General features: G+C 63.8%; 110 protein-coding genes, 3 tRNA genes and 1 riboswitch (1 of these 114 cut by a window edge). Of the genes, 41 read left to right on the top strand and 72 right to left on the bottom strand.

Features of this window, described 5'->3' with window-relative positions:
- Nucleotides 1-1132 carry the 3' portion of a heparan-alpha-glucosaminide N-acetyltransferase domain-containing protein gene (locus J2Y68_RS07085; RefSeq protein ID WP_309991465.1) on the top strand. The gene continues 104 nt to the left of window position 1, outside the view, so only the last 1132 of its 1236 coding nucleotides appear in the window; its start codon lies beyond the left edge, outside the window; the stop codon is at nucleotides 1130-1132.
- Here J2Y68_RS07085 and J2Y68_RS07080 read toward each other — a convergent pair.
- The 9 genes from J2Y68_RS07080 to J2Y68_RS07040 are packed head-to-tail and all read right to left on the bottom strand — an operon-like array spanning nucleotide 1108 to nucleotide 8725.
- Complete coding sequence (locus J2Y68_RS07080; protein WP_284987781.1) at nucleotides 1108-1596, bottom strand: hypothetical protein; 489 nt, start codon at nucleotides 1594-1596, stop codon at nucleotides 1108-1110. The two genes, J2Y68_RS07085 and J2Y68_RS07080, sit on opposite strands and share 25 nt — an antisense overlap.
- Before the next feature lie 3 nt (nucleotides 1597-1599).
- Entirely contained in the window at nucleotides 1600-2358 is a 759-nt protein-coding gene (dapB, locus tag J2Y68_RS07075; protein WP_309991462.1) for a 4-hydroxy-tetrahydrodipicolinate reductase, read from the bottom strand.
- Between the two features lie 51 nt (nucleotides 2359-2409).
- A complete protein-coding gene (locus tag J2Y68_RS07070; protein WP_309991459.1) occupies nucleotides 2410-2865 on the bottom strand; it encodes a molybdenum cofactor biosynthesis protein MoaE in 456 nt (151 codons plus the stop codon).
- Nucleotides 2855-3358: a MogA/MoaB family molybdenum cofactor biosynthesis protein gene (locus J2Y68_RS07065; RefSeq protein ID WP_309991456.1), complete on the bottom strand. Its 504-nt coding sequence runs from the start codon at nucleotides 3356-3358 to the stop codon at nucleotides 2855-2857. The genes J2Y68_RS07070 and J2Y68_RS07065 overlap by 11 nt, the downstream gene beginning before the upstream one ends.
- Entirely contained in the window at nucleotides 3355-3885 is a 531-nt protein-coding gene (moaC, locus tag J2Y68_RS07060) for a cyclic pyranopterin monophosphate synthase MoaC (RefSeq protein WP_309991453.1), read from the bottom strand. The genes J2Y68_RS07065 and moaC overlap by 4 nt, the downstream gene beginning before the upstream one ends.
- Complete coding sequence (locus J2Y68_RS07055) at nucleotides 3873-5099, bottom strand: molybdopterin molybdotransferase MoeA (RefSeq protein ID WP_309991450.1); 1227 nt, start codon at nucleotides 5097-5099, stop codon at nucleotides 3873-3875. The genes moaC and J2Y68_RS07055 overlap by 13 nt, the downstream gene beginning before the upstream one ends.
- Before the next feature lie 56 nt (nucleotides 5100-5155).
- On the bottom strand, nucleotides 5156-6724 hold the full coding sequence (locus J2Y68_RS07050) for a molybdopterin-dependent oxidoreductase (RefSeq protein WP_309991668.1): 1569 nt from the start codon (nucleotides 6722-6724) through the stop codon (nucleotides 5156-5158).
- 59 nt (nucleotides 6725-6783) lie between these two features.
- On the bottom strand, nucleotides 6784-8004 hold the full coding sequence (locus J2Y68_RS07045) for a sensor histidine kinase (RefSeq protein WP_309991448.1): 1221 nt from the start codon (nucleotides 8002-8004) through the stop codon (nucleotides 6784-6786).
- Nucleotides 7991-8725, bottom strand: a complete 735-nt coding sequence (locus J2Y68_RS07040; RefSeq protein ID WP_309991446.1) for a response regulator transcription factor — start codon at nucleotides 8723-8725, stop codon at nucleotides 7991-7993. Before J2Y68_RS07040 ends, J2Y68_RS07045 begins: the two co-directional genes overlap by 14 nt.
- Nucleotides 8726-8859: 134 nt before the next feature.
- Between J2Y68_RS07040 and moaA the strand changes: the two genes are divergently transcribed.
- Complete coding sequence (moaA, locus tag J2Y68_RS07035) at nucleotides 8860-9999, top strand: GTP 3',8-cyclase MoaA (RefSeq protein WP_309991443.1); 1140 nt, start codon at nucleotides 8860-8862, stop codon at nucleotides 9997-9999.
- Nucleotides 10000-10003: 4 nt separating this feature from the next.
- Nucleotides 10004-10270 (top strand): MoaD/ThiS family protein, encoded by a 267-nt coding sequence (locus tag J2Y68_RS07030; RefSeq protein ID WP_309991441.1) that lies wholly within the window; start codon nucleotides 10004-10006, stop codon nucleotides 10268-10270.
- Here J2Y68_RS07030 and J2Y68_RS07025 read toward each other — a convergent pair.
- From J2Y68_RS07025 to truB, 8 genes are all read right to left on the bottom strand, one after another.
- Nucleotides 10267-10743: a DUF1579 family protein gene (locus J2Y68_RS07025; protein WP_309991438.1), complete on the bottom strand. Its 477-nt coding sequence runs from the start codon at nucleotides 10741-10743 to the stop codon at nucleotides 10267-10269. The two genes, J2Y68_RS07030 and J2Y68_RS07025, sit on opposite strands and share 4 nt — an antisense overlap.
- A gap of 76 nt (nucleotides 10744-10819) precedes the next feature.
- Nucleotides 10820-12163 carry a M16 family metallopeptidase gene (locus J2Y68_RS07020; RefSeq protein ID WP_309991436.1) on the bottom strand — a complete coding sequence of 448 codons (1344 nt, stop codon included), beginning with the start codon at nucleotides 12161-12163 and terminating at the stop codon, nucleotides 10820-10822.
- A gap of 82 nt (nucleotides 12164-12245) precedes the next feature.
- On the bottom strand, nucleotides 12246-14498 hold the full coding sequence (locus J2Y68_RS07015) for a polyribonucleotide nucleotidyltransferase (protein WP_211711835.1): 2253 nt from the start codon (nucleotides 14496-14498) through the stop codon (nucleotides 12246-12248).
- 241 nt (nucleotides 14499-14739) lie between these two features.
- On the bottom strand, nucleotides 14740-15009 hold the full coding sequence (gene rpsO / locus J2Y68_RS07010) for a 30S ribosomal protein S15 (RefSeq protein WP_144652206.1): 270 nt from the start codon (nucleotides 15007-15009) through the stop codon (nucleotides 14740-14742).
- A 159-nt stretch (nucleotides 15010-15168) separates the two neighbouring features.
- Complete coding sequence (locus tag J2Y68_RS07005) at nucleotides 15169-16152, bottom strand: bifunctional riboflavin kinase/FAD synthetase (RefSeq protein ID WP_309991432.1); 984 nt, start codon at nucleotides 16150-16152, stop codon at nucleotides 15169-15171.
- Nucleotides 16153-16240: 88 nt separating this feature from the next.
- The gene (locus tag J2Y68_RS07000) at nucleotides 16241-16672 is read right to left on the bottom strand and encodes a hypothetical protein (RefSeq protein WP_309991429.1); all 432 of its coding nucleotides are present in this window, start codon (nucleotides 16670-16672) and stop codon (nucleotides 16241-16243) included.
- 20 nt (nucleotides 16673-16692) lie between these two features.
- Nucleotides 16693-17046, bottom strand: coding sequence for a hypothetical protein (locus J2Y68_RS06995; protein ID WP_309991426.1), 354 nt, complete (start codon nucleotides 17044-17046; stop codon nucleotides 16693-16695).
- Nucleotides 17047-17048: 2 nt separating this feature from the next.
- Nucleotides 17049-17972 carry a tRNA pseudouridine(55) synthase TruB gene (gene truB, locus J2Y68_RS06990; protein WP_309991424.1) on the bottom strand — a complete coding sequence of 308 codons (924 nt, stop codon included), beginning with the start codon at nucleotides 17970-17972 and terminating at the stop codon, nucleotides 17049-17051.
- A gap of 34 nt (nucleotides 17973-18006) precedes the next feature.
- Between truB and J2Y68_RS06985 the strand changes: the two genes are divergently transcribed.
- Nucleotides 18007-19161 carry a pyridoxal phosphate-dependent aminotransferase gene (locus tag J2Y68_RS06985; protein WP_309991421.1) on the top strand — a complete coding sequence of 385 codons (1155 nt, stop codon included), beginning with the start codon at nucleotides 18007-18009 and terminating at the stop codon, nucleotides 19159-19161.
- A 12-nt stretch (nucleotides 19162-19173) separates the two neighbouring features.
- Here J2Y68_RS06985 and J2Y68_RS06980 read toward each other — a convergent pair whose 3' ends face one another.
- From J2Y68_RS06980 to J2Y68_RS06955, 6 genes are all read right to left on the bottom strand, one after another.
- On the bottom strand, nucleotides 19174-19656 hold the full coding sequence (locus J2Y68_RS06980; protein WP_257371133.1) for a nucleoside deaminase: 483 nt from the start codon (nucleotides 19654-19656) through the stop codon (nucleotides 19174-19176).
- A gap of 84 nt (nucleotides 19657-19740) precedes the next feature.
- Nucleotides 19741-20244, bottom strand: a complete 504-nt coding sequence (gene rbfA / locus J2Y68_RS06975; protein WP_309991418.1) for a 30S ribosome-binding factor RbfA — start codon at nucleotides 20242-20244, stop codon at nucleotides 19741-19743.
- Nucleotides 20245-20321: 77 nt separating this feature from the next.
- Nucleotides 20322-23210, bottom strand: coding sequence for a translation initiation factor IF-2 (infB, locus tag J2Y68_RS06970; RefSeq protein ID WP_257371137.1), 2889 nt, complete (start codon nucleotides 23208-23210; stop codon nucleotides 20322-20324).
- A gap of 152 nt (nucleotides 23211-23362) precedes the next feature.
- The gene (locus J2Y68_RS06965) at nucleotides 23363-23704 is read right to left on the bottom strand and encodes a YlxR family protein (RefSeq protein WP_309991415.1); all 342 of its coding nucleotides are present in this window, start codon (nucleotides 23702-23704) and stop codon (nucleotides 23363-23365) included.
- Nucleotides 23705-23890: 186 nt separating this feature from the next.
- Entirely contained in the window at nucleotides 23891-24871 is a 981-nt protein-coding gene (gene nusA / locus J2Y68_RS06960; RefSeq protein ID WP_211711825.1) for a transcription termination factor NusA, read from the bottom strand.
- The gene (locus tag J2Y68_RS06955; protein ID WP_235521797.1) at nucleotides 24871-25482 is read right to left on the bottom strand and encodes a ribosome maturation factor RimP; all 612 of its coding nucleotides are present in this window, start codon (nucleotides 25480-25482) and stop codon (nucleotides 24871-24873) included. Before J2Y68_RS06955 ends, nusA begins: the two co-directional genes overlap by 1 nt.
- Nucleotides 25483-25639: 157 nt before the next feature.
- Between J2Y68_RS06955 and J2Y68_RS06950 the strand changes: the two genes are divergently transcribed.
- Genes J2Y68_RS06950 through J2Y68_RS06940 form a run of 3 tightly spaced genes read left to right on the top strand, consistent with a single transcriptional unit; the run spans nucleotide 25640 to nucleotide 28508 of the window.
- A complete protein-coding gene (locus J2Y68_RS06950; RefSeq protein ID WP_309991410.1) occupies nucleotides 25640-26674 on the top strand; it encodes a DUF4439 domain-containing protein in 1035 nt (344 codons plus the stop codon).
- Between the two features lie 51 nt (nucleotides 26675-26725).
- Nucleotides 26726-27454 carry a VIT1/CCC1 transporter family protein gene (locus tag J2Y68_RS06945; protein WP_309991407.1) on the top strand — a complete coding sequence of 243 codons (729 nt, stop codon included), beginning with the start codon at nucleotides 26726-26728 and terminating at the stop codon, nucleotides 27452-27454.
- A 34-nt stretch (nucleotides 27455-27488) separates the two neighbouring features.
- Nucleotides 27489-28508: an aminoglycoside phosphotransferase family protein gene (locus J2Y68_RS06940; protein WP_309991404.1), complete on the top strand. Its 1020-nt coding sequence runs from the start codon at nucleotides 27489-27491 to the stop codon at nucleotides 28506-28508.
- An 8-nt stretch (nucleotides 28509-28516) separates the two neighbouring features.
- Here J2Y68_RS06940 and J2Y68_RS06935 read toward each other — a convergent pair whose 3' ends face one another.
- Both J2Y68_RS06935 and J2Y68_RS06930 read right to left on the bottom strand, forming a co-directional pair.
- Complete coding sequence (locus tag J2Y68_RS06935; protein WP_309991402.1) at nucleotides 28517-29314, bottom strand: sulfite exporter TauE/SafE family protein; 798 nt, start codon at nucleotides 29312-29314, stop codon at nucleotides 28517-28519.
- Nucleotides 29311-31122, bottom strand: coding sequence for a proline--tRNA ligase (locus tag J2Y68_RS06930; RefSeq protein WP_309991400.1), 1812 nt, complete (start codon nucleotides 31120-31122; stop codon nucleotides 29311-29313). The genes J2Y68_RS06935 and J2Y68_RS06930 overlap by 4 nt, the downstream gene beginning before the upstream one ends.
- Before the next feature lie 506 nt (nucleotides 31123-31628).
- Here J2Y68_RS06930 and J2Y68_RS06925 point away from each other — a divergent pair.
- From J2Y68_RS06925 to J2Y68_RS06915, 3 genes are read left to right on the top strand one after another with little or no spacing between them, the layout of a single operon-like run.
- Nucleotides 31629-32378 carry an ABC transporter ATP-binding protein gene (locus J2Y68_RS06925; protein ID WP_309991397.1) on the top strand — a complete coding sequence of 250 codons (750 nt, stop codon included), beginning with the start codon at nucleotides 31629-31631 and terminating at the stop codon, nucleotides 32376-32378.
- Between the two features lie 8 nt (nucleotides 32379-32386).
- On the top strand, nucleotides 32387-33130 hold the full coding sequence (locus J2Y68_RS06920; RefSeq protein ID WP_309991665.1) for an ABC transporter permease: 744 nt from the start codon (nucleotides 32387-32389) through the stop codon (nucleotides 33128-33130).
- Nucleotides 33127-33738, top strand: coding sequence for a TetR/AcrR family transcriptional regulator (locus J2Y68_RS06915; protein ID WP_309991394.1), 612 nt, complete (start codon nucleotides 33127-33129; stop codon nucleotides 33736-33738). The genes J2Y68_RS06920 and J2Y68_RS06915 overlap by 4 nt, the downstream gene beginning before the upstream one ends.
- A gap of 13 nt (nucleotides 33739-33751) precedes the next feature.
- Here the strand turns inward: J2Y68_RS06915 and J2Y68_RS06910 are convergent, their stop codons facing one another.
- Genes J2Y68_RS06910 through dxr form a run of 5 tightly spaced genes read right to left on the bottom strand, consistent with a single transcriptional unit; the run spans nucleotide 33752 to nucleotide 38696 of the window.
- On the bottom strand, nucleotides 33752-34630 hold the full coding sequence (locus J2Y68_RS06910) for a GNAT family N-acetyltransferase (RefSeq protein ID WP_309991662.1): 879 nt from the start codon (nucleotides 34628-34630) through the stop codon (nucleotides 33752-33754).
- Entirely contained in the window at nucleotides 34593-35759 is a 1167-nt protein-coding gene (gene ispG, locus J2Y68_RS06905; RefSeq protein ID WP_011774258.1) for a flavodoxin-dependent (E)-4-hydroxy-3-methylbut-2-enyl-diphosphate synthase, read from the bottom strand. Before ispG ends, J2Y68_RS06910 begins: the two co-directional genes overlap by 38 nt.
- Before the next feature lie 48 nt (nucleotides 35760-35807).
- A complete protein-coding gene (locus tag J2Y68_RS06900; RefSeq protein ID WP_309991390.1) occupies nucleotides 35808-36101 on the bottom strand; it encodes a YciI family protein in 294 nt (97 codons plus the stop codon).
- A 43-nt stretch (nucleotides 36102-36144) separates the two neighbouring features.
- The gene (locus tag J2Y68_RS06895) at nucleotides 36145-37476 is read right to left on the bottom strand and encodes a M50 family metallopeptidase (protein ID WP_309991387.1); all 1332 of its coding nucleotides are present in this window, start codon (nucleotides 37474-37476) and stop codon (nucleotides 36145-36147) included.
- Between the two features lie 32 nt (nucleotides 37477-37508).
- A complete protein-coding gene (gene dxr / locus J2Y68_RS06890) occupies nucleotides 37509-38696 on the bottom strand; it encodes a 1-deoxy-D-xylulose-5-phosphate reductoisomerase (RefSeq protein WP_309991384.1) in 1188 nt (395 codons plus the stop codon).
- Between the two features lie 85 nt (nucleotides 38697-38781).
- On the opposite strand from dxr, the gene J2Y68_RS06885 reads away from it, so the two are divergent.
- The gene (locus J2Y68_RS06885) at nucleotides 38782-40242 is read left to right on the top strand and encodes a lipase maturation factor family protein (protein WP_309991381.1); all 1461 of its coding nucleotides are present in this window, start codon (nucleotides 38782-38784) and stop codon (nucleotides 40240-40242) included.
- On the opposite strand, the gene J2Y68_RS06880 is transcribed toward J2Y68_RS06885, so the two are convergent.
- Entirely contained in the window at nucleotides 40234-41280 is a 1047-nt protein-coding gene (locus J2Y68_RS06880; protein WP_309991378.1) for a LacI family DNA-binding transcriptional regulator, read from the bottom strand. The genes J2Y68_RS06885 and J2Y68_RS06880 overlap by 9 nt on opposite strands.
- Nucleotides 41281-41562: 282 nt before the next feature.
- Between J2Y68_RS06880 and J2Y68_RS06875 the strand changes: the two genes are divergently transcribed.
- From J2Y68_RS06875 to J2Y68_RS06845, 7 genes are read left to right on the top strand one after another with little or no spacing between them, the layout of a single operon-like run.
- Complete coding sequence (locus J2Y68_RS06875; RefSeq protein ID WP_309991376.1) at nucleotides 41563-42882, top strand: extracellular solute-binding protein; 1320 nt, start codon at nucleotides 41563-41565, stop codon at nucleotides 42880-42882.
- Nucleotides 42883-42885: 3 nt separating this feature from the next.
- On the top strand, nucleotides 42886-43821 hold the full coding sequence (locus J2Y68_RS06870) for a carbohydrate ABC transporter permease (RefSeq protein WP_397334670.1): 936 nt from the start codon (nucleotides 42886-42888) through the stop codon (nucleotides 43819-43821).
- Nucleotides 43821-44720 carry a carbohydrate ABC transporter permease gene (locus J2Y68_RS06865; RefSeq protein WP_309991374.1) on the top strand — a complete coding sequence of 300 codons (900 nt, stop codon included), beginning with the start codon at nucleotides 43821-43823 and terminating at the stop codon, nucleotides 44718-44720. The genes J2Y68_RS06870 and J2Y68_RS06865 overlap by 1 nt, the downstream gene beginning before the upstream one ends.
- 30 nt (nucleotides 44721-44750) lie before the next feature.
- The gene (locus tag J2Y68_RS06860) at nucleotides 44751-45947 is read left to right on the top strand and encodes a Gfo/Idh/MocA family protein (protein ID WP_309991372.1); all 1197 of its coding nucleotides are present in this window, start codon (nucleotides 44751-44753) and stop codon (nucleotides 45945-45947) included.
- A gap of 10 nt (nucleotides 45948-45957) precedes the next feature.
- Nucleotides 45958-46962, top strand: coding sequence for a sugar phosphate isomerase/epimerase family protein (locus J2Y68_RS06855; protein ID WP_309991370.1), 1005 nt, complete (start codon nucleotides 45958-45960; stop codon nucleotides 46960-46962).
- A 50-nt stretch (nucleotides 46963-47012) separates the two neighbouring features.
- Complete coding sequence (locus J2Y68_RS06850) at nucleotides 47013-47714, top strand: ThuA domain-containing protein (RefSeq protein ID WP_309991369.1); 702 nt, start codon at nucleotides 47013-47015, stop codon at nucleotides 47712-47714.
- Nucleotides 47699-48802: a Gfo/Idh/MocA family protein gene (locus J2Y68_RS06845; protein ID WP_309991365.1), complete on the top strand. Its 1104-nt coding sequence runs from the start codon at nucleotides 47699-47701 to the stop codon at nucleotides 48800-48802. Before J2Y68_RS06850 ends, J2Y68_RS06845 begins: the two co-directional genes overlap by 16 nt.
- 111 nt (nucleotides 48803-48913) lie before the next feature.
- On the opposite strand, the gene J2Y68_RS06840 is transcribed toward J2Y68_RS06845, so the two are convergent.
- The 7 genes from J2Y68_RS06840 to J2Y68_RS06810 are packed head-to-tail and all read right to left on the bottom strand — an operon-like array spanning nucleotide 48914 to nucleotide 56835.
- Nucleotides 48914-49771, bottom strand: a complete 858-nt coding sequence (locus J2Y68_RS06840; protein ID WP_309991361.1) for an HpcH/HpaI aldolase/citrate lyase family protein — start codon at nucleotides 49769-49771, stop codon at nucleotides 48914-48916.
- Nucleotides 49772-49814: 43 nt separating this feature from the next.
- On the bottom strand, nucleotides 49815-50300 hold the full coding sequence (locus J2Y68_RS06835) for a MaoC family dehydratase (protein ID WP_309991358.1): 486 nt from the start codon (nucleotides 50298-50300) through the stop codon (nucleotides 49815-49817).
- Entirely contained in the window at nucleotides 50297-51049 is a 753-nt protein-coding gene (locus J2Y68_RS06830) for a CoA transferase subunit B (RefSeq protein WP_309991355.1), read from the bottom strand. The genes J2Y68_RS06835 and J2Y68_RS06830 overlap by 4 nt, the downstream gene beginning before the upstream one ends.
- Before the next feature lie 2 nt (nucleotides 51050-51051).
- Entirely contained in the window at nucleotides 51052-51843 is a 792-nt protein-coding gene (locus J2Y68_RS06825; protein WP_211711803.1) for a CoA transferase subunit A, read from the bottom strand.
- Between the two features lie 20 nt (nucleotides 51844-51863).
- Nucleotides 51864-53027, bottom strand: coding sequence for an acyl-CoA dehydrogenase family protein (locus J2Y68_RS06820; protein ID WP_211711802.1), 1164 nt, complete (start codon nucleotides 53025-53027; stop codon nucleotides 51864-51866).
- Complete coding sequence (locus J2Y68_RS06815) at nucleotides 53024-55222, bottom strand: acetyl/propionyl/methylcrotonyl-CoA carboxylase subunit alpha (protein WP_309991350.1); 2199 nt, start codon at nucleotides 55220-55222, stop codon at nucleotides 53024-53026. The genes J2Y68_RS06820 and J2Y68_RS06815 overlap by 4 nt, the downstream gene beginning before the upstream one ends.
- A 2-nt stretch (nucleotides 55223-55224) precedes the next feature.
- The gene (locus J2Y68_RS06810; RefSeq protein WP_309991346.1) at nucleotides 55225-56835 is read right to left on the bottom strand and encodes a carboxyl transferase domain-containing protein; all 1611 of its coding nucleotides are present in this window, start codon (nucleotides 56833-56835) and stop codon (nucleotides 55225-55227) included.
- Nucleotides 56836-57015: 180 nt separating this feature from the next.
- Between J2Y68_RS06810 and J2Y68_RS06805 the strand changes: the two genes are divergently transcribed.
- The 3 genes from J2Y68_RS06805 (at nucleotide 57016) to J2Y68_RS06795 (ending at nucleotide 60964) form a co-directional block, all read left to right on the top strand.
- Nucleotides 57016-57600 carry an SACE_7040 family transcriptional regulator gene (locus tag J2Y68_RS06805; protein WP_309991656.1) on the top strand — a complete coding sequence of 195 codons (585 nt, stop codon included), beginning with the start codon at nucleotides 57016-57018 and terminating at the stop codon, nucleotides 57598-57600.
- Nucleotides 57601-57901: 301 nt separating this feature from the next.
- Nucleotides 57902-59533 carry an HNH endonuclease signature motif containing protein gene (locus J2Y68_RS06800; protein ID WP_309991343.1) on the top strand — a complete coding sequence of 544 codons (1632 nt, stop codon included), beginning with the start codon at nucleotides 57902-57904 and terminating at the stop codon, nucleotides 59531-59533.
- 558 nt (nucleotides 59534-60091) lie between these two features.
- Nucleotides 60092-60964 carry an NAD-dependent epimerase/dehydratase family protein gene (locus tag J2Y68_RS06795; RefSeq protein WP_309991340.1) on the top strand — a complete coding sequence of 291 codons (873 nt, stop codon included), beginning with the start codon at nucleotides 60092-60094 and terminating at the stop codon, nucleotides 60962-60964.
- A gap of 97 nt (nucleotides 60965-61061) precedes the next feature.
- Here J2Y68_RS06795 and J2Y68_RS06790 read toward each other — a convergent pair whose 3' ends face one another.
- The 3 genes from J2Y68_RS06790 to pdhA are packed head-to-tail and all read right to left on the bottom strand — an operon-like array spanning nucleotide 61062 to nucleotide 64659.
- Nucleotides 61062-62483 carry a dihydrolipoamide acetyltransferase family protein gene (locus tag J2Y68_RS06790; RefSeq protein WP_309991337.1) on the bottom strand — a complete coding sequence of 474 codons (1422 nt, stop codon included), beginning with the start codon at nucleotides 62481-62483 and terminating at the stop codon, nucleotides 61062-61064.
- Nucleotides 62480-63490, bottom strand: coding sequence for an alpha-ketoacid dehydrogenase subunit beta (locus tag J2Y68_RS06785; protein ID WP_211711744.1), 1011 nt, complete (start codon nucleotides 63488-63490; stop codon nucleotides 62480-62482). Before J2Y68_RS06785 ends, J2Y68_RS06790 begins: the two co-directional genes overlap by 4 nt.
- Nucleotides 63490-64659 carry a pyruvate dehydrogenase (acetyl-transferring) E1 component subunit alpha gene (gene pdhA / locus J2Y68_RS06780; RefSeq protein ID WP_309991333.1) on the bottom strand — a complete coding sequence of 390 codons (1170 nt, stop codon included), beginning with the start codon at nucleotides 64657-64659 and terminating at the stop codon, nucleotides 63490-63492. Before pdhA ends, J2Y68_RS06785 begins: the two co-directional genes overlap by 1 nt.
- Before the next feature lie 195 nt (nucleotides 64660-64854).
- Here pdhA and J2Y68_RS06775 point away from each other — a divergent pair, with 195 nt between their 5' ends.
- From J2Y68_RS06775 to J2Y68_RS06755, 5 genes are all read left to right on the top strand, one after another.
- Nucleotides 64855-65325 (top strand): Lrp/AsnC family transcriptional regulator, encoded by a 471-nt coding sequence (locus tag J2Y68_RS06775; protein ID WP_211711742.1) that lies wholly within the window; start codon nucleotides 64855-64857, stop codon nucleotides 65323-65325.
- 119 nt (nucleotides 65326-65444) lie between these two features.
- Nucleotides 65445-66119, top strand: a complete 675-nt coding sequence (locus J2Y68_RS06770) for a hypothetical protein (protein WP_309991330.1) — start codon at nucleotides 65445-65447, stop codon at nucleotides 66117-66119.
- A 130-nt stretch (nucleotides 66120-66249) separates the two neighbouring features.
- On the top strand, nucleotides 66250-66657 hold the full coding sequence (locus J2Y68_RS06765) for a DUF4383 domain-containing protein (protein ID WP_211711740.1): 408 nt from the start codon (nucleotides 66250-66252) through the stop codon (nucleotides 66655-66657).
- A gap of 20 nt (nucleotides 66658-66677) precedes the next feature.
- A complete protein-coding gene (locus J2Y68_RS06760; RefSeq protein ID WP_309991326.1) occupies nucleotides 66678-67307 on the top strand; it encodes a hypothetical protein in 630 nt (209 codons plus the stop codon).
- Nucleotides 67308-67380: 73 nt separating this feature from the next.
- Nucleotides 67381-68400, top strand: a complete 1020-nt coding sequence (locus J2Y68_RS06755; RefSeq protein WP_309991323.1) for a PHP domain-containing protein — start codon at nucleotides 67381-67383, stop codon at nucleotides 68398-68400.
- A 67-nt stretch (nucleotides 68401-68467) separates the two neighbouring features.
- On the opposite strand, the gene J2Y68_RS06750 is transcribed toward J2Y68_RS06755, so the two are convergent.
- Entirely contained in the window at nucleotides 68468-70087 is a 1620-nt protein-coding gene (locus J2Y68_RS06750; protein WP_309991320.1) for a solute symporter family protein, read from the bottom strand.
- Complete coding sequence (locus J2Y68_RS06745; protein WP_211711737.1) at nucleotides 70084-70464, bottom strand: DUF485 domain-containing protein; 381 nt, start codon at nucleotides 70462-70464, stop codon at nucleotides 70084-70086. Before J2Y68_RS06745 ends, J2Y68_RS06750 begins: the two co-directional genes overlap by 4 nt.
- Before the next feature lie 180 nt (nucleotides 70465-70644).
- Between J2Y68_RS06745 and J2Y68_RS06740 the strand changes: the two genes are divergently transcribed.
- From J2Y68_RS06740 to J2Y68_RS06720, 5 genes are read left to right on the top strand one after another with little or no spacing between them, the layout of a single operon-like run.
- The gene (locus J2Y68_RS06740) at nucleotides 70645-71838 is read left to right on the top strand and encodes a sensor histidine kinase (protein ID WP_309991317.1); all 1194 of its coding nucleotides are present in this window, start codon (nucleotides 70645-70647) and stop codon (nucleotides 71836-71838) included.
- A 21-nt stretch (nucleotides 71839-71859) separates the two neighbouring features.
- Nucleotides 71860-72579 (top strand): LytR/AlgR family response regulator transcription factor, encoded by a 720-nt coding sequence (locus tag J2Y68_RS06735; RefSeq protein WP_211711735.1) that lies wholly within the window; start codon nucleotides 71860-71862, stop codon nucleotides 72577-72579.
- On the top strand, nucleotides 72576-72938 hold the full coding sequence (locus J2Y68_RS06730; protein ID WP_309991314.1) for a DUF485 domain-containing protein: 363 nt from the start codon (nucleotides 72576-72578) through the stop codon (nucleotides 72936-72938). Before J2Y68_RS06735 ends, J2Y68_RS06730 begins: the two co-directional genes overlap by 4 nt.
- Nucleotides 72935-74401 carry a sodium/solute symporter gene (locus J2Y68_RS06725; protein WP_309991312.1) on the top strand — a complete coding sequence of 489 codons (1467 nt, stop codon included), beginning with the start codon at nucleotides 72935-72937 and terminating at the stop codon, nucleotides 74399-74401. Before J2Y68_RS06730 ends, J2Y68_RS06725 begins: the two co-directional genes overlap by 4 nt.
- 50 nt (nucleotides 74402-74451) lie before the next feature.
- Nucleotides 74452-75168, top strand: a complete 717-nt coding sequence (locus J2Y68_RS06720; protein WP_309991309.1) for a hypothetical protein — start codon at nucleotides 74452-74454, stop codon at nucleotides 75166-75168.
- Here J2Y68_RS06720 and J2Y68_RS06715 read toward each other — a convergent pair.
- The 6 genes from J2Y68_RS06715 to rpsB form a co-directional block, all read right to left on the bottom strand.
- Nucleotides 75149-75733 carry a DivIVA domain-containing protein gene (locus J2Y68_RS06715; RefSeq protein ID WP_309991306.1) on the bottom strand — a complete coding sequence of 195 codons (585 nt, stop codon included), beginning with the start codon at nucleotides 75731-75733 and terminating at the stop codon, nucleotides 75149-75151. The two genes, J2Y68_RS06720 and J2Y68_RS06715, sit on opposite strands and share 20 nt — an antisense overlap.
- A 21-nt stretch (nucleotides 75734-75754) precedes the next feature.
- Nucleotides 75755-76690, bottom strand: coding sequence for a phosphatidate cytidylyltransferase (locus J2Y68_RS06710; protein ID WP_211711730.1), 936 nt, complete (start codon nucleotides 76688-76690; stop codon nucleotides 75755-75757).
- The gene (frr, locus tag J2Y68_RS06705) at nucleotides 76690-77247 is read right to left on the bottom strand and encodes a ribosome recycling factor (protein WP_090819256.1); all 558 of its coding nucleotides are present in this window, start codon (nucleotides 77245-77247) and stop codon (nucleotides 76690-76692) included. The genes J2Y68_RS06710 and frr overlap by 1 nt, the downstream gene beginning before the upstream one ends.
- Nucleotides 77248-77364: 117 nt before the next feature.
- Nucleotides 77365-78102: a UMP kinase gene (gene pyrH, locus J2Y68_RS06700; RefSeq protein ID WP_211711729.1), complete on the bottom strand. Its 738-nt coding sequence runs from the start codon at nucleotides 78100-78102 to the stop codon at nucleotides 77365-77367.
- A 121-nt stretch (nucleotides 78103-78223) separates the two neighbouring features.
- Nucleotides 78224-79060 carry a translation elongation factor Ts gene (gene tsf, locus J2Y68_RS06695; protein WP_309991302.1) on the bottom strand — a complete coding sequence of 279 codons (837 nt, stop codon included), beginning with the start codon at nucleotides 79058-79060 and terminating at the stop codon, nucleotides 78224-78226.
- Nucleotides 79061-79181: 121 nt separating this feature from the next.
- Nucleotides 79182-80054 (bottom strand): 30S ribosomal protein S2, encoded by an 873-nt coding sequence (gene rpsB / locus J2Y68_RS06690; RefSeq protein ID WP_211711727.1) that lies wholly within the window; start codon nucleotides 80052-80054, stop codon nucleotides 79182-79184.
- Nucleotides 80055-80462: 408 nt separating this feature from the next.
- Here rpsB and J2Y68_RS06685 point away from each other — a divergent pair, with 408 nt between their 5' ends.
- Complete coding sequence (locus J2Y68_RS06685) at nucleotides 80463-80957, top strand: M23 family metallopeptidase (RefSeq protein ID WP_309991299.1); 495 nt, start codon at nucleotides 80463-80465, stop codon at nucleotides 80955-80957.
- Between the two features lie 24 nt (nucleotides 80958-80981).
- Here J2Y68_RS06685 and J2Y68_RS06680 read toward each other — a convergent pair whose 3' ends face one another.
- From J2Y68_RS06680 to J2Y68_RS06655, 6 genes are all read right to left on the bottom strand, one after another.
- Complete coding sequence (locus J2Y68_RS06680; RefSeq protein ID WP_309991297.1) at nucleotides 80982-82172, bottom strand: acyl-CoA dehydrogenase family protein; 1191 nt, start codon at nucleotides 82170-82172, stop codon at nucleotides 80982-80984.
- A 311-nt stretch (nucleotides 82173-82483) separates the two neighbouring features.
- A tRNA-Ile gene (locus J2Y68_RS06675) sits at nucleotides 82484-82557 on the bottom strand.
- Between the two features lie 84 nt (nucleotides 82558-82641).
- On the bottom strand, nucleotides 82642-83838 hold the full coding sequence (locus J2Y68_RS06670) for a glycosyltransferase (protein ID WP_309991291.1): 1197 nt from the start codon (nucleotides 83836-83838) through the stop codon (nucleotides 82642-82644).
- 108 nt (nucleotides 83839-83946) lie between these two features.
- Entirely contained in the window at nucleotides 83947-84852 is a 906-nt protein-coding gene (locus tag J2Y68_RS06665; protein WP_309991289.1) for a DMT family transporter, read from the bottom strand.
- Nucleotides 84852-85475, bottom strand: a complete 624-nt coding sequence (locus J2Y68_RS06660) for a CDP-alcohol phosphatidyltransferase family protein (RefSeq protein ID WP_309991287.1) — start codon at nucleotides 85473-85475, stop codon at nucleotides 84852-84854. Before J2Y68_RS06660 ends, J2Y68_RS06665 begins: the two co-directional genes overlap by 1 nt.
- A 48-nt stretch (nucleotides 85476-85523) precedes the next feature.
- A complete protein-coding gene (locus J2Y68_RS06655; RefSeq protein WP_309991284.1) occupies nucleotides 85524-86372 on the bottom strand; it encodes a phage holin family protein in 849 nt (282 codons plus the stop codon).
- Between the two features lie 171 nt (nucleotides 86373-86543).
- On the opposite strand from J2Y68_RS06655, the gene J2Y68_RS06650 reads away from it, so the two are divergent.
- The 5 genes from J2Y68_RS06650 to J2Y68_RS06630 all read left to right on the top strand — a co-directional run bounded on the left by J2Y68_RS06650 (nucleotide 86544) and on the right by J2Y68_RS06630 (nucleotide 92344).
- Nucleotides 86544-87773, top strand: a complete 1230-nt coding sequence (locus J2Y68_RS06650) for a multidrug effflux MFS transporter (protein ID WP_309991281.1) — start codon at nucleotides 86544-86546, stop codon at nucleotides 87771-87773.
- Nucleotides 87774-87796: 23 nt separating this feature from the next.
- Entirely contained in the window at nucleotides 87797-87976 is a 180-nt protein-coding gene (locus J2Y68_RS06645; RefSeq protein ID WP_309991278.1) for a hypothetical protein, read from the top strand.
- A gap of 111 nt (nucleotides 87977-88087) precedes the next feature.
- Nucleotides 88088-90586 (top strand): bifunctional lysylphosphatidylglycerol flippase/synthetase MprF, encoded by a 2499-nt coding sequence (locus tag J2Y68_RS06640; protein WP_309991275.1) that lies wholly within the window; start codon nucleotides 88088-88090, stop codon nucleotides 90584-90586.
- A 22-nt stretch (nucleotides 90587-90608) separates the two neighbouring features.
- Nucleotides 90609-91892 carry an alpha/beta hydrolase gene (locus J2Y68_RS06635; RefSeq protein WP_309991272.1) on the top strand — a complete coding sequence of 428 codons (1284 nt, stop codon included), beginning with the start codon at nucleotides 90609-90611 and terminating at the stop codon, nucleotides 91890-91892.
- A gap of 44 nt (nucleotides 91893-91936) precedes the next feature.
- The gene (locus J2Y68_RS06630; protein ID WP_309991269.1) at nucleotides 91937-92344 is read left to right on the top strand and encodes a hypothetical protein; all 408 of its coding nucleotides are present in this window, start codon (nucleotides 91937-91939) and stop codon (nucleotides 92342-92344) included.
- A gap of 47 nt (nucleotides 92345-92391) precedes the next feature.
- Here the strand turns inward: J2Y68_RS06630 and J2Y68_RS06625 are convergent.
- From J2Y68_RS06625 to J2Y68_RS06560, 14 genes are all read right to left on the bottom strand, one after another.
- Nucleotides 92392-92464 (bottom strand) — tRNA-Asn (locus tag J2Y68_RS06625).
- 117 nt (nucleotides 92465-92581) lie between these two features.
- Nucleotides 92582-92654: transfer RNA gene (locus J2Y68_RS06620), tRNA-Asn, on the bottom strand.
- A 52-nt stretch (nucleotides 92655-92706) separates the two neighbouring features.
- Nucleotides 92707-94590, bottom strand: a complete 1884-nt coding sequence (dnaG, locus tag J2Y68_RS06615) for a DNA primase (RefSeq protein ID WP_309991267.1) — start codon at nucleotides 94588-94590, stop codon at nucleotides 92707-92709.
- A gap of 37 nt (nucleotides 94591-94627) precedes the next feature.
- Nucleotides 94628-95944: a deoxyguanosinetriphosphate triphosphohydrolase gene (locus tag J2Y68_RS06610; protein WP_211711650.1), complete on the bottom strand. Its 1317-nt coding sequence runs from the start codon at nucleotides 95942-95944 to the stop codon at nucleotides 94628-94630.
- A gap of 63 nt (nucleotides 95945-96007) precedes the next feature.
- Nucleotides 96008-97189: a tRNA dihydrouridine synthase DusB gene (dusB, locus tag J2Y68_RS06605; protein WP_211711649.1), complete on the bottom strand. Its 1182-nt coding sequence runs from the start codon at nucleotides 97187-97189 to the stop codon at nucleotides 96008-96010.
- Nucleotides 97190-97232: 43 nt separating this feature from the next.
- On the bottom strand, nucleotides 97233-97844 hold the full coding sequence (locus J2Y68_RS06600) for a response regulator transcription factor (RefSeq protein ID WP_309991264.1): 612 nt from the start codon (nucleotides 97842-97844) through the stop codon (nucleotides 97233-97235).
- Complete coding sequence (locus J2Y68_RS06595) at nucleotides 97841-98950, bottom strand: sensor histidine kinase (RefSeq protein ID WP_309991262.1); 1110 nt, start codon at nucleotides 98948-98950, stop codon at nucleotides 97841-97843. Before J2Y68_RS06595 ends, J2Y68_RS06600 begins: the two co-directional genes overlap by 4 nt.
- 29 nt (nucleotides 98951-98979) lie before the next feature.
- Nucleotides 98980-99738, bottom strand: a complete 759-nt coding sequence (locus J2Y68_RS06590) for an ABC transporter permease (RefSeq protein WP_309991260.1) — start codon at nucleotides 99736-99738, stop codon at nucleotides 98980-98982.
- A gap of 14 nt (nucleotides 99739-99752) precedes the next feature.
- The gene (locus J2Y68_RS06585; protein ID WP_309991257.1) at nucleotides 99753-100691 is read right to left on the bottom strand and encodes an ABC transporter ATP-binding protein; all 939 of its coding nucleotides are present in this window, start codon (nucleotides 100689-100691) and stop codon (nucleotides 99753-99755) included.
- Nucleotides 100692-100791: 100 nt separating this feature from the next.
- The gene (locus tag J2Y68_RS06580) at nucleotides 100792-102282 is read right to left on the bottom strand and encodes a YibE/F family protein (RefSeq protein ID WP_309991253.1); all 1491 of its coding nucleotides are present in this window, start codon (nucleotides 102280-102282) and stop codon (nucleotides 100792-100794) included.
- A 52-nt stretch (nucleotides 102283-102334) separates the two neighbouring features.
- Entirely contained in the window at nucleotides 102335-102523 is a 189-nt protein-coding gene (locus J2Y68_RS06575) for a hypothetical protein (RefSeq protein WP_309991250.1), read from the bottom strand.
- 220 nt (nucleotides 102524-102743) lie between these two features.
- Nucleotides 102744-103706, bottom strand: coding sequence for a GNAT family N-acetyltransferase (locus J2Y68_RS06570; protein ID WP_309991247.1), 963 nt, complete (start codon nucleotides 103704-103706; stop codon nucleotides 102744-102746).
- A 2-nt stretch (nucleotides 103707-103708) separates the two neighbouring features.
- Nucleotides 103709-105094 (bottom strand): glycine--tRNA ligase, encoded by a 1386-nt coding sequence (locus J2Y68_RS06565; RefSeq protein WP_309991245.1) that lies wholly within the window; start codon nucleotides 105092-105094, stop codon nucleotides 103709-103711.
- 145 nt (nucleotides 105095-105239) lie between these two features.
- Nucleotides 105240-106244 carry a DMT family transporter gene (locus J2Y68_RS06560; protein ID WP_309991242.1) on the bottom strand — a complete coding sequence of 335 codons (1005 nt, stop codon included), beginning with the start codon at nucleotides 106242-106244 and terminating at the stop codon, nucleotides 105240-105242.
- Between the two features lie 23 nt (nucleotides 106245-106267).
- Here J2Y68_RS06560 and J2Y68_RS06555 point away from each other — a divergent pair, with 23 nt between their 5' ends.
- Nucleotides 106268-106495 (top strand): RNA-binding S4 domain-containing protein, encoded by a 228-nt coding sequence (locus tag J2Y68_RS06555; protein WP_257368496.1) that lies wholly within the window; start codon nucleotides 106268-106270, stop codon nucleotides 106493-106495.
- A 9-nt stretch (nucleotides 106496-106504) separates the two neighbouring features.
- Here the strand turns inward: J2Y68_RS06555 and J2Y68_RS06550 are convergent, their stop codons facing one another.
- Nucleotides 106505-107155 carry an alpha/beta hydrolase gene (locus J2Y68_RS06550; RefSeq protein WP_257368497.1) on the bottom strand — a complete coding sequence of 217 codons (651 nt, stop codon included), beginning with the start codon at nucleotides 107153-107155 and terminating at the stop codon, nucleotides 106505-106507.
- 70 nt (nucleotides 107156-107225) lie between these two features.
- Between J2Y68_RS06550 and J2Y68_RS06545 the strand changes: the two genes are divergently transcribed.
- The 3 genes from J2Y68_RS06545 to J2Y68_RS06535 all read left to right on the top strand — a co-directional run bounded on the left by J2Y68_RS06545 (nucleotide 107226) and on the right by J2Y68_RS06535 (nucleotide 109753).
- The gene (locus J2Y68_RS06545; protein WP_309991234.1) at nucleotides 107226-108068 is read left to right on the top strand and encodes an SGNH/GDSL hydrolase family protein; all 843 of its coding nucleotides are present in this window, start codon (nucleotides 107226-107228) and stop codon (nucleotides 108066-108068) included.
- A gap of 29 nt (nucleotides 108069-108097) precedes the next feature.
- A complete protein-coding gene (locus J2Y68_RS06540; RefSeq protein WP_309991232.1) occupies nucleotides 108098-109252 on the top strand; it encodes a winged helix DNA-binding domain-containing protein in 1155 nt (384 codons plus the stop codon).
- Between the two features lie 66 nt (nucleotides 109253-109318).
- Complete coding sequence (locus J2Y68_RS06535) at nucleotides 109319-109753, top strand: hypothetical protein (protein WP_309991230.1); 435 nt, start codon at nucleotides 109319-109321, stop codon at nucleotides 109751-109753.
- Between the two features lie 21 nt (nucleotides 109754-109774).
- Here the strand turns inward: J2Y68_RS06535 and metX are convergent, their stop codons facing one another.
- Nucleotides 109775-110896, bottom strand: a complete 1122-nt coding sequence (metX, locus tag J2Y68_RS06530; RefSeq protein WP_309991227.1) for a homoserine O-acetyltransferase MetX — start codon at nucleotides 110894-110896, stop codon at nucleotides 109775-109777.
- Nucleotides 110897-110910: 14 nt separating this feature from the next.
- Nucleotides 110911-111027, bottom strand: a riboswitch (SAM riboswitch).
- A 172-nt stretch (nucleotides 111028-111199) separates the two neighbouring features.
- The gene (locus J2Y68_RS06525; RefSeq protein ID WP_309991225.1) at nucleotides 111200-112540 is read right to left on the bottom strand and encodes a bifunctional o-acetylhomoserine/o-acetylserine sulfhydrylase; all 1341 of its coding nucleotides are present in this window, start codon (nucleotides 112538-112540) and stop codon (nucleotides 111200-111202) included.
- Nucleotides 112541-112666: the final 126 nt, after the last annotated feature.

Below are 112666 nucleotides of genomic sequence, written 5' to 3'. Positions count from 1 at the left end.
CATGATGTCAACCCACCTGATGCCGACGTTCGGGCCTTCTCCGCAATGGGAGCCGACATTCGTGGGATTGGTTTTTTCCGGTCGGTCCTCAGCCCTTTTCGCCGTCCTGGCCGGCGTCGGATTGGCTCTCAGCACAGGCAAGCAGGAGCCCCGGAGCGGCGCCGGGCTGTGGGCCGCAAGGGGCGGAGTGGCCCTGCGCGCCCTGGTGATCGCCGTCGTCGGATTTGTCCTGGGCGGGCTTGATGTCAACGTCGCCGTGATTCTGGTCCACTACGCTCTCTTGTTCCTCTGCGTCCTGCCGTTCCTTGGCCTTCGCCTGAAAGCCCTCTGCTTCCTGGCATTCGGCTGGATTCTGGCCTCGCCGGTCCTGGCGTACCTGGTGCGGCCGTTGCTGCTGGACGCGACCCCTCCCCTGCAGTTGGGCCATAACCCGAAGGCCGAAGACCTGGAGACACCTGGAAGGCTCTTGGCCGACCTCTTCTTCACCGGCTACTACCCCGTGTTCCAGTGGATTTCCTACCTTCTGGTGGGGCTCGCCATAGGCCGTCTGGCACTCACGACGGCGAAGGTACAGCTCCTGCTGTTGGCTGGCGGAACCGTTGTGGCCGTCGTCGCAAAAGCCGCCGGCTTCCTGGCCATGGAATCGTGGGGCGGGAGGGCGGCCTTGGAAGCGCTCCCCGGTACCCGCGGATACCCGCTGGAAAGCATGCTGCAGGTCAACCTCACCGGCCTTCAACAAGTCGATTCATGGTGGTGGCTGGCCACCGCAGCGCCGCACGCCGGCACCACCTTGGACTTGTTGCACACCGGGGGCACGGCTGCCGCCGTCGTGGGGTTGTTCCTGCTGCTTGGCACCGTGGCTGAACGGGCGAAGGTCAACTTCCTGATCCTGCTCAGCGGTCCGGGCGCCATGACACTGAGCCTCTACTCGGCACACGTGTGGGTGGTATCCGGTTTCACCAATAAGCCCCTGCCGGCCGGCTGGACCCCGGAAGGGATGTACTGGGCCCAGGCCATCGCCGCGATCATCATCGGGGCCTTTTTCTCCCTGCTCCGGCGCCGGGGACCACTTGAGTGGGTGGCCCACCAGGCGTCCAGGCTCGGCAGTTACCGTCCAGCGGCGGTTGGCTGAGAACGGAAGAGCTTCACCGCGTCCCGCATGGAAGCACGGGCCCGCTTGCGGTCACCGGAGGCGTCGTAGGCGCAGCTCAGCCGGAACCAGGAGCGCCAATCTTCCGGGGCGGCCTCGGCTTCCGCCCGGTACTTTTCGAACTCTGCGTCCGCAGCGGACCGGATAATCCTGCCGCCGGGTGTGCGGGGAAGCGTGTCCTCCGGCAGCCCGCCTTCGGCTTCCAGGACCTTGGCCATCTGTTCGGTGCGGGCACCAAAAAGGAGTTCGCGGATGAGTGCCCACGCGCCCACCACCGGCAGGACCAGGTAGGCGGCACCGATGCCCTTGGCCACCAGGTTGGGATCGCCGAGCAGGAGGAAGGAACGTTGAACGGACACCACCAAGTACAGCACCAACAACAAAGTGATGGCACCGACCCAGATTTTGGTGCGGTTCTTCTTCAGTGCTGTCCAGAAATTTCCCATGTCCTAGAGCCCCAGATCCAGGTATCCGTCCAAGCCGACCGTCAGGCCGGGGTTGGCTGCTACCTTGCGCAGTCCAAGGAGGACGCCGGGCATGAAGGAGGCGCGGTCGAAGGAGTCGTGGCGCAAAGTCAGCTGTTCACCGGGGCCGCCAAAGAGGACTTCCTGGTGGGCCACAAGGCCGCGGAGGCGGACACTGTGCACCCGGACCCCGTCCACGTCACAGCCGCGCGCGCCCTCCAATGACGTCTCGGTGGCGTCCGGGCTGGCCGGGACCCCTGCTTCCTGGCGGGCTTCGGCGATCAATTGAGCCGTGCGCACGGCCGTGCCGGAGGGCGCATCCACTTTGTTGGGGTGGTGCAGCTCGATGATTTCAACCGATTCGAAGTACTGCGAGGCCTTGGCAGCGAAGGCGGACGCCAGCACCGAGCCCAACGCGAAATTGGGTGCAATGAGCACGCCTGTTTCCGCCTTCGTCTCCAGCAGTCCGCGCAGGGATTCCAGCCTGTCGGCGTTCCAGCCTGTGGTACCCACGACGGCGTGGATACCGTGCTCGACGGCGAACCGGACGTTGGTCTCGGTGATGTCCGGGACGGTGAGGTCAACAACGTACTGCGCACCGGCGTCGAGCAGTTTCTCCAGGGAATCACCGCGGCCCAAGGCGGCCACCAGCTTCATGTCTTCGGCTGCTTCAACAGCCTTGACGGCTTCAATTCCCATACGCCCGTTGGCGCCCAGCACTGCAACAGCAAGTTGTTCGGTCATGCCTTTAACCCTACCGCCGGGCCGGGCGCGGGCAGGAACCGTTACCTGCGCCTACTCCCCCGCGCCGACCCATTCCACAGTGCCGTCACTGAAGAACTGCTCTTTCCAAATGGGGACCTGCTCCTTGACACGGTCCACCAGTTCGGAGCAAACGGCGAAAGCTTGGCCCCGGTGCGCGGCTGCAACGGCGCAGACCAGCGCGGGATCGCCGATTTCCAGCATTCCGATCCGGTGCGCGGCCCAGATGCGCACGGGTTGGTTGGCTTCACCGGAGTGCTCCGCGACCAACTGTGCCACGACGTCGGACATGACCTGGTGGGCGGTGGGATGTGCACTGTAGCTCAACCGATCAACAGCTTTGCCGCCGTCGTGGTTACGCACGACCCCGCTGAAGCTGACCACCGCACCGGCTGTGTCCGATTCCACTGCCCTGATGGCCTGGTCCACCGAAATCGGCTCGGCGCTGAGGACAGCGCTGACAACTTCGAAGTCTGTTTCAATGCCCATGGTTGCCTTCCAATTGCTCACAGAGATGCCCGATCACAGGGTCCAGGACTGCCAGCCCATCCATGACCCCTTTGGGGGAACCGGGAAGATTGATAATGAATGACTTGCCCGCCGCACCTGCATGGCCGCGGCTCAACATGGCCATAGGGGTCTTCGTAGCTCCCGCGCGCCGGATACCCTCCATGAGTCCCGGTATCTCGCGGTCAAGGAGCGGCAGCGTCATCTCCGGCGTGCGGTCATCCGGGCTGAGGCCGGTTCCGCCGCTGGTGATGACAACTGCGGGTTCCTGCGTCAGGAGGGCCCGCAGCGCGGCGCCTACAGGTTCACCGTCCGGCACCACCATGGTGGGAAAAGTGTCGAATCCGTGCTCGTTCAGCCAGTCAAGGATGATGGGGCCGGTCTCGTCGGCGTAGATACCGGCCGCAGCCCGGGTGGAAGCAATCACGACGCCGGCCTTCCGCGGTCCGTGCGCGCTGGGCTCGCAGGCGCTCATGCTCCAGCCTCCCCATGCCGTGGTTCGGCGGAAACGTCCCAGTCGCCGCTTTTTCCGCCGCTCTTGGCGAGCACGCGGATATTGTCCAGGACGGCATGCTTGTCCACGGCCTTGATCATGTCGTAGACGCTGAGCGCCGCAACCGACGCGGCAGTCAGGGCTTCCATTTCGACGCCGGTGACGCCCCGGGTCTTGACCGTTGCCAGGACTCCCACCGAGTCCGCGCCCAGTTCAAAGTCCACAGTGACCTTGGAGATGGGCAAGGGATGGCACAGCGGAATCAGTTCGGGGGTCTTCTTTGCCGCCATGATCCCCGCTACCCTCGCCACGGCGAGCGCGTCGCCCTTGGGAAGTTCGCCGGCACCCAACAGGGCCAGGACTTCGGCGGTGCTGCGGACAGTAGCCGTGGCGGTGGCCTCACGCGTGGTTACGGCTTTCTCGGAGACGTCCACCATCTGTGCGGTGCCGTCTTGCCTGAGATGCGTCAGGCCTGCTGGGTTTTCGGGAGTGTGGTTCACAGCATCCATACTTCCACTTCGTCCCCTTTGGCGAGTTCCGTGACGTCGCTGGGGATCTGGACCAGGGCATTGGCGCGGGCCAGGGCGTGCACCAGGTGGGAGCCGGCCCCGCCTTCCATGCGCAGTATGCCGTCCGTACCCACGCTTCCGCGGCGGACCTGGTGTTTGCCGTCCGGTGAGGTCAGTGGCTCAGCGAGGCGGGCTCTCTGCACGGGCCGGGGCGCAGGTGTTCCCTGGACCTGGGAAAGTGCGGGCCTGAGGAACATCTCGAAGGACACGAGGCAGCTGACGGGGTTTCCCGGGAAGCCCAGGAAGGGTGTCCCGTCGAAGGTTCCCAGGCCTTGTGGACCGCCCGGCTGCATGGCGACCGGCAGGAAGTCCACTGCCTGGCCGGACATCGCTTGGCGGACTACCTCGTAGGCGCCTTTGCTCACGCCACCGGTGGTGACGATGATGTCCACCGGGTTCCGGGGATCCTGGGTGTAGCGGTGGAGGACTGATAGGAGGGTGTCGGGGTTGTCGTCGGAGATGCCCGTCCGCGTCACCTCCATGCCGGCTTGGCGCATGGAGGCTTCAAGGAGCGTTCCGTTGGAATCGTAGATCTTGCCGGGCGCCAGTTCCTGCCCTGGCTCCACCACTTCGTCGCCCGTAGTGACCAGTAGGACGCGGAATGGTTCGCGGACCTCTACTAAGTCAAGGCCCAATGCGGCCAGCAAGCCAAGTTGGGCAGGCCCCAGGAGCGTACCGGCGGCCAGCGCCAAGTCGCCTGTTTCGATGTCGCTGCCGCTGTGTCGAACATACGTTCCGGGAGCGACCGGCGGCAGCCGGACCAGGGCGTCTGCGGCTGCGGGCTCGGGAAAGGTGTTTGGCGTCGCCTTTTCAATAGGTACGACGGCGTCGGCCCCGTCCGGGATCATGGCGCCGGTCATGATGGGGGCGGCGAAGCCGGCCTTCAGTGACGCTGGCGAGGCACCTGCCGGGACGGGCGCCGCGACCCTGAGCTCCGCACCGCCGTCGGGAATCCCTGCGGAACGAACGGCGAACCCGTCCATTTGGGAATTGGGGAACGGTGGCAAGGAGAGGGGCGCATAGACGTCGCCGGCGAGCGCTTTTCCCAGCGCTTCGAGCAACGGCAGGCGGAGGTTGCCCTTGGCAGCCCTCGCAGTGGTCAGCAGTTCCACCACGGCCTGGCGATGGGCTGCAACAGATCGGGGCACGGACATCCTCCTGTGGATACGTTGGCGTGCGGGAATTACCCGGACGTACCCAGACTAGGTCCTCAGGCGACCTTGACGCTGATGGTGTGGTAGCCGGTGGCTCCATCGGGAGCTACTGGGGCCTTGTCTTCTGTCTGGGGTTCGCCGGTGGAATCGGTGGCCCGCACCTGGACTTCGTAGTCGCCCGATGTGAGGTCGATGCCGAGCTGCCACTGGTACCAGGTGTCGGTGGAGATGCCGTTTGCGAGGGTGGCCTGTTGCCAGGGGCCCCGGTTGACGCGAAGCTCTACCCGTTTGATGCCCCGGTGCTGGGCCCAGGCCACGCCGCCGAATTGGACCTTGCCTGCCTTAACTGTCCGGCCATTGCGGGGCACGTCGATGCGGGACTGGGTTTTGATGGGTCCGTGGTCGCTCCAGCCGCGGGGTGTCCAATACCCGGTGTCGTCGGCGAAGCGGGTGACTTTCAGTTCCGTCAGCCATTTGGTCGCGGACACAAATCCGTAGAGTCCGGGCACGATCATCCGCACGGGGAACCCGTGTTCCAGGGGCAACGGTTCTCCGTTCATGCCGATGGCCAGCAGTGCATCCCTGTCGTCCGTCAGTGCTTCCAGGGGCGTACCGGCAGTCCAGCCGTCGTTGCTGGTGGACAGCACCATGTCCGCGCCCGCTTTGGGGCCCGCCATGGCGAGGAGTTCGCGGACCGGCCAGCCCAGCCAGAGTGCGTTGCCAATGAGGTCGCCGCCGACGTTGTTGGACACGCAGGCGATGGTGATGTGCCGCTCCGTCATGGGTTTGGCGAGGAGTGTCGCAAAATCCAGTTCGACTTCCCGCTCCACCATTCCGGTGACCTTCAGCTTCCAACCAGGCGGGTCGATGGCAGGAACCGTCAAGGCGGTGTCGATCCTGTAGAAGTCGGCATTGGGGGTTACCAAGGGGCTGATCCCGTCCACAGCAAGCGTTGCGCCCGAAGGGATGGGTTGGCTGGGCGTCGTGGGCTTCGGGAGCGCCAATGAACTCCGGAAACCCGACGCTGCCGCTGTGGCACGCGTTAGGACAGCAGTGACCGTTCCGGCCACGACGGCGGCGATGGAGGTCCCCGCAAGGGCGTTGAGGAAGCTGCGACGGGCCAAGGGTGCGGGTTCGCCTTCGTCCTGCCCTGGTGTTCCCCGGGAAGGAGCCCAGGTAGCCAGCCTCCGGATCAGGGTGCGCAGCAGCAGCATGGTGACCACAGCCGCGCCGATGGGGGCCAGGGCGGCTTGCGGTCCCGCCTGCGCGCGGGTAACGACGGCGGTCAGCCCGGCCACGCCCGCCAGTCCGGCCAGCACCAGGCCCCATCCGGTCCGGCGGTGCTCCAGGACTCCAGCCAAACCCGCAAGGATCCCCGCGACGAGCCCGATGGAGGCGATCAGCACGATCTTGTCGGCGGTGCCGAACAATTCCACGGCCAGGTCCTTGACGCCCGGTGGCACGGCATCGATGACGGCTCCGCCCAAGGCAGTCACCGGCGAGACCAAGGGGCTTGCGAGACCGGCGGTGAGTTCCCCCGCAGCGATCCCGGCTGCCCCAGCTGCAACCCCGGCCGCCGCGGCCCAGAGGCGCGCGTGGATGCTGCTGCGGCGTGGAAGGGACATTCCGGGGTCCGGCGGGTCCACGTGCGGGCTGGGTTTGTTCATGCTGCTGGGCATGCTCATCATGCGCCTCCTGGGCGATTGTCAGCTGAAGCAAGGGTGGAGGCCGACGGGCTACCATCGCGGGCGGGTCCGGCGGGGAGTGACAGCGCGAAGCGGCAGCCGCCGTCGAGGTTGGTGACGCCGACTGTTCCCCCGTGGGCCTTGACGATGCCGGCCACCATGCTCAGGCCGATACCGGCACCGCTGTAGCTGCCCTGCAACTCGGCGGGTGTTCCGCGCGAAGGGTTCTTCTGCCAGCCCGTTTCAAACAGGTGGGGAAGGTCGTCGTCGGGGATGCCACCGCACTGGTCCTGCACAGCGATCACGGCATTCCCGTTGTCCCGGCCGACGCTCACGTGCACTTCGCTGTCCGGCCGGCTGTAGATGATGGCGTTGAGCAGGATGTTCCGTACGGCCCGTGCGAGGCTGGGCCCATCGGCAACGGCCATGCATTCGCGGTCCCCACCGCCGTCGAGCCTGATGCCCCGCTTCGCGGCCAACGGGGCCAGGTCCGAGAGGGCATCGCTGACCAGATCGTAAAGGTCCAATGGTTCGGCGCGGAGGCGGAGGCTGCCCGCTTGGATCTTGGACAGTTCCAGGAGGTCGTTGACCATCGCAGTCATCTGCTCGGTCTGCCCAATGATTTTCCGGTAGTAGCCCGGGACATCGGACGCCATGCCGTCCTCGAGCGCTTCAGTCATGGCGCGCATGCTGGCCAGGGGTGTGCGCAGGTCATGCGAAATCCAGGACACGAGTTCACGCCTGGCTGTCTCGATGGCGGCTTCGCGTTCCCTGGACTCGGCAAGGCTACGGCTGCTCGCTTCAAGTTCCTGGGCAAGTTCGGCGAGCTCGGAGGTCATGGCGGGAGCGCTCCCCCGGCGGGACTCCATGGTGTTGTCCAGGGTCTCGCCCCGCCCCAACCGGCGGGCCGCGTCCACTAACCGGGCCGCGTTACGGGAGACACCCGCACCGAGCATCAGTGAAAGTGCAACGGCAACAGCGGAGGCGGTGGCCAGGATGTACCACATCACCTCGAGGTCCCTGGCGGAGATGAACATGGCGTTGAAGGCACTGACCATCCCAGCCACAAGGACAGCCACCGTAGCCACCACCACCAGGCAAATCTGCGCGAGCACAGAGGCGCGGCGGAGCAACCGCAGGAGCACCAGCGTGGTGGCACCGATGAGGACGGCCCAAAACAGGACCCAGGCAAGGATGGTCCACAGTTCATTGCCTTCCATGTCCACCTCCCGTGTCATCGAAACGGTAACCAACGCCCCAGACCGTCTTGATCAGTTCCGGCTTGGTGGGATTTCCTTCGATCTTTTCCCGCAAGCGCCGGACGTGCACCGTGACCGTGGACAGGTCACCGAAGTCCCAGCCCCACACGGCCTTGATCAGTTCCTCCCGGCTGAACACCTGGTTTGGCCGGCGCATCAGGAACGCCAGGAGGTCGAATTCGCGGGCCGTCAGCGCCAAGGGAGTGCCGTTATGGGTGACCGTCCTGGACGCGGGATCGAGTTCGAGTCCGGCGGCCTCCACCGATGGTTCCGGCGCAAACTCCTTGACGCTGCGGCGGAGGACCGACTTGACCCGAAGAACCAGTTCCCGGGGCGAGAAGGGCTTGGTGACGTAGTCGTCCGCGCCCATCTCCAAGCCGAGGATCCGGTCGTCTTCGGTTCCCAGGGCCGTGACCATGATGACCGGCACGCTCATGGTCTGGCGCAGCCGCCTGCAGACCTCAACACCGTCCAGTCCGGGCAGCATGCGGTCCAGGATCACCAGGTCCGGTTGCCGGGACGCTGCAACCTTGAGCGCGGTGAATCCATCCGCAGCCATGTCCACCTGGAAGCCTGCCTTCAGCAGGTAGTCGCGGACGACATCGGCGATGGTCTGTTCGTCCTCGACCAGGAGGACGCGGCGGTGCCCTGGTTCCGCTGCTGATGCCGTATTTATGGTCACGCTTTCAGCATAGGTTTGCCGGCGGCACCCGGCACCCGATCGTGGCGTCGGCGGGGGAAGCGTATTGAATCCGTAAGAACTCTATGACTGTAACTGGTGTCACTGATCCGGCTGGGGTGGCGTAGCCTGAATTTATGACTGTTCAGCTGGGCATGCCGGTGCCCCCGTCGGGTGCCGCCACAGGCAGCACGGAAAGTGGCGTGGGGGTTCCGCCGCCGCGTCCCGCGGGCACGCCCGCAGGGTTGTGGGACCGTTACGGGCGGCGCGCCACGGACATGCGCCTGTCACTGACGGACAAATGCAACCTGCGCTGCACCTACTGCATGCCCGCCGAGGGCCTGGAGTGGTTGTCCAAGCAGGCCGTAATGACCAAGGATGAAATCATCCGCATTGTGCGCGTCGGGGTCACGGCCCTGGGTGTGCGGGAACTCCGCCTTACCGGCGGTGAGCCCTTGGTGCGCGCCGACCTGGTGGACATTATCTCCGGCATTCGAAGCAATCATCCCGACCTCCCCATCTCCATGACCACCAACGGCGTCGGGCTGGACAAGAAAGCCGCAGCGTTGAAGGCCGCAGGGCTCACCCGGATCAACGTCTCGCTGGATTCCCTTCACGAAGAAACGTTCACCAAGCTCACCCGCCGTCCATTCCTGGATCGCGTCCTGGCCGGCGTCGATGCTGCCTGGGCGGCCGGCCTGGGCCCCGTGAAACTGAACGCCGTGCTGATGCGCGGCATCAACGACGCCGAATCGCCGGACCTCCTGGCCTGGGCGTTGGGTCGCGGTTACGAACTTCGCTTCATCGAGCAGATGCCCTTGGATGCCGATCACGGCTGGACCCGGCGCAACATGATCACGGCTGCCGAGATCCGCACGCTGCTGTCACGCGACTACGTCCTGGACCACGACCCCCGTGAACGGGACGGCGCCCCCGCGGAACGCTTTGAAGTACGACGCCGGGACACGGCTTCCGGTCTTGCCACCGGTCCGGTCCTCGGTACCGTCGGCATCATCGCCTCAGTCACCGAGCCGTTCTGCTCCGACTGCCGCCGCACGCGCATCACAGCCGAAGGCAAAATCATGAGCTGCCTCTTCTCCCGCGAGGAATTCGACCTCCTGGGCCTCCTTCGCGAGGGAGCCACGGACGAGGAACTTGCGCAGCGATGGCAGGACGCCATGTGGGTCAAGCCCAAGGCGCACGGAATGGACCACACTGGTCTCGGCGCAGCGGACTTCGTCCAGCCGGACCGCAGCATGAGTGCAATCGGAGGCTGAAACCTTGCTTGTCCGCTACTTCGCTGCCGCACGCTCGGCCGCAGGAGTCGAAGAAGAATTCCATCACCTGCCGGAAGGGACCAGCCTGGAGGCGCTGCTGGAAGCCGCCCTCGCCGTCGAACGTCCAGTGCCCCCGGAAGGCACGCCGACCCTGGCGCGTATCGTCGCACGCAGTAGCTTCCTCCGCAACGAAGTGGCTGTGCGCGACCGTTCGGCCCCGCTGAGCCCGCACGACGTCATCGACGTCCTGCCGCCTTTTGCCGGGGGCTAGGCGCCGGGCGTTGACACCCTGCGGAAAACGCTTTTCAGCAACGGACTGAAGCCGGATGTTCCTTCGAGCCGCAGATCGGCCGTGTGCACCAGTACCCCGTCCTCGACGCGGAACGTGTGCCTGGCCACGCCTTCGGCCGTGCGCCGGTCCAGCGTCAGAATGCCTGCGTTCCACGAACCCCTGACGGGGCTGGCCGGCGGCCGGCCCATGCTGTCCACGTAGTACCAGAGCGTGTCACCGTGTTCGCGGTCCACAGTGAACATGCCATGCCCTTCGAAGTGTGTCCCATCCGCTTCACGGTGCCGGTAACTCTGCACGACGGCGTAGCCGCTGGCGGCCCTGCTGAACACCACCTCTGCCTCGGCAGTCCGGGCACTCCCCCACGGCGATGAGGCGATCTCCGTGATGCCACGCCAATGGCCAATGAAGTCCTGCAGCATCTCCGCGGCGTGGCCGCGTGGGGGCAGTTCCATCACATCTCCAACGTCAACAGGGCAGCATCATCACTGTGTGATCATGCTGCCCTGCAGGGAGTGCGCTAGTCCAGAGTCAGAGACCGAACGTTTCGGTTTCCTCAAACGGACCCACAACCGTGATGGTGCGGGGAGCTGCTGCGAGTTCGCGGGCGAGCTCCTGGACGTCGTCCACGGTGACGGCCTGGATCCGCGCCAGGGTCTCGTCGATGTCCTGGAACTCTCCGGAGACCAATTCAGCCCGGCCCAGCCGGGACATCCGCGAACCTGTGTCCTCGAGGGCCAACACGATGCCACCGCTGAGCTGGCCCACGGCCTTCCTGAGCTCTTCTTCGGTAATGCCTTCCTTGGCGAGCTTGTCCAGCTCCACGCCCAGGAGTTCCAGCACCTGGCGGACCTTGGACGGGGTGCACCCGGCATACATGCCAAAGTACCCGGCGTCCGCGTAAGCGGCGGTGAAGGAGTACGTGGAGTACACCAGGCCCCGCTTCTCGCGGATCTCCTGGAAGAGCCTGGAGGACATGCCACCACCCAGGACTGCGTTAAGCACGCTCATGACGAAGCGGCGATCATCGGTGGCGACGATCGTGGGGCAACCCATGATGATGTTCGCCTGCTCCACGGGACGCTTCACGACGTGGAGGCCGGAGGTGCCGGTGATGACAGCCCTCTCCGTCCCACGGCGCTCCACGGGCGCTGCACCGGCATCCAGCTGCCAACCGGCAGCTTTCAACGCATCAAGGACAAGTTCACAGACGACGTCGTGGTCCAGCCCGCCCGCTGCGGTGATGACCAGTTCCTCGGGGCGGTAGTAGCGCTGGTAGTGCTCCCACACCGAGTCCCTTGCCACAGCCTTGATCGCATCCGGTGTTCCGCCGATCGGCCGGGCCAGCGGGTGGCTGCCGAGCACTGCTGCCACGAATTTCTCGTGCGCCACATCGGTGGGGTCGTCGCTGTCCATGGCGATTTCCTCGAGGATGACGTCGCGTTCCTGCTCCAGTTCGGCAGGGTCAAGGACAGCGCCGGTGATCATGTCGGCGATGACATCAATGGCCATGGGAAGGTCCGTATCGAGGACCCGTGCGAAGTAGCAGGTGCTTTCCTTGGCGGTGGCTGCGTTGGATTCGCCGCCTACCTCGTCGAACGCAGACGCTATCTCCAGGGCTGTGCGCCTCTTGGTGCCCTTGAACAGCAGGTGTTCAAGGAAGTGTGTGGAACCATGCTGGCCGTCCGCTTCGTCGCGCGAACCCACTGCCACCCAGAAACCTATGGTGGCCGAACGCTGTCCGGGCATCGCCTCGGTCAGGACGCGCACGCCGCCGGGAAGCACGGAGCGCCGCACGACGGAACCGCCCTCGGCACCATGGATCAGTTCGCCGCCGGGAAGGGTTTGCTCCAGCGGCAAGGGTACGACAGTCATTAAGGCCTTTCAGGGTTAAGGCCGGAAGGGCCGGTGGAGCTTTTTCAAGCCCACCGGCCCCGCCGGGTGTACTGCTTACAGACTACTCTGCGGACTCTTCAACGACCTCGGCCGGAGCGTCCTCGGAAGCTGCGCCTTCTTCGTCGGCAACAACCGGCGAGAGGGAGAGCTTTCCACGGTCGTCGATCTTGGTGATCTCGACCTGGACCTTCTGGCCCACGGAGACAACGTCATCAACGTTGTCCACGCGCTTGCCGTTGGCCAGCTTGCGGAGCTCGGAGATGTGCAGCAGGCCGTCCTTGCCCGGCGTCAGGGAAACGAAGGCGCCGAAGGTGGTGGTCTTGACGACCGTACCCAGGTAGCGCTCACCGATTTCCGGAACCTGCGGGTTGGCGATGGCGTTGATGGCGGAACGTGCTGCGTCGGCAGACGGGCCGTTGGTGGCGCCAATGTAGACCGTGCCGTCATCTTCGATGGAGATGTCCGCGCCCGTGTCTTCCTGGATCTGGTTGATCATCTTGCCCTTGGGGCCAATGACCTCGCCGATCTTGTCAACGGGGATCTTGACGGCGATGACGCGCGGCGCGAACTCGGAGAGCTCATCCGGGGTGTCGATCGCTGCGTTGATGACCTCGAGGATGTGGAGGCGGGCTTCGCGGGCCTGCTTCAGTGCTGCTGCCAGCACGGAAGCGGGGATGCCGTCGAGCTTGGTGTCCAGCTGGATGGCCGTGACGAACTCGGACGTACCGGCAACCTTGAAGTCCATGTCGCCGAAAGCGTCTTCGGCGCCGAGGATGTCGGTCAGCGCTGCATAGCGGGTCTGGCCGTCAACCTGGTCGGAAACCAGGCCCATGGCGATACCGGCAACAGCTGCCTTCAGCGGCACGCCAGCGTTGAGCATGGAGAGCGTCGAGGCACAGACCGAACCCATGGACGTCGAACCGTTGGAACCGAGTGCCTCGGATACCTGGCGGATGGCGTACGGGAATTCTTCACGGCTGGGCAGAACCGGAACCAGGGCGCGCTCTGCGAGGGCACCGTGGCCGATTTCGCGGCGCTTCGGGGAACCGACGCGGCCGGTCTCACCGGTGGAGTACGGCGGGAAGTTGTAGTTGTGCATGTAGCGCTTGCGCGTTACCGGCGACAACGAGTCGATCTGCTGCTCCATCTTGAGCATGTTCAGCGTGGTGACACCCATGATCTGGGTCTCGCCGCGCTCGAAGATGGCCGAACCGTGAACGCGGGGCAGAACCTCTACCTCTGCGGTCAGCTGGCGGATGTCCGTCAGGCCACGGCCGTCGATGCGGACCTGGTCCTTGAGGATGCGCTGGCGCACGACGTGCTTGGTGACCGAGCGGAACGCTGCGGAGAGTTCCTTCTCGCGGCCTTCGAAGTCGCCTGCAAGTGAGCCAAGGACTTCGTCCTTGAGTGCGTCGGAGGCGTTGTCGCGCTCCTGCTTGTCGGCGATCTGGAAGACAGCGGCAAGCTTGTCAGCGGCAGCGGCTTCAACAGCAGCGTAGACGTCGTCCTGGTAGTCAAGGAAGACCGGGAACTCGACGGTCGGCTTGGCGGCGCGTGCCGCCAGGTCTGCCTGTGCTTCGCAGAGTGCCTTGATGAACGGCTTGGCAGCCTCGAGGCCCTCGGAAACAACCTCTTCGGTAGGAGCTGTTGCGCCCTGTTCCTTGATGAGGTTCCAGGAGTTGTCGGTGGCTTCGGCTTCCACCATCATAATGGCGACGTCGTCACCGGCAATGCGGCCGGCGACAACCATGTTGAAGACGGCGTTCTCAAGCTGGGAGTGCTTGGGGAAAGCGACCCACTGCGAACCGTGTTCGTCGGCGATGAGGGCGACGCGGACGCCACCGATCGGGCCGGAGAACGGGAGGCCGGAAAGCTGCGTGGACATCGAGGACGCGTTGATGGCGACGACGTCGTAGAGCTCGTCCGGGTTGATCGCCAGGACAGTGACGACGATCTGGACTTCGTTGCGCAGGCCCTTGACGAACGCGGGGCGCAGCGGACGGTCCATGAGGCGGCAGGCCAGGATGGCTTCCGTGGAGGGGCGGCCTTCGCGGCGGAAGAACGAACCCGGGATACGGCCGGCTGCGTACATGCGCTCTTCAACGTCAACCGTCAGGGGGAAGAAGTCGAAACCTTCGCGCGGCTGCTTGCCGGCGGTGGTTGCGGAGAGCAGTGCGGTGTCTTCGTCGATGTAGACCATCGAGGCGCCGGCTGCCTGCTTGGCAAGGCGGCCGGTTTCGAAGCGAATGACGCGCTTGCCAAAACGGCCGTTGTCGATAATGGCTTCGGAGAACTGGATTTCGGGACCCTCCATAGAGAGTCACCTCCGTTTCTGTTAGCGGAAGTCCGCCGCATCAACCCAGGCCTCTTCTTTTTTCCTGGCCTGTACGACACCCGGTCATCGATCGAGATCCACGGGCCTCATCACCACAGATGAGCTTCCCGGGAATCACTACCGAGGACCGCGAATGCGCGATGCGGTTGATTCCTGTTTTTAGTTGTTGGTGAAGAAGGCGGCCCGTTCCGGAAAGGAGCGGGCCGCCCCTAAAAGCAGACTAGCGGCGCAGGCCGAGGCGCTCGATGAGCGAACGGTAGCGGGCGATGTCAGTGTTCTTCAGGTAGGAAAGCATGCGCTTGCGACGACCAACCATGGCCAGCAAACCGCGCTGGGTGTGGAAGTCGTGCTTGTGCTCCTTCATGTGCTCAGTCAGATCCTTGATCCGCTGGGTCAGAACTGCAACCTGGACCTCGGGCGAACCGGTGTCGCCTTCAGAGGTTGCGTATTCCTTGATGATGGACTGCTTTACAGCGGCGTCAAGTGCCACGTGAACTCCTAGAGTTGTGCCGTGCGTCCCGGTGCAGCGCCTCGCTGACGGGTTGCCCTTGGTGCGTTGCCGCACACAAAAACAGGTCCAGCTGCCACGGACTGCGGCCGGATCCATTCACCAGTTTACCGGCAGGTCAGCAGTGTTGTCGAAATCCGCCTAGCGCCGGGTCAGCAGCTCGTGCGCCTGGGCTACGTCCAGGCACATTTGCTCCACCAGGGCCTCAGGTCCACGGTAGGCAACCATGCCGCGCAGGCGCTGCGTGAATTCGACAGCCACGGTCTGCCCGTAGAGGTCGAAGTCCTCCACTTTTTCCTCGGGACGATCGATCACGTGGGCCTCCACCTGGCGGCTCACGCCGTCGAAGGTGGGGTTGGAACCAACGGAAATAGCGGCGGGCCACCGTGTCCCGGACTGGTCGATCAACCAACCCGCGTAGATGCCGTCAGCGGGAACGTACCCTGTGGAATCGTGGGCAAGGTTGGCTGTGGGGAAACCGAGATCCCGTCCGCGGGCAGCTCCGTGCACTACCTCGCCGCGCATGCGGTGCGGGCGGCCAAGAACAGCGGCGGCGGTCACGACGTCGCCCTCGGACAGGGCTTCCCGCACCCAAGTGGAGGAACAGCGGCGGTCAGCGTCGCCGTCGTCGTGGACTGGAAAGCCTCCCGCCCCGTACTCGTTGACAACCTGCACGCCGAACCCGAGCTCCTCACCCAGTTCCTGCATGGTGACGACGTCCCCGACGTTCCCGGCACCAAAGCGGAGGTCGTGGCCCACAACGACGTGTGCTGCGTGAAGTCCGTCAAGGATGACTTCGCGGACGAACTCGATGGGAGTCATCGCCGCCAGGTCCAAGGTGTACTTCATGACCAGCACGGCATCGACGCCGGTGTCCCCGAGGGCATCGAGCTTGTCCTGGAGCCCCATGATCAGTTCGGGTGCGGAATCCGGCCTGTGGACCTGGGCCGGGTGGGGATCGAAAGTCACGGCAACCGAGGGAATATTATGCCGCTTGGCGGTGCCGGTCAGTTGGGAAAGGACATGCTGGTGGCCGCGATGGACGCCGTCAAAGTTCCCGATGGTAACGACAGTAGGTCCGAAGTCCTTGGGGACTTCAGTGGGATCGTTCCAGATGTGGACCATCAACCTCGCCTTTTACTGCAGATGTTCGGTGCGCCCGGCAACCTCCCGGCGCCGGAACATTCTAAGGTTACCCGCAAGGGCGGTTGGCTCAGGACGGGCGGCGCTTGTTCAGCCACAGGAGGCCAAGGATGGGCAGGACAAGCGGGACGAAACCGTAACCGCGGCCGAACAGCGACCACACGGTATCGTGCGGGAACGCCACAGGGTCGAAAAGGCTGATGGCGCCCACCACCAGCACGCCGATGAGCTCCGTGAGCACGGCGGCCACTGAGACCTTGAACCACGTGCGGCCCGGCTTGGCCAGGGAGATGGTCGCCACGATATAGACGACGGCGGCAAAGGCCGAGAGGATATGCGCCAGCGGTGCTTCGGCGAACTTCGTAGCGATCTGATAGCCCGCGCGCGCGGTCGCCGAGAGGGCGAAAACGGCGTACACCGCGATCAGGAGGCGGCCAGGCCCGGTGTTCCGGGTATCCTTCTGCGGCTGCGGGGTTGCCGGATTGGTCTCAGTTCCAGTCACGATGGCTTCTTCTTTCAAGGTCAGTACCAAATCTGGTTCATGCGCGCGCCCATGACGAGGACCGTTACACCTACCGCAGCGAGGACGAAGTTGCTCCAGCGGGTGCGTTCAAGGATGGCCCAGTACACAGCACCCAGCGGGATCATCAGGGCCGTAATCAAGTAGCCCCAGAACTCCCACGCTTCCCCGGCAATCTGCTCGCCCATGGCAACCCGGATGATGGAACCCACCAGGTACACCACCAGCACCGCTTCAACGGCAAGCACCGAGTAGATGGTGGGGTCGTTGGGGGCCTTTTTCATCAGCCCGGCCACCACGCACATGATGGTGGACACCAGTCCAATAACCAGGAGTGCGTAAAAGTATCCGTCCATGACTACTTCGCCTCCCCTGAACCGGTTCCCGGGGCGAACACCAACACGGGCTTGGCAAAGCTCCCGGTGTCAGCCAGCAATGCCACGAGTTCCCCGGAGGGCGCGAAGGCTGCTGCGGGGCTTTCGGCCGTGGCAGCCTCGGCGGTGCCGGCACCCGGACCGGCCGCAATCCGGCGGCCGAAGGAGATCTCCGTTGTTTCGTCCTCGGTGAGCTCACGGTTGGGCATGAGGGACCGGGCAGCGAGGGACATGTCCAGGACGTTGAGCTCTTCCGCCAGTTCCTCCAGGGTCCTGGCCTGCTCGAGGGTATAGGGACCCACCTGGGTCCGGCGCAGGGCCGTGAGGTGGCCACCGACGCCCAGATCGTTTCCGAGGTCCCTGGCCAGGGCCCGGATGTAGGTCCCGGAAGAACATTCCACGGTGACGTCCACGTCAACTACCCTGCCGCCGTCGAGCCTGTTGATGGCGTGCACGTCGAAGCGGTGGATCGTCACGGGGCGCGCTGCGAGCTTCACTTCTTCACCGGAGCGGACCCGCGCGTAGGAGCGTTCGCCGTTGACCTTGATGGCACTCACGCTGCTGGGCACCTGCTGGATAGGGCCCGTGAGCGCAGCAACCCCGGCCGCTATGGCTTCGTCAGAGACGTCCGCGGCGCTGCGGGCCTCCGTGACGTCGCCCTCAGCGTCGTCTGTGATGGTGGTTTCACCGAGCCTGATGGTGGCCGTATAGGTCTTGGAGGTGCCCACGATGTAAGTCAGCAGGCGGGTCGCCTTATTGATGCCAAGCACCAGGACGCCGGTGGCCATGGGATCGAGCGTCCCCGCATGCCCCACTTTCCGGGTACCAGCCAGCCGCCGCATCCGGCCAACCACATCGTGGCTGGTCCATCCCTGCGGTTTGTCAACGATTACCAGTCCAGAAAGCACGCTTACCAGTATATGGGTGGCTAGGATGGCTCCCATGCCTGAGCTTGCCTTGCACGTACGTGACGTCCCCGTGAACCAGATCCGCGAAATCACCGAGGCCGCGTGGGCCACCCCCGGTGCGATCGTCCTGAGCATCGGCGAACCGGGGTTCGCGCTGCCACGGCACGTCCTCGACGCCGGCATTGCCTGCCTGGACCGGGATGAGACCAACTACACACCCAACGCGGGGATACCCGCTCTCCGGGAAGCGTTCGCCGCCCGCTTCCGCGAACAGCAGGGCGTAGGGATCGGTGCTGAACGGGTTTATGTGGTGGACGGCGCCCAGCAAGGCCTGCATTTCGCCATGAGCCTTCTCCTCTCCCCCGGCGACGAGATCCTCATCCCGAACCCCGGCTACCCCACGTTTGCCATGACCAGCCGGCTGCTTCACGCCGTGCCCGTGCAGTATCCGCTGTATCCCAAGAACGACTTCCAGCCGCACATCGAGGACATCGAAGCACTCATCACGCCGCGGACCCGTGTCCTCGTGCTGAATTCGCCGTCCAACCCGTTGGGGGCGGTCATCAGTGAAGAAGCCACCCGGGAATTGGTGGAACTGGCCGTCCGGCACGACCTCTGGATCATCTCGGACGAATGCTACGAAGCCTTCACCTTCGATGTCCCGCACGTCAGCCCGGCGCGCTTCGACAGCAACGTCCCAGGGGAAGCCCGCGTGTTCACCTCGCTGACGCTGTCCAAGACGTACGGACTGACAGGCCTGCGCATCGGGGCGTTGATCTGCCCTCCGGGGATTGAGCAGAAGATGAACAACGTCATGGAATCGATCGTCTCCTGCGTCGCGTCTCCGTCGCAGTACGCTGCCTTGGCCGCATTGACCGGGCCGCAGGACTACGTTTACCAGGCCCGCGATCATTACCGGAACAACCGCGACGCAGCCTCGGCCGTGCTGGAAGCCAAGGGTATTCCGTTCCTCGGGGCACAGGGCGCGTTCTATCTCTGGGCCGACGTATCGCACGTAAGCGGCGGGGACGTCCGCACGTGGGTGCGCAAGTTCCTGGCGGAATCGGGAGTCTCGTTCGCGCCGGGCACAGCGTTCGGGTCGATCGGCGAGGGCTGGATCAGGATCGCCCTTTGTGGCGGTCACCAGGACCTGCTCGACGGCGTCAATCGCCTTCCAGCGAAGGTTTAGCTGCCGCCGGACCTAGTACGACGTCCGGCGCGTATGGTGCTTCCAGGCCTCGAACGGGTCCTCCGCCGCTGCCAACTGGGCGTGCTCCACGGGGAGAAGTTCCGGCCTGCTGCCGGCGAAGTACTCATAGAACACTGCGTCGTCGAAGCCGGCCCGCGCCGCGCCGTGCCTGTCCGCGGCAAAGTAGACGCGTCCGATCCTGGCCCAAAGCGTCGCCGACAGGCACAACGGACAAGGCTCACAGCTTGCGTAGAGAACGGAACCGGTGAGGTCGAACTTCCTCAGCTCGGCAGCCGCACGACGAATGGCCACCACTTCCGCGTGCGCCGTGGGATCGTGGTCGCGTGTAACCCGGTTGACACCCTCATGGACGGTTCCGTCCGCGGTGACCACGACGGCGCCGAAAGGGCCGCCGCCGTCGGAAACGTTTTGCACCGCCAAGCGAATGGCCCGGTTCAAATATTCATCCCGCTGCTGAGCATCGTGCGCCGACATGCTCCGATCCTAACCAGTTTGTAAACAGATAATGCCCCTAAGAGCGTCGCTTAGGGGCATTATCTGAACAAAAACTTTGAGTTCTTAGCGGTTGGCGTCTTCGTCGAGTTCGTCTTCGCCGGAGAGGTCGATGTCCTCTTCGTCGAAGTCGTCTTCGTCTATTTCGGCCGGGGAGTCGCTCTTGTACGGGTCGGCCTCGCCAGCCGGCTTGGCACCGGCAGCCAAAGCAGCTACCTCCGCGTCGCGACGCTTGGCCTCGCGCAACAGTTCCTCAAGGTTGGAGGCGTTAACCGGAATCTGGTCGGCGACGAACTCCAGCGTCGGGGTCAGCCGGACGGTGATGTTGCGGCCAACTTCCTGGCGCAGCACACCCTTGGCCTTCTCCAGCGCCTTAGCGGCGTCGGTGTGGGCCACTTCATCGCCAAAGACGGTGTAGTAGATGGTTGCGTGCTGAAGGTCGTTGGTGACGCGGGCGTCGGTGACCGTAATGGACTCGACGCGCGGATCCTTGACCCGACGTCCGAGGGCCTCAGCAACGACGACCTTTATCCGCTGTGCCAATTTGGCGGCGCGTGCGGGATCAGCCATGACTTCCTCCTGGAAAGTAGAAACGGGTACGGAACGGGTCCGCCGGGGCTACCCGACGGACCCGCTCCACAGGGAACCTAGACGCGCGGCTTTTCGCGCATCTCGAAGGTCTCGATGATGTCGCCTTCGCTGATGTCGTTGAAGGAACCAAGACCGATACCACACTCGAAGTCGGTGCGGACTTCGGTGGCGTCATCCTTGAAGCGCTTGAGCGTCTCAACGGTGAGGTTGTCACCGATGACCTTGCCGTCGCGGCTGACACGTGCCTTGGAGTTACGGCGGATGATGCCCGTGCGGACGATCGAGCCTGCGATGTTGCCGAACTTGGAGGAACGGAAGACTTCGCGGACCTCGGCGGTGCCGAGCTGGACTTCTTCGTACTCCGGCTTGAGCATGCCCTTGAGGGCCATCTCGATGTCGTCGATCGCAGCGTAGATGACCGAGTAGAAGCGCATATCCACGCCTTCACGGTCAGCCAGTTCCGCAACGCGCTCAGCAGGCTTGACGTTGAAGCCGATGATGATGGCGTTGTCCACCGTGGCCAGGTTGACGTCGTTCTGCGTGATGGCACCCACACCGCGGTGGATGACACGGAGCTGAACGTCGTCGTCTCCGACGTCGATCTTGAGCAAGGCGTCTTCGAGGGCTTCCACGGCACCGGACACGTCACCCTTGAGGATGAGGTTGAGGGTGTCGATCTTGCCTTCGGCGACGGCCTGGTCGAAGTCTTCCAGGCTGATGCGCTTACGACGCTTGGCCAGCGCGGCGTTGCGGTCTGCTGCTTCACGCTTTTCGGCGATCTGGCGGGCCGTACGCTCGTCAGGAGTCACCAGGAAGGTGTCACCTGCACGCGGGACGTTGGAGAGGCCCAGGACCTGGACCGGACGGGACGGCAGTGCTACATCGAGTGCCTCGCCGTTCTCGTCGAACATGGCGCGGACGCGGCCGTGAGCCGTACCGGCCACGATCGTGTCGCCAACAGCCAAGGTACCGGACTGGACCAGGACGGTAGCAACAGCACCGCGGCCCTTGTCCAGGTTCGCTTCGATGGCAATGCCTCGAGCGTCCTTGTCCGGGTTGGCGCGCAGGTCCAGAGCAGCATCGGCCGTCAGCAGGACGGCGTCGATCAGTTCGTCGATGTTGAGGTTCTGGCGGGCAGAGACCTCAACGAACATGGTGTCGCCACCGTATTCTTCGGGAACCAGGCCGTACTCGGTGAGCTGGCCCTTGACCTTGTCAGGGTTGGCGCCTTCCTTGTCGATCTTGTTCACTGCGACAACGATCGGCACGTTGGCTGCCTGGGCGTGGTTGAGCGCTTCCACTGTCTGCGGCATGACGCCGTCATCAGCTGCGACAACCAGGATCGCGATGTCAGTGACCTTGGCACCACGTGCACGCATGGCCGTGAAGGCCTCGTGACCGGGGGTGTCAATGAAGGTGATGTCGCGGGCGTTGCCCTCGTGGACGTGGCTGATCTGGTAAGCACCGATGTGCTGGGTGATTCCACCATGCTCGCCGGCCACAACGTTGGAGTTGCGGATCGCGTCAAGCAAGCGGGTCTTACCGTGGTCAACGTGGCCCATGACGGTGACAACCGGTGCGCGGGGCTCCAGGACGTCGTCGCCTTCGGCGTCGAGCTCGTCCTGGATGTTGATGTCGAACTGGTCGAGGAGCTCGCGCTCTTCGTCTTCCGGCGAAACAACCTGGAGCTTGTAGCCAAGTTCGGCGCCAAGCAGGCCAAAGGTGTCTTCGTCGAGGGACTGCGTAGCCGTGGCCATTTCACCGAGGTGGAACAGAACGGTTACCAGCGACGCGGGGTTCGCATCGATCTTCTCGGCAAAGTCCGTGATGGACGAGCCACGACGCAAGCGGATGATGGTCTCGCCATCGCCGCGGGGTACCGATACGCCACCCAGCGACGGAGCACTCATCTGCTCCAGTTCCTGGCGCTTTGCCCGCTTCGACTTGCGCTGCTTGCCACGACCGGCGCCGCCCTTGCCGAAGGCACCCTGGGTACCACCGCGACCGCGGCCACCCTTGCCAAAGCCACCGCCGGCGGGAGCTCCGCCACCGGTACCTGCACCTGGTGCGCCACCGGGACGACCCGGTCCGCCACCGGGACGGCCTGCGCCACCGGGACGGCCTGCGCCACCCGGAGCCGGACGCTCAGTGCGGTTGGGCATCATGCCCGGAGTAGGACGGTTTCCGCCACCGGGACCACCGGCGGGACGCGGAGCGCCCGGACGGGGTGCACCCGGACGCGGGGCGCCCGGACGGGGACCGCCAGTGCCTGCTGCGGGACGGGGTCCACCGGCACCAGCTGCGGGACGGGGACCACCGGGACGTTCGCCGTCGTTGCGACGCTCGCCACGGGGCATGCCCTGCGACGGAGCAAACGGGTTGTTACCCGGACGCGGCGGACGGTCTCCATCGCCACCACGGCCACGGGGCATGCCCTGGGACGTAGCAAACGGGTTGTTGCCCGGGCGGGGACCGCCGGGACGAGGAGCCTGGCCGCCTTGGCGTGCCGGAGCCGGGGTCTCTGCCTTGGGGGCAGGACGGGCACCGGGCTTGGCCGAAACGGGGTTGGAAGCAGCAGGCGCTGCCGGGGCTGCCGGAGCAGGTGCCGCGGGAGCCGGAGCGGCCGGTGCCGGGGTTGCCGACGACGGGGTTGCCGACGACGGAGCAGCAGGCGCCGGGGCCGGAGCCTTCGGTGCCGCCGGGCCCGGTGCCGGGGCGGCCGGGCGGGATGCTGCGGGACGGGTTGCCGCGGGAGCGGCTGCGGGGGCGGCGGACTTTGCAGCGCCGGCACCCGGGTAGGCGTCGCGAAGCTTCTTCACGACGGGGGCCTCAATGGTGGAAGAGGCGGAGCGAACGAATTCGCCCAATTCCTGCAGTTTTGTCACTGCATCTTTGGAAGTAATACCGAGCTCTTTGGCGAGCTCATGTACGCGGACCTTGGCCACATTTCTCCTGTCTCGGTCCGCACCGAGCCAGGCACGAACCGTCTACTTCTTTATGCGGGCCTCAGCCGTTTGCACGGCGGAAAGGCCCATTGCAGAGCGCAACAAAGTTGTCATCGTTACGCACTCATCGCTGGGAACTCATCGGGTTTCCATCAGTTTTCTGACCCGCTTTCAGGTTTGGACGGTTTGCCAGTGGAAGCGTGGGCCTCCACGAGTGGCGCGCCCGGCATCAGGTAGCGTTCGACGGCGGTTGTCTCGGTAGCGCCCGCAAGGGCCCTTCCGAAAGCGCGCCGCTTGATCGCCAATGCCAAGCACTTTTCGCTGGGGTGCAGCCACGCACCCCTGCCGGCCATCCGGCGTCGTTCATCCACCACGACGGTGGACGAACTGGCGCCTTGGGCGACCAGCCGGACAAGCTCGGACCGGGAGCCTTGCTTCCGGCATCCGATACACGTGCGAACAGGCCCATGGCCGTGCTCAAGCAGTTCAGCCACGATGTGTCCAACCTGCCTTACGCTACTGGCACCCGACGGGCCCCGGTCCTGCGAATGCAGCTGAGGCACGCCAAGGCGCGCGGATACCGGACGTAAGCCCGGTTCCATCTAGTCTAGCCCCCGGCTCCGGACTCCCGAAACCGGGCACACCGCCAGCGCGGCGTTAAGCCGACCCCGACCGGGACGCTATTCGGCCTTGGCCGGTGCTGCGTCGGAGACGATGTCGATCCGCCAACCAGTCAGCTTGGCTGCAAGGCGTGCGTTCTGGCCTTCCTTGCCGATCGCCAGGGAAAGCTGGTAATCCGGTACCACTACGCGCGCCGAGCGGGTCGACTCGTCGGTGATAGTGACGGAATTCACTCGCGACGGCGACAGCGAGTTGGCAATGAACGTCGCGGGGTCGTCGCTGAAGTCGACGATGTCAATCTTTTCGTCGTTCAGTTCGGTCATGACAGCACGGACACGCGAACCCATTTCACCGATGCAAGCACCCTTGGCGTTGACGCCGGGAGTGTTTGCCTTGACGGCGATCTTGGTACGGTGGCCGGCTTCGCGGGCAAGCGCAACGATCTCCACGGAGTGGTCCGCGATCTCGGGGACTTCCATTTCGAAGAGTTTACGGACCAGGCCCGGGTGCGAACGGGACAGCGTGATGGACGGTCCCTTAGCCCCACGGTGGACGTCCACCACGAAGGCACGCAGGCGGCTTCCGTGCAGGTACTTCTCACCGGGAACCTGCTCGGGCGGCGGCAGCAGGGCCTCAACAGCTCCGAGGTTGACCTGGATCATGTGGGGGTTGTTTCCCTGCTGGATCATGCCGGCGACGAGTTCGCCTTCACGGCCCTTGAATTCGCCCAGCACGTTGTCATCCTCGACGTCGCGAAGGCGCTGCAGGATGATCTGCCGTGCCGTGCTCGCGGCGATACGGCCGAAACCGGCAGGGGTGTCCTCGAACTCGCCGATCGGCTCGCCGTCGTCGTCGATTTCCGTGGCCCAGATGGTCACGTGGCCGCTCTTGCGATCCAGCTCAGCACGGGCCTTTTCAAAGGCGCCGGGCGTCTTGTGGTACGCCACCAGCAAAGCCTGCTCGATGGTGGGAATCAGGAGATCCAGCGGGATTTCACGCTCACGCTCCAGGAGTCTCAGTGCGCTCATGTCAATATCCATTAGGCCTCCTCGGAAGGTCCATTGTGTTCGTCTTCCAGCGCAGCCTCGTGGAGGTGGCTGAATTCAATCTCGACTTTTCCTTGGCGGATCCTGTCGAAAGGAATAGTGATGGGGTCGCCCTGCTTGGGCTTCATGCCCTTCTTGACCTCGTGCTCCGGGATCAGCGTCACGGCGTCATCGCCCACTGAGGCGATCCGGCCCAGGAGGTTGTCGCCCTGAATGACGTTGACCCTGACCATGCGGCCCCGGGCGCGGTGCCAATGCCGCGGTTCCGTCAGGGGACGTCCAACGCCGGGCGATGAGACCTCGAGGTCGTACGGACGGCCGTCGTCCTGGGGATCGTTGTCCAGAATATCGGACAGTCCGCGCGAGACGTCGGCTATGGCGTCAAGACTGACGCCTCCGGTCTCCTCCTGCGGCAGGTCCACTACGACGTGGACCGTCCGGTGTGAGCCGGCAACGTGGATGGAAACATCCTCGAGGTAGAGCCTGCTGGCAAGGACGGCCGGTTCGAGCAGCGCTTTAAGCCTGCTCTCTTCCGGGTTGTGGATGGTGGCCGTTGAGTTCGATTCAGAACGGTCCGGTGAAGTCGTGGCTTCCGAGTCACTCACGTTGCCCGCCGCCTCCCGATAGATGTTGTTGTGACTACTAGCCTAACGATTTTCGCGGGAACTTGCGTGCACGGACTTCGCCGCCCACATGACACCATGGTGTGTTGTGGACGAGCAGAGAACCAAAAAGCAACGAGCACCAGCGTGGGGCAGGCTCGTGCTCGTTTCAGTGGTAGCCCTGCTGGTAGTCGGCACCGGCATGGTCCTTATTCCGCGTGATTCCGGGACTCCCCCAGCCCGGTCGTTCTCCGAAAACGCACGCCTTGCGGCTTTGGAAGACACCCTGCTGCTCCGTGATACGGCCGCTGCGCTGGCTGACGCCTCGGGACTGGATGCTGCGAAGCCTGCCGCCGCCGATGCTGTGACTTTGCTGACAACCCACGCCCGGGCCCTGCTGGACCCGGCCGGCCTGCTGCCCACGTCCCCCGCCGCGGCGTCACCAACGGACCCCGTTTCGTCCGCTTCGTCCGCGAAGGCGTCCTTGTTCGTCACGGAGTTGTCACGGAGCGGGCAGCAACGCCTGGACGACGCCCGCGGGTCCGACGGCGGCATGGCACGCTTGCTGGCCGCCGTCGGATCCGCCCAGCTGCTGTCCGCCGAAAAGCTGGCCGCCGCGTGGAAGCTGCCGGAACCTTCCCGACCCACAACCAGCAGGGTTCCCGTTTCTCCGCCGGCCGCCGGGTCCTGCCCCTCCGCCGGCCCCACGCCGGACCCGGATTCAGCCACCACCGACACGGCCTTGGCGTCGCTGGTCCGTGCCCAGCACGAAGCGGTCTATGTTTACCAGGTCGCGGTCAAACGGCTCGGCGCTTCCAGTGTTTCTGCGGCTGCCCGTGACCTCGAGGTGCATGAGGTGGTGCTCCGGCAGGCCGAGGACCTGACCCGCGTGAACTGCGGAGATGTCCCGGCCGGTGAGGCGGGATACCGGCTCCCGGCGAAGTTCGCCAAAGACCCGGCCGCGGCATTGGCAGACCTCGAGTCATCCTCGTTACCGCGTTTCGGTGATCTTGTGGCCTTGTCCGCCGATGGGACCCGCGACTGGGCCATCGACGGCCTGCTGGCCGCTTCCAGGCGGAGCGCCGCGTGGGGCGCCGGTTTGCCGGCGCTCCCGGGCTTGGAGCTCGACGCCGGCGACCTGCCTTCGCTGCCGACGCCCAGTGCCGCCTCCTCCCCCACTTCCAGCAGCAGATAGGGCAGCCTAGCCATGCTGGTCAAGGCCGTCCCGCGGTGCTTGGCTTGGTCTATGGCTTCCACAGAAACTGCGACCATGCATGAGAACGAACCCCATCGGGACGATCTGGCGCACCGCCTGAACTGGTTGCGTGCCGGGGTCCTGGGCGCGAACGACGGAATTGTCTCCGTCGCGGCGATCGTGGTGGGCGTTGCCGGAGCCACCACCAGCTCCGGGAGTATCCTCGCCGCGGGCACGGCCGGCCTGGTGGGCGGTGCCATCTCCATGGCGTTGGGTGAGTACGTGTCCGTGAGCAGCCAAAGCGACACGCAGAGGGCCCTGATTGAAAAGGAACGCCGCGAGCTTGCCGAGGAACCCGAGGAAGAACTCAACGAGTTGGCGGCCATTTATGAGTCAAAGGGGCTCAGCCCCAAGACTGCCCGGACGGTGGCCGAAGAACTGACGGAGCACGACGCACTGGCCGCCCATCTTTCCGCCGAGCTGAACATCCACGAGGACGACATCGTCAGCCCGTGGAATGCCGCACTCGCCTCGGCGGTGGCGTTCACACTGGGTGCAGTCCTTCCCATGCTGGCCATCCTGCTTCCGCCGCCGGAATTGCGTGTGCCGCTCACCTTCGCAGCGGTCTTGCTGGCCCTGGCGATCACCGGCGCAGTGGGCGCCTGGATCGGTGGAGCTCCCCGGTTCCGCGCCGCAGCACGCGTGGTTGTTGGCGGCGCACTTGCCTTGGCGGCAACGTTCTCCATCGGAACCCTCTTGGGTGCCAGCGGCGTTTTCTAGGAGGCTGGCGTTGCAGCGGCGTTAGGCTGATCGCGTGACCCTTCACGCGATGATTCCGATGCCAGGCGACCTCCACGCCCGGTACAACCGTGACTCTGCGGGCCGGGACTGGCTGGCTAGCCTCCCCGGGCTTATTTCCGATGCCCTGGACCGCTGGCAGCTGACGGTGGACCTGGCTCCGGGCGCCGAGCCCTGGAACGGCCACGGCGCCTTGGTGGTGCCTGTGTTGTGGCACGGGGAGCCCGCAGCCCTGAAGATAGCGTTTCCGCACGACGAAGCACGGGTGGAACGCCATGCGCTCACGCTGTGGGGAGGACGTGGAGCGGTCCGGCTCCTTGCAGCCGATGCCCTGACTTGCTCCATGCTGCTGGAACGGCTGGACGCTACCCGCTGGCTCCAGGACGCTCCACTGGTGGAGGCGCGGGATGCGTGGGGGGCCATCATGCGTGAACTGTCCATCACGCCTGACGACAAGCCTGAATGGCGGGACCTGGACCATATTGCCGCCACCGCCGAACGGTGGAGCGACGAGCTGCCTGCCGAATGGGAGCGGCTGGACCGGCCCTTCCCCAGGTGGCTGCTGGAGGCTGCACTGGAGGTGTGCCAAACACGGGGTGCCGTGGGGCGTCGCGCCGGAAAAGACGTCCTGGTCCACACAGACCTGCATTTCATGAACATCCTGGCCACCCTGGATGCAGGCGAGGCCGGACGCGACCCCTACCTGGCCATCGACCCGCAGCCCCAGATCGGTGAGGCCGAATTCGCCGTCGCACCCATCCTGTGGAACCGCATTGGCGACCTTTCACGGACTGACCCGGAGGCTGCGTTGCGCGACCGCTGCCACGAATTCAGCCTCGCCGCCGGGCTCGATCCCGAGGCCGCCCGGCAATGGAGTATCGCCCGTGATGTGGAGAATGCTTTGTGGTACGCCGGAAAACCCGCGCACGGCGGGGATCTGGCCCGTTCCCTCTGGGTTGCAAGCACCTTGGCCGGCCGGACATTGGATGGCCTTCCCGCCGCGCACGATCTCCCCGGTCCAGGGGAATCGGCTTAGGGACGGGGCTACCCTGCGAAGTTATCGTTCCAGACGTCCATGCCGAGCTTGATGATGAGGGCGGCCACCACGATAAGGAAGACAACGCGCACGAAGCTGCTCCCCTTGGCTACTGCCGTGCGGGCGCCCAAGTAGCCACCGGCCATGTTCGCCAGGCCGAGGACCAGGCCCACGCCCCAGAGCAGGGAGCCATGCGGGAGGAAGAAGATCAAGGCTCCGGCGTTCGTGGCCATGTTGACGATCTTCGCTTTGGCGCTGGCCTCGAGGAAGGCGTATCCCATGGCCGAGACCAGGGCGATGATCAGGAACGAGCCAGTGCCCGGGCCGATCAAGCCATCGTAGAAGCCGATCACGGCGCCGATCAGGCACGCAACGACGTAGTGCTTACGGCCATCGTGGCGGAGTGCTGTCAGCTCGCCGGCGGTGGGACGCAAGGCGGTGAAAATAGCGACGGCGATGAGGGCCGCCACGATGATGGGCTTGAAAACACTGGCCGGAAGCGACGCTGCCAGGATCGCCCCGCCGAAACTCCCGGCCAAAGCGATGACGGCCATGGGCACGGCCGTTTTCAAGTCGGGACGGACCCGGCGATAGTACGTGACGGCACTGGTGGTAGTTCCGAAAATGGAACCCATTTTGTTGGTCGCCAAGGCCTGGACTGGCGTGATGCCGGGCACCAGCAGCAAGGCGGGGAGCTGGATCAGTCCCCCGCCCCCAACCACTGCATCCACCCAGCCGGCTGCGAATCCAGCCACCACAATCAGGATGAGAGTGGTGAGCTGGATCGACTCGAAGCCGGAGATCACCGGTTTCGTACAGCGTTGACCACGTAATCCACGGCTTTGTCCACCGGAACGTTCTCGGCTTCGCCGCTACGGCGGTCCTTGATTTCCACGACGCCGTCCACCAGTCCGCGGCCAACGGCCAGGATGGTGGGTACGCCTACGAGCTCGGCGTCGCCGAACTTGACGCCCGGGGAGACCTTGGGGCGGTCATCCAGGATGACGTCCAGGCCGGCAGCTTCCAGCTCAGCGGAGAGCTTCTCGGCGGCCTCGAAAATCTCGTCGCCACGGCCAACAGCCACTACGTGGACGTCAGCGGGAGCAACGGAGCGCGGCCACACAATGCCGCGGTCATCATGGTTCGCTTCAGCCAGGGCTGCCACGGCGCGCGTGACACCCACGCCATAGGAGCCCATGGTGACCACTACCTGCTTGCCATTCTGGTCCAGGACCTTCAGGTCCAACGCGGCAGCGTACTTGCGGCCGAGCTGGAAAATGTGTCCCATTTCGATGCCGCGCGCTGTTTCCAGCGGGCCGGAACCGTCCGGAGCGGGATCGCCCGCACGCACTTCGGTGCTTTCGATGACGCCGTCCCAGGTGAAGTCGCGACCGGCAACCAGCCCGAAGACGTGTTTGCCCTCGGCGTTGGCGCCGGTGACCCAGCTGGTACCTGAAACGACCCGGGGGTCCACCAGGAAGAGGACCTTGGACGATCCCTCGAGCCCCAGGACCGGCTCGTCGAGTGACAGGCCGGGGCCAATGTAGCCCTTGACCAGCCACGGCAGCTTCTTGAGGTCTTCCTCGTTGGCGGCCTCGAGCCCGATTTCGCCGGCGATCGGCAGGAACGCGCCGATGTTCGCCTCCACGCGCTTAAGGTCCACGGCACGGTCGCCAGGTACGCCGATCACCACGATCTGGCGTTCACCGGTGGGCAACGTTACGGCGAGGACCACATTCTTGAGCGTGTCAGCGGCGGCCCATGCGCCGCCGTCGGACTCGCTACGGGGTGCCAGCTGGTTGGCTGCGTCCACCAAAGTATCGATGGTGGGGGTGTTCGGCGTGTCCAAGACCCGGGCAGCGGGCGCGTTGGTGAAGTCGATGTCGTCCGGGACCACGGTGGTGACGGCCTCGACGTTGGCGTAGTAGCCACCTGCCGAGCGCACGAAGGTGTCCTCGCCGATCTCGGTGGGGAACAGGAACTCTTCGCTCTTGGAGCCGCCCATGGCGCCGGCGGTCGCCGCAACGGGAATGACTTCCAGGCCAAGACGGGCAAAGATCTTCAGGTACGCGGCGCGGTGGGCAGCGTAGCTGGCATCCAAGCCGGCGTCGTCGACGTCGAAGGAGTAGGAATCCTTCATGATGAACTCGCGGCCGCGGAGCAGGCCTGCCCGGGGACGGGCTTCATCGCGGTACTTGTTCTGGATCTGGTACAGGCTCAACGGCAGGTCCTTGTACGAGGAGTACAGGTCCTTGACCAGCAGCGTGAACATTTCCTCGTGCGTCGGCGCGAGAAGGTAGTCCGCACCCTTGCGGTCCTGGAGTCGGAACAGGCCCTCGCCGTACTCGGTCCAGCGGTTGGTGGCCTCGTACGGTTCACGCGGCAGCAACGCCGGGAAGTGGACTTCCTGGGCTCCGATCGCGGACATTTCCTGGCGGATGATCTCTTCGACCTTGCGCAGGACGCTCAGGCCAAGCGGAAGCCACGTGTAGATACCGGGTGCCGCGCGGCGGATATAGCCGGCACGCACCAACAGCTTGTGGCTGGCGACCTCGGCGTCGACGGGATCTTCACGCAGGGTGCGCAGGAACAACTGGGAAAGGCGAAGGACCACGGGTACGTATCCGTTTCTATGGCAGATGTGGCAAAAACAACTGCCTACTAATCTACCGGCTCACCGGACTGCGCCTTGAACATGCGCGGCCGCCACCCCGGCGGAAACAGAAGAGCCACGCCGTCGCGTTGTGGAAGCCCCTGGCCGCTGTGGGCTGGTCATCCTGCGATGGCGTGGCTCAGCGGCCGGCTGGCCGCAGACTCTGTCCGGGGACTACTTCCCCGTTCCCTCCAGCGGAACGGGATCGCCTGCGGCGGGGAGGTAATGGTCATTGCCGAACACACGGATGATGCGGGCGCACACGGCACCCTTCAAGGTCATTGTCACGATTCCCCCTCAACCACCCGCACCCCAACGACACGGCTTGGGAAGAACTTATGTGATAGCCGACACGTTTTCAAGGATTTTCAGTCCTTGACCTTTCGCTTTGCCCCTTGACCGGCCAACTGAGGCGTTCTACTTTTATTTCATCACCTGATGAATTATTGGCATCATCGGAGGCCATCATGTCCCCTGCTCCAGCGACCATCGAGGCCACGGAACTACACATCTCCCGCGGGCACACAAAAATACTCCGTGGCCTGGACTTCACGGTTGACTCCGGCCGGATCACCGGACTCCTGGGCCCCTCCGGCAGCGGCAAGACCACGCTCATGCGTGCCATCGTGGGCGTCCAGCGGATCACCCGGGGGGCCGTCACCGTTATGGGCAGCCCGGCGGGAAGCGCCTCGCTAAGGCACGACGTCGGATATGTCACCCAGGGTGCCAGCGTCTACGGAGACCTCAGCGTCGAAGCGAACGTCAGGTACTTCGGAGCCATGCACGGCGCGACGGCGGCCGACGTCACGGAGGCGATTGACGCCGTCGGACTTGCCCCGCTGGCACGGCAGAAAGCCGCGGACCTTTCGGGGGGACAATTCAGCCGGGTTTCGCTGGCGTGTGCCTTGGTGGCCCACCCGAAACTGCTCATCCTGGACGAGCCCACCGTGGGCTTGGACCCGGTGCTGCGCGCCGAATTGTGGGAGCGCTTCGCGGCAATGGCAGCGTCGGGCACAACGTTGCTGGTGTCCAGCCACGTCATGGAAGAAGCGTCCCACTGCTCCTCGCTCCTGCTGCTGCGGGAAGGGCTCCTGCTGGCCCAACTCACACCGGCCGAGCTGGCGGCACGCGGAGGCAGCGACGACCTGGAGCGGGCGTTCCTGACCATCATCAAGGCCGCTGACCGCGGCGAGGCAGAAAGCGAGGTGGCATCATGAACGTACGCATGACCATCGCAACCACGCGGCGGGTCCTTGAACAACTACGGCACGACCACCGAAGCGTCGCGCTGATCCTGGTGGTCCCCGCCTTGCTGTTGGCAGCAGTGTATTTCCTGTTCGAAAACGAAACGCTTCCACCTGGTTTCCCACGGACCTTCGACCGCGTAGGCCTCATGATGCTGGCCATCTTTCCCTTCGTGGTGATGTTCCTGGTCACCTCCATCACTATGCTGCGGGAACGGACATCCGGGACCCTGGAGCGACTCCTCACAACGCCGATCCATAAAGCCGACCTGCTGTTCGGTTACGCGCTGGCCTTCTCCATCATGGCCTCCCTGCAATCCCTGGTGGCCACCGCCGTGGCGTACTGGATCTTCAACCTCGACATTAAGGGAAGCCCCGGCTTCGTGGTGATGATCGCCGTCATCAACGCCGTCCTGGGAGTGGCCTTGGGGTTGCTGTGCTCCGCGTTTGCCCGCACCGAGTTCCAGGCCGTGCAGTTCATGCCCGTCGTGGTGGTGCCGCAGATCCTGCTGTGTGGCCTTTTCGTGGCACGGGACGACATGAACCAGGTCCTCGAAGCCATCTCAGGCGTCCTGCCGTTGACGTTCTCCGTGGATGCACTTAAGGAGATTGCCGGGAACGCCGAAGCCACCGCAGCACTCTGGCAGGACACGCTGATCATGGGCGGGATCGTGGTGGGCGTCCTTGTCCTGGCATCGTTGACCCTCCGGAGGCAGACCCGGTGAGCCTCCCCCAGGTGCGGCGGGGCCGTCGAAACGCCGGCGACCATTCACGCGAAGCCATCCTCGCTGCAGCCCGCCAGCTCTTCGCTGAACGGGGTTTCGAGGGGACAAGCCTCCGCCAGGTCGCCCGTAACGCGGGAGTGGACCCGGCCATGGTCCACCACTTCTTCCGTGGCAAGGACCAGCTGTTTGCCGCCAGCGTTGAGTTGCCCGCCGATCCTGCCGAGGTGCTGGCCGGCGTCGAGGTCGTGGACCCGGCGGCGCGGGCGGAGGCGATCGTCCGTGCGGTACTTCGCCTCTGGGAAGGGCCGGCACAGCACGGCCTGGTGGCCTTTGTCCGCGGAACCATCGGGTCCACAGCCAAGACGGCGCTGATGCGGGAAATGGTGAACCGCACCATTCTTTCCAGGATCATGGCCGGCGTTCCGGGAACCGCCGAGGAGGTCCGGATGCGCGGCAACCTGGTGGCAACACAGGTGGTGGGACTGATGCTGGTCCGCTACGTGATCCGGCTTGAGCCCCTGGCCTCGGCGAGCCGGGAGGACGTCGTCCGGATGGTCTCGCCGAATATCCAGCGCTACCTCACCGGCGACCTGCACTCCCCCGGCTAAGCAGCCGGTTGGCCTAGAAAAGAACAGTCGCGAACGTGCCCACTTGCTCGAAGCCCACCCGTTCGTAAGTGGCGCGGGCTTTGGCGTTGTAGTCGTTCACATACAGGCTGGTCACCGGTGCGAAGGTGCGGGAAAGATTCACGACGGCGGCCATGTACCCGGCGCTCTGGCCGCGTCCACGCAGTTCCGGATTCATCCACACGCCCTGGACCTGGGTAACGTCCGGGGTCACGGCGCCCAGTTCGGCTTTGAAGACCACCGTGCCTGTGGCATCGATGTGGACCAGCGAATGGCCCTGGCGGATGAGCCCGGCCACCCGCCTGCTGTAAAACTCCTGGCCGCCCAGGAAGGGTGAATAGCCAACCTCTTCCTCGAACATCGCCGCGCAGGCGGGCAGGATGCGGTCGAAGTCCTGCATGCTGCCGAAAGTCAGCGAAGGATTGGGGCTTGTGGCCGGTTTGCCGGAGATCGTAAGGAGCGGCTGCTGGGAGCGGACTTCATGGGCGGCGTGCCCCAATTGCTCGAAACGGGAGTACAGCGCGAGCACTGTGTCGGCCGGGCCGAAGATGGACGCGTAACGTCGACCCGTTTGGTGGGCAGCGTTGGCTACGTACCCAGCCAGTCCGGGATCGAGTTGCACGGGCACCAGGTTGGCTCCCGCCCAACAGGCCCCCAGGAGGGTCCCGTCGTCGAACACTCCAAAGACACTGGCGCCGCCGCTGGTGGGCGCCGCCGTGCCGGTACTGTCCAAGTGCGCAAGAATGAAGACGTTGGCTACGACGTCCTCGCTTGCAAGCTCGCGAAGAGCCAGGGTGTCGGCACTGCCGAGCACCCTGACTCCCAAACCGGTCCCGTTACGAGACGCTAACCACGGGGCTACCCTTGACAGCATCTTCGCCATCGGCCTCCCCCATCTCTTCGGCGATGCGCATGGCCTCTTCGATCAGTGTCTCAACAATTTCGCTCTCAGGCACAGTCTTGATGACTTCGCCCTTCACGAAAATTTGGCCCTTGCCGTTGCCGGAAGCCACGCCGAGGTCCGCTTCACGTGCTTCGCCGGGTCCGTTGACGACGCAGCCCATGACGGCGACGCGCAGCGGGATCTCCATGCCCTCAAGGCCGGCCGTGACCTGTTCGGCCAGCGTGTAGACGTCAACTTGGGCGCGGCCACACGATGGGCAGGACACGATCTCGAGCTTGCGGGGGCGCAGGTTCAAAGATTGCAGGATCTGGTTGCCAACCTTGATCTCTTCCACCGGCGGGGCAGACAGGGAGACCCGGATGGTGTCGCCGATACCGCGCGACAGGAGCGCACCGAAGGCCGTGGCCGACTTGATGGTGCCTTGGAAGGCAGGTCCGGCCTCGGTCACACCAAGGTGCAGGGGCCAGTCGCCCTTCTCGGCGAGCATCTCGTAGGCGGCCACCATAATGACGGGGTCGTTGTGCTTGACCGAGATCTTGAAGTCGTGGAATCCGTGCTCTTCGAAGAGGGAGGCTTCCCAGACAGCGGACTCAACAAGGGCTTCCGGTGTGGCCTTGCCGTACTTCTTCATGATGCCGGGCTCGAGGGACCCAGCATTGACGCCGATGCGTATTGACGTGCCGTGGTCCCGGGCCGCCGCGGCGATTTCCTTGACCTGGTCATCGAACTTACGGATATTTCCGGGGTTCACGCGGACTGCTGCGCAGCCAGCCTCAATGGCGGCGAAGACGTACTTCGGCTGGAAGTGGATGTCGGCGATCACAGGGATCTGGGACTTGCGGGCAATGATGGGCAGCGCTTCGGCATCATCGGCGGACGGGCAGGCGACGCGGACAATGTCACAGCCCGATGCTGTGAGCTCCGCGATCTGCTGCAGCGTGGCATTGATGTCCGTGGTGGGCGTGGTGGTCATTGACTGAACGCTGATGGGCGAATCAGAACCAACGCCCACTGAACCCACTTTGATCTGCCGCGTCTTACGTCGCGGGGCAAGAACGGGTGGTGGGGCTGCTGGCATTCCCAGGCTGACCGAGGTCACGTGGACTCCTTGGGTTGGGGTGGGGCGATGTAGTGGAGGACGGCCGCGTCAGGACGTGTGGGCGGCCAGGACACCGATGATCGGGGACCATTCCGTGGTTCGGATGCCGGCGATAACACCGGCGGCAGCGAACGGATCCTCCTTGAGGAGGTCGTTGAGCTGGGTTTCATCCGCAGACTTGAAGATCAACAGGGCACCGGCGCCGTCACCGTACGGGCCGCTGGCAAGCAACGTGTTTTCCTCAGCCAGTTCGCCGAGCCAGGCACGGTGCGCAGGCCGGGCTTCATCGCGCAGGGCATCGGAATCGGCGACGTAAACGTACTCCACAGCAAAAACAGTCATGAAGCTAGCCTATCCCGCCTGCCCCGCCGAGAATATTCACAGCTCAGCCAAAGATGTTCACGGGCTTGACGATGTCTGCGTAGATCAAGAGCGCACCCATGGCCATGAGCAACGCGGCCACAACGTAGGTAGCAGGCAACAGCTTGGCGATGTCGAACGCTCCGGGGTCCGGTTTTCCCCTCAACCTGGCCACCTGGCGGCGTGCGCCCTCGTACAGGGCACCGGCAACGTGGCCGCCGTCCAAGGGCAGGAGCGGGATGAGGTTGAAGATCGCCAGCGCGAAGTTGAGCCCGGCCAACAACCCCACCAGGGTTCCAATCCGCGCCTGCATGGGCACCTGTTCCATGGCGGCGACTTCGCCGGCCACCCGGCCGACACCCACCACGCTGATGGGACCATTGGGGTCCCGGGGCTCCTCGCTGAAGGCCGCCTTGGCGACGCCCACCACCCTGGCGGGCAGGTTGAAGATCACACCGGCGATCTGCTTGATGTTCTCGCCTGCCATGGGAAGTACCGCCGACGCCGGTTGGGGAACCAAGGCGCTTTGTGCGCCGATCCCCAGGAATCCGACTTCCTGGTATTTGAGGACACCGTTGGCGTCCTGCTCGGCACGTCCATCAGCTCCAACCACTGGCCGGGAGGAGAGCACGGGGGTCACCGTGGTCTCCACTGATGCGCCGTTGCGTTGCACCGTGATGGGAACGTCCTTGCCAGCAGATGCCCGGATCCAGCTGGTCAACTCGTCCCAACTGGTCACGGCCTTGCCGTCGAAAGAGGTGATGGTGTCGTTCGGTTGGAGTCCCGCGGCCGCGGCCGGGGTGAGCTTGCAATCCGCGGAATCTGGGTCAACGGTTTGGCCTGCAGCTACCTGGCACTTGGAAACGTCGGCAATGGTGGTGGTTGATTGGGCCACGCCGAAACCCATCAGGAGCACTGCCAGCAGGATGAGGCCGATGATCATGTTCATGGCTGGACCGCCGAGCATGATGATGATCTTTTTCCAGACGGGCAGCTTGTAGAACACGCGCTTTTCGTCGCCCGGACCCACTTCTTCATGCGCCATCGAACGCGCCTCGGTGGCGAGTGTCTGGAACATCCCCGTACTGGAGGGCCGGACGGCGCCGTCGTCCTTGTTGGGCGGGTACATGCCGATCATGGCCACATAGCCACCCAGGGGAAGGGCCTTGAAGCCGTACTCCGTTTCGCCCTTTTTCCGGGACCAGAGGGTAGGCCCGAAGCCGATCATGTACTTGGTGACGCGCACTTTGAAGAGCTTCGCGGGCACCAGGTGGCCTACCTCGTGCAACGCGATGGAGACAGCAACGCCGATCGCGACGAAGACGACTCCGAGAATGAAGAGAAGGACGGGACTCATACCGGTGGGACTGCTTCCGTAGGGGTTTGTGGCTACAGGGCGCTGCTGCTGGCTAAACGATCGTGGGTTCGGGCGCGTGCCCACTTCTCAGCATCCAGCACCGACTCCACCGTTAGCTCCGAAGAGCCTGAATGTTCGCTGAGGACGGACTCCACCGTGTCCACAATGTCGGTGAACCTGATGCGCCCGGCGTGGAAGGCCTCAACGGCCTCTTCATTGGCGGCGTTGAACACGGCAGGGAAAGTACTGCCTTGCTTCGCGGCATCCTTGGCGAGGTCCACGGCGGGGAAAGCCGCGGTATCAAGGGGCTCAAACGTCCAACTGGTGGCTTGGCTCCAGTCGCAGGCTTTCGCGGCATGCGGGACTCGATCGGGCCATCCCAGGCCCAGCGCAATGGGCAACCTCATGTCCGGAGGCGATGCCTGGGCAATGATGGAGCCGTCCACGAACTGGACCATCGAGTGCACCACCGATTGGGGGTGGACCACCACCTCAATCCTGTCCAAGGGAACATCGAAGAGCAGATGGGCTTCGATCACTTCCAAGCCTTTGTTGACGAGGCTGGCTGAATTGGTGGTGACCATCAGGCCCATGTCCCAGGTGGGGTGGGCAAGGGCTTCCTGCGGCGTGACGCCATGGAGCTGCTCACGCGTGCGGCCACGGAACGGGCCTCCCGAAGCGGTCAGGATCAGTTTTTCGACTTCCTGCTCAGTTCCTGAGCGCAGGCATTGGGCGATGGCCGAATGTTCGGAGTCAACAGGGACAATCTGTCCTGGGCCGGCCGCGGCCTTGACCAGAGCACCGCCGACGATCAGTGATTCCTTGTTCGCCAGGGCCAGCGTGGCCCCGGTGCCGAGCGCGGCCAGCGTTGGTGCCAACCCTATGGAACCCGTGATGCCGTTCAGGACCACGTCGCAAGCGATGGCTGCGATCCGGGTGGACGCGTCCGGGCCAACGAAAATCTCCGGTGCGAATCCCCTGACGCCTTCGGAGGCGGCCGCGGCATCGATCAGCTGCCGGAGCATCGCCGGATCCCCGTGGGCGATGCCCACCGCCTGGGCCCGGGTGTGGACGGCCTGCTGCGCGATGAGTCCAAGGTTTCCGCCGCCGGCACTCAGCGCCACCACCTCAAAACGATGAGGGGCGGCATCGACGACGTCAAGCGCCTGTGTGCCGATGGAACCGGTGGACCCGAGGATGACGATCTTGCGCGGCTGCATTCCTTAAGTATCCCAGCCGCCGAGGAGGGCAGCGACCGGACCCAAACGTATGTGGAGAACCTCAGGCCGGGCGTACCGTGGAACCGTGGAGTGGCTGTCCTGGTTTGATGCTCGGGACTACGAGTTCGCGCGGCAGGTCCTGCAGCGCGGCACGGCCGCGCTGTACCTGGTTGCTTTCCTGTCCACGCTGAACCAATTTCCCGCGCTTCTCGGCGAGCGCGGGTTGCTTCCCGTGCCGGCGTTTCTGGACATGGCGCGCCGGCTGGCCCGGCCCACCCTTTTTCGCTGGCGCTACTCGGACAGGCTGCTCAATACCGTGTGCTGGACGGGTATCAGCGTGGCCGCCTTGCTGGTGGTCGGACTCCCCCAAACGGGCCCTCCCTGGCTGCCGATGCTGGCGTTTCTGGCCCTGTGGTTCCTGTACATGTCGATCGTCAACGTCGGCCAGACGTTCTACGGCTTCGGCTGGGAGATCCTGCTCCTTGAAGCTGGGTTTACCGTGGCTTTCCTGGGGTCGGACCAGACTCCCCCGCCCACCACCATCCTGATCATGATCGCGTGGCTGGTTTTCAGGCTCGAGTTCGGCGCTGGCATGATCAAGATCCGTGGCGGCCGTGAGTGGCGGGACATGACAGCAATGTTCTACCACCACCAAACCCAGCCGATGCCGGGCCCGCTCAGCAGGCAGGCGCACCTGCTGCCGCGTCCGCTGCACAAGGTGGAGGTGTTGGGCAACCATTTTGCGCAGCTCGTGGTCCCGTTCTTCCTGTTCGCTCCGCAGCCCCTGGCCAGCGTTGCTGCGGGCATCATCATCGTGACTCAGCTCTGGCTGGTGGCGAGCGGGAATTTCGCGTGGCTGAACTGGGTGGCGATCGTTTTGGCCTTCGCCGCCGTGAACGATCCCGTGGCACACGCCGTCTTTCCGTCCATCCCGCTGGAGTGGCACCCAGGTGCCGAAACCCCGTTGTGGTGGCTCGCCGTCGTCGTGCTTGTTACGGCGCTGCTGCTGGTGCTGAGCTACCGCCCACTGCTCAACTTGTTCTCCCGCCGCCAACTGATGAATGCCAGCTTCAACCGCTGGCGTCTGGTCAACGCCTATGGCGCGTTCGGGACGGTCACGAAGCAGCGGATCGAGATCGTGGTGGAAGGCACACTCGATGCGGAGCCTGACGCGCCGGACGAACGGTGGCTGGAGTACGGCTTCAGGGGCAAGCCCGGGGATGTCCGGCGGCTTCCGCGGCAATGGGCCCCATACCACCTTCGATTGGACTGGCTGATGTGGTTCCTGCCGCTGCGGACCGTCCACGAGGACTGGTTCTACGCCTTCCTGGATAAACTGCTGGAGGCCGACAAGCCGACCCTTGGGCTGCTTCGGCAGGACCCGTTCGACGGCGGCCGCCCGCGATGGGTCCGGGCGCGAAGCTACCTGTACCGCTTCGCGAGTCGCGCCGAGTTCCGCGAAACCGGGGACCGTTGGGTGCGGGTGCTGCTGTATGAGGCCATCCCGCCACTGCAGCTGAACCCACGACGGCGGGACCTACCGTAGCGCTGTGGCCCGCGGCGGAGCAGTGGACTCGCGGACAACGAGGTGGGTTGCCAGTTCCACCCTTCGGGAGTCGATTTCTTCCCCTTGCATTTGGCGGAGGATGAAGTTCAACGCGGAGCGGCCTATTTCCTGCAGCGGCTGACTCACCGACGTCAGGGGTGGGATGGACTCTTCTGCTTGGTAGGTCCCGTCGAAGCCCACCAGGCTCATCTCTTCGGGAATCCGCACGTCCTGTCGTCGCGCCTCAGCCAGGACACCCAAGGCGATGCTGTCGCTGCCGGCAAAGATCGCCGTAGGCGGGTCCTCCAAGGCCAACAACGCTTTGAAGGCCGCGGCGCCGTTCTCCGGCCGGAACTTGCCGGCCGAGACGTACTCGTGTTCCACAGTGATGCCTTCGGCCATGAGCGCCGCCATGTAGCCATGCAGGCGGGCCTGGCTGCACTCTGCCGTATCCGGGCCGCCGATGAACGCGATCCGGCGGTGTCCAAGTTCGAGGAGATGCATGGCAGCTGCCTTGCCGCCGGCCCAGTTGCTCGCGCCGACGCTGAACAGGTTCGAAGGTGGCGGATTGAGGGGGTCGATCACCACGATGGGAATCTGACGTCGCTGGAAGGCTTCGAGCTGCGTCGCCCCAAAGGCCGAGGTGACCACGATCATTCCGCTGCGACCTTCATCTATCATGCGCTGCGCCCGTTCCTCGGGCCCCAGGGACGGCGGAGCCTGCAGGCCAGTCACCGAGAGGACCACTTCCATGCCGGAGAGATTGGCCTGCTCCATGACACCGTTGAGGATCTCCATGTTGTAGGCGGAGTTCAACGAGTCGAATACTGCTTCCACCGTCCGTTGCACGGGTTTGCCCTTGCGTTGGAGCGGCGTCTTATAGCCCGTCCGCTGGAGCGCTTCCAGTACCCGCGTACGGGTTCCCTGGGCCACATCGGCACGCCCGTTGACCACCTTGGAGACCGTGGGGACCGACACTCCGACCTCCTGGGCCACGGCGGACAGCGTCAATTTGGAGGGTCGGTCGTCAGAGACCACGGCAGCCTGCTTTCGAAAAGTTTCGGATGTGTTTAGTGTGCAGCAGCGTCCTCCACGACGTCAATCCAGAAAGGTTGGCGGGAAGTTTTCGCAAAAACACCCTTGACGGTGACGTGGCTCACGGCTAAATTTGGTGGGCACTTTCGAAAGGACTTCCGAAACATTTCGAAAAAGCTTTCAGGGTACTGGCGATCGAAGTTGATCCCTACCCGCAGAGTGCGGCTTTTTATACGAGCAGCCGGGCCATCAGCGTCGAGCCCGTAGGACGAATGGAAACAGCACATGAATAATCTCAAGTTGCGCACCGCCGGAATGGCGGTCTCGGCAGCCGTCTTGTCAATCTCACTCGCAGCCTGCGGCTCCTCAGGCCCCGCCGGAACCGGAGCCTCCGCGGATTCGGCCACCATGTGGGGGCTGACAGGCGGTGACCAACCAGTCTTCCAGGCCTCCGTGGACTCCTGGAACAAGGCACACCCCGATTCCTCCATCAAGCTCGATTTCTTCGCAAACGATGCCTACAAGACCAAGGTGCGCACGGCCGTCGGCGCCGGGCAAGGTCCCACGCTGGTCTACGGCTGGGGCGGCGGCGTCCTCAAGTCCTACGTCGACGCCGGACAAGTGGATGACCTGACCGGATTCCTCAAAGAGAACCCTGATGTCCAGAGCCGCTACCTCCCGTCGATCCTGGAAAGTGGCGTCATCGATGGCAAGACCTATGCCCTGCCCAACAACAAAGTGCAGCCGGTGGTCCTCTATTACAACAAGGAAGTCTTCGACAAGATCGGCGCTGAAGCACCCAAGACCTGGGATGAACTCATGGCACTGGTGCCCAAGTTCAAGGCCGCGGGCGTAGCTCCATTCTCGCTGGGCGGACAGTCGAAATGGCCGGACCTCATGTGGCTCGAGTACCTCGTAGACCGCATCGGCGGACCCGAAGTCTTCGCCAAGATCGCAGCCAACAAACCGGACGCTTGGTCCGATCCCGCAGTCATCGAGGCGCTGACCAAGATCCAGGAGCTGGTGGACGCCGGCGGCTTCATCAACGGGTTCTCCTCGATTGCGGCGGACAGCAACGCCGACCAGGCCCTCCTCTACACCGGCAAGGCGGCCATGATCCTGCAGGGCAGCTGGATCTACCAGGGAATGAAGAAGGACGCCGCCGACTTCGTCAAGAGCGGCAAGCTCGGTTACACCCCCTTCCCCACCATCGAAGGCGGCAAGGGAGACCCGGCAAACGTCGTGGGAAATCCTTCCAACTTCTGGTCGGTTTCCTCCAAGGCCACCGAGGAACAAAAGAAGACAGCACTGGACTACGTCAAGGACGGGATGTTCAATGACGAGAACGTCAAGGCCCTGATCGACTCCGGAGCCGTGCCGGTGGTCACGGGCATCGAAGACAAACTTGCCGCATCCCCGGACAAGGACTTCCTGACGTACGTCTACGGCATGGCCAAGGACGCCCCCGATTTCACCCTGTCCTGGGACCAGGCCCTCAGCCCGGCACAGGGCGACGCGATGCTGGCTAACCTTGACCAGATTTTCCTGAAGAAGATCACGCCCGAGCAGTTCGCCTCAACCATGAACGCGACGATCGGGAAGTAATCCGTGTCGACCACTACTGCAACTACCCGGGAGCAGACCTCCCGGCGGGAGCAGCCGTCCCGACGGACCCTCGAAAAGGGTCCGTCGGGGTGGCTGGCAGTCCCGGCCCTCGCTTTCTTCACGCTTTTCGCGATTCTTCCCCTGCTGGGCGTCCTGTTCCTGAGCTTCACCCGCTGGGACGGGCTGGGCGAAATCAAGCTCGATGGACTCTCCAGCTGGCAAACCGTCCTGGCTGACCCCGTTACGGGGAACGCCCTGCTGGTCACGGCCAAGATCATGTTCTTCTCTTTCATCGTCCAGGCCCCCATCAGCCTCCTGCTGGGCGTCTTCACAGCTGCCAGCCAGAAGTACCGTGCCGCCTTGGCGGTGCTCTACTTTGTGCCGCTGCTTCTGTCCTCCGCGGCCGTAGCCATTGCCTTCAAAGCGCTCCTGGATCCGAACTTCGGCCTCGGCCCTGGCCTGGGACTGCCGTTCCTCGCCCAGGACTGGCTGGGCAACTCGGACCTCGTGCTGTTCGTGGTGGTCTTCGTGATCGCCTGGCAGTTCGTTCCGTTCCACACCCTGATCTACCAAGGCGGCGTCAGGCAAATACCCACCTCGCTGTACGAAGCCGCGCAGATCGACGGTGCCGGAAGGATCCAGCAGTTCTTCAACATCACCCTCCCTCAGTTGAAATACACGATCATTACCTCGTCCACCTTGATGGTGGTTGGTTCCCTGGCCTACTTCGACCTGGTCTTCGTCCTCACTGCCGGCGGCCCGGGGTATTCCACACGATTGCTGCCACTGCACATGTACCTCACGGGATTCAAAGCCAACGACATGGGAGCGGCGAGCGCCCTGGGAGTGATCCTCGTGGTCATCGGCCTGGCGTTGGCCCTGTTCCTCCAACGACTCGGCGGCAAGAACCGCAATGCCAGCCAATTGGAAGGTGCGTAATGGCTTCCACCACCCAACTCCCCACGTCACCGGCAGCACCGCCAACGCAAGCTGCCAGCCGCCGTCGGACTCCACAGCTTGGCCGATCCCGGCCCAATATCCTGGGCGGCCTGGGCGGCTGGGCCTGGCTCGCTGTGATCATCGTGCCGGTCTACTACGTGGTCATCACCAGCTTGAAGAACCAGGCGGGCTTCTTTACGTCCAATCCGATGCTGCCGCCTGCCGAACCGACCTTGGACAACTACAAACTGGTACTGGAAAATGACTTCGCCAAGTACTTTGCCAACAGCCTGATCGTCACAGTGGGCAGTGTGGTTCCGGCTTTGCTGGTCTCCTTCATGGCGGCGTACGCGATCGTCCGCGGCAAAGGCAAATTCCTCGGCTGGACCAACAACATCTTCCTGCTGGGCCTGGCCATTCCGCTTCACGCCACGATCATCCCGATCTACTGGATGATCACCAAAGCCCACATGTACGACACCTTGCTGGCTTTGATCCTGCCCTCCATTGCCTTCGCCATTCCCATTTCGGTGCTGATCCTCTCCAACTTCCTGCGGGACGTTCCCAACGAGTTGTTCGAGTCGATGCGCTTGGATGGCTGCTCGGACTGGGCCATGCTGTGGCGGCTCGCCTTGCCGATGACCAAGCCGGCCGTCATCACCGTTGGGATTTACAACGCACTCAACGTCTGGAATGGATTCCTGTTTCCGCTGATCCTCACCCAGAGCCCCGATACCCGGGTCCTCCCCCTGTCGCTGTGGACATTCCAAGGTGAGTTCAGCGTCAACATTCCAGCGGTGCTCGCCTCCGTTGTCCTCGCTACCCTGCCGTTGCTGGTGGTCTACGTGGTGGCACGCCGCCAACTCCTCAGCGGCCTGACCGCAGGCTTCAGCAAGTGACTGGCACCTGCCAGCAGAAAGGAATCCGTCATGACTGAAACGAAACCGCTGCGGGTCGGCATGGTCGGCTACGCGTTCATGGGTGCCGCGCATTCCCACGCCTGGCGTACGGCGCCGCGGTTCTTCGACTTGCCCCTCGTCCCTGAACTCACGGCAGTGGCCGGCAGGAATGCCGACGGCCTGCGGGCAGCAGCCAGCAAATACGGCTGGAACAGCGTGGAGACCGATTGGCGCCGGTTGATCGAACGGGACGACATCGACCTCATCGATATCTGCACTCCCGGCAACACCCACGCCGAGATCGCCATCGCCGCGCTTGAGGCCGGCAAGCACGTCCTCTGCGAAAAGCCCCTCGCCAACACCGTGGAAGAGGCGGAGAAGATGACAGCCGTGGCCCAGGCCGCAGCCGAGCGGGGTGTGTTGTCCATGTGCGGCTTCAGCTACCGCCGCACACCTGCATTGGCACTCGCCAAGCGGATGGTGGATGACGGCCGTTTGGGCGAGATCAGGCACGTCCGCGCACAATACCTGCAGGACTGGCTCAGCGACGCGGACGCCCCGTTGACGTGGAGGCTGGACAAGTCGAAGTCCGGTTCCGGTTCGCTGGGTGACATCGGTGCGCACAGCATCGACGCCGCACAATGGATTACCGGGCTCAAGGTCACAGGCGTGTCGGCGCTCCTTGAAACCTTCGTGAAGGAGCGTCCGGTGGGCGGCGACTTTGTTGGCCTGGGCGGCCACGGTGGCGCGGACGGCCCGCGTGGTCCGGTCACGGTGGACGACGCAGCGCTGTTCACCGCCCGTTTCGAATCAACGCACGACGACGGCGCTGCCGCCGGCCCCATAGGTATCTTTGAGGCCACCCGGTTCGCCCTGGGACGCAAGAACGCCATGCGCCTGGAGCTCAACGGCACCAAGGGTTCCATCTCCTTCGATTTCGAAGACATGAACTCCCTGCAGTTCTACGACGCTGCCCTGGAACCCGATGCGGGTTTCCGGAAGATCATGGTCACTGAACCCTCACATCCCTACACCGCCAACTGGTGGCCCACCGGCCATGGGCTGGGTTACGAGCACGGCTTTACCCACCAGGTAGTGGACCTCGTGACGGCCATCGGCGCAGGCGAGCAGCCGTCGCCGTCGTTTGCGGATGCCTTGCAGGTACAAAAGGTGCTGGCCGCCGTCGAGGCGAGCGCTGACAACGCAAGCCGCTGGCAGAACGTCTGAAAGGAACATCATGACCCGACCCATCACCCTCTTCACCGGACAGTGGGCCGACCTGCCTTTCGAGGAAGTGGCGAGGCTGGCTGGAGAGTGGGGCTTTGACGGTTTGGAGATCGCCTGCTGGGGCCACCATCTGGATCCACAGCGCATTGTCGAGGACGACGCCTACCTCCAGGCAAAGCTGGACGTCCTGGATAAGCACCATCTCAGCGTGCACGCCATCGCCAACCACCTGACCGGACAGGCAGTGTGCGATGACCCGATCGATGAGCGGCACAGGGATATCCTTACGCTGGCGGTGTGGGGCGACGGCGAGGCCGAAGGCGTGCGGCAGCGGGCCGCCGAAAGCATGAAGACCACGGCCCGCGCTGCCGCCAGGCTGGGAGTCAAGACGGTCACAGGTTTCACGGGCTCGTCCATCTGGAAATGCGTGGCGATGTTCCCGCCGGCCTCGGACGCCATGATCGAGCGCGGCTACCAGGACTTTGCCGACCGCTGGAATCCCATCATGGACGTGTTTGATGAGGTAGGCGTCCGTTTTGCGTTGGAAGTCCATCCATCCGAGATTGCCTACGACTACTGGACGGCGAAGCGCGCCCTCGAAGCGATCGGACACAGGGAAGGTTTTGGCCTGAACTTCGATCCGTCCCATTTCCTGTGGCAGGACCTGGACCCCGTGATGTTCCTCCAGGACTTTGCGGACAAGATCTTCCATGTCCATGTCAAGGAATCCGTCCGGCAACTCAACGGGCGCAACGGGCGCCTTGGATCCCACCTCCCGTGGGCTGATCCACGCCGCGGATGGGACTTCGTCACTGCCGGGCACGGGGACGTGAACTGGGAACCGATCTTCCGCACACTGAACGCCATTGGCTACGAAGGACCCACCAGCATCGAATGGGAGGACGCTGGCATGGACCGACTAATAGGCGCTCCCCAGGCGCTGGACATGGTTCGGGGGCTCGCGGCCATACGTCCCCCGGCGGCAGCTTTCGATGCTGCGTTTGCGACGCGCTGACAGCAACAAACCCGACTCCAACGACACAACGCCCCGAAACGAAGGAAACCATGACAAGCAACAACAAGACAGCGCTGGTGGTTCGCGGCGGCTGGGACGGACACCAGCCGGTGGAAGCCACCGAACTGTTCATCCCCTACCTCCGGGACAACGGCTACGACGTCCGGGTGGAGGAATCCCCCAAGATCTACGCCGATCCGGACTACATGGCGGGCGTCGACCTGATCGTGCAGTGCATGACGATGACAACCATCGAGAAGGACGAGTTCGAGGGTCTCCGCACCGCCGTCGAGAATGGCTCGGGACTCGCGGGCTGGCACGGCGGCATCGCCGATTCCTACCGCAACAACTCGGATTATCTGCACCTGATCGGCGGCCAGTTTGCCTGCCACCCGGGCAAGCACCCTGACGAACAAACGGGAGAACAGTCCGACAATTACGTCCCGTACACGGTGAACATGCTTCCAGCGGCCGCCGAACACCCCATCACCCGGGGCATCGAAGATTTCGACCTCGTCACGGAGCAGTACTGGGTCCTGTCCGACGACTACATCGACGTCCTGGCAACCACCACCCAGAAAGTCCGGGAATGGGATCCGTGGAACCGTGAAGTCACCTCTCCGGCTCTCTGGACCCGCCAGTGGGGCAAGGGCAGGATCTTCGTCTGCACCCCTGGCCACCGCGTGGAAATCCTCCAGGACAGCAACGTCCGCACCATCATCGAAAGGGGCATGCTGTGGGCAAGCCGCTAAATGTAGGAATCATCGGCTGCGGCGCCATCATCGCGCAGTACCTGAGTAACTTCCGTCGGCTGAATGCCATTAATTTGGTGGCCGTTGCCGACCTCGATCCTGCCCGCGCGCAGGCCGTCGCCGAATCCTACGAAGGCGTCCGGGCCCTCACGGTGGACGAGCTCCTGTCCGCGAATGACGTTGAGCTGGTCCTCAACCTGACCATTCCCGCCGCCCACGCCGACATTGCATTGAAGGCCATTGCCGCGGGCAAGTCCGTCTACGGTGAAAAGCCTCTGGCAGCAACAACGGCGGAGGCCCGGGAAGTACTCGATGCGGCAGCGGCTGCCGGGGTGGTGGTTGGCTGCGCGCCTGACACGGTACTGGGCACTGGCATCCAGACTGCCCGCAAGGCGATCGACGACGGGCTGATCGGCGCACCCATCTCAGCCACGGCGACCATGGCGACTCCCGGGCACGAGCGGTGGCATCCCAACCCCGATTTCTATTACCAGCCCGGCGGTGGGCCCCTCCTTGACATGGGCCCGTACTACGTCTCGGCGCTGGTCACGCTGCTCGGACCCGTGGTTTCGGTGGTGGGCGCGGCCAGCCATACCCGCGACGAACGGACCATCGGCTCAGGGCCGCGTGAAGGCCAAAAAGTACCCGTTGCCATTGACTCGCACGTCACGGGTGTCCTGGTCCATGCGTCAGGGGCCCTTTCCACGCTGTTCATGAGCTTCGACGCGGTCAAGACCAAGAGCCCCAACATCGAAATCCACGGCGAAAAAGGTTCGTTGGTTGTGCCCGACCCTAACTACTTCGACGGCGATGTACAGCTTTTCGCGCTTGGCGCCGAGGACTGGGAGACGCTCCCGGTATCGGCAGGCTATGTGGACTCGGGACGGGGCTTTGGCATTGCCGACCTCGCGGCCACACCGGCAGGACAGGAACCACGTGCCGGTGGACAGTTGGCCTTCCATGCCTTGGAAGTCATGGAGTCGGTGCTGGAATCTGCCCGCAGTGGGCAAGCAGTAGCCATCAAGAGCACGGCCGCACGGCCCGCCACGGTGGAACTGGAGGAACTCTCGACGCCGGTACGCGCCTAGCGACCCACGGCGCCTACGCGCCTACGAAAGCTGAGGCCCACGATGCCGGCCCTTGTCTGCCCACCCCACCGTTTCCACGGCGGGTGCTCCGAACAAGGGCCGGACCCGTGGTTAGCGTCCGGCCCGGCGAAGGGTGGCTTCGGCGTGCTTAAGGATGGGGCCATCGATCATTTTGCCCTTGAACTGGAACACACCAGTGCCGGCCGCTGCGGCTGCGTCGAGCAGCTCAGTGGCCGCCTCGACTGCTTCGGGAGTGGGGGCATACGCCTCCCGGACCACGGCCACCTGGTTCGGGTGGATGCAGGCCTTCGCCCCGAAGCCACTGGCCACGGCGTCCTGCGACTCAACCGCCAAACCGTCAAGATCCGGGATGTTGACATACACCGAATCAATGGCTTCCTTGCCCGCAGCCTTGGCGGCAAGCAGCACAGCGGAACGGGAGTGCAGCGCGACAGCCCGGTACCCGCCGTCGTCGTTCCTGCTGGACAAGCCACCCAGGGAGGCCAGCAGGTCTTCGGCACCCCACATCAGGCCGACGACGTTCGGTTGCGCCGCGATCGCGGCAGCGTTCACGATGCCTGCAGCCGTTTCACACAGCGCTATGACCTGGTACCCCGCCAACGCCGGAAGCTGCGCAGCGCTTTCCGCTTTGGCCAGCATCACAGTGCGGTACGGCGTTGCGGCCAAGGCTTCCAGATCTGCCTCAAACTCGGCTGTGCCCACCGGGTTGACGCGGACGATGGTTCTCGCGGGCTCCAAACGCTCACCGTCCGGCTGCCCGATGATCGCGTTGCGGGCCCGGGACTTGTCCGCTGGAGCCACCGCGTCCTCCAGGTCCAGGATCACGGCATCGGACCGGTCGGCGGCCTTCCCGAAACGCTCCGGCCGGTCGGCTGGGCAGAACAGGAGCGCCGGGCCCATGGTGAAAGGCGCTGCGGCTTGGTGGGCAGACGGGTGGGGAGAAGGCATGCGGATTCCTAGGGGGTGGCGGGCTGACACGGACGGAAGGCGACTAGGATTGCGCGGCGTGCGCTTCCTTGGTCCACATGAGGCAGGTACGGGTGGCCGATGCCACCACGGTCCCGTCCTGGTTGCGGCCGGTGTGCTGCATGGTCACCACACCCTGTCCGGGGCGGGAAGACGACAACCTTTTTCCGATAATCACCGTCTCCGTGTACAGCGTATCCCCGTGGTAGAGCGGGTGCGGAAAGGTGACATCGGTCAGCCCCAGTTGCGCGATGATGGTGCCCTGGGTCAGCTGCGTGACGGACTGCCCCACCATGGTGGAGAGCGTGAACATCGAATTCATGAGCCGCTGCCCGAAAGGCTGCACTGCGCTCCACGCGGCATCCAAATGCAGGGCCTGCGTGTTCATGGTCATGGTGGTGAAGAGGACATTGTCCGTTTCGGTGACTGTGCGTCCCGGCCTGTGCGCATAGACCACGTCCTCTTCAAGCTCATCAAAGTAGAGCCCCCGCTGCTCGACGACCCGGGTCATACGGTCAATTCCTGGTCTTCTTCGAACAGCTCGGCCCCGGTAGCGGCAACGACGTCGTCGAGGGTGACATTGGGGGCCAATTCGCGCAGGACCAAACGCGGGTCGCCTTCGTCCTTGACGACGTCGATCACCGCGAGGTCCGTAATGATGCGGTCCACGCAGCCCTTGCCCGTCAGCGGAAGGGTACAGTTTTGGACGATTTTCGGCCTGCCGCTCCGGTCCACGTGCTCCATCATCACGATGACCTTCTTGGCGCCGAACACCAGGTCCATGGCGCCGCCCATCCCCTTCACCATCTTGCCCGGAATCATCCAGTTGGCGAGGTCACCGTTGGCAGCCACCTCCATGGCGCCCAGGACAGCGACGTCCACATGCCCGCCGCGGATCATGCCGAAGGACGATGCCGAATCGAAAAATGCCGCACCCGCGTTGGTGGTGACGGTCTCCTTGCCGGCGTTGATGAGGTCCGGGTCCACTTTGTCCTCTGCAGGGTAGGGACCGACACCCAGGATGCCGTTCTCCGAATGCAGGATGACTTCCACGCCGTCGGGGATGTAGTTGGGGATCAGGGTTGGCATCCCGATTCCCAGGTTCACGTATTGGCCGTTGACCAGCTCCTGGGCGACGCGGGCGGCCAGTTCGTTCCGGGTCCAGCCTTTTGCTTCGTGATGTTCGACGTCGGCGCGCCGGTACTCGTGACGCACGGCTTCAGGGCGGGGCGGGATGTCCTGGAGACTGTTCGATTCCATGGCTAGGCTCCTGCCTGTTCGCTCGTGCCGTTGGCCGCTGATGCCGCCAAAGCCACGGTCCGCTTCTCGATCCGCTTCTCCGTTGCCGGTGCCACGACCACGCGCTGCACGAAGATACCCGGCGTGTGGATGTGTTCCGGATCCAGTTCACCGGGTTCGACGAGTTCCTCCACCTCGGCGATGGTGGTCCTGGCCGCCATCGCGCACAGGGGATTAAAGTTCATGGCCGTCGCATGGAACACAAGGTTGCCGTGCCGGTCGCCCTTCCATGCATGGACAAGGCCGAAATCGGGAGTCAGCGATTCCTCCAGGACATAGTCGGCGTCGTTGAACGTGCGCACCTCCTTCGGCGAGGAGGCGATCGCAACGTTCCCGTCGGCGTCGTACTTCTGCGGGAGACCGCCTTCGGACACCTGCGTTCCCACGCCGGCCTTGGTGAAGAAAGCCGGGATGCCCGCACCGCCGGCGCGAAGCTTCTCAGCCAGCGTGCCCTGCGGGGTGAGGACCACTTCCAACTCCCCCGCCAGGTATTGGCGTGCGAACTCCTTGTTCTCGCCGACATATGAGCTGATGGTGCGGCGGATGCGGCCGTCCTTGAGGAGGATTCCCAAGCCCCAGTCGTCCACCCCGCAGTTATTACTGACGGTCTCCAGGTCCGTGGTGCCTTGGCTGTGGAGCGCATCGATCAACGCGACGGGAATACCGCACAGGCCAAAACCGCCGACGGCGAGCGAGGCGCCGTCCGGGATGTCCCTCACCGCTTCAGCGGCGCTGGCAACAACCTTGTCAATCATCCTTGATCCTTCCCGTACGGTTACAGACCCAGCTCTCGGGCGATGAGCATCAACTGGACCTCGGTGGTGCCTTCCCCGATTTCAAGGATCTTGGAGTCGCGGTAATGGCGTGCCACCGTGAATTCGTTGATGAAGCCATAGCCGCCGAACACCTGGGTGGCGTCCCGCGCGTTGTCCATGGCTGCCTCGCCTGCGACCATCTTAGCGATGGCCGCTTCGGTCTTGAACGGCTTGCCCGCCAGCATCCGTGAGGCCGCGTCGTAGTACGCCAGGCGGGCTGTGTGGGCCCTGGCCTGCATGCGCGCGATCTTGAACTGGATGGCCTGATATTTCCCGATGTTCTGCCCAAAAGCGCTGCGTTCCTTGGCATATTTCACGGACAGGTCCACGCAACCCTGGGCTGCACCGGTGGCGAGGGCAGCAATGGCGATGCGCCCCTCGTCAAGTATGGAGAGGAAGTTCGCGTAACCGCGGCCTCGCTCGCCCAGCAGGTTGGCTTCCGGGACGCGGACATTGTCCAGAGTGAGCGGGTGCGTGTCGGACGCGTTCCAGCCCACCTTGTTGTACGGCTTTTCGGCGGTGAAACCGGGCGTGTCGGTGGGCACAAGGATGGTGGAGATTTCCTTCTTGGTGCTGCCGTCCGCGTTCTCTTTTTGGCCGGTGACGGCGGTGACCGTGACCAGTGTGGTGATGTCCGTACCGGAGTTGGTGATGAACTCCTTGTTGCCATTGATGACCCACTCGCCGTTCTCCGTGTGCGCGTGGGTCTTGGTGCCCCCGGCATCGGAACCGGCCTCGCGCTCCGTCAAGCCAAAACCGGCCAAGGAGCGCCCGGAAGCCAGCTCCGGAAGCCACTGTTCCTTTTGCGCATCCGTGCCGAAGCGGTAGACGGGCATGGCCCCCAAGGAAACACCCGCTTCCAGGGTGATGGCGACGGATTGGTCCACTCGGCCCAGCTGCTCCAAAGCCAGCGCCAGGGCGAAGTAGTCTCCGCCCATGCCACCGAACTCTTCCGGGAACGGCAGCCCGAAGAGCCCCATCTCCCCCATCTGCTTGACTACTTCATAGGGGAAGCTGTGCTCTTCGTCGTGCTTTGCGGAGACGGGAGCTACCACCTCATCCGCGAACTCGCGGACGGAGTCGCTGAGGTCCTGGTATTCCTCGTTGAGTTCAAAGGTGCTCATGGCTGGACTTCCTTGTCTGTGCTGGTCTGGTGAGTGCCGGCCTCGTCTGCGCCGACCTGGTGAGTGCCGGCCTCGTGAGTGGTGGCGGCTACGTGGATGGTTGCGAGTACCTGGTCTGCTTTGACCAGGTCCCCGGGTTTACTGGTGAGGTGGACGGTTCCGGCGACCGAGGCCACCAGTTGGTGTTCCATCTTCATGGCTTCGACGGCCAGGAGCATTTGGCCCTCTTCCACGGTGTCGCCGTCAGCCACGGACACGGACACCACGGTTCCGGGCATCGGCGAGCGCACCTCCGGGTCCGCGGCACCCTCTTCGCGCTGGATGCCGGCGAGTACCCGACGCAGCCGTTCGGCACGGTTAAGGACCTCAAACCGGCAGGACCAGCCGTCATTGCCCACGAATAGCTCCGGCGCATCGCCCGGCGCCAGGCCCACCACGTAGGTGAGGACACCGCCGTCGAGCTCCAGGACGATACTGTCGCCGCTGCGGTCCACCACTGCGACGTTGACGGGGTCGCCGCCGTCGAGCTTTGCCGTGAGGACACCGTCGTGTTCGGTGATGGACACCGTGGCCATGGCGCCTCCCGGAACGCCCAACGTCGCCGTCCAGGCGGCGGGAGCCCCGACGCGCCAGGAGTCAGGAGTCTGCCAGGCGCTGCCTGCGAGCGCCGGACCGGTGCGATCCAGCCACAGCGTGAGCGCGGCAGCGATCAGTTCGCCCGGCCCTGCGTGCCTGAATGTCATGGACGGGAGTTTCCGCTCGATCAGCCCCGTATCCAAGTGCCCGGCGCGGACTTCGGAATCGTTGATCAGCAGCCGCAGGTACTCGACGTTCGTATCCACACCCAGCAGCGTGTAACGCTCCAGGGCCGCATCGAGGGTGGCCAGTGCCGCCGCGCGGTCTTCGCCCCACGCAATGACTTTGGCAAGCATGGGGTCGTAGTCGCCGGTGATCTTCAAGCCCTCACGCATGGCAGAGTCGATCCGGACGTTGGCATGCCCCTTCTGCCGCCCGGACACGGCAGCGTCGTCAGCACCCTCCTCGGCCAGCGCGACGACGCGCCCCATCGACGGCATGAAGTTCCGCTCGGGCACCTCGGCGTAGACACGCGCCTCAACGGCGTGACCCTTAAGCACGACGTCGGATTGCGCGACGGTTAGCACCTCACCGGCGGCGATCCTCACCTGCCATTCAACGAGGTCGACGCCCGTGACCATTTCCGTGACGGGGTGCTCCACTTGCAGCCGGGTATTCATTTCCATGAAGAAGAACTCGTCCGGGTGCTCATCCGAGACCAGGAACTCCACTGTGCCTGCGCCGCTGTAGTTGACACTCCGCGCCGCCTGGCATGCTGCCTCGCCGATCCGTGCCCGCTGCGCTTTGCCATCAGGCAGTGCGTCGAAAAGGGCCGATGGGGCTTCCTCTATGACCTTTTGATGCCGGCGTTGCAACGAGCACTCGCGCTCGCCGAGGTGGATGACATTGCCGTGGTTGTCGGCCAGGACCTGCACCTCAATGTGCCTGGGAGCCCGGATGAGGCGTTCCAGGAAGAGGGTGTCGTCCCCGAAGGCAGATGCAGCCACGCGCCTCGCCGTGAGGAGAGTGGCAGCCATGTCCTCGGCCCGTTCCACTACGTGCATGCCCTTGCCGCCGCCGCCTGCCGATGGCTTGATCAGGAGCGGGAAGCCGACTTCGGAGGCTGCTTCAATGAGATCCTGGTCAGTGAGTCCGGGTTTGGCGATCCCGGGCACGCACGGGACGTCGTAGGCCATCACATGGTTCTTCGAGCGGATCTTGTCGCCCATCACCTCGATGGCACCGATACCGGGTCCGATGAACGTGATGCCCGCGGCGTCCAGCGCTTTGGCGAACTCCACGTTCTCTGACAGGAAGCCGTAACCAGGGTGGACGGCATCGGCCCCACTGCGACGGCACGCCTCGATGATGGCGTCGATCCGGAGGTAGCTCTCTGCGGGAGCCGTGCCGCCTATGGCGACGGCAGTGTCGGCGAGCGTGACGTGCTTTGCATCTTTGTCGGCGTCCGAATACACGGCGACGGAGCGGATGCCCATCTCCTTCAGCGTACGGATGACCCTGCAGGCAATCTCGCCCCGGTTGGCGACCAAGACGGCATTGAAGGTGCGGGGTGCGGTTGGACTTGTGGTCGGGGCTTTGGTTGGTGTCGGGAAGGTCATGTTCACATCCTGAAGAGACCGAATGAGGTCTCGGGCAGTTGTTGGCGGGAGACGACGTCAAGTGCCATGCCCAGGACACGGCGGGTGTCAGCGGGATCAATAATGCCGTCATCCCACAGCCGGGCGGTGGAGTAGTACGGACTCCCCTGATCTTCGTACTGTTGCTTGATGGGGGCTTTGAAGGCCTCTTCGTCCTCGACGGACCATTCCTGGCCTGCCGCCTCGTACTGGTCCCTTTTGACCGTCGCGAGGACACTGGAGGCCTGGTTGCCGCCCATGACGGAGATACGTGCGGCCGGCCACATCCAGAGGAACCGTGGCGAGTACGCCCGGCCGCACATGGAGTAATTGCCCGCGCCGAAGGACCCGCCGATAACCACCGTCAGTTTCGGCACGCGGGCCGTTGCCACCGCCGTGACCATCTTGGCGCCATTCTTGGCGATGCCACCTTGCTCATAATCCTTGCCCACCATGAATCCGGAGAGGTTCTGCAGGAAGATCAGTGGGATTCCCCGCTGATCGCAGAGCTCAATGAAGTGGGCGCCTTTGAGCGAGGACTCGCTGAACAGGACACCATTATTGGCGACGATGCCCACCGGATGCCCATGAAGACGCGCGAACCCGGTGACCAAGGTGGTCCCGTAGTTCTTCTTGAATTCGTGGAACTCAGAAGCGTCGACGAGCCGGGCGATCACTTCGCGGACGTCGTACTGGGCGTTGACGTCCGTTGGAACCACACCATAAAGCTCCGCCGGTTCCACCAAAGGCGGCAGGACGACGTCGAGCACGTCCCACGCCGGCTGCGCCGGCTTCGGCAACGTCGCCACGATGTCCCTGACGATTTCCAGCGCATGCTGGTCGTTCTCCGCCAAGTGGTCGGTGACCCCGGAAATCCGGGAGTGCACGTCACCGCCGCCGAGCTCTTCCGCCGTGACGATCTCGCCGATGGCTGCCTTAACCAAGGGCGGGCCGCCAAGGAAGATGGTCCCCTGGTTGCGGACAATCACGGTCTCGTCACTCATCGCCGGGACGTAGGCCCCACCCGCGGTGCACGAACCCATCACGGAGGCGATCTGTGGGATCTTCGCCGCGGACATCCGGGCCTGGTTGTAGAAGATCCGGCCGAAGTGCTCCTTGTCGGGGAAGACCTCATCCTGCTTGGGCAGGAACGCTCCGCCTGAATCCACCAGGTAGATACACGGGAGCTTGTTCTCCAACGCGATCTCCTGGGCCCGGAGATGCTTTTTCACAGTCATCGGGAAGTAGGTCCCGCCCTTGACCGTCGCGTCGTTGGAAATGACCAGGACGTGGCGGCCATGAACGAGTCCAATGCCTGCAATGACACCGGCTCCAGGCGAATCGTCGTTGTACATCCCGTTTGCGGCCAAAGGCGCGATCTCCAGGAACGGGCTTCCTTCGTCCAACAAGTAGTCGATGCGTTCTCTGGGGAGAAGCTTGCCCCTCTTGATATGGCGTTCGCGGGACGCTGCGGGCCCGCCCAATGCCGCTGTTGCCAAGCGGTTCTTCAACTCCTCAACCAGGGCACGCTGCGCCCCCTGGTTGGCCTCGAACGTGCCGCTGGCGGTTCCCGTCAAGCTGGCGATTGTCTCCATCGACCCCTGTTCCATTCCCGGCCACAGGCCATTTCGGTTAGTGCCACGTAACTGAAATTTAGGTTAGTCTTTATTAACTGTGATGTCCAGCACAGCAACGCCCGCTCTGCCGGCGTGGGCGCCAAGGAGGAGAACGTGACCGTAGGCCCGGAAACAAGCACCGACGGTAGCCGCACTGCCATGACCCAACGCAGCCACGCAAAGGAGCTACGCAGGTTGGCTTTGCTGTCCGCCGCGGCAGGGCTGTTCGCGGAAAACGGCTTCAGCCGGGTATCCCTTGAGGACCTCGGCGCGGCAGCAGGCGTCAGCGGACCCGCAGTGTACCGCCATTTTCCCGGCAAACAGGCCGTGCTTGGCGAACTGCTCCTCAGCGTTAGCCGGGACCTCCTGGACGGCGGACTACGGGTGGTCTCGGACGCAGGAACTCCCACGGAAGCCCTGCAGGAATTGATCCGGTTCCAAGTGGACTTTGCCCTGAGCAACCCTGACGTCATCCGTGTCCAGGACCGGGATTTCAGCAGCCTCGGTGATGCCGACCAGGCCGAAGTACGGCAGTTGCAGCGCTCCTACGTTGAAACCTGGGTTGGAGTCCTCGCCCGCATTCACACGGATGCAGATGTTCCCGGCCTACGGGTGCGGGCCCATGCGGCCTTCGGCTTGATCAACTCCACCCCACATTCAGTGCGCCACCACGGGAGGAAGATCGCCGCGAAATCAGCCCGGCCCATCCTCGAACAGATGGCCTTTGCAGCGCTGACCGCATAGGGAGGTGTCTTACCAACCACCGGGTTCCTATCTCCCTGCTACTAAGGGCTACGTCTCTCCCTGGCACTAAGGGCTACGTCGACCTGATGAGAGCCGGACTGGTCGTGGCGGGTTTGGACTGCTCGGTGTTGGTCCGGACTTGCCGTTGGGGGCTGTGTCTCGCGCGAGCTGCTGGGCTCCGTTATCGGGGCCATCCCGCGAGCTGCTGGGACGGCGTGGGATACGCCGGCAGTGTTCGCAGTTTTCCACATACGCGAATCAGGGGGTGATTGGTGGGAGCCCGGAGTGACAGGGTTTTCGTATGGAAAGCGATGGGCAGGTATTGGAGCGGCGGCCGGGTTTGTCGGGCGCCGGTACGCTGCTTGTTGCCCCCGGTGAAAGCCCTGCAACGATGCGGCTCGAAGGTCCGGCCGGAAGAGCCACAGCCTCCCCTGGCGAAGGGACATCGGATGGGCCAGACACCATCGCTCGGCTGGGCTGCCTTTCAGAAGCGTTGGAGGACAGCGCCACGGCTTTGGAAGAGCTACGCGCCTCCGCGATGACCGAGTCCGGGCTGCTTGGGCTTGTGGAGGCTGCGGATTTTGCTGGCCGGGTGGAGGAGCTTTCCCGGTCGTTGGAGTATTTGCAGGTGGTCGCGGCACAGGCTGTGGAGCGGACCCGGAATGAAGCACGAGGTGCCCAGTCCCCCGCCGACCCCGGCAGGCGCACCGGATGGACCGATACCCCGGGAAACACCCCGGACCGGGCTGTCACCAGGCAGGCCGGTGATGCGGCCCTGCTCGATGACGGCTACCGGAACGCGGCACAATTCCTCCGCGCCCGATTACGGATCAGTATCAGCGAAGCCCGCCGCAGACTCGCCCTCGCCGCCGAGGTCCTCCCCCAGCCCGGAATAGCCGGACAACCCCTCCCCGCCCGACGGGAAATGCTCGCCGACGCGATCGGATCAGCCCAAATACCCTCCCGCTCAGCCACGATCATCAGCACCGCCCTGGATAAAGTCCGGCACCTCACCGACCCCGAAACCGTCACCCGCATGGAACACGCCCTGACCAGAACCGCAACCGAAAGCGACCCGGACTTCCTCACCAAAACGGCCCAACGCTGGACCGACAGGATCGACCAAGACGGAACCGAACCCTCCGAAGAAGCCCTCCACCAACTCCAAGGCACCTTCCTCCGCCGGAGACGCCGCTACGGACTGCACCACCTCGAAATCTTCGCCACCACCGAACAATACGAAACCCTCACCACCGTCATGAACACCGCCACCAACCCCCGACACACCACCCAACCCACCAGCCCGGACCTGGACCAGCGCTCCCGGGCACAAAAACTCCTCGACGGCCTCGTCGGCGCCTGCAACCTCGCAATGACCACCGGCAAACTCCCCACCAACGGCGGACTCCGACCCCAACTCACCGTCACCATCAACCACCACGACCTCTTCGACCAACTCACCCACAGCAACACACCCACCAAAACCACCGGCACCGGCACCACCACCACAGGGACCGCGACGTTCACCGGCCCCATCCACCCCAACACCATCCGCAAAATCGCCTGCGACGCCGACATCATCCCCGTCCTGCTCGGCACCGACTCCCGCGTCCTGGACATCGGCCGCACCACCCGGATCTTCCCACCCCACATCCGCAAAGCCATCACCGCCCGCGACGGCGGCTGCGCCTTCCCCGACTGCACCATGCCCGCCCCCTGGTGCGAAACCCACCACATCACCTACTGGTCCCACGGCGGCACCACAGGAACAGAAAACGGAACCCTCCTCTGCTCCCACCACCACCACCTCATCCACAAAGAACAATGGACCATCACCAACCCCAACGGCACCCCCTGGTTCATCCCCCCACCCCACATCGACCCCACACAAACACCCCGACGCAACCACCACCACACACCCCTCAAAACATGACAACGCCTCCCCAGGCGGCAGGGACAAGGACAACGTGGCGAGCAGGCTGAGACAAACAAACAGCGCTGCCTTAGTCCCGGCGTAAGCGTCTGCTCCCGGAGCCAAAGTCTCATTCCGGAGACTGGTTCAAGCCGTTGAGGGCTGACTTGAAGGAGCCCTGAGGGTTCTCCGAACCAGATGATGGCCTCGGGCTGGATGACATCGCCAAACCGGGTGAGACATCGGCTGGATGACATTGCCAAACCGGGTGACCTCGGGCTGGATGACATCGCCAAACCGGGTGAGACATCGGCTGGATGACATTGCCAAACCGGGTGACCTCGGGCTGAATGACCTTCCGAACCGGATGGCCTTGCCAAACCGGGTGACCTAGCCAAGCCGGGTGATCGCGCAGGACCTGCGTCTGGGTAGACCCGGTGTCCAGGCAGGCCCCGGCGCCTGGGTGGGAACGGGAGACCTAGGTTCCGCAGGGCCAGTCCCGGGGCTGGGCAGCCAACCACCCGCCACATACGCTGGGAGCAATCCCATCCACCTACTGACATCGACCAGGAGCTCACTATGAAGATTGCCGTCACGGGCGGAAGCGGAAAGCTGGGCAGGAGCGTAGTCCGGCGGCTGACGCAGGATGGTCACCAAGTCCTTAACATGGACAGAGTTGGCGCTCGTGGCCGCGGCTATGTCAACGTAGACCTCCGCAATTATGGACAGGTCGTTGACGTCATTATGGGCTTGGACGATCAACACAGCGGCTTGGACGCAATCGTCCACTTGGCTGCTATCCCGGCACCGGGTTTGGCACCGGACGCCGCTATATTCGAGAACAACATGGTCTCGACGTACAACGTCTTCCAAGCCGCTCGTAGAGCCGGGATCAAGAAGGTAGTCTACGCCTCAAGCGAGACGGTGCTTGGCCTGCCCTTTGACGTCGACCCGCCCTACATCCCGGTCGATGAAGAGTATGCGGCGCGCCCCGAAAGCACGTACTCCTTGGTGAAGCACCTCGAGGAGCAAATGGCCATCCAGCTCACCCGCTGGGACCCGGACTTGAGCATTACGGCCCTGCGCTTTTCCAACGTCATGGACCCGGAAGACTACGAGGCGTTCCCGTCCTTCGACTCCGATGCATCCTTGCGTAAATGGAACCTCTGGGGCTACATCGATGCCCGGGATGGCGCCCTTGCGGTGGTCCGGGCCCTGGAACATGCGCAACCGGGCTTTGAGACCTTCATTATCGCGGCCGCCGACACCGTGATGGGTCGGAGCAGCGCCGAGCTGGCTGCGGAAGTCTTTCCCGGCGTCGAGGTTATGAAGGATCTTGGCGAGCACGAAACGATGCTCTCAATCGACAAGGCCCGCAGGCTCTTGGGATTCGAGCCTGAGCACAGTTGGCGTGACGTGCACTCGAACCGGACCACACCTACCGAAGACTGAGGCGTCCTAAGAGGCAATGACGCGCGACGGCCCACCCCTTGGCTGCAGTTTCCTGCAAGCACTCGTAAAGGGATGGGCCGGCGCAGCTTCAGGGGCTTCAGATCATGGTCATGACCATGGCCGGGTCGGACAGGATGGCGCCGAGATCTGCGAGGAACCGCGAGCCCTGTTCGCCGTCCACCAGTCGGTGGTCGAAGGACAGACTGAGCGACATGACTTGGCGGATTGCAAGTTCGTCGTTCACAACCCACGGAGCCTTCCGCACAGCCCCGAGGGCGACAATGGCGGCCTCCCCCGGATTCAGAATGGGCGTTCCGGCATCGATCCCGAACACTCCAATGTTGGTGATGGAAATGGTCCCTCCGGAAAGATCCGACGGAGACGTCTTGCCTGCACGTGCGGTGTCCGTCAGTTCAGTCAGCGCCGTTGACAGCTCACGTAGTGTCAACCGGTCCGCATCCTTGATGTTCGGAACGGTCAGGCCGCGTGGCGTTGCAGCGGCGATGCCCAGGTTCACGTAGTTGAACTGCACGATCTCCTGACTGGCCTCATCCCAGCGCGAGTTCAATGTGGGATTGTTCCGGAGCGCTACGAGCACGGCCTTGGATGCGATGGTCAGCGGCGTCAGCTTGTAGCCCTCGAATGCCTTGTTGCCCTTGAGCCGAGCCAGAAGGTCCATTGTCGCGGTGACGTCAACCGTGAGGAATTCGGTCACATGGGGTGCGGTGAAGGCGCTTTGCACCATCGCAGCGGCAGTGAACTTCCGAACCCCCTTGATTGGCGCCCGGGTTTCCCTTTCCCGCTGCGCTGCTGGAGCGCTGGTGGTCGGTTCCGGTGCACCCAGGAAGTTCTGGACGTCCTCCCTGGTAATGAGTCCCCCAGGCCCGGTCCCGGGAACCGACTCAAGGTCCACACCCAGGTCGCGGGCCAGCTTGCGGACAGGCGGAGTTGATCGGGGCCGCTCAGCGATGGCCGCCCCAGCTTCCGGCGCTGCGACGGGCACCGCTCGCGGCTGCTGGGGAACTGCAGGCTTGGACTCTGCTTCACGAATCACGCCGCGGGCGCGACGGGTGGGACGGCCGGTATGTTCGACGAGAGCCCCGTAACCCACCAAGTTGGGCTCGCGTTTCGCCGGGCTCGCCTCCGTGCCGGTCGTTTCCGTGGGGCCACCACTTCCGGCAGCTTCACCACGTCCGGCAGTTTCACCACGTCCGACGGCGGCCGCGCCACTGCCGCCGGTGACGGCGCCACCGTTGGAGGACCCGGCGTCGTCCACCTCGAAGGAGACGATCGGCTTGCCGACTTCCACCACAGTGCCGGGCTGCTCATGAAGGGCTGCCACGGTTCCGGCGAAGGGCGAGGGTAACTCCACCACAGCCTTGGCGGTTTCCACCTCGGCGATAACCTGGTTCAGCGTGACGGTGTCCCCCACGGCCACCTTCCAGCTCAGGATTTCCGATTCGGTCAGGCCTTCGCCAAGGTCCGGTAGCCTGAATTCCTTGATCATGGTGGCGGTCATCCTTCCAGTCCACTCAGGGAGTTGGGGCGGCCCAGGGCCCGGTCTACACCGTCGAGGATCCTGTCAAGATCGGGCAGATGGTGCATTTCGAGCTTCGAGTACGGGTATGGAACATCGAAACCGGTGATCCGAACCGGAGCTGACTCCAGGTAGTGGAAGCAACGTTCGGTGATACTTGCTGCGATCTCTGCGCCGAGGCCACCGGACTGGCCGGCTTCATGCGTAATGACCAGCCGGCCCGTCTTGCGGACTGATGCCTCCACCACGGGATAGTCCACGGGTGCCAGGGAACGGAGGTCGATGACTTCCACGGAAAGACCGTCGTCGGCGGCGGCCATGGCGGCGTCCTTGGCCGTCTTGACCAGAGGACCATAGGCCACCAAGGTCACGTCCGATCCGGAGCTGACCACGGCGGCCTTGTCCAGGGGAAGCGCTGTGGAGAGATCGATGGTCTCGTCCACGTCACCTTTGTCGTGGTAGCGGCGCTTGGGCTCGAAATAGAGGACTGGATCGTCAGAGGCGATGGCCTGCTGGATCATCGTGTAGGCATCCTGCGGATTGGAGACCGCCACCACCCGCAAACCGGAGGTGTGGGTGAAATATGCTTCGGGCGATTCGGAGTGGTGCTCCGGAGAACCGATGCCGCCGCCAAAGGGAACGCGGATGGTGATGGGCATCTTGACCCGGCCTTGGGTGCGGTAGTGCATCTTCGCTACTTGGCTGACGATCTGGTCGAAGGCGGGGTAGATGAAGCCGTCGAACTGGATCTCGCAAACCGGCCGGTAACCGCGGTAGGCAAGGCCCACCGCGGTGCCGATAATGCCTGACTCGGCCAGCGGCGAATCGATGACCCGGTGCTTTCCGAAGTCCTTCTGCAACCCGTCGGTGACGCGGAAGACACCGCCAAGGGAACCAATGTCCTCGCCCATGAGGATCACTTTGGGGTCGTTTTCGAGGGACTTCCGGAGGCCGGCGTTGATGGCACGGGCAAAAGTGAGCTTGGACATCAGAGTGCACCTTCCTCGACGGGTTCGTTAAAGCTGTTCAGGTACCGCGAGTAGTGGTCCTTCTGGCGTTCTATCCAGGGATTGGGCGTGCTGTAGACGTGGTTGAAGACGTCCAGCGGCTGCGGATCGGCCATCCCGATGCAGCTGGAGCGAAGTTCCGCAGCCACAGCGTCGGCCTTCGCCTTGACGCGGGCCTCCACGTCCTCGGTCAGCAGTCCCTTGGCTTCCAGGAGCTTTCGCAACCTGAGGATGGGGTCCTTGGCGGCCCAGTCCTCCAGCTCGATGGGGTCGCGATAGCGGGTGGGGTCATCGGCTGTGGTATGCGGGCCCATACGGTACGTAACGGCCTCAATGAAGGTGGGGCCGCCGCCGGAACGTGCCCGGTCCAAAGCGACGCGCGTCGCAGCCATGACAGCGAGCACATCGTTGCCGTCAACCCGCATGCTCGGGATTCCGAAACCCGTAGGCCTGTCAGCCAACTGGACGTGCGACTGGATCCGGACCGGCTCTGAAATGGCCCAGTGGTTGTTTTGGCAGAAAAACACCACGGGGGCTTGGTAGCTGGCCGCGAAGACCATGGCTTCGTTGACGTCGCCTTCACTGGTAGCACCATCGCCGAAGTAGGCAAGGACCGCCGTGTTTGCGCCGTCCAGCTGGACACCCATGGCGTAACCAGTAGCGTGCAGGCTCTGGGAACCGATGATGATCTGGGGTGTCGCCAGGTTGATGCGTTGGGGGTCCCACCCGTAGGAGGCGTTGCCGCGCCATACCCTGGCGATTTCGGAGAGGTGGGCTCCGCGCACGTAGGCTACTCCGCTTTCGCGGTAGCTCGGGAAGACGAAGTCGTCGTCGCGCAATGATCGGCTCGAACCTATCTGGGATGCTTCCTGTCCAAGCAGAGGGGGCCACAGTGCCAGCTCTCCTTGTCGCTGGAGCGCCGTCGCCTCGGCATCTATGCGGCGGATGACCGTCATGTCCTCGTACAAGGAGCACAATTGCTCATCACCGATGTCCTTGACCCAGACATCGAATTCGGGATGGCTGATCCGCTCGCCTTCCGGAGAAACCAGCTGGAGCAGATCGCCGCCAGTCCTCAGGGGATTTTGTGCACTTTGTCCTGGGCCCGGAGTGTCGTGGTGCACTCCCTTGCCCGCCTGATCCGTCAACACAGGTGATCGCAACCTTCCGGCTCGTTTTTGTCGGCGCTGGCTGGACTTGTGATCCTGCCGCAGACCGGCCCTCCGGCACCTTCGCCGGAGTTAATTGTGACCCTACTCACAAGTTGCATGGGGTACAACTACCCTCCTTAAAGTTGAGCAATGTGCCCTGTTTTGGGATTCGCCGCCGTGCTAATCTTGCGCATTATGCAACCTTTGGATGGCACTGACACCCGCCTCCTTTCTGCCATGGCGAAGGATCCACGCGGGACCGTCGTGGCCCTGGCACAAAAATTGGGATTGTCCCGCAATACGGTTCAGGCCCGCATGGCCCAGCTTGAAAAGAAGCATGCGTTCCTCTCCTTCGAGAGGCGCATCAATCCGGTCGCCCTCGGCTATCCACTGACGGCGTTCATCACCGTCCATGTGCAACAGCAGAAGCTCGCGTCCCTTGCCCAGGACCTGGCCGACATCCCGGAAATCCTTGAAGGATTCGGCTTGACGGGATCAGCAGACCTCCTGCTCCGGGTCGTAGCCTTGGATGCCGAAGACCTCTACCGCATCAACGGCAAAATCCTTGGTTGTGACGGTGTGGACCGGACGGATACAGCGCTGGCAATGCGGGAGATGATCCCCTACCGCGTCCAACCATTACTGGGGCGTCGTTCCGAGTCGTAAAAGCGGGTTAGCTGTACACAAACTGCCGGATGCGCTTTGATTCAAGTGGACGAACCGGGGGCCGTCCAGAGGTCCCCGGTCAGGTGGCGGCGTTGAAGGCTGCCGAAAGGGGCACTACCGTGAGCAACCCGCAAGAACCGAACCCATACCAGCCCGGACAGGCACAGCCGCCGGTTCCCCCGGGCCCGGGCTACCCACCACAAACCGGCGCTTCGCCGCAGTGGCAACAGCCGCCGTCGTCCGCCCAGCCGCAAGGCAACACCCCACCGTACGCGGCACCCGGCGAACAGTACGGCCAGAACCCCTATCCCCAGAGCCAGTACGCACCCGGTCAATACCCCGGGGGACCATACGGCCAGCTGCCGCCAAAAAAGAGCCGGAAGGTCTTGTGGATCGTCCTTGGCATCGTTGCCGGCGTCATCGTCCTGGCCGTTGTTGGCATCCTGATTTTCGTAAACCTCGTGGGAAACGCTACGTCCAAGGCTCGGTCCCTGGCGGACGAGTTCACCAGTCTGGTGGTGTCCGGCCAAACGGAGCAGGCCTACGACAACTACCTCAGCCAACCGCTGAAAGACGAGTTGGACAAGCAATCCTTTATCGACGGCATTGCAAGCCTGCGGCTGGACAGCTCCTGCAAGCCGAACTACAACTCCGTGAACGTGAAATCCAACAACGGCAACAACACGGCAGACCTCGCAGGCAAGCTGCAATGCGATGGCAAGACCATCGACCTCCAGTACGTTTTCGAGGGCAGCAATGACCTCAAAATGAGCAGTATCCGGCTGCGCCCATAGCTGCCTGAAGTTTTTTTCCAACCGCCACCCATCCGAACAGGCACATGGTCCGAATCACTGCTTGAGAACCCCACTTGGGGTTCAGCAGGACGGCCGGGGTTTCCCGGCCATCATCGGAAGGTTCGGACCAATGCGTACTTCGCCCAATCGCTTGATCGCCACCATCTTCGGAGCCGTTTACCTCTTGGTAGGCGTGCTCGGATTCTTTGTCACCTCGGGAATCGGCTTCTTCGCCACCGAGGGCGCCAACCTCATCATCTTCGCCGTGAACCCGCTTCACAACATCATCCACCTGGCCATCGGCGCCGCGTTGCTCTACGCAGGCATGAACGGTGTCACCCTCTCCAAGTCGGTCAACACCACGGTTGGTGGCGTCTACTTGCTGGTGGGTATCGTTGGCCTCTTCCTCGTCGGCAGCTCGCTGAACATCATCGCCCTCAACGGCGCCGATAACGTGCTGCACCTCGCCAGCGCCGTGGTCCTGCTCGGCGTAGCACTCTCGCAGGACAAGGCCGCCGTAGCCTCCGCCCGCGCCTAGGCACCAGCACTCACGAGCTGATGACCGAGCAGCTGATCACCGACTCCGGAGCGAGAGGAACAATGACCATGGAGAGCAAAAACCACCCCACGCTGAGCGCGGCAACCCTGTTGTTCGTGTATTTCGCCGCCATGGCAGCGGGAATGGTCGAGCTCTCCCTGGCCGCCGGATACCTCACCGGAGCTGGATCCGCGGCACCGGGACTCATGGTCTCCGGTGCCGCGACCCTCGCGGCTGGCTTGGCCTTCCTGGCTTGGTCGCTGTGGGGCCTGCACCGCAACTCCCTGGTGTTCGCCCGCTATGCGCTTCCGGCCTTGGCCGCAGCCGCCCTGGCGCACGTCGCGGTCGTGGCGAGCGGAATCAGCATCCAACGCTCGTTGGACGTGAGCCACTTTGCCGCCCTCGGCCTGACCCTCATGGCTCTCGCCGGAGCGGGCTGGCTGAGGCGGCAACACAAGACCAACGACGGCGGCGCCCACGGCCAGCCAAGGACCGGGCGGCTTCTGGCAGCCGCGTTCGGAGCCGCCGTCGTTGTTGCAACAGTTGCTACTCCGGGACTGGCGGCGTCGATGGCGGGACAGCACGCCGTGCCTCACGGAGAGCATGGCCAGGGCTCCAATCCCGCCCTGGAGCAGGGTCACCACCACTAGGCGGTGACCGGACCGGCGCACCATCGACACTGCCCACTGTTGATGGTGCGCTTGGTTCGTGGATCATGGAGCCATGGATCCCATCGAGGCGCTCGACGAAATTTCATTTTGGCTCGAACGCAGCCAAGCACCCACCTTCAAGGTCCAAGCATTCCGCAAAGCGGCCGACGCCGTTCGGCAGCTACCGCCCGACGATCTCGCAAAGCTGGTCGGCACCGGCCGCATCACCAGCCTCAAAGGCGTCGGCAGCCGCAGCGCGGAGGTCATAACCCAGTCGCTGGAAGACAGGGTCCCCGAGTATCTGGCCGACCTTCGGGAGCGTGGCACCGAACCACTGGCCCAAGGCGGCGACACACTCCGGGCAGCGTTGCGTGGCGATCTTCACAGTCACAGCAACTGGTCCGACGGCGGATCACCCATCGAAGCGATGGTGGCCGCAGCACGCACGCTTGGCCGCGAATACCTGGCCCTCACGGACCACTCCCCCAACCTGACCATAGCCAACGGCCTGAGCATCGAACGCCTCGAGGATCAGTTGCGCATAGTGGAGGACATCAATGCCTCCCACGACGGATTCCAATTGCTCAAGGGCATCGAGGTGGACATCCTGGAAGACGGAACCCTGGACCAGGCACCCCAAATGCTGGACCGGCTGGACGTGGTGGTGGCTAGCGTCCATTCGAAGCTTCGGTCAGATAAGAAGACCATGACAGCGAGAATGCTCGGCGGCATCAGCGACCCGCACACCAACGTCCTGGGCCACTGCACGGGACGGCTCGTCCAAGGGTCCCGGGGCACCCGGCCCGAGTCCGAGTTCGATGCAGCCAAGGTCTTCAGCGAGTGCGCGGAGTGGGGTGTCGCAGTGGAAATCAATTCCCGCCCTGAACGCCAGGACCCGCCGGACAACCTCATTAAGATGGCCCTCGATGCGGGATGCCTGTTCAGCATCGACAGCGACGCACACGCACCCGGCCAGCTCGATTTCCTGCAGTACGGAGCTGCGCGCGCGGAAGCGCTCGGAGTACCGAAGGATCGCATCGTCACCACCTGGCCGCTGGAACAGCTGACTGAGTGGCTCAGCCTCAAGAAATGACCCGCGCACCAAAGGGCCCCTCCTGTTACGACAGGAGGGGCCCTTGATGTTTTTCGACGCAGCGGGCCTAGTGGTCCACTGCCTTCTCAGCTCCGATTCCGGTCAGCGAGCGCACCTCCATCTCTGCCTGCTTGGCCGGGTCTTCGCGCCGCTTGTCCAAGACCGTTCCGAGCCAGCCCAGGAAGAAGGCCAACGGGATGGAAACGATGCCCGGGTTGCTGAGCGGGAAGATCGCGAAGTTGGCGCCCTGGATCATGGATGTCTTGGCACCAGAGACTACGGGCGAGAACGCGATGAGCAGGATCGCCGGGGCGAGCCCGCCATACATGCTCCATACAGCGCCCTGGGTGGTGAACTTCTTCCAGAACAGCGAGTAGACAATGGTGGGCAGGTTGGCGGACGCCGCGACCGCGAAGGCCAGCGCCACCAGGAAGGCCACGTTCTGGCCGTTGGCGAAGATGCCACCGAGGATGGCGAGGACGCCGATCACCACAACAGTGCGCCGTGCAACTTTCACCTCGGCAGTAGCGTCGGCTTTGCCCTTGGAAATGACGTTCGCGTAGATGTCGTGGGCGAAGGACGCGGCGGCGGTGATGGTCAAGCCGGCGACGACGGCGAGGATCGTGGCGAAAGCAACCGCTGAGATGAAGCCAAGAAGCAGCGGGCCGCCGAGGTGGAAGGCCAGCAGCGGTGCAGCGGAGTTGACGCCCCCGGGTGCGGACTTGATGGTTTCCGCGCCTACCAGGGCGGCCGCTCCGTAGCCCAGCACCAGGGTGAAGAGGTAGAACAGGCCGATCAGCCAGATGGCCCACACCACGGACTTGCGGGCTTCTTTGGCGGTGGGAACCGTGTAGAAGCGCATCAGGACGTGCGGGAGAGCTGCTGTTCCAAGGACCAATGCCAGGCCCAGCGACATGAAGTCGAGCTTGGATGTTTCGGTCTTGCCGTACTGCAGGCCCGGGTTGAGGACTGCCGGGTTATTGGCAGCCTCTGCCGCCGATCCCAGCAGGCTGGAGAGGTTGAATCCATAGATCGCAAGCACCATTGCCGTCATGACTGCGGCGCCGGCGATGAGCAGGATCGCCTTGATGATCTGAACCCAGGTGGTGCCCTTCATGCCGCCGATGAGCACATACATGATCATCAACGCGCCGACGACGATGATCACCAGCGCCTGTCCGCCCCAGTCGCTGATTCCCAGCAGGAGCGAGATGAGGCTCCCTGCGCCGGCCATCTGGGCCAGGAGGTAGAAGAAGCAGACTGCGAGGGTGGACAGTGCGGCGGCGATGCGGACAGGCCGTTGGCGCAACCGGAACGATAGGACGTCGGCCATGGTGAACTTGCCGGTGTTGCGGAGCAGTTCGGCGACGAGCAGCAGTGCCACGAGCCAGGCGACCAGGAAGCCGATGGAGTACAGGAAGCCGTCGTACCCGTTGATGGCGATTGCACCGGTAATGCCGAGAAACGACGCCGCCGACAGGTAGTCGCCTGCGATGGCCGTCCCGTTCTGGGAGCCCGTGAAGGAGCGGCCTGCGGCGTAGTAGTCAGCGGCTGTCTTGTTGTTCCGGCTGGCCCGGAAAACGATGACCATGGTGACCGCGACGAACAAGGCAAAGATGCCCATGTTCAACAGCGTGGTGTCTTTGAGGGCAGCGACCTCGACTGCCGGGACCATGGTGGCGTTCATTTGGCCTCCCCTTGGATCATGTTGCCGTCCTTATCGAATTGGTGGCCTTCGATCCCGTTGCGGATCTCGGCCGCGATGGGGTCCAGCTTCCTGTTGGAGTAGCTCACGTACCAGGCCGTGATGCCGAACGTGGTGACGAACTGGAGCAGCCCAAGGATCAGGCCGATGTTGATGTTGCCCCAAACCTTGGTGGACATGAAGTCGACGGCGTAGGCGGCCAACAGGACATACGCGAAATACCAAAGCAGGAATATGACGGCCATGGGGAAGACAAAGCTGCGGTGCCGCTTGCGCAGAGTCTTGAACCGTTCCGTTTGTTGGACTTCCTGGAAGTCCACGGACGCCGCAGCGTCGTGGGGGTGGGCCTCATTACCCATTGGTTCCTCCTGGTTGTGATGTGCCCACATCAGCTCCACCCTCGGCGCCGATGTGACTGCAATCACTATCGGATGCGCTACACCGCCTGTTCCAGTGGTTCGCCCTGGGGTGTCGCTCAACGGTCGCACCCCTGCGCCGAACGGCAGGATGCAAGCACGTTCATTGGCTACGCTGGCTGTATGCCCGACTCCCCGCTTTTCAGTGCCGCAGCCATCGCCGTGATCGTGCTGGCTGTCGCCGTCGTCGTGGGTGTTGGCTTGAAGGTCATCCGATCATTCCGCGACCTTGGCACCGATGCCGAACGTGCCACGTACAATACACTGCATGCAGCGTCCAGGGCCGGGCAGCACCTTCGCGGCGGCCTCCAACCCGCCGGGGCAGCCAAGGCCAGCAAGCAATTGCGGGTACTGCTGGGCTGTGATGCCCTGGCCATTACGGATACCGACGCCGTACTCGCCTGGGACGGTGCCGGGGAGGATCTCCGGCCATCGTTGATGCGCCTCGCGGCGGATGTGCTGGGTACCGGCCGAACCGTGGTGGTCCCCCACGCCGGGGCCCACGGCGCCGACAAGACGGCGCACGACTTCAGCGCCGTCATTGCGCCTATCCGGGCCGGTTCCCGGGTGGTCGGATCGGTGGCCGCCTTGGCACCTGCCGCGGGCGCGGGCCTGGTCCGCGCCACAAGCGAAGTGGCTGACTGGATTGCCGCCCAACTGGAACTCGCGGAACTCGAAGCGTCCCGGACCCTCCTGATGGAGGCTGAGGTCAGGGCCCTCAGGGCACAGATCAGCCCGCACTTTATCTATAACTCACTGAACGCTATTGCCTCGTTCATCAACACCGATCCGGCCAGGGCCAGGGAGCTCGTGGTTGAGTTCGCCGACTTCACCCGGTATTCGTTCCGACGGCACGGCGATTTCACCACTGTGGCGGAGGAACTGCGCTGCATCGACCGCTACTTGCTCCTGGAAAGGGCCCGTTTCGGCGAGCGGGTCCAGGTAAGCCTGCGGATTGCGCCGGAGGTATTGAGCACAGTCATCCCGTTCCTCAGCCTCCAGCCGCTGGTGGAAAATGCGGTTCGCCATGGCTTGGAAGCCAAGGAAGGCCCGGGCCACATCACTATCTGCGCCAATGACTCCGGCGCGTTCGCCGAAGTCACCATCGAGGACGACGGCGTTGGCATGGACCCGGAACACCTGCGGTCGGTACTGGCCGGGCACACGGACGGCGACCACGTGGGCTTGCGCAACGTCGACGCCCGCCTGCGGCAGGTTTATGGGGATGAGCACGGGCTGGTTATCGATACGGCTCCTGGCGAAGGGACCCTGATCACCCTGCGTGTACCCAAGTCGCAGCCGGGCCACGACGCCTGAACCGCGGGCTAATCTATAAGCATGATCAACGTGCTCGTCGCCGATGACGAACTGCCCGCCGTCGAAGAACTCGCCTTCCTCCTGGGACGGGACGAGCGGATTGGGGCCATCCACCGGGCATCTTCGGGGGCCGAGGCGCTGAGGACTCTGGAAACGGAACCTGTCGACGCAGTTTTCCTCGACATCCACATGCCCGCCCTGTCGGGCCTGGACATCGCCCGCGCCATATCGCGCACCAGCAACCCGCCCGCCGTCGTGTTCGTCACCGCGGACGAGGACTGTGCCCTTGAGGCCTTCGACCTGGCCGCCGTCGACTACCTGCTGAAGCCGCTGCGGGCCGAACGGCTGTCCCGATCCGTGGATCGGATCAGCGAGCTGATCAAGGACGGTACCCCGGCGCCTGAGATGATCACGGTGGACCTTGGCAGCACCACGCGCATGATCCGGCGTGACGACGTCACCTACGTGCAGGCCCAAGGGGATTACGCACGCCTGCACACCGCTGAGGCAAGCTACCTCATCCGCGTGCCCCTCAGCGACCTGGAGCAGAAATGGGCGGAAGCCGGTTTTATCCGGATCCATCGTTCGTACCTCATCGCCCTCAACCACGTCCAGCACCTGCGGCTTTCCGCCACGGGCCCCAGCGTGGCTGTGTCGGGGGCAGAGTTGCCCATCAGCCGGCGCCACCTTCCGTCGGTCAGGGACAAACTGCACTCCACGCGCATCCGGCCCCAAGGATGACCAGGGTCCGCGTCACGGCGCCGCGACAGTCCGCTCCCCTCGCTCCCGGACGGTTGGCGAGCCACCGTGAGATCCCGGAGGATTCCGACTCCGGCCGCCTTTTTGTCCGCTCACTCATCCGGTCGCAGCTGCGCCTCGCGTTGGTGGTGGCCTGCGGGTTCCTGGTCATCCTGAGCGTGTTCGCACTGATCCTTGTCTACGGCCCGGGTGTGGCGGAAATCCGCATTGTGGGCATCCCCCTTAATTGGCTGGCGCTCGGGGTGGGCGTCTACCCGGTGATCGGGCTCAGTGCCTGGCTTTATAACCGTGCCGCGGCCCGCAACGAGGCCCGCTACCGGGACCTTGTGGAGGACAAGTGAACCCTGTCGTCAGCCTCGTCGCGTTCCTCGCCGTTTCCCTCACGACAGCGGTCATCGGCTTCTACGGGCTGCGCATCTCCCGTACAACGGGCGACTTCTACGTCGCCTCCCGCACCGTCCCACCATGGTGGAACGCCTCGGCGATCGGGGGCGAATACCTTTCCGCGGCAAGCTTCCTGGGTGTCGCCGGGCTGATCCTGCTCTCAGGCACCGATGCTTTGTGGTTCCCGGTGGGCTACACCGCCGGTTACCTGATGCTGTTGCTCTTCGTGGCCGCTCCCCTCAGGCGTTCCGGCGCCTACACCATCCCGGATTTCACCCAAGCCCGCCTGGATTCGGCGCTGGTCCGACGCGTGACGAGCCTGGTGGTGGTAGCGGTCGGGTGGCTGTACATCGTCCCGCAACTCCACGGGGCGGCCCTCACCATCAGGATCACCACTGGCCTGCCGTCCTGGGTAGGTTCGACGGCGGTTGTAGTGGTGGTGTGCCTCACGGTGGTGGCAGGCGGGATGCGTTCCATCACCTTTGTCCAGGCGTTTCAATACTGGTTGAAGCTGACAGCCCTGGCAGTGCCCGTAGTGTTCGTCCTGCTGGTGCTGGCCGGTAACGGCACTGCGCCACAGGCACCGCTCACCCTCAACCCCACCAGCCAAGCACCCGCAGGGGCTTACCAACACATCTCCCTGTTGGTGGCCCTGCTGTTCGGAACCCTTGGGCTGCCTCATGTACTGGTCAGGTTCTATACCAACCCGGACGGCCAGTCCGCCCGGCGGACCACCTTGATCGTGCTGGGACTACTCTCCGTTTTCTACCTTTTCCCCACACTCTCCGGCGCACTCGGACGGATGTTCGCTCCCGAACTGGCACAGTCCGGACAAGCTGATGCCTTGGTCCTGCTGCTGCCAGGAAGGCTGATCGGTGGAACGGCTGGTGATGTCCTCTCGGCCCTGGTCGTGGCAGGAGCCTTCGCAGCGTTCCTGTCCACAACCTCGGGCCTGGTGGTGTCCTTATCGGGCGTCATCAGCCAAGACGTCTTTGGCGGCAGCGTCAGAGGTTTCCGGCTCGCGGCGGTGCTCGCCGCCGTCGTGCCTTTGGGCTTTGCCTTCATGACCGACACCCTGGCCCTGGCCGGAAGCGTTGGCCTGGTCTTTGCCTTCACGGCCTCCACCATTTGTCCGGTGCTTTTGCTGGGAATCTGGTGGCGTGGCCTCACCGATGCCGGGGCTATCGCGGGCATGCTGACCGGCGCGTTGCTCTGCGGCGGCGCCATGGTGGCCGGCACGTTGATGGGCGGCGGAAACGCTCCTGCGTGGCTGGCCCAGCCTGCGGCATGGAGTGTTCCGGCGGCATTCGCGGTAACCGTGGCCGTGTCCATCATGACCAAGGGCCGTGTTCCGTCCTCCGTTGACCGCGTCATGTCCCGGCTGCACGTGCCCGAGCGCCCGGTCGCGACCGAACGCTAAGGCGGCCCCGCCCTGTTGTTCGCGCATCATTCAGGGTGGACAATGACGCCATGTCCGAGGAACCACTTCCGGCCAGCCCCGATCCACCGGCTACAAAGGCGGATTTGCCGCCCGGCGTCCGGGCGCAGTTGTTGGCCACCGAGCATTGGAGCCTGCTCGCTTCCAGGAGCACCACCCAAGGCGAGGTCCTCACCCGCATCAGCATGTTCCTGACCTTCACCTCAGCCAGCCTGCTCAGCGTGGCGCTGGTGGGAAACGCCACCCAGTTTTCGGATGCGTTCAGGGCCTTCGCGCTAACCATACTCAGCATCGACGTAGTGGTTGGACTGCTCACGCACGTACGCGTGATGAGCGTGGGCATGGAAGACCTGATGTACGTCATCGCCATGAACAGGCTCCGCGCCGCGTACGTGGACCTCGACCCAGGGGTGGCGCCGTACCTTATGGCCAGCTTTCACGACGACGAAGAAGGGGCCAAGCGGACCTACTACTTTTTTGGCGGCCGCCGCGACTTCAGCCAAGTGGCAGGGAGCAGCATGGTGTTCATGGGGACGGTCAACTCCGCCCTCATCGCACTGCTGCTGGGGTCTGCGATGTTGGTGGGAGGCTTGCCGGTGGCCCTGTCCGTAGGCATTGCAGTAGTAGCCGCCCTGGCCTTCTTCGTGACTTCACTGGCCAGGGGACATCGCAGGTACCTTGAGGTCTGGAAAAACAACCCGCCGGTCTCGCGATCTAGCGAAAAAGGGCCTAGTCGATCGCAGCCATGAGTTCCACGACACGCGCCAGGAACGCGTCCACCTGCGCTTCTTCATAACCCTCGTCCCCCTTGGCTGCACGGAAGACCGCCCGGCGGACAGTGTCCACGCTGAGGGTCTGGTCGTGCTCGAGGTAACCGATGAGTTCCGCGCACAGGGCGTCGACGTCCTGGACGTTGTAGCTGCGGGCCCGCTTTTTGGACGGGCGGCGGAACCGCTCGCCGTCGGGCCGGTGCAGCCTGCCCCGGAGGATGCCGGAGAGCTTGCCGATCTGGCGGAGCCACGCTTCCTCACCCTGCTGGTTGATGAGGTCGTCACGCTCGCGCCGAGCGAAAGCGTCCTCCAGGCGATCCAGGGCGGCGTCGACGCTGTGCGCGTCGTATCCGCCCTTGACGGGGTCGAAAGCCACATCACGGACGTCGCCACTGGCTATCTGGTCAGCAGCTCCTACAGGACTCTCGAACGACTTCTTGGCGCGCTGGAGGAACTCATCCACCTGTTTGGCGTTGTAGCCGTACTTGCTGCGCTCCACACGGTCGAACGTGGCGGGAATCTGGCGTCGAATATCCACTGACACTACTTTTCCTTCATTGGTTTATCAGACGCCGCTCAGCAGCGCGAACAGAACATAGGCTACAGGGGCCGCGAACACGATGGAGTCCAAACGGTCCATGACGCCCCCGTGGCCGGGCAGGATGCTGCTCATATCCTTGACGCCAAGCTCACGCTTGACCATGGACTCGGCGAGGTCTCCGGCGGTGGCTGCGGCCACCATGCCGAGAGCCAGGATGAGCCCCACCCACCACGGCCTGTCAAGGATGAAGATGCAGGCCAGGACACCGATCACCATGGCCCCACCAACCGAACCGGCGAAACCCTCCCAGGATTTCTTGGGGCTGATTTTCGGGGCCATGGGGTGCTTGCCGAAGGATGCCCCAACGATGTAGCCGAACGTGTCATTGGAGACGACCAACAGCAGCATCGAAGCGATCTGCCACGCCCCGTCCGGAATGCCGTCAGGCCAGAAACCCACCGGGGTTGCCCCGCCGGTTGCGTGCAACGGCAGCGCCGCGAAGCTGATCAGGAACGGAATCCAGGCAAGCGTGAAAACCCCGGCGAACACGCTCCGGGGCGCGCCCGCCGCGCTCTCGATGGAACGCCACAGCAGGACGGCCACGGAGCTCGCCGTCATGGTGAACAACAGCCCTTCAAGGCCGCCAAAATAGGCAGAGACCGGCATCACCAGGCTGCCGACCATCACGGGGATGATCGGCATCCGGGTGCCCTGTGCCTCGAGAGCCCGGAAAACTTCCCAGACCCCCAGGACCGCAAACGCGGTGGTCAGGAGGACGAATCCCAGGGGCAGGAACAGCAGGCCGCCCAAAACGGCCAACAGCATGGAAAGCCCGACGCCGATGGCCGCCGGAAGGTTGCGTCCCGCCTTGGGGGTGGGATTTGCCCGTACACGCCTGGCGCGTTTGGGGGTGTCGCGTGTCGGGACCCGCTCAGCGGGCGCCGGCTCTGCCTGGTTCATCAGACCTCGAGCAGCTCGGCTTCCTTGCGCTTGAGCAGTTCGTCGATGCTGTCGACGTGCTGCTTGGTCAGGGCGTCGAGCTCCTTCTCAGCGCGGGCGCCCTCGTCTTCGCCGGCTTCGCCGTCCTTGACGAGCTTGTCCAGGCTGTCCTTCGCCTTGCGGCGGATGCTGCGGATGGAGACCTTGGCGTCCTCACCCTTGCCCTTGACGATCTTCACGTATTCCTTGCGGCGCTCCTTGGTGAGCTCCGGGATGGTCACGCGGATAACGTTGCCGTCGTTGGAGGGGTTGGCGCCCACCTCGGAGTCGCTCAGTGCCTTTTCGATGTCCCGCAGTGCGGTCTTGTCGTAGGGCGTGATGAGGATGGTGCGGGCGTCGGGCACACCGAAGGAAGCCAACTGCTGGAGCGGAGTGGGTGTGCCGTAGTACTCGACGATCACCTTGTTGTACAGACCGGGGTTGGCCCGGCCCGTGCGGATCGTGGCGAAATCGTCCTTGGCTACCTCAACCGCCTTGTCCATCTTCTCGCCGGCTTCGAGCAAGGTCTCTTCGATCACGGGTTTCTCCTCAGAAAGTAGTTGCTGCCCAACGTCAGGCGGCAATGCACGGTAAAGAAATGCATAGTAAAGATCCGCCACGTGGGGCGGACGGTCCTAGAAATATCCTAGCCCTTGCTAGGGAGTAACCAGGGTTCCCAGCGTTTCGCCGAGGATGGCACGGGTAACGTTGCCTTCGCCTTCCATGCCGAAGACCACCATGGAGAGCTGGTTGTCCTTGCACATGGTCATGGCTGTCTGGTCCATGACCCGGATGTCGCGGCGCAGGGCATCGTCATAGCTGAGGACGTCAAGCTTTTCTGCTGTCGGGTCCTTCTTGGGGTCGGCGGTGTAGACGCCGTCCACGCCGCTCTTGGCCATGAGGACCACGTCTGCGTGAACCTCCAGGGCACGCTGGGCAGCGACTGTATCAGTGGAGAAGTACGGCAGGCCTGCACCGGCACCGAAGATGACCACACGACCCTTTTCCATGTGGCGGATGGCCCGGCGGGGAATGTAGGCCTCCGCTACCTGGCCCATGGTGATGGCGCTCTGGACGCGGGTTTCAACGCCGGCCTGTTCCAGGAAGTCCTGGAGGGCCAGGCAGTTCATGACCGTGCCCAGCATGCCCATGTAGTCGGCACGGGAACGGTCCATGCCGCTCTGGGACAGTTCGGCGCCCCGGAAGAAGTTGCCGCCGCCCACGACGATCGCAACTTCAACGTCGGACACGGCTGCCGCGATCTGCTTGGCGATAGCCCGGACGGTCTCAGGATCGACGCCGAGCTTGCCTCCGCCGATGACCTCGCCGGAAAGTTTCAGAAGTACACGTCGGCGGGTCTTCTCGGGCTGGATTGCAGTGTTGACGGTTTCCATGGTGCCTTCCCGTTGGTGGACTCTGGCTAGATTATCGTGCTGTGGGTCCGCGCAGGTACTACCCGGACGGGTGCATGAAAAAGGGGCGGCCACCGAAGTGACCACCCCTTTTCATGAATTACTAGTTTCCTACGCGGAAACGGGTTACTGCGGTTGCCTTGACGCCGGCTTCTTCGAGGACCTGTGCAACGGTCTTCTTGGAATCCTTGGCGAATGCCTGGTCAACCAGAACTTCACCCTTGTAGAAGCCCGTCACGCGGCCTTCCACGATCTTCGAAAGAGCAGCTTCGGGCTTGCCTTCAGCCTTGGCGGTCTCTTCGGCGATGCGACGCTCGGACTCGACCAGTTCGGCCGGGACGTCTTCGCGGGTCAGGTAGTTCGGAGCCATGGCTGCAACGTGGACAGCGATGTCGTGAGCTGCGGTGGCAGCGGCTTCGCCTTCACCGTCAACAGCGAACAGCACGCCGACCTGGGCCGGGAGGTCCTTGGACGTCTTGTGCAGGTAGGCGTCAACCGTGGTTCCCTCAACGCGGGAGATGCGGCGGACAACAACCTTCTCGCCTAGGACAGCGCCCTCTTCGACGACAACCTCGGACAACGGCTTGCCGTCGACCTCGGTGGCCAGCAGGGCTTCGAGGTCGGCTGCGCCGGACTCGACTGCAACGTTGAGGACCTTGTCAGCCAGCTGGATGAACTTGTCAGACTTGGCAACGAAGTCGGTCTCGCAGTTGACCTCGATCATTACGCCAACGCCACCGTTGACCTTGGCAGCAACCAGGCCTTCAGCGGTGGAGCGGCCTTCGCGCTTGGTAGCGCCCTTGAGGCCCTTGATGCGGATGATCTCGATGGCCTTTTCGGCGTCACCGTTGGCTTCGTCAAGAGCCTTCTTGACGTCCATCATGCCGGCGCCGGTGCGCTCGCGCAGGGCCTTGATGTCAGCAGCAGTGTAGTTCGCCATGTGAACCCCTCTGTCTAGAAATTTGTGTGTTTACGGACTGACAGGACGGCAGCCCACCGCGTGAGCTGCCATCCTGTCAGTTGCCCCCGAGGCTGTTTCCAACATCAGGGAAGGTCCAGATTTACTTGGCTGCTTCGGCTTCGCCGTCTGCAGCTTCAGTTGCTGCGGGAGCCTCGGCTGCCGGAGCTTCTTCAGCGGGAGCCTCTGCTGCTGCAGCTTCTTCGGCCTTGCTGCCTTCGAGGAGCTCGCGCTCCCACTCGGCCAGCGGCTCTTCCGGAGCTTCGGTAGTGCCCGTTGCGCGCTGGTTGCGGGCGATGAGGCCCTCAGCTACGGCATCGGCAACAACGCGGGTGAGCAGGTTGACGGAGCGGATGGCGTCGTCGTTACCCGGGATCGGGAAGTCGACTTCGTCGGGATCGCAGTTGGTGTCCAGGATGGCAACAACCGGGATGTTCAGCTTCTTGGCTTCGTCAACAGCAAGGTGTTCCTTCTTGGTGTCAACAACCCACAGGACCGAGGGAGCCTTGGTCAGGTTGCGGATACCGCCGAGGTTGGACTCGAGCTTGGTGAGTTCACGCTTGAGGAGCAGGAGCTCCTTCTTGGTGTAGGCCGAGCCTGCGACGTCGTCGAAGTTGATCTCTTCGAGTTCCTTCATGCGCTGGATACGCTTGGCGACAGTCTGGAAGTTGGTGAGCATACCGCCCAACCAACGCTGGTTGACGTACGGCTGGCCAACACGGGTAGCCTGCTCGGCAATTGCTTCCTGAGCCTGCTTCTTGGTGCCGACGAACAGGACGGTGCCGCCGTGGGCGACAGTAGCCTTGACGAACTCGTAGGCGCGGTCGATGTAGGACAGCGACTGCTGGAGGTCGATGATGTAGATGCCGTTGCGCTCCGTGAAGATGAAGCGCTTCATCTTCGGGTTCCAACGACGGGTCTGGTGTCCAAAGTGGACGCCGCTGTCAAGCAGCTGGCGCATAGTTACGACGGGCATGCCGACGCTCCTTCCGGCAGGTCATTCATGAGAGAGCCCATGGGGCTGCTCTTACCCTGCCAATAGTTGACGGTTGTTTAGCCTGTGGCCCGGACGGGCCTGGCTCCTGGCATCCATTGCGCTTCTCATCCGACTCAAGCCAATAGGCTTCAGCGGACCGCAAGAGGCACAATCCTCCACAGCCTGAAGCCATGAGGCTTCGCTGGTGGAGGGCTGGATACGCGTAGTCAGCCTGGGACCCCCACATATCTGAATGAGACATGCTCCTGAACAAGCTTGAGGGCACAGCAAACTGCTCCAACAAGTGTACTACAGCGACCCTGCAGCTTTGACCGCGGATCACATCCGTTGTCCACATAGGACAGCCCGGGCATCGACCCGTCCAGGTTGCCACGGAAGGCTGGATCCATGACCCTTTTGAAGCTCACTTTGTCCGCGGTCCTGGCCCTCGCACTTTCAGGCGGAGCCACGGATGCCACGCCCGCGGCCCGAGGGCGCTGGAGTTGGCCACTCGCCCCCAAACCGTCCGTCCTGCGGACGTTCGACCCGCCGGACAAACCGTGGATGAGCGGGCATCGCGGCGTGGACTTAGGACCAGCGCCCGACGGCGGACAAGTCACCTCGCCGGCGGACGGCGTGGTGACCTTTGCCGGCGTCGTGGTCGACCGGCCGGTCCTGACAATTGATCACGGCGACGGATTGCGGAGCAGCTTCGAGCCACTGACCAGCGGACTGAAACCTGGCGATGCCGTGCGCAAGGGGCAGGCCCTTGGCACCGTTGAGCCGGGCCATTGCGGCAGCGTCACTTGCCTGCACTGGGGAGTGCGGCGCGGCGAGGACTACGTCAATCCGCTGGACTTCGTGCAGGACATGCGGCCATCCGTCCTGCTGCCACTGGAATGAGCCCCCGCCGTATCGTCGGGGTCGCTAGACGATGGCCGATACTCCGGTGACTGCCCTGCCGGTCACCAGGGTGTTGATTTCGTGAGTGCCCTCATATGAGTAGATGGCCTCGGCGTCAGAGAAGATCTTGGCCATGCCGTAGTCAGTGACGATGCCGTTGCCGCCCAGGATGCTGCGCCCCAAAGCAACGCTTTCACGCATGCGGGCAGTGGTGAAGGCCTTCGCCAAAGCGGATTGCTCGTCCTTGGCCACTCCCGCGTCCTCAAGCTGTGCCAGCCGGACCATCATGCCCGTGGAGGCCACAGTGTTTCCGAGGATCTGGACCAACTGGTTCTGCACCAGCTGGAACGCGGCCAGCGGGCGTCCGAACTGCTGGCGCTCGACGGCGTAGCTCCGCGCGACGTCGAAAGCTGCCATCTGGAGTCCGACTGCCTGCCACGCGACAGCCAACCGGGTGACCTTCAGGACCTTGTTGGTGTCGCGGAAGCTGTTGCCGTTGGCCAGCTTGAAGAAGTCCGGAACCACAACATTGTCCAGCGTGATATCCGCGTTCTGCACTGTGCGCAGGGAGATTTTGTTCTCGATCTTGCTGGCGGAGTAGCCGGGCAGCGTGGTGTCCACCAGGAACGCCTTGACTTGGTTGTCGGCTACGTCCTTGGCGTAGATGACTACCCAATCAGAGAAGGTGGCATTGCCGATCCAGCGCTTGGCACCGTTGAGGATCCAGTGATCGCCGTCGCGTCGGGCGGTTGTGCGGGTTCCACCGGCTACATCCGAACCGCCGAGGGGCTCAGTCAGGCCGAAGGCACCAATCTTCTTGAGGGAATAGATATCCGGCAGCCAAGCGTCTTTCTGCTCCTGCGAGGCCAGCGCCTCGATGGACCCGGTGAAGAGCCCGTCGTGGACACCCATGAACGTGGCAATGGAGGCGTCGGCACGAGTCACTTCAGCATGGAGCATGCCGGCGAACAGGTTGGAGTAGCCCTGTCGTCGGACCGGGCTCACCAAGTCGAGTTCACCTAGCTTCGGAATCAGGTCCATGGGGAATTCGCCGCGGTTCCAGCAGTCAACCGCGATGGGCTTTACCTCGCGGGCCAGGAAATCGCGGACCTCAGCGAGGCGGTCCTGCTCCTTGGCGGTCAGCATTTGCTCGAAGGCGTAGAAGTCACCATCGGCATACGGGAGGGTGGTGGCGTCGAATGCAGCGTTGGACATGTGCGCTCCTTCAAGGTGGTCACCTGCGACCACGTCTGGATTCCGGAGAGGCCGCGAGCTCCAGGGGTCAGCTGGACGGCCATGTTACCGGCAGGCAATAAGTTACTGAGCAGTAACTTACCGCAGGTGCTCCGATTCCCGCAATGCTCGGGCTACTTTCCGTAGTTGCAGGAGCGACGGAGCCAGCTGCGCGGAACACTGGGCTAAGCGGCGGGGCCGGCGCTGCGGCAGGCGAGCCACAACGGGCAGCGTATAAAAAAAAGCCGCAGCCCACAATCCAGGATTGTGAGCCGCGGCTTCAGTGCGAAATGTAGGGCTACTCGGACTTGAACCGAGGACCTTAGGATTATGAGTCCCGCGCTCTAACCAGCTGAGCTATAGCCCCGTGAAACCCGGACCAACCGACAATAAACGGCTGTTCCGGGCAAAGCACTCCAGCAATTCTAATAGGTGCCAGGGTGTGCTTTGGTCACACCACCATGTCCTCGTACGAAGCACCGCGGTAGAGGTCCTCGAACGTCTGCAGGGTGCCGTTGATGCTGTGGGGCTCCACCATCTCGCGGCTGAGCTTGCCCATGGCCTTCAGTTGGTCCTCGGGCAGTTGCAGGAGCTTGGTGATCTTGGCTGCGAGCTCACCGCTGTCATTGGGGGTGAACAGGTACCCGTTTTCGCCGTCGCGGACCAGGTGCGGCAGCGCCATGGCGTTGGCCAGTAGCACAGGCGTGGAGGCGGACATAGCTTCGAGCGTCACCAGCGACTGGAGTTCGGCAGTTCCGGGCATGCAGAAGATGTCGGCCTTGATGTAGGCCTCGCGCAGGTCTTCGTCACTGGCAAGCCCAAGGAACTTCACCCTGTCTCCCAGCCCAAGCCTGGCCACCTGCGCTTCGAGCGCCGGACGGACCTCACCGCCGCCAACGATCTCCAGGTGCACATTGAGCTCACGGGGCGTCTTCGCTACGGCGTCGATCAGTACATCAACGTGCTTTTCCTCGGCCAGTCGACCCGCGAAAAGGACCGTGGGATAACTGTTTGGTTCAATTGATTCGCCCGGCTGGAGTTCGTAGGCGGCCGAGTCGATGCCGTTGGAAAGCGGCAGGACCTTGCGCAGGAAGGCGTGCTGGTGCATGGCCTTGGCAGCAAGCGGCGTGGGCGTGGTGACGACATCGGCCTGGCCCATGACCTTGCCCATGTCCTTCCAGGAAATGCGGCCCACGATGTCCTTGAACCACTGCGGGAACGGCAGGAATGGGTTCAGGTTTTCGGGCATGAAGTGGTTGGTTGCCACGACGCGGATGCCACGCTTCACGGCCTCGTACAGGACGTGCTCACCAATCATGTAGTGGCTTTGGATGTGGACCACGTCCGGCTGCACCTTATCGAACAGCAGGCTGATTTCCTTCTTGATTTCCCATGGGAAGCAAATGCGGAAGTACTCGTGCGTAAAGACGCCGTGGGAGCGAAGGCGGTGGACCGTTGCTTCGTCGCGAAACTCCGTGTAGCTCTTGCCCTTGTCCTGCCGGCAGGCCAACACGTGTACGTTGTGTCCTCGTGCCGTCATTCCCTTGGCCAGGCGGTAGCCGAACTGGGCGGCGCCGTTGACGTGCGGTGGATAGGTGTCTGCCGCGATCAAGATGGTGAGGGGTTTGCTGGTGTCGGGAATGGTCACGTGGAGAACTCCTGATGGTCACGGTGCGGACAGCGTTGCTTGTGGCAATGCTGCGGTGTCGCCGGGTTGCCGCCCGCAAAAGCGGTGGCGCAAAGGTAGGACTTTGCCCTAAGCCTTCCGGTTGGCCGCCGCCTTCGCGTCCTTCTTGCGTTTGGTGACTTCCGGATGGTGCCTGCTCAGGGCAATAACCCCAACGATAGCAAGCGTTGCCGCTGCAGCCATGGCTATCGCCATCACGGCATGCACATCGGGACGAAGCTCACCCAGGATCACAATGCCGATGGCGATGCCCACCATGGGGTCGATAACTGTCAGTCCTGCGATCACCAGGTCCGGCGGCCCTCCAGAGTAGGCACTTTGGACAAACCAGGAGCCCAGGCCACCGGCGGCGACAATGGCAATCAATGTGTACCACTGGACGTTGAACAAAAAGAGCCCGTTGGGATCAAGCAGGTGTTTACCGATGATGCGGGTCAGTACGGCCACAAACCCGAAGAGGACGCCGGCGCCCAGGATGTAGACAAAGGCGTTCATTCGATGCTTGAACAACACGGCGAGCGTTCCGAAGATGCCCACAGCCAGTGCAAGCAGCAGGACGATGGTGAGCTCGTCCTCAGCGCTCACGTGATGGTTTTCCTGGGTGACATTTACTGCAAGCAGCACGAAGAGGGCAGAACCGGTCACGCAAGCGCTGATGGCCACAACGGTGGCCCGGTTGATGGTGAGGCCCTGGTCCTTTGCATTGACCACTGTGGTGATGACCAGCGCGATCGCCCCGATCGGCTGGACCACTGTTAACGGCGCTGATACCAGGGCTATCGCGTTCATCACCATGCCGAGGGCGAGGAACAGCAGCCCCAACATCCAGCGTGGGTTGCGCAGGAGCCGCAGGAAGCCGTTGGAACTGAGGGCAAGCCCACCAGTATCGGCCTTGACCGCACTGCCCTGCCGTTGGGCACCAATGGCCAGGAAGAATGCGCCAACTACCGCCAGGAAAACGGCAAGCCACACCATCAGCCGTGTCCGCCGTCGTTGTTTTTCAGTTCTTTACCCTTACGCAAGATGGCCCAGAAGTAGTTGTAAGCAGCAATCCAATGGCCCACCAGTCCGAGGCCGAGGAAAGTCCACGCCCCCACGAAGTAGACCTCTGTGAACGGGACAGGAAGCTTGGACAGGACCAGCAACGGCGTACCCACCAGCAACAAAGCCGTTCGGATCTTCCCGATGATGCTGACCGGCAGGTCGGGGTGGCTGCGGAAGTAGATCAGCGACGCGATTGCCAGGATAGTGTCCGGCACCAGCAATGCCGCGAGGTACCACCACTGCACGACGCCGGCGATCGCCAAGGTGAATGCGACGGCCAGGAGCGCGGCCCGGTCCGCCATGGGATCAAGGATCCTGCCAAGCTTGGACGTCTGGTCGAAGCGCCGGGCTACGTAGCCATCCACCCAGTCCGTGCTGCCCATGATGATCAGCACAAGGACAGCAAAGCCGTACTCCTGTTCGGAGAGCACGAGCCACACGAACAGGGGCACACCCATGAAACGCAAGACGGTGAGTATGTTGGGGACGGTGACGATCGAATCATGGTCGACCTGCGGCCGATCCGGGTGCGAGCCAGCGCCGATCAGTTTCATCTTGTCCCCCCTATCCTCGTGTCCAGTGTTCGGTACTTCCGGCTGGTGCTACTTCTGCAGCAGCTTCCTCAATGCGACAACGAAGACGACTGCAGCCGTGGCGAATGCTGCGAGGTCCTTCCAGCGGGCGGCGAGCCGTTCGCCCAGGCTCGGGGGTACGGAAGCGTTGATGTCCGCGAGCTTGGCCGCAGCGAATTCCCTGCCCTCCTGGAACTTGCCGTTGGCGCTTTCCAGCAAGGCCTGTCCCTGCTTCTTAACGTCCAACTGCTCGCCCAGCTCGTCGCGTACACCCGTAAGGTGCTGGCGGCGCTTCTTCAGGCGGGAGCGCAGTTCGGCCTCAGTTGGAGCCTTGACGGCGTCGGCTTCCTTGGCAGCTTCCTTCGCGGCCTTCTCTGCCTTGGCCTTCTGCGCGGCGGCTTCCTTCTCGGCCTTGGCAGCCTTTGCTGCCGCGGAGTTCGGATCGAGGATGGATTCGTCGAAGGCCGAGCCTTCCTTGGCGATGCCGAGATCATGCTTGATGCCGCGGATGGTGTCTTCAGGTACCAACGGCATGGCCTTCTTGAACTTGGCGATACCTATCAGCGCAGCAATGGCAACAACCACCAGGAAGAACGCCGCAACGATCAGGGCGGCGAGCCAGCCGGGCATGATGGTGGCCAGGCCAAGAATCGCGGCAACTACCAGCGCAATCACCAAGAGGGCCAGGAAAACCAGTGCCACGCCAAAGAAGGCGCCTGCGACGCCAACTTGCGTGGCCTTGCGTTTGAGTTCCACCTTGGCCAAGGCAATTTCGTCGTTGATTTGCCTTGGGGCCAACCGCGCAACGAGCTTGAGGGTCTTCGGCAAAGTACGAATGGCTGGTCCTTGACTGGTCCGGCCGGTGTGACGTCCACTCATGGGTTCCGCCTAACTGCTTCCTCTGGGCATCGTGAGGGTGAACGCAGCCGGATAAGGATCGCCGCGCGCACCTGTCCACAAAACTATCATTCAGGTTCCGGCTCAACTTTCGGAGCACGCTACGGCGCGCCTGTCATAGGCCGAATAAATATGATCCAGGCCATAGGATTGATGATCGTGACCTCTCCAACAGCTCCGGGCGATTCCCTGAGCCGACGCGAAAAACTTATCTACATTCTCCTGCTGGGCGCGCTGACTGCCTTGGGTCCCTTCACCATCGATCTCTACCTTCCGGCCTTCCCTGCCCTGGAAGAGAGCTTCGACGTCTCAGCGGCGGCCATCCAACTCACTTTGACCGGCACAACCGTTGGCTTTGGACTCGGGCAGTTACTGGTGGGGCCGTTCAGCGACAAAGCAGGACGCCGCCTGCCGCTGATCCTGGCCACGGGTGTTCACATTGGCTCGTCCCTGGGTGCTGCTTTGTCTACGGACATTGGGATGCTGTCCCTGTTCCGCGTACTCATGGGCATTGGTGCCGCCGGTGGTGGCGTAGTGGCCATGGCGATGGTCCGGGACCTTTTCCACGGCTATTCAATGGTCAAGATGTTTTCCCGGATGTCACTGGTTAATGGCCTGGCCCCCATCCTCGCCCCCGTCATCGGCTCCCAATTGCTGTTGGCGTTTCCTTGGCCGGGCATCTTCTACTTCCTGGCGTGTTATGGCCTCCTGGTGATCCTGGCATCGATTTTCTTCATCCGTGAGACGCTTCCCGCTGACCAGCGGGGTAAGTCCAACGTCACTGTGGTCCAGCGCTACAAATCGGTCCTGGGTGACAGGATCTTCGTTGGCATGGTGATGGTGGGAAGCCTGAACTTTGGTGGCCTGTTCGCGTACCTTTCGGCTTCCACTTTCCTGTTCCAGGATGTCTATGGCTTCTCTCCCCAGGAGTACGGCCTGCTCTTTGGCATCAACTCGCTGGGCATCGTTGCAGGTGTCCAGATCAGCTCACGCCTCATTCGACGCGTTGCTCCCCAGTGGATCGTGGCTGGCGCAACCCTTTTCATGGTGCTGATGGCGGTGCTGATCATTGCCCTGGATCTGTCCCATGCTGGCTTGTGGGGCATCCTGATTCCCCTGTGGTTCTACATTTGCGCGACAGGTTTCATGTTCCCTTGCGTCCAGGTGCTCTCCTTGGCCAACCACGGCGCGCAGGCCGGCACCGCGGCGTCCCTCCTGGGCGCCTCCCAGTTCATGATGGCCGGCATTGTTCCTCCCATCGTCGGCTGGCTCGGTGTGGGCTCCGCAGTGCCCATGGGATCGGTGATGGCTGTGTGCCTCAGCGGGTCCATCGCTGCCCTGTGGCTGGTGGTGCGTCCCCGGACGGTCCCCTCCATCCACTAGCGGCGAGCCCGTAGGCTGTGAACATGACCAAGAAACCGCACCGCAACGGCCGCGGCCTTTTCCTCGGCGCCATGCTCGGTGCTGTCGCGGGTGCCCTGATCGGCCGCGCCGCCGGGAGCGCGCTGTTCGGTGCAATCCTCGGAGCAGTCATCGGCGCTGCCGCCCTGTACCGCGTCAATCCCGGCCCCTGGAAGCGGGACTAGGCCGACAACCGAAGGCCGCGACACCCCCGACCTCTCCCCCTACGGCTTCCCGCAAGGCAGAATGGTGGCCAACCGGGCTAACCGGTGCCTGACCGGTGAAGGGGACATCACATGAGCACGGCTGTGGCATTCAGGGGTACCCTTCGTGGCGTGGCCGCCTTGCGGAGGTTGCCACTGACGTTGGCTCTGGCAGCCTTGCTCTGGCTCCTGGGTATTGCCACTGGGAGCCTGCTCAACGGCCCCAGCGTTGACCTCCTGGATCAGGTGGGCCTCGGCCTGGCCGTGGAGCCCGGCCCTTGGTGGTCGGTTTTCACCTCCGGGTTCTTTGCCTCATCCCTGCTTGACTACGTTGCCTGCACGGCGGCAATCCTGCTGGGCGTGGGCATCGCCGAGCGCGTCATGGGCCCTTGGCTTGCCCTTGCAGCTTTCGTCGCCGGCTCAGCCCTCAGCGCCTTGGTGCTGGTGGGGCTGGTAACCTTCGGAACCGACGCCAGCGACCAATGGCTCAGCTTCCTCGGCGGCGAATACGCCGTTGGCGCCTACGGCGGGGCTGCCGCCGCCTTGGGATGTTCGACGGCGGCCCTCGACTCCCTGTGGCGTCGGCGGCTGCGGACGTGGTTGCTGGCCGCCACGCTGATGTTCGCGCTTTTTGTTGGCGTCGCCCAGACCCTCCAGGCTCTTGCCGGTGCAGTGATCGGTATCCTGGCTGGCTGGGCCATACAGTCCCTGGCGCTCCGCCGCAGGGAAGGATCCTTTCATTCGTCCAGCCTTCGGGAGACCAGGTTCCTGATCGGCACTGTGGTGGGGGTCTTCGCCGTCGGGCCTTTGCTGACGCAACTGACCGGCACGTGGGAGGTCGGGCCGCTCTCGGTGGTCTCCGAAGTCATGCTCCAGGCAAGCCCGGACGCAGACGAGGTCCAGGAAGCCTGTGGCAACGACAGGAACTGTGTGACCCTGCAGGGGATCGTGGGTGTCCAAAGTTTTGGCGCGGCCATCCTGACCCTGATCCCGGTCCTGCTTCTGCTGGTCTGCGCTGAAGGGCTTAGGCGTGGCCGCCGGCTCGCCTACCGCCTGACGTTGGTCATCCAGGCGTACTTGGCCGCTGTTACCGTCCTGTCGATTCTTCAATACGTGACAGATCCCGAGGTCACCATGGGTGACGACGACTTCGGCTACCTGCTGCTGTACGCAGTACCGGCAGTCCTGGCCCCGGTCATCATCCTGACGCTGCTCCTGGGAAACCGGCATAAGTTCCGGGTAGAGTCCAGCGATGCCGGATACCGCACCCTGGGGCGGACTTCGCTCACCCTGGCCGTCGCCGCCGTGGTGCTGTACATCGCTTTTTGGTTCCTGGAGGGCAACCCGGGACGGTCCACCCTGCTGGACCTGGCCGGGCAACTGACCCATATCCTGGTTCCCTTCCCCGTGCCCTTCGTTGTCGCCCTGCCCCAAGGGCTGCTGAGCACCGTCCTTTACGGCTTGGGCGGAGACATTATTTGGCTGTGCATCCTGGTGCTGGTCCTGAACAACTTCAGGCGGTTCCGTGCAATAGCCACCGATCCTGCCGCGGACCTGGGACATGCCCGCGAGCTGCTGCATGACGGTGGCGGCACTCTGTCATGGATGACCCTTTGGGACAACAACCAGTACTGGTTCACTCCGGACAGGCGCGCCGGCGTGGCCTACCAGGTCCATAACGGGGTTGCTTTGACGGTAGCCGGGCCGATTGGGGCCACGGAACATCACGGGGAGGCAGCCACGGGATTCCTTGGCCACTGCTCCCGGCTGGGGCTGATCCCCTGCTTCTACTCGGCGACGGACGAGCTGGATGCAGCGCTTCTCCCGCAGGGCTTCAGGAAACTTGAAGTTGCGGAGGAGACACTGCTTAACGTGCAGGCGATGACCTTCAAAGGCAAAGACTGGCAAAACGTCCGCACGGCATTGAACCGTGCGGACAAGCTGTCCATCAAGGATTACTGGTACCACTACCGGGACATGCCTCCCGGGATCAGGGCACAACTGGCGGAGATCTCCGAGGAATGGGTCGCCGACAAAGCCCTCCCCGAGATGGGGTTTACCCTTGGCGGCCTGAACGAACTCAAGGATCCTGAAGTCCTTTGTTGCGTGGCGGTGGACGACGATGGCCTGGTCCACGGAGTGACCAGCTGGTTGCCCGTCTTCAGCAACAGTGCCATCTCCGGGTGGACCCTGGACTTCATGCGCCGCCGCACCACGGGATTCAAGGGCGTCATGGAGTTCCTCATCGCCTCCGCAGTGACGCATTTCAAGGAAGACGTCCCCAGCATTTCACTGTCCGGTTCGCCACTCGCCAACAGCGGCGCGGGCGGCGACGACGGCGACCACACTTCCTTGGACCGGGTCCTGGCACTGTTGGGAAATGCGCTGGAACCCATGTATGGCTTCAAATCGCTGGCTGCGTTCAAGTCCAGGTTCCAGCCCGAACACCGGACTTTGTACATGTACTACCCGGATCCCTTGGCCTTGCCAGCCATTGGCATCGCCGTAGGCTCCGCATACCTGCCAGGCCTCTCCCCCACGCAAAGTGCGGGACTCCTCCGCCAGATGGTGGCCAAGGAGCCCGCAGCATGACACCCAAGCGGGACGTACAACGATGAATACCTTACTGAAGATCGAAATCAGCGGCCCCGTGGTGATGACGATCGCTGCAGTGATCGGCCTGGCCTTCTTCCTTGTACTTTTCCTCAAACCATCGGCACGATGGGCCCTCACTGCGGTGCTCGCTGTCGCCGTCGCCGTCCTGGTGGGCTGGTTGACGGTGTGGATCGTGGAGGACGTCATGGACATCTTCCACGTTGGGCTCACGCCACGGGTGTGGTTCTGGGCTCTGGCGTGCTTCGGTGGGCTGGGTCTGGCTGTGGTGAGCTTCCGCCGCAGCCGGCCCTGGCGAAAAGTAGTGGCAGCGGTATCCATTCCCGTGTTTGCCTTGGTGGCCGCCCTCGGCATCAACACCGAGTTCGGGCTGAACAAGACGTTGGGTTCGGCGCTTGGGATCTCCACTGAGGGCACCATCCATCTCAGCAAACCCGACCCGAACGCCTCCAATCCGGCCGGTCCCCTGTGGCAGAACTGGACGCCGCCGGCCACCATGCCTGCCCACGGTAAAGCCGGAACCCAGGTCATCCCTGCCACGTCTTCAGGATTCAATGCACGTCCTGCGGGGATCTACCTGCCTCCCGCAGCCCTGACGGAGAATCCGCCTAAATTGCCCCTGTTTGTGCTGATGATGGGCCAACCGGGGCTCCCCGACCCGCAATACGTCTCTGCGGCCCTGGACGAGTTCGCTGCAAAAAACAACGGACTGGCCCCTATCGCCATCGTCGCGGACCAAATCGGCCCGGATCAGGATGACACGCTCTGCCTGGACACCGCCAAATATGGGAACGTCCAGAAGTACATCAACGAGGACGTCGTCAACTGGGCCAAAGCCAACCTGAACATCCTTACCGACCGCGACCACTGGACCATCGCCGGGTACTCCAACGGAGGCCAGTGCGCCATCTCGTTCGCGGTCAAGTACCCCGATTTGTGGGGCAACGTGGTGGACATCTCGGGCGAGGAATTCCCCGGGGCAGAGGACCCTGCCGGCAACCTGGCGGAGATCTTCGGTGGCAACCAGGCTGCCTATGACGCACAGAAGCCCATCAACATCATGAAGGGCAAGCAATTTCCGCATACTACGGCGGTCTTCACGGCAGGCTCCGACGACATCACCTACGTGGCGGCGGCCAAGGCCGTCTCCGCTGCGGCCCAGGCTTCCGGTATGGCGGTCACCTACTATGAGGTACCTAATGGCGGACACGTGGGAATCGCACTGAACGATGGCCTCACCAAGGGATTCGAAGTCCTCTATCCCCGGCTGGGGCTGTCCCGTTAGCGTCTGCCCTTTTCCGGGCACCGCCCGGGCGATAAAGTTGAGATGTGCCACATTGGCAAGAATTGCAGCCGCTTCCGGCACCGTGGCAGCGGCGGGATGAGCGCATCCTGCCCCTGTGGTGGGACCGGCTGTGCTCAGTCACCAGTGCGCAGTCGGCAGCCCTCTACGCGGCGGGACTCTTCACGGACGACCGCCGGAGACCCATTGCCCAGTGGTACAACCCGGAAACAGACGCCGCGCTGCTGGTTGCCCCCGAAACCTCGCCTGAGTGGCCCGTCCAAAGGTTCGGCATCTTCTATGCGCCACCGGGCGGCGGCTTCACCCGCGTGTACTCCGCCCCGCACGAATGGCATCCCCGTGAACCCAGGACACCGCCCACGGAGCAGGAATCGTTTGTAGCGGCTGTCGCCGAGGCTGCGCGGTTCCTGCAGGTTGAAATGGATTTCGTCTGAAAAAAGCGGACCCCGCACCAGCGATAAGCCGGCACGGGGTCCTGATGCTCCTCCGACTGGACTTGAACCAGTAACCCTTCGATTAACAGTCGAATGCTCTGCCAATTGAGCTACGGAGGAATGAAGCGCCTACGACTTTAGCAGAGGTTTTACCCGAATGCGAAATCGGCTCCCGATACCCTCCCGGGGTATAAAAAATACCCCCGTACCGGCTAACCGGAACGGGGGTATTGCGCGCTCCTCCGACTGGACTTGAACCAGTAACCCTTCGATTAACAGTCGAATGCTCTGCCAATTGAGCTACGGAGGAATGAAGCGGTTACTAGCTTAACAGGGCCTCGCTGGAAAACGAAATCGAGCCCTCAGCCGTCCGCCCGGAGCGCCCGGCGCTCCATTTCCAGCTGCATCAGCTCCCGGTTCAAGCGCTGGAAGTCCTCGGGGTTTGAAGCAGCATCGAGTCGCTGAAGCTGGCCCATCTTGTCCGCTTTGATCCGCGTGATCTGCAGCTCGAAGAGCCTGGCCAGGATATCGCGGCAATACCGCTGCATGGCCTCCGCAGTGCTGGCCGGCAACGGCGTCACAGCGAGTTCCGAGACCAACGAGCGCAGCGGCTCGGGAACTTCCTGGCGGATCTGCTCCACCCACGCCACAGGATCCCCTGCGTGCGCGAGGCCGGTGGCCCTGATGGCCGCATGGACCGCTCCATACGCAGGAGTGGAGAAGTGCGATGCCTCGAATCGTTCCCACGCACCGCCGCGCAGCACGGCAGGATCCTGGAGGACAACCTCCAGGGCCTGGCGCTCCATGCCAGCCACGGGGTCCCGCGGGTCGGGACGCTGGAAAACGGGACCGGACGACGGCGGCGCTGCCGCTGTCGCCTGCTGTTCAGTTCCGGCTGTCGGGCTACCGCCGGGTGCTCCCCGCTTGGCGGCGGCCCCAACGTACCGGCTGACCTCCTCGATGGGAATCCCGAGCCAGCCGGCGAGTTCGCGGGTGTAGCCGGGCCTCGTGGCGGAGTCGCGGATCTGTGCGACCACTGGAGCGGCCTCGCGCAGGGCTGCCACGCGACCCTCCACGGTGTCGAGGTTATGCCGGCGGAGCGATGCCTTGATGGCGAATTCGAAGAGTGGCTTGCGGCTGAGGATGAGGTCACGGACAGCAGCGTCGCCCTTGAGCTGGCGCAGGTCGCAGGGGTCGGCCCCGCTGGGCTCGACAGCCACGTAAGTCTGGGCCTGGAACCGCTGGTCCTCTTCGAAAGCCCGCAGGGCAGCTTTCTGTCCGGCGGCGTCACCGTCGAAGGTGAACACCACTTCCCCTCCGGTGCCGTCGTCGGAAATAAGGCGTCGCGCGATCTTGATGTGCTCGGTGCCGAAAGCAGTGCCGCAGGTTGCCACCGCCGTCGAGACTCCCGAGAGGTGGCAGGCCATGACGTCTGTGTAGCCTTCCACCACCACCAGTTGCCGTTCCTTGGCAACGTTCTTCTTGGCAATGTCGATGCCGTAAAGGACCTGGGACTTCTTGTACAGCACGGTTTCGGGGGTGTTCAGGTACTTGGGGCCCTGATCGTCGTCGTAGAGCTTGCGCGCACCAAAGCCGATGGTGTCCCCCGCGATGTCGCGGATTGGCCAGATCAGCCGGCCACGGAAACGGTCGTAAATGCCCCGGTTGCCCTCGGAAAACATGCCGGTCAGTTTCAGCTCGGCGTCGGTGAAGCCGCGGCCACGTAAATGTTTCAGCAGCGCGTCCCAGCCCTGCGGGGCGTACCCGACACCGAAGTGTTCAGCAGCGGCACGGTCAAAGCCGCGGCCGTCCAGGAAGTTGCGGCCCTCCGCCGCTCCGGGCGTCAACAGCTGGGCGCGGAAGTATTCGTCAGCGATTTTGTGGGCGTCCAGCAGCCGTTGACGCTTGCCGACTTCCTCGCGGCTGGGTCCGGTACCGCCGTCCTCGTACCGCAGCTCGTAGCCAATCCTGGCGGCCAGTTTCTCCACGGCCTCCTGGAAGGAGCTGTGGTCCATTTTCTGGATGAAGGAGATGGCATCGCCGTCCTCGCCGCAACCAAAGCAGTGGTACCGGCCCACTTGCGGGCGGACGGTGAAGGAGGGCGAGCGTTCATCGTGGAAGGGGCACAGTCCCTTGAAACTGCCCAGCCCCGCGCCCTTCAGCGTGACGTATCCGTCAACGACTTCCTTGATATCCGTGCGCTGGCGTACTTCGTCGATATCTTCACGTTTGATCAGGCCAGCCACGTCACCATCCTAGTCGCTCGGGCGTGGGCTCCCGGCTTCACCAGAGTGATGGCAGGCTGCCCACCAAGCGCTCGTACATGGCCAAGGCAGAGGCGTCGGTCAGCGAGGCCACCTGGTCGATCACCACGCGAAGCCGGGCACCGTCGTCGACGGCGTCACGCCAGTCAGACGCGAACATCGGCTCCAGATGCCGGTCGCCTGTCGCGTTCAGGACGCCCACCAGCGCGTGCAGCACTTCCCGTTGACGCTCGTACACCGGCTGACGGTGGTCCGTGGAAATCACGAAAGTGGTGGCCAGGCCCTTAAGGACTGCGATCTCCGCGACTGTTTCGTCCGGGACCATGAGTTCGGCGTCATACCTGGTCAGGTTGGCGGGCCCGAAATGTCCGCGGGTTGTCTCCATGGCGCTCTGGCAGAACCGGCCAATCAGCTGGCTGGTCATGTCCTTCAGTGCGGCCATGGACTTCCGGCTGCCGTCGGCTTCACGGACCCACACCTTGGTGGCTTCGAGCCGGCCCAGGGCAGCGTCGATCTCCGCGGGATCGTGGTGCGGCAGGTACCACTGCTTGGTGTAGCCCACCACCCGTGCACGGTGGTCGGGGTTCTCCATCCACTTCAACTGGAAGTGGCCGGCAACAATCGCGTCCTCCACGTCGTGAACAGAGTAGGAGATGTCATCCGCGAGGTCCATGACCTGCGCTTCGATGCAGGAACGGTTTCCGGGCGCACCTTCGCGCAGCCACTCGAACACGGGAAGGTCGTCCTCGTAGGCACCAAACTTGCTGGTGCGGTGGCCGTGGATGACCGGGGCGTCCACGGCCGACCACGGGTATTTGGATGCCGCATCCAGGCTTGCCCGGGTGAGGTTAAGCCCCGCCGGGCGACCGTCTTCAGACAGCACCTTGGGCTCCAAGCGGGTCAGCAACCGCAAGGTCTGCGCATTGCCTTCGAACCCACCGATGGTGTGCGCCACTTCGTTGAGCGCGGACTCGCCGTTGTGGCCAAAGGGCGGGTGGCCGAGGTCGTGGCTGAGGCAGGCGGTGTCCACGACATCGGGGTCGCACCCCAGGGAGCGCCCAAGTTCACGGCCTACCTGGGCCACTTCGAGGCTGTGCGTCAGCCTGGTACGCACAAAGTCGTCGGTGTCAGGAGCCACTACCTGGGTCTTCGCACCAAGCCTGCGCAGGGCCGAGGAATGCAGGACCCTGGCCCGGTCCCGTTCGAAGTCCGAGCGGTAGTTGCTCTTGCGGGGTTCTTCGACCCAACGCGCGGAATCAGCGTCGACGTAGCCGGGAATTGCCTGCACGTAATCGTGTGCGGTTCCGTTGTGGCCAATCATCGCTTCGGTTCCCATGGGTATCTGCCTCCTTCAAGCGCCGGGTGTGGTGCTTCTTGAGCCAGTCTTACACGTGTGAGGCTAGCCGCCCGACACGTCCAGCTCCGCGGCCGAGATATCGGCGCTCTGTTCAGCGTTCAGCTGACGGCTTTCCAGCCAATCCTTGGGCAAGGCAGGCTTCTTGGGCGAGCCGGCCCGGCCTCGGGGGCCTTCTGAATCGACGCCCGGGTAGGGCGAGTCCATGTCCAGTTCGTCAAGGTATCCGCGGAGGACTTCCAGGGTGGGAACGGTGGCGAGTTTAGTGCGCAGTTCGCTGCCAACCACATATCCCTTGAAGTACCAGGCCATGTGCTTGCGGATCTCGCGCAGCGCCTTGTATTCGTCGTTACCGAACGTCTCAACCATCAGTTCGGCGTGGCGATAGACGCCTTCAGCCACTTCCCGGAGTCCGGGGCGGTGCCTTTGGTCGCTGCCCTCGAAGGCTGCCTGGAGGTCTCCGAACAGCCAAGGGCGGCCCTGGCAACCACGGCCCACCACCACGCCGTCCACACCGGTTTCCCGAACCATGCGCACTGCGTCCTCGGCCGACCAGATATCGCCGTTGCCCAGCACCGGGATATCGGGCAAGGCTTCACGGAGGCGGGCGATGGCGGACCAGTCGGCCTGGCCGGAATAGAACTGCGCTGCAGTCCGGCCGTGAAGGGCGACGGCGGCCACGCCCGCGTCACGGGCGATGCGGCCGGCGTCGAGGTAGGTCAGATGGTCCTCGTCGATGCCCTTGCGCATCTTGATGGTCAGCGGAATGCCGCCTTTGGACGCTTCCTTGACCGCTGTGTTGACGATGGACGTGAAGAGGTCGATTTTCCACGGCAGCGCTGAGCCGCCACCGCGGCGGGTCACCTTGGGTACGGGGCAGCCAAAATTAAGGTCGATGTGATCGGCGCGGTCTTCCTCGACCAGCATCCGCACTGCGGCGCCAACTGTTACCGGATCCACTCCGTAGAGCTGCACGGAGCGGACCTTTTCGTCGTCGTCGTGCGAGATGATGCGCAACGATTCTGGCGTCCGCTCCACCAGGGCACGCGAGGTCACCATCTCGGCCACATACATGCCGCCGCCGTATTCACGGCAGAGCCTGCGGAAGGCTGAGTTGGTGATTCCGGCCATCGGGGCAAGGATCACCGGGGTATCCACGGTGATCCCGCCGAGCTTCAATGGCGGGAGCTCGAGCTTTGGTGCGGGGGGCGTTGCTACTACAGTCACCCATCCATTGTTGCAAACGCGGGCAAATCGGTTACCCGGGCCCTCACAGAAGCCACCCGTTCTCGTGGGCCAACCGTACGGCTTCGGCCCGCGTCCGCCCACCGGTCTTGGCCATGGCCGCCGAGAGGTAGTTCCGGACGGTGCCTTCGGAAAGCATCGCGGCCCTGGAAATGTCCGCCACCGTGCCGCCGTCGGACGCAGCCTTCAGCACCTCCGCCTCACGTTCGGTCAACGGACTGTCTCCTGACATCAAAGACTCAGCTGCGAGCGAGGGATCCACCACCCGCAGTCCGTGGTGCACCCGTCGAACGGCTTCAGCCAGCTGCCGCGCCGGGGTGTCCTTGACCACGAACCCTGACGCACCGGCCTGCCCGGCCCTCCTGAGATATCCCGGCCTGCCAAACGTCGTGACCATCAGGACATGGCACGACGGCGCCGCACGCCGAACGGCGGCCGCCGCGGCAATACCATCCAAGCCTGGCATTTCGACATCCAGCATGGCCACGTCAGCCGCATGCTCCACCACGGCCGCAACCACACCGGTCCCGTCCCCCAGCTCAGCCACTACTTCGATGTCCGCTTCAAGCCCCAACAAGGCAGCGAGGGCACCCCGGACCAAGGCCTGGTCGTCCGCGATCACTAACCGGATGGTCATACGTCTACAGCCAATCTGAACCCTCCCAGGTCGCTCGCACCAATACTTACCGTTCCGCCGGCGATGGCCGCCCGCTCCCGGATCCCGGCCAGCCCGCTGCCGGGTATTCCCGGCCCCGGCCCCACGCCGTCGTCCTCCACCAGAACGGTCGACGCCGTCAACCGGACCCGGCACTGGACGGCGCCTGAATGCCGCACGACGTTCGTGACGCCTTCCCGCAGCACCCAGCCGAAAAGTTCCCGATACTTGGCCGGCACCTGCTCCACTGTCCGGGGAAGGTCGGCTTGGATGCCGGCCGACTCCAAGGCCGTCCTCGCTGCCGCAAGCTCGGCAAGGACATTGACCCCGCGGTAGCCGGCCACCGTAGCCCGGACGTCGGCGAGCGCACCACGGGCCAGCTCCTGGACCTCACTGATCTCCCCCACTGCCCTGTCCCTGGCCGGGCTGTCAGAGGTTGCTTCCATCAGGCGGCCCGCCAACTCCGCTTTGACGGCTATGACGGTCAGGGAATGTCCAAGGATGTCGTGCATGTCCCGGGCCACCCGGCTGCGTTCGGCTGCCACAGCGGCGTCTGCGAGTTCTGTTTGGGCGGCCCGGAGCTCCGTTGTTTGGCGGATCAGCCGCGCGAAGGAGGACATCATGAATCCGAGGGACAAGATGAGGGCCGGCTGGAAGAATGCCTGCTCCGGGTTTCCCTCAGCCAACTCCGAGGCCAGGGAAATACCGGAGAGCGCCATGATCAGGGCGAAGTCAACGCGGGGCGGCAGCGTGGTCATTCCAATGGCGCACGCAAGGAATGGCCAGGTCCACAGCGCTTCCTTGCCCACCAGAAGAATCACCAGGCCGTTGAGTGCCAGAAGCACAGCGACGCACACCAAACCCGTCCGGACGTCCCGGCGTCGACTGAACATCGGCAGGACGGCGTATGCCGCAAAGAACGCCACCAACGACGCCGAGGCCAGAACCTTCCAACTCACGGGCTCGTCCACGGACCATACAAGGTTCCAGGTGGGCCAGGCCCACAACACAATGGAGAACGCCGCGCCGATGAACCATTTGCGGGGTCCGGGACCGCGGAGTGTCTCCCACAAGGACGGGCTGCTCATGGATCCCACCTTAGTCACGGGCGGTCAGCTCAGACACGGTTGGTGTCACGACGGAAGGCCATGGCTGCCCCACCCACGAAAATCGCCAGCCAGACCAGGACATTCACGATCCACAGGGCATCAAACTCCCCGGTGATGGGGCTTCGTGCCAGCGGTCCGATCCCATAGGCCGGCGTGAATTTGGCGATGGCACCAAACGTATCGCCCATGATCTCAATCGGCATGAAGAGCCCTCCGAGCATGGCCAGGATCGCCAGTGCCGGGCCCAGGATCTGCATGACGTTCTGGCTTGGCATGAGGTATCCCACAAAAAGACCCAGGGCGGCGAACACCAGGGAACCCACCCAGGCCACCAGCCCGGCAGTCAGCCATGTCTGGGCGTCCATGGTCACCCCGGCGAGGGCACCGATCACGAACTGGGCGATCACAGCCACCAAGGAGAGAGTCAGCGCGGCGGCGGCCTTGACGGCAATGTACGCACCGGGCAACAGGGGCGTGAGGCGCAACTGCCTGCTCCAGCCCTGGGCGCGTTCCACAGCCACCTGGCTGCCCGCACCCGTTGCTGCTGTCATGGCCGCGTAGACGGTGAGGCTGATCAGGATGTACTGCCCGTAGCTGTGTCCGTTGGGCAACTGCTGGTTTTTGTTGGACAGGCCGAAGATGAAAAAGAAGATCGCCGGCATGAGTACCGTGAACATGATGGTCCGCCGGTTGCGGAGCATCCTTTTGATCTCAATCCAGAGGAAAGTGGTGTTGACGCCGCCCGCAGAGGGCCGGCGGTCCTGCATTGCTGTTCCCTGGCTCAGGCCCGGTTCCCTTCCATGGCTGTGGGGGCCGTGACCGGCCCGGCCTCGTCTGCGGTGAGGGCCACGAAGGCTTCCTCAAGGTTGTTCGCAACGACCTCAAGATCATGGGCGCCGGTGCTGGTGAGCAGGAACCGGACCACGGAATCCGAGTCTGCAGAGCGGACGGTGACGCGACCGCCGTCGAACTCCACATGGTCGGTCGCAGGCAATCCGGCCAGCAGGGCGCGGTCGCTCGGGGGAAGCGACGCCCGGACGGTCCTTCCGGAAGCCAGGTTCTTGATCTGGGCTGCGGTGCCGTCGGCAACCACTGTCCCCTGGCGCACCAGCACGATCCGGTCTGCGTAGGCGTCGGCTTCTTCCAGGTAATGGGTAGCGAAAATGACGGTGCGCCCCTTCGAAGCATCGGCGCGGATGGCGGACCAGAAGTCGCGGCGTCCGGCCACGTCCATTCCAGTGGTCGGCTCATCCAGGATCAACAGTCCGGGGTCCGAGACCAGCGCCATGGCGAAGCGGAGTCGTTGCTGTTGGCCGCCGGAACACTTTTCAACCCGGCGATCGGCGATGTCCAGGATTCCGGCGCGGGTCAGGACCTCGTCCACAGGCCGGGCCGAATCGAACATGGCCGCCGTTAGCTGCACTGTTTCCCTGACGCTGATGTCCCGCAGCAGACCTCCGGTCTGCATGACGGCCGCCACCTGCCCGCGGGCTATTGCTCCCCTGGGCGCGTGCCCGAAGATGGAAACCTCGCCGGCATCCGGCGTGCTGAGGCCCAGGATCATGTCGATGGTGGTGGTCTTGCCGGCCCCGTTCGGCCCAAGGAACGCCACCACCTCCCCTTGCTCCACGGTCAGGTCCAGGCCGCGCACCGCCTGGACCTTGCCAAATCTCTTATGCAGTCCGGCGGCGCGAACGGCCGGCACTCCGGGTGTTGTCATGGCTCTCCCTGGAATAGGTCTTGTACACCCATTCAAGCCGGGGAACCGTCCGCGCACCCGTAGCGGGTGTCATTGGTTCGACATGACAAATGTCATCCGGTCAATCGCTGCTCCGGCGCTCCGCTTCGCGCTGGGCCCGACGACTCCCTGGCCGTGCCGGCCTGATCCCGGCGGCCGGTTCGGGGTTGGCACTTTGCCGGTAACCGGCGTCGTTCGTTCCGTCCTGCCCGGAACCCACGACGACGGCGGCCGCGGCCAGGGCGCCGGTATCCTCAAGGCTGTCGGCAGTCACGGCCGGTCCGCCGGCGGCGGCAAGGCGCTTCATGCCGGTGGCCTTAACCACCAGGACGGCGATAAGGGTAGTTACCGGGATCGCGAGGACCAGCCCGATGGAGCCCACCAGGGTGCGGATGACTTCTTCCGACAATTCGGCACTGGTGAGGGCCTCTGCCAAGGGGCGGTCGTACAGCATCACAATGATCAGAATGGGAAGTGCCGCACCTGCGTAGGCAAACGCGATGGTGTACACCGTGGAGGCGATATGGTCCCGCCCAATCCTCATGGCGGAAGAAAACAACTTCCGGGCGCTGGTGTTCGGTGCGAGCTCGTACAGCTCCCACACCGCCGACGATTGGGTGATGGTGACGTCATTGAGGACGCCCAGGCCGGAAATGATGAGGCCGCAGAGGATGATCCCTGAAATGGATATCTGCGGTGACATGTTGACCAGCGTGGAAGCATCGTGGTTGCCCACACCGGCCAGGTTGGCCGCGTCAGTGGCCCACGCCGCCAGGAGCGCCGTGATGGCCAGCCCAAAAATGGTTCCCAGCAATGCCGTGGACGTTCTCGCAGAGAATCCATGGGCAAAGTAGAGGACGCCGATCATGATCACTGTGGACCCTACCAATGCCAGCAAGAGTGGCGGCTTGCCCTCCACCAGACCGGGCAGGATGAAACTGACCAAGACGAAGTAGGCACCCACCAGGCCCAGGAGCGCCCGGAAGCCGCGCCACCGGGCCACCGCAATTACCACCACGGCATACAACACTGCCAGGGCCGCAATGGGGATGTTGCGCACAAAGTCGACGAAGACGTACGACGGCGCCCCGCTGCCCGCGCTGTTTCCCTGCACGCCGGAGAGATTCAGGTACCGGATGGAGTCACCTACGTCTACTCCATGGGACATCGCAACATCGGGGTTGATGACCACTTTGACCGCATCCCCGCCCTTGTCCGGCACGGTGAAGGCGAAGGTACACTGTGAGCCGCCGGCCTGGTTCTGGCCTGTGGTGGGCTGGCTCGAGTCTGGCTGGCTGGTGCTCGGCTGACCCGTCTGGCTGCAGCTTTCCACCACCACGCTTTGTATCCTGCCGGTGTCGAACGTGACCCCTGGGGCCGCCTGGTAGGGACTTGAAAAGTTGATCCCTTCCCGGCTGCCCGAGGGCCACATGAGCAACATCGCCACAAGGGTGAGCACGCCCAAGGGAACCAGGACTGCCGCCAGCAGCCAGTTGGCCCTTTTACGGGACGCGACCGCCTGCGGAGTTGGTTCCGAACCCTCCGGATGACCGTGGGAGTGACTGTGGCCCATCAGCTGCAAAACCTCATGGGTTAAGCCTACGTGGACCCGGAGGACTCCCGGCTCAGCGTGGCGGGATGTTCTGGTTCACGCGGAAGAGGTCGGAGACCTGCGCGACACGGATGACACCGGCAGGACGCTTGTCCGCCATCGCGTTGAAAACGGCGCGTGCTGCGTCGTAGTCAGGATCTTCAGAAGTGACGAGTTGCCCGCGCAACTGTTCCCGTAGCCCCTCGAGGGCGATCTTGTTCATAGTGCATACCATCGATTCAGACGTGAGACCGGACTTTCCACACGCTTCTCCCCCCCCCCCGGGATGTAATGGCGTGGGGGCTTACGTCGATAGGACTGCTCCTGAGCCTTGGCCGCGTCAAGAACCTCTGATAAGGACCCGAAAACAACGAATCCTGCCTGGCCCGTGAAAGAGGTCCAGACAGGATTCGCAGTGATTCAAGGACGTCCGCGCGTTGCGGTCAGTCGCTCACGATCAACGTATCCGCACCACGCACGTGGGCTTTTCCGGACTCCAACAGTGGTCCAAGGACCGCGCGCAGGGCCGTCATCGATTCGTCAACTTCCAGCAACACCGGGTGCTGGTAAGCGATGAGTGCCAGGAGGTCACGCACTGCCGCTTCAGCGTCTTCGGCCGAAAGGCTGGGGTCGTGTCCCAGGAAGACATCCGACGGTTCATCGGAGTTGCCTTGCGCGTAGCTGATGGCGAACGCCTGGATCTTGCCTTTGCGGCTCGCCGGAACGCCTTGGCCGAAGGCACTGGCTTTGGGTGCCCGCAGGACGATCGCACCATGGGCGCCTGTCAGGTCATGCAGGAACAAGCGCTGGACCGTGGCGATGCTGAGCTCACCCGGGCTGTCCCAGTGGTGGACGTGTGAGTAGTACTTACCCACTACCTCGCTCAGCTCGACGGAACCCGTAGCCAGGTCTTCCACGCGCTCGGCGGCGGCTTCCTCGGAACCGTCCCCGAAACGGGGCAGCTTCAGGGGCTCGGGCTCCACCACAACCAACTGCGAACGCTGGATGGGCGCAAGCCCGGCAGCAGCGGCAAACGCAGCGCCGGCGGTATCCGGTTCCACTTTGCTGCGAAGCTTCGAAACGCCCGACGGCGAGTCCCCGGCTTCGCGGCGCAGCATGGCCAGGAGGGTGGAACCGACCCCGCTGCGACGATGGTCCTTGGCGACCTCGATGTAGGCCCACAGGCGTTCCGGGTGCAGCGACGCTTCGTGGACGACGCCAGCGGCAACGGGAATGCGCCCACCGTCCACGACGTCCTCGGCCACGATGCAACGGCGCCACGGCTGGTTGCTGGACGGTGCCAAGGCGGCACGGAACTGCTCAGCGGGAAGGGTTTCCGGGCCGCCCCAGATCTCCAGGAGGGCGAGGTCGTCGCCTTCCTTCCATTCGCGGTACTCCAAAGCCACGGTCAGGCGCCGATCAGGCGTGCGGCAAGGTAGCCCTCAACCTTGTCCAGGGACACGCGTTCCTGGCTCATGGTGTCGCGCTCACGGATGGTGACGGCTTGGTCCTCGAGAGTGTCGAAGTCCACGGTGATGCAGAACGGTGTTCCGATCTCGTCCTGGCGACGGTAACGGCGGCCGATGGCACCGGCGTCGTCGAAGTCGATGTTCCAGTTTTGGCGCAACTGGGCGCCCAGGGCCTTCGCCTTCGGGGAAAGGTCCTCGTTGCGGCTCAGCGGCAGGACGGCGGCCTTGACGGGGGCGAGGCGGGGGTCGAGCTTCAGCACGGTGCGGACATCCACGCCGCCCTTGGCGTTGGGGGCCTCATCTTCGGTGTATGCGTCAATCAGGAAGGCCATGAAGGAACGGGTCAAACCGGCGGCGGGCTCGATCACGTACGGGGTGTAGCGCTCGTTGGTGGCCTGGTTGAAGTAGCTCAGGTCAGTGCCGGAGGCCTTGGCGTGGGTGGAGAGGTCAAAGTCGGTGCGGTTGGCAATGCCCTCAAGCTCGCCCCACTCAGAGCCTTGGAAACCGAAGCGGTATTCAATGTCCGTTGTGCCCTTGGAGTAGTGGCTGAGCTTCTCCAGGGGGTGCTCGAAGAAGCGCAGGTTGTCCTCACGGATGCCCAGCCCCGTGTACCAGGACATGCGTTCCTTCATCCAGTACTGGTGCCATTCTTCATCTGTGCCTGGCTCGACGAAGAATTCCATCTCCATCTGCTCGAACTCGCGGGTACGGAAAATGAAGTTGCCCGGGGTGATCTCGTTGCGGAAGGACTTGCCGATCTGGCCAATGCCGAACGGCGGCTTCTTCCGGGAAGTGGTCAGCACGTTGTTGAAGTTCACAAAAATGCCCTGCGCGGTTTCCGGACGCAGGTAGTGCATGCCTTCGTCGCTGGCAACCGGGCCCAAAAAGGTCTTCAGCAGACCGGAGAATTCCTGGGGTTCGGTCCACTGGCCGCGGGTGCCGCAGTTGGCGCAGACGATGTCAGCGAGGCCATTCTCTGGCGGACGGCCCTTCTTTTCCTCGTACTCTTCCTCAAGGTGGTCGGCACGGTAGCGCTTGTGGCAGGACAGGCATTCAACCAGGGGGTCGGAGAACACTTCGACGTGGCCGGAAGCTTCCCATACCTGGCGGGGCAGGATGACCGAAGAATCCAGGCCAACGACGTCTTCGCGGCCGCGGACCATGCTCTGCCACCACTGGCGCTTGATGTTTTCCTTCAGTTCCGCACCAAGGGGGCCGTAGTCCCATGCAGATCGGGAGCCACCATAGATTTCACCGGCCTGGAAGACAAAGCCCCTCCGCTTGGAGAGGGAAATGACCTGGTCAAGGACGGATTTTGCTGCCATGGGTAACTCCATTTGTTCTACAGGGCCGCTGGGTGCGGTCCGCGGTGGTTAGCCCCGGATTCCGGACGAGGTTGTCCGCGGGGTGCTGGGGAAAGTTGCTGCGTTCTACTGTGGGCAGTACGCAAAATACTGCACCCTACCTACCCTACCGGCCTTTGGCAGGGCCTCTCCGTGCAAAGGAGCCTTTGGGCCACGGCAGCGTGGCCACGATGATCGCCGCCAGCGTCAGCACGGTACCCAGCACTGTGGGCAAGGCGACTACCGCGCCGGGACTGGGGATCACGACGTCGAGCAGCAACGATCCCACCAGCTGGCCTGCAATCATGCCCAGGCCGGTGATCAGTACCCCGAGGCTGCGGACCAGCAGCGCCGCCAGGCCGATGAAGAGGCAGCCCATGGGACCGCCCAGGTAGTACCACCACTCTGACGGAAGCGGATTGCCGGGCCCTGCCACTGCGAGCTTGATGAGCCACGCGATCCACAGGATGGTGGAGCCGGCGATGAAGTTGACCAGCGTGGCAGCAACGGGTGTCCCGTAATGGACGGTCGCGGTTCCGTTCATGGCCTGCTGGAAGCTCATCAGGAATCCTGCGGCGAGCGGCAGGAGCACGGGCAACAGCAGCGAAGCGACATCTGCGTCACCGCCGAACCGCGGCGAAACAGCCCATGCGACGGCGGCGACCGTCAGCACACTGCCCAGGACGCGAACGCCCGTGATGGCCCGTTTCCCGCCTGGGCCGATGCCCATGCGGTCCACGAGCAGTCCGCTGAGGGTCTGCCCCGTCACGGCGGCGACCGTAAACAGGGCCACGCCAAGGAGTGCCACGGTGAACGACTGGGCAAAGACGAACAGCGCACCGATAGCGCCCGCCATCACGTAAAAACGGGGGAAGCTGCGATTCCGGACAGCAGGCATGATGCGTTGAAGGCCGGCCCTGCCTTTGGGCGTCGCCAGCGAAATGGCACTGATGAGCAGCAGGCCTGTGGTGAAGCTCACCACGGCAGCGGCTATGCCGTCGTTCAATCTGGCACCGAGGGCCCCATTGATCCTTCCTTGAAGCGGAATGACCAAGCCCGTTGCTACTGCAATCGGGAGCCCAAGGGCCAGCGGGAAGGCGGAACGGGAGGAAGGCTGCGGCACTGTCACCACACTACTTCAGGCATCATTGCTGTATGAGCAACCCGGAAATCGAAGAAATCCCCATCCGCGACGACATGATCCGCCTGGGCCAGCTGCTGAAGCTCGCCAACCTGGTGGAGGACGGCGTTGAGGCAGCGGAGCTCATCAAGAACGGCCTGGTCAAGGTCAACGGCGAGATCGACGAACGCCGCGGCCGCCAACTCCACCCCGGCGATACTGTGACGGTCAACGGTCAGACCGTGAAGATCACCGCCGCCTGACCTCGGAGCTCAATCGGTGAGCACTTTGTGGGTGAGGAACTCCCCCACATGCCCGATCTCCTGCTGGTTGATGCCGTGCCACATCCCGGTGTAGAGGACCTTGGTGAGGTCCACGTGCTTGCGCACCCAGCCCATGGTGTATTCGATCTTGTCCGGGGTGATGACGGGATCCTGCTGGTCACGGCCCCAGAACATCGGCAGGGTACCGTCCAGTTCGTCGTCACGGAATGCCGGGTCAGCGCCGGCATCGATCACGAAACCGGAAAGCCCGACGACGGCAGCAAAGTCCGCCGGCCGATACCGGAGCATGGTGGTGGCCATGGCCATGCCCATGGAGAACCCAAGGAGCGTCACCGAGGAGTGGTTGGCCTTGACTGAGTCAAGCCACTCCAGCGCGTACTCGGCAGCGAGCTTGACTGCGTCGATGGAGTAGTCAATGGAGGCCGTGAGCGGGAACCAGGTGTAGCCGGGTCCCGTCGGCATGGGTGCTCGCAGGGCAGCCACCACAAATCCGTCCGGGAGCATCCCGGCAAGGCTGAAGAGGTCTTCCTCGTTGGACCCGTAGCCATGAAGCAGGACCAGCAGGGGCTTGCCGGCACGTTCGGCTTCGTCGTGGGACCACAGGACAACGGGTGCGGGGAATGCGGGAGCTTCTGTCATGGGTCTATTCTTGCAGTTGCCCACAGGTAACAACTTACGGTCGCGTAGGGTCGCAGACACGAGGCAGGATATGAGCGTGAGTGACAATAATCCTTTGCTGAAGCCGGGAGTCCCGGTACAAAAACACCCCTGGAGCCGGTATGTGGCCCTGGGTGATTCCTTCACTGAGGGCATCGGCGATCCCGAGCCCCGCAACCCCGGAGGCTACCGCGGCTGGGCCGACCGTGTGGCCGAAGAGCTAGGCCGTGGGCACGACGACTTCGCCTACGCCAACCTCGCCATCAGGGGCCGTCTGCTGCAGCAGATCATCGACGAACAAGTGGGCCCCTGCCTTGAGCTCCAGCCCGATCTCGTCTCGATCTCCGCTGGCGGCAACGACCTCATCCGGCCGGGCGGCGACCCCGACCTGCTGGCCGAAAAGCTTGACGCCGCCGTGGCTCAGCTCGGTTCAGGCGGTGCCACGGTGGTCCTCTTCAACGGCCCCGACACTGCCTCGTCTGTCTTGGGGCGCATACGCGGCAAGGTAGCCATCTACAACGAGAACCTCCGCACCGTAGCTGCACGGCACGACGCCATCATCGCGGACATGTGGTCCCTTCGGCAGTTGTCGGATTCCCAGATGTGGGACGTTGACCGGCTGCACTTTTCTCCTTTGGGACACCACACCATCGCCATGATGGTCCTGGATGCCCTTAATGTGGAGCACACCCTTGAGCCTTTGATGCCCAAGGCCCTTCCGCCGCGGACGTGGCGGGAAGCCCGCTCTTCGGACCTCGTCTGGGCGCGCGAATACTTTGTCCCCTGGGTCCTGCGGCGGCTTCGTCACCAGTCGTCCGGCGACGGAATTACGCCAAAGCGCCCGACGCCGGGTCCCGTCTTCGGCGCCGACGGCACCTTGCTGCCGCGCAACTAAGATGCGGCCCGCCCTCGGGGAGAGCCACCATGCCGGATGACGGCGCACTCTTCACAGCGAAGGTCCGGCAGGTGCGCATGAAGCGCCAGCAACTGCGCGCCCCTTATGCAGCCTCTGCGGCCGAAGCCCTCGGCAGCCTCCTGGCAGTCCAGTCACAGGAATTTGCGTATGCGCGATGGACCCTGGCACAAAGGTGCCAGGCCCTGCCAAACGTCACCGCTGCCAGTGTGGAACAGGCCGTGGCGGACGGCGCCATCCTGCGCACCCACATCCTCCGCCCCACATGGCATTTTGTTCACCGGGACGATCTCGGCTGGCTGATGGGGTTGTCCGCCGACAGGCTCCATCAGGGAAACAAAGGCATGTACCGGCAAACCGGCCTTGACCAGGAAGCCGCAGCCCGAAGCGGACACGTCCTGGCGCGTGCCGTGGAGGGCGGGGCGCACAAGACCCGGGAAGAGCTCGCCGCGATCCTCGGCGCGGCCGGTTTGCCCAGCAAGGGTTTGGCGTTCATTTACCAACTCATGCACGCGGAAATCAGCCGGATACTGGTCAGCGGCACCCCCGTCCGGTCCGCGGGTGGTGCACTGAAGCAGACCTATGCCCTGTTCGACGAACGGGTCACGGGCACCGCGGGTGGGCCGCTGACGGGCACGGACCGTGAACAAGCCCTCGGCCGGCTGGCCCTGCGGTACTTCGCCAGCCGTGGACCTGCCACAGTCAAGGACTGCGCGGCCTGGTCGGGCCTCACCATGAAGGACGTGAACCTGGGGCTGACCGTTGCCCACGAGGTTTCCCCTGGGACGCTTGGCTCGATTTCTTTTGAGGGCATGGAATTCCACCTCGCATCCGAAGATGTCGAAGCGCTGTCCGGGCCGGCCCAGGACGAGGCACCTCCCCGGGTGGACCTCATCCAGTGCTATGACGAGTACGTGATGGGCTACTCCCAGTCCCGGCACTTTCTCGGCGGAACGGCACCGTACTTCCCCGAGGACAACAGCCCGCTGCACGTTGTCCTGGTGGACGGGCGCCTGGCAGGGTGGTGGCGGCACGCATTCACCAACGGCGTCTGCGAACTCGACATCAGGATGGATCGGCCCACGACGCCGGATGAAGACATCGCACTGGACGCCGAGGTGCACCGCTACGGAAGTTTCCTGGGCCTCCAGACCAAACTGGCGTGATTCAGCAGACCAAACTGGCGTGATTCATCGGGGCTAAGCTGGGAGGAGACCTAGGAGGCCTGCACTTTGAACAATCTGATCTTCTGGATCATCGTCTGCTCGTGGCTGATTCCCCTGGGAATCCGCATGTATAACCGATCGCGCGCCCGCCGGCTCCAGGACAACAACTTCCCCGGCCCGGGCTACCCTCCGCAGAATCTTCCCGGCCCCGGATACCCGCAGCAGGGGTACCCTCCCCGCAACTACCCTGCCCCGAACTACCCGGGCCAGGACTACCCCGGATACCCCACTGGCCCAGCCGTCATCCGCCCGGCTGATCCGGCACCGCAGGCGGCTCCGCCGTCGAGCCCTTCATCCCCTCCAGCAGCCCCCGCCGCGAGCGGCTCGGAGCCACAGGGCTACCGGGCGAGGAAGCTGGCCGAACTTGACGCGAAGTTCAGCAATGGCCAGATCGCCATGGAGGACTACATGAAGCAGCGCGGCGACATCATGAACGGCTGAACAATAGCTTCGCGCTGTGGCTTAGGAGAAGAATGCCAGGCGGAGCTGTGCGGACAGTTGGCCGATTTCGGTCAGGAAGCCGTCATGGCCAATAGGCGCTTCGATGACGTGGACCGGCACGTCCCCCGGAAGCCCGGCCGCCAATTCCCGCGACTGCGCGGGGAAGTAGAGCCTGTCGCTGTCCACCGCCGCTATGAAGAACTCTGCCGTGGTCCGGGACAGCGCGTCTTCGAGTGAGCCGCGGCCCCTGGTCACGTCGTGGGACATCAGCGCTTCGGTGATGGCGACGTAGCTGTTCGCGTCGAAGCGTCGGACGAGCTTGTTTCCTTGGTGGTCAAGGTAGCTCTCCACTTGGTATCGGCCCCGCTCGGCGAGCACGGCGGCAGCAAGCGGCGTCTCCTGGTGCTGCGGCTCCCGTCCGAAACGGTAATCCAACTCCAGGGCCGAGCGGTACGTAATGTGCGCGATCCGGCGGGCCAACGCAAGGCCGTCTTCAGGGGCTGCGCCACCGTAGTAGTCGCCATTGTTGAAGTTCGGGTCCTGCCGGATGGCAAGTGTTTGGGCCTGTGCAAACGCGATCTGCTCAGCCGTGCTGTAGGCACCCACCGAGATCACGGCGCACCGTTTCACCCGCCCGGGAAACGTCACAGCCCATTCCAGGGCCCTTGCACCTCCCATGGAACCACCGAGTACGGCATGCCACGCCTCAATTCCCAGCGCGTCCGCGAGCCGCGCTTCAGCCTCAGTGCTGTCGCGCAGGGTGATCAGGGGGAAACGCGATCCCCAGGGTTTGCCATCAGGCGCTTCGGAGGACGGGCCCGTGCTTCCGTAACAGCCGCCCACGATGTTAATGGAGACCACGAAATATCTGGTGGTATCGATGGTGGCGCCCGGTCCAACGAGTTGTTCCCACCACCCCTCCTCTTCGGTCGCACCGCGGGCCACATGCGTGCTGCCCGTGAGCGCATGCTCGATGAGCACCGCGTTGGAGGCATCCGCGTTGAGCTGCCCCCACGTTTCGTAAGCCAGCACGACGTCCGGCAGGAAACCGCCGGCCTCAAGTTCGAGCGACCCGATCCGGGCGTACTTGACCGTGCCGTCTGATTCTTCGGATGTGGGTACGGCTGTTGCAGTGATGGTCATTCCTTTGACACCTATCCTCGCGCTTGCCCGTCGCCTTGCGCGCGAACGGGCCAGGTCTTCACCCGGGGCACCCCACCGCGGAGGAGGGTTGCCGGCCAGCAAGCCGGGGCTACATGCTGGCACTCGTGACCTATAGAAAGAGTGTAGGAAAAACAGGGCCGGTCTGGCGAAGAATATGACAGCACTGTGACGGTATGGGGTCACATCATTCGTGAATGAGCGCTTTGGAGCACCGCCCTGCGAATATCCTGCGGCGCGGGGCGGTGCTCCAAAATGCTGGCGGGGACGGGATCCGGCAGCTCGCTAGGCGCCCTTGGCTGCCCGGAAGCCCGCCTCAAGGTCGGCGATGATGTCGTCCACGTGCTCGATGCCCACGGACAGGCGCACCAGGCCTGGATTGACGCCCGCCACCTCCTGCTGCTCGGCGGTCAACTGGCTGTGCGTGGTGGAGGCGGGGTGGATGACCAGTGAACGGACGTCGCCGATATTGGCCACGTGGGAGTGAAGCTCCAGCCCGTCCACAAAGCGCTTGCCGGCCTCAACGCCACCCTTGATGTTGAACGCGACAATGGCACCGGTGCCGTTGGGCCCGTACTTCCTGCCGCGCTGGTACCACGGGCTGGACGGCAGTCCGGCGTAGGCGACCGATTCGACGTCGTCGTGGGCTTCAAGCCACTCGGCCACCTTGGTGGCGTTGGCGACGTGGCGTTCCACGCGCAGGCTCAGGGTTTCCAGGCCCTGGGCGATCAGGAAGGCGTTGAAAGGCGCGACGGCGGAGCCCAGGTCGCGGAGCAACTGGACACGGGCCTTGAGGATGTAGGAGAGGTTTGCGCCGAGCGCCCCGTCCTTGCCGAGGTCGCGGGCATAGACCAGGCCGTTGTAGCTGGGATCGGGGGTGTTGAAGCCCGGGAAGCGTTCAGGGTCCTTGCCGAAGTCGAAGTTGCCCGAGTCGACGATCACCCCGGCAATTGCCGAGCCGTGTCCGCCGAGGTATTTGGTGGCGGAGTGCACCACGATGTCGGCACCCCATTCGATGGGGCGGATCAGGTAGGGCGTGGACAGCGTGTTGTCGACGATGAGGGGCACGCCGGCCTGGTGCGCAACCCCTGCGATACCTTCGATGTCCAGCACGTCCTGGCGCGGATTGGAGACGACTTCTCCGAAGAAGAGCTTGGTGTTCGGCTGCACGGCGTCACGCCACTGGTCAAGGTTGTCCGGGTCCGCCACGAAGGTGACCGAAATACCGAACTTCTTCAGCGTGTGCGCGAGCAGGTTGTAGGTACCGCCGTACAAGCTAGGGCTGGCCACAATGTGGTCGCCGGCCTCCGCGATGTTCAGTATGGCGAAGGTCTCCGCCGCTTGCCCGGAGCTGAGCAGGAGTGCGCCCAAGCCACCTTCAAGGCTGGCGACCCGCTGCTCCACGGCGTCCTGCGTGGGATTGCCGATTCGGGTGTAGATCGGTGCGAGCTCGGCCAGCGCGAAGCGGTTGGCTGCGCTCTCGGCACTGGGGAACACGAAGGACGTGGTCTGGTAGATCGGCAACGAGCGCGCTCCCGTAGCGGCGTCGGGCTCCTGGCCTGCGTGGATCTGGCGGGTTTCGAAAGACCATCCTTGGGACATGGAGTTCTCCTGTTCGTGGCACATGGATTCAAGGGAATGTATGGAGTGGTGTGAACTGGGGCCAGTCTAGGAACACCCTGCGGGCCTTGGACAGCTTTGTGACGCTGGCGGAATGATTCGGTCCCACTGCGTACGTTTGTGACGCTGCCG

The sequence above is a fragment of the Paenarthrobacter nitroguajacolicus genome (assembly GCF_031455195.1).
Classification (GTDB): domain Bacteria; phylum Actinomycetota; class Actinomycetes; order Actinomycetales; family Micrococcaceae; genus Arthrobacter; species Arthrobacter nitroguajacolicus_D.
The sequence above is the reverse complement of the archived record's forward strand: the minus strand, read 5'-3'. Positions and strand labels throughout refer to the sequence as shown.

Bases quoted from the DNA above. Each gene is read 5' to 3' on its own strand.
- J2Y68_RS07080 (WP_284987781.1), bottom strand. From the start codon at position 1,596: ATGGGAAATTTCTGGACAGCACTGAAGAAGAACCGCACCAAAATCTGG.
- dapB (WP_309991462.1), bottom strand. From the start codon at position 2,358: ATGACCGAACAACTTGCTGTTGCAGTGCTGGGCGCCAACGGGCGTATG.
- J2Y68_RS07070 (WP_309991459.1), bottom strand. From the start codon at position 2,865: ATGGGCATTGAAACAGACTTCGAAGTTGTCAGCGCTGTCCTCAGCGCC.
- J2Y68_RS07065 (WP_309991456.1), bottom strand. From the start codon at position 3,358: ATGAGCGCCTGCGAGCCCAGCGCGCACGGACCGCGGAAGGCCGGCGTC.
- moaC (WP_309991453.1), bottom strand. From the start codon at position 3,885: ATGGATGCTGTGAACCACACTCCCGAAAACCCAGCAGGCCTGACGCAT.
- J2Y68_RS07055 (WP_309991450.1), bottom strand. From the start codon at position 5,099: ATGTCCGTGCCCCGATCTGTTGCAGCCCATCGCCAGGCCGTGGTGGAA.
- J2Y68_RS07050 (WP_309991668.1), bottom strand. From the start codon at position 6,724: ATGTCCCTTCCACGCCGCAGCAGCATCCACGCGCGCCTCTGGGCCGCG.
- J2Y68_RS07045 (WP_309991448.1), bottom strand. From the start codon at position 8,004: ATGGAAGGCAATGAACTGTGGACCATCCTTGCCTGGGTCCTGTTTTGG.
- moaA (WP_309991443.1), top strand. From the start codon at position 8,860: ATGACTGTTCAGCTGGGCATGCCGGTGCCCCCGTCGGGTGCCGCCACA.
- J2Y68_RS07025 (WP_309991438.1), bottom strand. From the start codon at position 10,743: ATGGAACTGCCCCCACGCGGCCACGCCGCGGAGATGCTGCAGGACTTC.
- J2Y68_RS07020 (WP_309991436.1), bottom strand. From the start codon at position 12,163: ATGACTGTCGTACCCTTGCCGCTGGAGCAAACCCTTCCCGGCGGCGAA.
- J2Y68_RS07015 (WP_211711835.1), bottom strand. From the start codon at position 14,498: ATGGAGGGTCCCGAAATCCAGTTCTCCGAAGCCATTATCGACAACGGC.
- J2Y68_RS07005 (WP_309991432.1), bottom strand. From the start codon at position 16,152: ATGGTCCACATCTGGAACGATCCCACTGAAGTCCCCAAGGACTTCGGA.
- J2Y68_RS06995 (WP_309991426.1), bottom strand. From the start codon at position 17,046: ATGGACGGATACTTTTACGCACTCCTGGTTATTGGACTGGTGTCCACC.
- J2Y68_RS06985 (WP_309991421.1), top strand. From the start codon at position 18,007: ATGCCTGAGCTTGCCTTGCACGTACGTGACGTCCCCGTGAACCAGATC.
- J2Y68_RS06980 (WP_257371133.1), bottom strand. From the start codon at position 19,656: ATGTCGGCGCACGATGCTCAGCAGCGGGATGAATATTTGAACCGGGCC.
- rbfA (WP_309991418.1), bottom strand. From the start codon at position 20,244: ATGGCTGATCCCGCACGCGCCGCCAAATTGGCACAGCGGATAAAGGTC.
- nusA (WP_211711825.1), bottom strand. From the start codon at position 24,871: ATGGATATTGACATGAGCGCACTGAGACTCCTGGAGCGTGAGCGTGAA.
- J2Y68_RS06945 (WP_309991407.1), top strand. From the start codon at position 26,726: ATGGCTTCCACAGAAACTGCGACCATGCATGAGAACGAACCCCATCGG.
- J2Y68_RS06925 (WP_309991397.1), top strand. From the start codon at position 31,629: ATGTCCCCTGCTCCAGCGACCATCGAGGCCACGGAACTACACATCTCC.
- J2Y68_RS06920 (WP_309991665.1), top strand. From the start codon at position 32,387: ATGACCATCGCAACCACGCGGCGGGTCCTTGAACAACTACGGCACGAC.
- J2Y68_RS06910 (WP_309991662.1), bottom strand. From the start codon at position 34,630: ATGCTGTCAAGGGTAGCCCCGTGGTTAGCGTCTCGTAACGGGACCGGT.
- J2Y68_RS06900 (WP_309991390.1), bottom strand. From the start codon at position 36,101: ATGACTGTTTTTGCTGTGGAGTACGTTTACGTCGCCGATTCCGATGCC.
- J2Y68_RS06895 (WP_309991387.1), bottom strand. From the start codon at position 37,476: ATGAGTCCCGTCCTTCTCTTCATTCTCGGAGTCGTCTTCGTCGCGATC.
- dxr (WP_309991384.1), bottom strand. From the start codon at position 38,696: ATGCAGCCGCGCAAGATCGTCATCCTCGGGTCCACCGGTTCCATCGGC.
- J2Y68_RS06875 (WP_309991376.1), top strand. From the start codon at position 41,563: ATGAATAATCTCAAGTTGCGCACCGCCGGAATGGCGGTCTCGGCAGCC.
- J2Y68_RS06865 (WP_309991374.1), top strand. From the start codon at position 43,821: ATGGCTTCCACCACCCAACTCCCCACGTCACCGGCAGCACCGCCAACG.
- J2Y68_RS06860 (WP_309991372.1), top strand. From the start codon at position 44,751: ATGACTGAAACGAAACCGCTGCGGGTCGGCATGGTCGGCTACGCGTTC.
- J2Y68_RS06855 (WP_309991370.1), top strand. From the start codon at position 45,958: ATGACCCGACCCATCACCCTCTTCACCGGACAGTGGGCCGACCTGCCT.
- J2Y68_RS06850 (WP_309991369.1), top strand. From the start codon at position 47,013: ATGACAAGCAACAACAAGACAGCGCTGGTGGTTCGCGGCGGCTGGGAC.
- J2Y68_RS06840 (WP_309991361.1), bottom strand. From the start codon at position 49,771: ATGCCTTCTCCCCACCCGTCTGCCCACCAAGCCGCAGCGCCTTTCACC.
- J2Y68_RS06835 (WP_309991358.1), bottom strand. From the start codon at position 50,300: ATGACCCGGGTCGTCGAGCAGCGGGGGCTCTACTTTGATGAGCTTGAA.
- J2Y68_RS06830 (WP_309991355.1), bottom strand. From the start codon at position 51,049: ATGGAATCGAACAGTCTCCAGGACATCCCGCCCCGCCCTGAAGCCGTG.
- J2Y68_RS06825 (WP_211711803.1), bottom strand. From the start codon at position 51,843: ATGATTGACAAGGTTGTTGCCAGCGCCGCTGAAGCGGTGAGGGACATC.
- J2Y68_RS06820 (WP_211711802.1), bottom strand. From the start codon at position 53,027: ATGAGCACCTTTGAACTCAACGAGGAATACCAGGACCTCAGCGACTCC.
- J2Y68_RS06815 (WP_309991350.1), bottom strand. From the start codon at position 55,222: ATGACCTTCCCGACACCAACCAAAGCCCCGACCACAAGTCCAACCGCA.
- J2Y68_RS06810 (WP_309991346.1), bottom strand. From the start codon at position 56,835: ATGGAGACAATCGCCAGCTTGACGGGAACCGCCAGCGGCACGTTCGAG.
- J2Y68_RS06805 (WP_309991656.1), top strand. From the start codon at position 57,016: ATGACCCAACGCAGCCACGCAAAGGAGCTACGCAGGTTGGCTTTGCTG.
- J2Y68_RS06800 (WP_309991343.1), top strand. From the start codon at position 57,902: ATGGAAAGCGATGGGCAGGTATTGGAGCGGCGGCCGGGTTTGTCGGGC.
- J2Y68_RS06795 (WP_309991340.1), top strand. From the start codon at position 60,092: ATGAAGATTGCCGTCACGGGCGGAAGCGGAAAGCTGGGCAGGAGCGTA.
- J2Y68_RS06790 (WP_309991337.1), bottom strand. From the start codon at position 62,483: ATGACCGCCACCATGATCAAGGAATTCAGGCTACCGGACCTTGGCGAA.
- J2Y68_RS06785 (WP_211711744.1), bottom strand. From the start codon at position 63,490: ATGTCCAAGCTCACTTTTGCCCGTGCCATCAACGCCGGCCTCCGGAAG.
- J2Y68_RS06775 (WP_211711742.1), top strand. From the start codon at position 64,855: ATGCAACCTTTGGATGGCACTGACACCCGCCTCCTTTCTGCCATGGCG.
- J2Y68_RS06765 (WP_211711740.1), top strand. From the start codon at position 66,250: ATGCGTACTTCGCCCAATCGCTTGATCGCCACCATCTTCGGAGCCGTT.
- J2Y68_RS06760 (WP_309991326.1), top strand. From the start codon at position 66,678: ATGACCGAGCAGCTGATCACCGACTCCGGAGCGAGAGGAACAATGACC.
- J2Y68_RS06755 (WP_309991323.1), top strand. From the start codon at position 67,381: ATGGATCCCATCGAGGCGCTCGACGAAATTTCATTTTGGCTCGAACGC.
- J2Y68_RS06750 (WP_309991320.1), bottom strand. From the start codon at position 70,087: ATGAACGCCACCATGGTCCCGGCAGTCGAGGTCGCTGCCCTCAAAGAC.
- J2Y68_RS06745 (WP_211711737.1), bottom strand. From the start codon at position 70,464: ATGGGTAATGAGGCCCACCCCCACGACGCTGCGGCGTCCGTGGACTTC.
- J2Y68_RS06740 (WP_309991317.1), top strand. From the start codon at position 70,645: ATGCCCGACTCCCCGCTTTTCAGTGCCGCAGCCATCGCCGTGATCGTG.
- J2Y68_RS06735 (WP_211711735.1), top strand. From the start codon at position 71,860: ATGATCAACGTGCTCGTCGCCGATGACGAACTGCCCGCCGTCGAAGAA.
- J2Y68_RS06730 (WP_309991314.1), top strand. From the start codon at position 72,576: ATGACCAGGGTCCGCGTCACGGCGCCGCGACAGTCCGCTCCCCTCGCT.
- J2Y68_RS06720 (WP_309991309.1), top strand. From the start codon at position 74,452: ATGTCCGAGGAACCACTTCCGGCCAGCCCCGATCCACCGGCTACAAAG.
- J2Y68_RS06710 (WP_211711730.1), bottom strand. From the start codon at position 76,690: ATGAACCAGGCAGAGCCGGCGCCCGCTGAGCGGGTCCCGACACGCGAC.
- pyrH (WP_211711729.1), bottom strand. From the start codon at position 78,102: ATGGAAACCGTCAACACTGCAATCCAGCCCGAGAAGACCCGCCGACGT.
- tsf (WP_309991302.1), bottom strand. From the start codon at position 79,060: ATGGCGAACTACACTGCTGCTGACATCAAGGCCCTGCGCGAGCGCACC.
- rpsB (WP_211711727.1), bottom strand. From the start codon at position 80,054: ATGCCCGTCGTAACTATGCGCCAGCTGCTTGACAGCGGCGTCCACTTT.
- J2Y68_RS06685 (WP_309991299.1), top strand. From the start codon at position 80,463: ATGACCCTTTTGAAGCTCACTTTGTCCGCGGTCCTGGCCCTCGCACTT.
- J2Y68_RS06680 (WP_309991297.1), bottom strand. From the start codon at position 82,172: ATGTCCAACGCTGCATTCGACGCCACCACCCTCCCGTATGCCGATGGT.
- J2Y68_RS06665 (WP_309991289.1), bottom strand. From the start codon at position 84,852: ATGGTGTGGCTTGCCGTTTTCCTGGCGGTAGTTGGCGCATTCTTCCTG.
- J2Y68_RS06660 (WP_309991287.1), bottom strand. From the start codon at position 85,475: ATGAAACTGATCGGCGCTGGCTCGCACCCGGATCGGCCGCAGGTCGAC.
- J2Y68_RS06655 (WP_309991284.1), bottom strand. From the start codon at position 86,372: ATGAGTGGACGTCACACCGGCCGGACCAGTCAAGGACCAGCCATTCGT.
- J2Y68_RS06650 (WP_309991281.1), top strand. From the start codon at position 86,544: ATGATCGTGACCTCTCCAACAGCTCCGGGCGATTCCCTGAGCCGACGC.
- J2Y68_RS06645 (WP_309991278.1), top strand. From the start codon at position 87,797: ATGACCAAGAAACCGCACCGCAACGGCCGCGGCCTTTTCCTCGGCGCC.
- J2Y68_RS06640 (WP_309991275.1), top strand. From the start codon at position 88,088: ATGAGCACGGCTGTGGCATTCAGGGGTACCCTTCGTGGCGTGGCCGCC.
- J2Y68_RS06635 (WP_309991272.1), top strand. From the start codon at position 90,609: ATGAATACCTTACTGAAGATCGAAATCAGCGGCCCCGTGGTGATGACG.
- J2Y68_RS06610 (WP_211711650.1), bottom strand. From the start codon at position 95,944: ATGGGAACCGAAGCGATGATTGGCCACAACGGAACCGCACACGATTAC.
- J2Y68_RS06600 (WP_309991264.1), bottom strand. From the start codon at position 97,844: ATGACCATCCGGTTAGTGATCGCGGACGACCAGGCCTTGGTCCGGGGT.
- J2Y68_RS06595 (WP_309991262.1), bottom strand. From the start codon at position 98,950: ATGAGCAGCCCGTCCTTGTGGGAGACACTCCGCGGTCCCGGACCCCGC.
- J2Y68_RS06590 (WP_309991260.1), bottom strand. From the start codon at position 99,738: ATGCAGGACCGCCGGCCCTCTGCGGGCGGCGTCAACACCACTTTCCTC.
- J2Y68_RS06585 (WP_309991257.1), bottom strand. From the start codon at position 100,691: ATGACAACACCCGGAGTGCCGGCCGTTCGCGCCGCCGGACTGCATAAG.
- J2Y68_RS06580 (WP_309991253.1), bottom strand. From the start codon at position 102,282: ATGGGCCACAGTCACTCCCACGGTCATCCGGAGGGTTCGGAACCAACT.
- J2Y68_RS06575 (WP_309991250.1), bottom strand. From the start codon at position 102,523: ATGAACAAGATCGCCCTCGAGGGGCTACGGGAACAGTTGCGCGGGCAA.
- J2Y68_RS06565 (WP_309991245.1), bottom strand. From the start codon at position 105,094: ATGGCAGCAAAATCCGTCCTTGACCAGGTCATTTCCCTCTCCAAGCGG.
- J2Y68_RS06555 (WP_257368496.1), top strand. From the start codon at position 106,268: ATGAGCAACCCGGAAATCGAAGAAATCCCCATCCGCGACGACATGATC.
- J2Y68_RS06550 (WP_257368497.1), bottom strand. From the start codon at position 107,155: ATGACAGAAGCTCCCGCATTCCCCGCACCCGTTGTCCTGTGGTCCCAC.
- J2Y68_RS06545 (WP_309991234.1), top strand. From the start codon at position 107,226: ATGAGCGTGAGTGACAATAATCCTTTGCTGAAGCCGGGAGTCCCGGTA.
- J2Y68_RS06540 (WP_309991232.1), top strand. From the start codon at position 108,098: ATGCCGGATGACGGCGCACTCTTCACAGCGAAGGTCCGGCAGGTGCGC.
- metX (WP_309991227.1), bottom strand. From the start codon at position 110,896: ATGACCATCACTGCAACAGCCGTACCCACATCCGAAGAATCAGACGGC.
- J2Y68_RS06525 (WP_309991225.1), bottom strand. From the start codon at position 112,540: ATGTGCCACGAACAGGAGAACTCCATGTCCCAAGGATGGTCTTTCGAA.